The organism is Rhodanobacter sp. Root627 (assembly GCF_001427835.1).
GTDB lineage: Bacteria > Pseudomonadota > Gammaproteobacteria > Xanthomonadales > Rhodanobacteraceae > Rhodanobacter > Rhodanobacter ginsenosidimutans.
The window spans coordinates 1,205,917-1,287,259 of record NZ_LMGW01000002.1; the positions used below are offsets into that span (position 1 = coordinate 1,205,917).

Annotated in this window: 89 protein-coding genes, 1 rRNA gene and 2 pseudogenes (1 of these 92 cut by a window edge); 14 read left to right on the forward strand and 78 right to left on the reverse strand. The window is 63.9% G+C overall.

Translation table 11 applies throughout. From position 1 onward, the window contains the following. From pgi to ASD68_RS16930, 61 genes and pseudogenes are all read right to left on the reverse strand, one after another. On the reverse strand, positions 1-320 hold the start of the coding sequence (gene pgi, locus ASD68_RS12440; RefSeq protein ID WP_056607216.1) for a glucose-6-phosphate isomerase. The gene continues 1,315 nt to the left of window position 1, outside the view; 320 of the gene's 1,635 nt are visible here — the first part of the coding sequence; it begins with the start codon at positions 318-320; the stop codon falls past the left edge of the window. After that, a complete protein-coding gene (gene tal / locus ASD68_RS12445; protein WP_056607218.1) occupies positions 317-1,405 on the reverse strand; it encodes a transaldolase in 1,089 nt (362 codons plus the stop codon). Before tal ends, pgi begins: the two co-directional genes overlap by 4 nt. Before the next feature lie 66 nt (positions 1,406-1,471). After that, entirely contained in the window at positions 1,472-2,203 is a 732-nt protein-coding gene (locus ASD68_RS12450) for an HAD family hydrolase (RefSeq protein WP_056607220.1), read from the reverse strand. Next, complete coding sequence (gene zwf / locus ASD68_RS12455) at positions 2,197-3,603, reverse strand: glucose-6-phosphate dehydrogenase (RefSeq protein ID WP_056607224.1); 1,407 nt, start codon at positions 3,601-3,603, stop codon at positions 2,197-2,199. The genes ASD68_RS12450 and zwf overlap by 7 nt, the downstream gene beginning before the upstream one ends. 293 nt (positions 3,604-3,896) lie before the next feature. Beyond that, positions 3,897-4,271 carry a hypothetical protein gene (locus ASD68_RS12460; protein WP_056607226.1) on the reverse strand — a complete coding sequence of 125 codons (375 nt, stop codon included), beginning with the start codon at positions 4,269-4,271 and terminating at the stop codon, positions 3,897-3,899. 28 nt (positions 4,272-4,299) lie between these two features. Further along, on the reverse strand, positions 4,300-4,629 hold the full coding sequence (locus tag ASD68_RS12465) for a hypothetical protein (protein WP_156458392.1): 330 nt from the start codon (positions 4,627-4,629) through the stop codon (positions 4,300-4,302). A 73-nt stretch (positions 4,630-4,702) separates the two neighbouring features. After that, a complete protein-coding gene (locus tag ASD68_RS12470; protein WP_056607228.1) occupies positions 4,703-5,116 on the reverse strand; it encodes a hypothetical protein in 414 nt (137 codons plus the stop codon). A 1-nt stretch (position 5,117) separates the two neighbouring features. Continuing rightward, positions 5,118-5,675 carry a YdeI/OmpD-associated family protein gene (locus tag ASD68_RS12475; protein ID WP_056607230.1) on the reverse strand — a complete coding sequence of 186 codons (558 nt, stop codon included), beginning with the start codon at positions 5,673-5,675 and terminating at the stop codon, positions 5,118-5,120. Next, a complete protein-coding gene (locus ASD68_RS12480) occupies positions 5,668-6,333 on the reverse strand; it encodes a cation transporter (RefSeq protein ID WP_056607232.1) in 666 nt (221 codons plus the stop codon). The genes ASD68_RS12475 and ASD68_RS12480 overlap by 8 nt, the downstream gene beginning before the upstream one ends. After that, the gene (locus ASD68_RS12485; protein WP_056607234.1) at positions 6,330-6,548 is read right to left on the reverse strand and encodes a hypothetical protein; all 219 of its coding nucleotides are present in this window, start codon (positions 6,546-6,548) and stop codon (positions 6,330-6,332) included. The genes ASD68_RS12480 and ASD68_RS12485 overlap by 4 nt, the downstream gene beginning before the upstream one ends. Before the next feature lie 88 nt (positions 6,549-6,636). Further along, a complete protein-coding gene (locus ASD68_RS12490) occupies positions 6,637-7,044 on the reverse strand; it encodes an SRPBCC family protein (RefSeq protein ID WP_056607235.1) in 408 nt (135 codons plus the stop codon). Between the two features lie 43 nt (positions 7,045-7,087). Next, entirely contained in the window at positions 7,088-7,459 is a 372-nt protein-coding gene (locus ASD68_RS12495; protein ID WP_056607239.1) for a nuclear transport factor 2 family protein, read from the reverse strand. Between the two features lie 93 nt (positions 7,460-7,552). Beyond that, complete coding sequence (locus tag ASD68_RS12500) at positions 7,553-8,023, reverse strand: SgcJ/EcaC family oxidoreductase (protein WP_056607241.1); 471 nt, start codon at positions 8,021-8,023, stop codon at positions 7,553-7,555. Between the two features lie 67 nt (positions 8,024-8,090). Next, a complete protein-coding gene (locus tag ASD68_RS12505) occupies positions 8,091-8,369 on the reverse strand; it encodes a hypothetical protein (protein ID WP_056607242.1) in 279 nt (92 codons plus the stop codon). Continuing rightward, positions 8,366-8,587 (reverse strand): hypothetical protein, encoded by a 222-nt coding sequence (locus tag ASD68_RS12510; protein WP_056607244.1) that lies wholly within the window; start codon positions 8,585-8,587, stop codon positions 8,366-8,368. Before ASD68_RS12510 ends, ASD68_RS12505 begins: the two co-directional genes overlap by 4 nt. Next, positions 8,584-9,006, reverse strand: a complete 423-nt coding sequence (locus ASD68_RS12515; RefSeq protein ID WP_056083735.1) for a VOC family protein — start codon at positions 9,004-9,006, stop codon at positions 8,584-8,586. The genes ASD68_RS12510 and ASD68_RS12515 overlap by 4 nt, the downstream gene beginning before the upstream one ends. Next, positions 9,003-9,479 carry an AraC family transcriptional regulator gene (locus ASD68_RS12520; RefSeq protein WP_056083738.1) on the reverse strand — a complete coding sequence of 159 codons (477 nt, stop codon included), beginning with the start codon at positions 9,477-9,479 and terminating at the stop codon, positions 9,003-9,005. The genes ASD68_RS12515 and ASD68_RS12520 overlap by 4 nt, the downstream gene beginning before the upstream one ends. Before the next feature lie 51 nt (positions 9,480-9,530). Continuing rightward, positions 9,531-10,058: a GNAT family N-acetyltransferase gene (locus ASD68_RS12525; RefSeq protein WP_056607246.1), complete on the reverse strand. Its 528-nt coding sequence runs from the start codon at positions 10,056-10,058 to the stop codon at positions 9,531-9,533. A gap of 78 nt (positions 10,059-10,136) precedes the next feature. Further along, the gene (locus ASD68_RS17130) at positions 10,137-10,292 is read right to left on the reverse strand and encodes a hypothetical protein (protein ID WP_200945385.1); all 156 of its coding nucleotides are present in this window, start codon (positions 10,290-10,292) and stop codon (positions 10,137-10,139) included. Between the two features lie 91 nt (positions 10,293-10,383). After that, a complete protein-coding gene (locus ASD68_RS12535) occupies positions 10,384-10,785 on the reverse strand; it encodes a GFA family protein (RefSeq protein ID WP_056607249.1) in 402 nt (133 codons plus the stop codon). 173 nt (positions 10,786-10,958) lie between these two features. After that, positions 10,959-11,210, reverse strand: a complete 252-nt coding sequence (locus ASD68_RS12540) for a hypothetical protein (RefSeq protein ID WP_056607251.1) — start codon at positions 11,208-11,210, stop codon at positions 10,959-10,961. A 111-nt stretch (positions 11,211-11,321) separates the two neighbouring features. Then, positions 11,322-11,807, reverse strand: a complete 486-nt coding sequence (locus ASD68_RS12545) for a hypothetical protein (RefSeq protein WP_056607253.1) — start codon at positions 11,805-11,807, stop codon at positions 11,322-11,324. A 72-nt stretch (positions 11,808-11,879) separates the two neighbouring features. Then, a complete protein-coding gene (locus ASD68_RS12550) occupies positions 11,880-12,287 on the reverse strand; it encodes a hypothetical protein (RefSeq protein WP_056607257.1) in 408 nt (135 codons plus the stop codon). A 143-nt stretch (positions 12,288-12,430) separates the two neighbouring features. Beyond that, positions 12,431-12,662 (reverse strand): annotated as a pseudogene (locus ASD68_RS17300) (hypothetical protein); the annotation flags it as partial. 11 nt (positions 12,663-12,673) lie between these two features. After that, entirely contained in the window at positions 12,674-13,285 is a 612-nt protein-coding gene (locus ASD68_RS12555; RefSeq protein WP_056607259.1) for a hypothetical protein, read from the reverse strand. A gap of 48 nt (positions 13,286-13,333) precedes the next feature. After that, positions 13,334-13,963, reverse strand: coding sequence for a dihydrofolate reductase family protein (locus tag ASD68_RS12560; protein ID WP_056607261.1), 630 nt, complete (start codon positions 13,961-13,963; stop codon positions 13,334-13,336). Positions 13,964-13,990: 27 nt separating this feature from the next. Further along, positions 13,991-14,617: a glutathione S-transferase gene (locus ASD68_RS12565; RefSeq protein ID WP_056607263.1), complete on the reverse strand. Its 627-nt coding sequence runs from the start codon at positions 14,615-14,617 to the stop codon at positions 13,991-13,993. Then, positions 14,617-15,003: a cupin domain-containing protein gene (locus tag ASD68_RS12570; protein ID WP_056607266.1), complete on the reverse strand. Its 387-nt coding sequence runs from the start codon at positions 15,001-15,003 to the stop codon at positions 14,617-14,619. The genes ASD68_RS12565 and ASD68_RS12570 overlap by 1 nt, the downstream gene beginning before the upstream one ends. 43 nt (positions 15,004-15,046) lie before the next feature. Further along, entirely contained in the window at positions 15,047-15,475 is a 429-nt protein-coding gene (locus ASD68_RS12575) for a GNAT family N-acetyltransferase (protein ID WP_056607269.1), read from the reverse strand. 70 nt (positions 15,476-15,545) lie between these two features. Then, entirely contained in the window at positions 15,546-15,830 is a 285-nt protein-coding gene (locus ASD68_RS17305) for a GNAT family N-acetyltransferase (RefSeq protein ID WP_235578730.1), read from the reverse strand. Positions 15,831-16,049: 219 nt separating this feature from the next. Continuing rightward, entirely contained in the window at positions 16,050-16,424 is a 375-nt protein-coding gene (locus ASD68_RS12585; RefSeq protein WP_056607272.1) for a YkvA family protein, read from the reverse strand. Positions 16,425-16,491: 67 nt separating this feature from the next. After that, on the reverse strand, positions 16,492-16,779 hold the full coding sequence (locus tag ASD68_RS12590; RefSeq protein WP_156458393.1) for a hypothetical protein: 288 nt from the start codon (positions 16,777-16,779) through the stop codon (positions 16,492-16,494). Positions 16,780-16,845: 66 nt separating this feature from the next. Then, positions 16,846-17,175, reverse strand: coding sequence for a hypothetical protein (locus ASD68_RS12595; protein WP_056607278.1), 330 nt, complete (start codon positions 17,173-17,175; stop codon positions 16,846-16,848). A gap of 252 nt (positions 17,176-17,427) precedes the next feature. Further along, positions 17,428-17,829 carry a DUF302 domain-containing protein gene (locus ASD68_RS12600; protein ID WP_056607280.1) on the reverse strand — a complete coding sequence of 134 codons (402 nt, stop codon included), beginning with the start codon at positions 17,827-17,829 and terminating at the stop codon, positions 17,428-17,430. Between the two features lie 65 nt (positions 17,830-17,894). Further along, positions 17,895-18,452, reverse strand: a complete 558-nt coding sequence (locus ASD68_RS16655) for an alpha/beta hydrolase (RefSeq protein WP_082546054.1) — start codon at positions 18,450-18,452, stop codon at positions 17,895-17,897. Positions 18,453-18,521: 69 nt separating this feature from the next. Beyond that, entirely contained in the window at positions 18,522-18,899 is a 378-nt protein-coding gene (locus ASD68_RS12610) for a hypothetical protein (RefSeq protein WP_056607284.1), read from the reverse strand. Between the two features lie 119 nt (positions 18,900-19,018). Further along, positions 19,019-19,405, reverse strand: a complete 387-nt coding sequence (locus ASD68_RS12615) for a VOC family protein (RefSeq protein ID WP_056607286.1) — start codon at positions 19,403-19,405, stop codon at positions 19,019-19,021. Positions 19,406-19,505: 100 nt separating this feature from the next. Then, the gene (locus ASD68_RS12620) at positions 19,506-19,844 is read right to left on the reverse strand and encodes a YnfA family protein (protein ID WP_056607288.1); all 339 of its coding nucleotides are present in this window, start codon (positions 19,842-19,844) and stop codon (positions 19,506-19,508) included. Between the two features lie 180 nt (positions 19,845-20,024). Beyond that, a complete protein-coding gene (locus ASD68_RS12625) occupies positions 20,025-20,264 on the reverse strand; it encodes a DUF1737 domain-containing protein (RefSeq protein WP_056607290.1) in 240 nt (79 codons plus the stop codon). Between the two features lie 111 nt (positions 20,265-20,375). Next, positions 20,376-20,885 (reverse strand): GNAT family N-acetyltransferase, encoded by a 510-nt coding sequence (locus ASD68_RS12630; RefSeq protein ID WP_056607292.1) that lies wholly within the window; start codon positions 20,883-20,885, stop codon positions 20,376-20,378. A 239-nt stretch (positions 20,886-21,124) separates the two neighbouring features. Beyond that, positions 21,125-21,319, reverse strand: a complete 195-nt coding sequence (locus tag ASD68_RS12635) for a hypothetical protein (protein WP_056607294.1) — start codon at positions 21,317-21,319, stop codon at positions 21,125-21,127. A 33-nt stretch (positions 21,320-21,352) separates the two neighbouring features. Further along, positions 21,353-22,210 (reverse strand): trypsin-like serine protease, encoded by an 858-nt coding sequence (locus ASD68_RS12640; RefSeq protein ID WP_082546055.1) that lies wholly within the window; start codon positions 22,208-22,210, stop codon positions 21,353-21,355. A gap of 489 nt (positions 22,211-22,699) precedes the next feature. Continuing rightward, positions 22,700-23,113, reverse strand: coding sequence for a nuclear transport factor 2 family protein (locus tag ASD68_RS12650; protein ID WP_056607298.1), 414 nt, complete (start codon positions 23,111-23,113; stop codon positions 22,700-22,702). Between the two features lie 122 nt (positions 23,114-23,235). After that, the gene (locus ASD68_RS12655; protein WP_056607300.1) at positions 23,236-23,817 is read right to left on the reverse strand and encodes a dihydrofolate reductase family protein; all 582 of its coding nucleotides are present in this window, start codon (positions 23,815-23,817) and stop codon (positions 23,236-23,238) included. A gap of 997 nt (positions 23,818-24,814) precedes the next feature. Further along, positions 24,815-25,447: a DJ-1/PfpI family protein gene (locus ASD68_RS12660; protein ID WP_200945387.1), complete on the reverse strand. Its 633-nt coding sequence runs from the start codon at positions 25,445-25,447 to the stop codon at positions 24,815-24,817. A 61-nt stretch (positions 25,448-25,508) separates the two neighbouring features. Then, a complete protein-coding gene (locus ASD68_RS12665) occupies positions 25,509-26,030 on the reverse strand; it encodes a hypothetical protein (protein WP_156458394.1) in 522 nt (173 codons plus the stop codon). Between the two features lie 58 nt (positions 26,031-26,088). Continuing rightward, positions 26,089-26,658, reverse strand: a complete 570-nt coding sequence (locus tag ASD68_RS12670; RefSeq protein ID WP_156458395.1) for a DUF6438 domain-containing protein — start codon at positions 26,656-26,658, stop codon at positions 26,089-26,091. A 402-nt stretch (positions 26,659-27,060) separates the two neighbouring features. Then, positions 27,061-27,552 (reverse strand): hypothetical protein, encoded by a 492-nt coding sequence (locus tag ASD68_RS16895; RefSeq protein ID WP_156458397.1) that lies wholly within the window; start codon positions 27,550-27,552, stop codon positions 27,061-27,063. 63 nt (positions 27,553-27,615) lie between these two features. Continuing rightward, positions 27,616-28,167, reverse strand: coding sequence for a hypothetical protein (locus tag ASD68_RS12680; RefSeq protein WP_156458398.1), 552 nt, complete (start codon positions 28,165-28,167; stop codon positions 27,616-27,618). Between the two features lie 1,350 nt (positions 28,168-29,517). Beyond that, positions 29,518-29,970 carry a hypothetical protein gene (locus tag ASD68_RS16905; RefSeq protein WP_156458400.1) on the reverse strand — a complete coding sequence of 151 codons (453 nt, stop codon included), beginning with the start codon at positions 29,968-29,970 and terminating at the stop codon, positions 29,518-29,520. An 89-nt stretch (positions 29,971-30,059) separates the two neighbouring features. Continuing rightward, positions 30,060-30,266, reverse strand: a complete 207-nt coding sequence (locus ASD68_RS12690; RefSeq protein WP_156458401.1) for a hypothetical protein — start codon at positions 30,264-30,266, stop codon at positions 30,060-30,062. A gap of 558 nt (positions 30,267-30,824) precedes the next feature. Then, the gene (locus ASD68_RS16910) at positions 30,825-31,454 is read right to left on the reverse strand and encodes a hypothetical protein (protein WP_156458402.1); all 630 of its coding nucleotides are present in this window, start codon (positions 31,452-31,454) and stop codon (positions 30,825-30,827) included. A 70-nt stretch (positions 31,455-31,524) separates the two neighbouring features. After that, positions 31,525-31,824 carry a hypothetical protein gene (locus ASD68_RS16915; RefSeq protein WP_156458403.1) on the reverse strand — a complete coding sequence of 100 codons (300 nt, stop codon included), beginning with the start codon at positions 31,822-31,824 and terminating at the stop codon, positions 31,525-31,527. A 66-nt stretch (positions 31,825-31,890) separates the two neighbouring features. Beyond that, positions 31,891-32,307 (reverse strand): hypothetical protein, encoded by a 417-nt coding sequence (locus ASD68_RS12695; protein WP_056607313.1) that lies wholly within the window; start codon positions 32,305-32,307, stop codon positions 31,891-31,893. Between the two features lie 871 nt (positions 32,308-33,178). After that, on the reverse strand, positions 33,179-33,916 hold the full coding sequence (locus tag ASD68_RS16920; protein WP_156458404.1) for a hypothetical protein: 738 nt from the start codon (positions 33,914-33,916) through the stop codon (positions 33,179-33,181). Positions 33,917-33,983: 67 nt separating this feature from the next. After that, positions 33,984-34,415, reverse strand: coding sequence for a hypothetical protein (locus ASD68_RS12710; protein WP_056607318.1), 432 nt, complete (start codon positions 34,413-34,415; stop codon positions 33,984-33,986). Between the two features lie 58 nt (positions 34,416-34,473). Further along, on the reverse strand, positions 34,474-34,734 hold the full coding sequence (locus ASD68_RS12715; RefSeq protein ID WP_056607320.1) for a hypothetical protein: 261 nt from the start codon (positions 34,732-34,734) through the stop codon (positions 34,474-34,476). Positions 34,735-34,827: 93 nt separating this feature from the next. Continuing rightward, positions 34,828-35,076: a hypothetical protein gene (locus ASD68_RS16925; protein WP_156458405.1), complete on the reverse strand. Its 249-nt coding sequence runs from the start codon at positions 35,074-35,076 to the stop codon at positions 34,828-34,830. 84 nt (positions 35,077-35,160) lie between these two features. After that, the gene (locus tag ASD68_RS16665; RefSeq protein WP_082546056.1) at positions 35,161-35,622 is read right to left on the reverse strand and encodes a DUF4265 domain-containing protein; all 462 of its coding nucleotides are present in this window, start codon (positions 35,620-35,622) and stop codon (positions 35,161-35,163) included. Positions 35,623-36,344: 722 nt separating this feature from the next. Then, complete coding sequence (locus ASD68_RS16670) at positions 36,345-36,932, reverse strand: hypothetical protein (RefSeq protein WP_082546057.1); 588 nt, start codon at positions 36,930-36,932, stop codon at positions 36,345-36,347. Between the two features lie 703 nt (positions 36,933-37,635). Further along, a complete protein-coding gene (locus ASD68_RS16930) occupies positions 37,636-37,968 on the reverse strand; it encodes a hypothetical protein (protein WP_156458406.1) in 333 nt (110 codons plus the stop codon). Positions 37,969-38,226: 258 nt separating this feature from the next. On the opposite strand from ASD68_RS16930, the pseudogene ASD68_RS12720 reads away from it, so the two are divergent. Beyond that, a pseudogene (locus ASD68_RS12720) lies at positions 38,227-39,199 on the forward strand (integron integrase). A gap of 169 nt (positions 39,200-39,368) precedes the next feature. Here the strand turns inward: ASD68_RS12720 and ASD68_RS12725 are convergent. Then, complete coding sequence (locus ASD68_RS12725; RefSeq protein ID WP_056607322.1) at positions 39,369-48,002, reverse strand: glucoamylase family protein; 8,634 nt, start codon at positions 48,000-48,002, stop codon at positions 39,369-39,371. A 177-nt stretch (positions 48,003-48,179) separates the two neighbouring features. Between ASD68_RS12725 and ASD68_RS12730 the strand changes: the two genes are divergently transcribed. Next, positions 48,180-48,650 (forward strand): GNAT family N-acetyltransferase, encoded by a 471-nt coding sequence (locus ASD68_RS12730; RefSeq protein ID WP_056607324.1) that lies wholly within the window; start codon positions 48,180-48,182, stop codon positions 48,648-48,650. A gap of 101 nt (positions 48,651-48,751) precedes the next feature. On the opposite strand, the gene ASD68_RS12735 is transcribed toward ASD68_RS12730, so the two are convergent. After that, positions 48,752-49,876: a hypothetical protein gene (locus ASD68_RS12735; protein ID WP_056607326.1), complete on the reverse strand. Its 1,125-nt coding sequence runs from the start codon at positions 49,874-49,876 to the stop codon at positions 48,752-48,754. Positions 49,877-50,303: 427 nt separating this feature from the next. Here ASD68_RS12735 and ASD68_RS12740 point away from each other — a divergent pair, with 427 nt between their 5' ends. Both ASD68_RS12740 and ASD68_RS12745 read left to right on the forward strand, forming a co-directional pair. Further along, on the forward strand, positions 50,304-51,590 hold the full coding sequence (locus ASD68_RS12740; RefSeq protein ID WP_056607329.1) for an acetyl-CoA C-acetyltransferase: 1,287 nt from the start codon (positions 50,304-50,306) through the stop codon (positions 51,588-51,590). 18 nt (positions 51,591-51,608) lie between these two features. Then, positions 51,609-52,148, forward strand: a complete 540-nt coding sequence (locus ASD68_RS12745) for an energy transducer TonB (protein ID WP_056083843.1) — start codon at positions 51,609-51,611, stop codon at positions 52,146-52,148. A 51-nt stretch (positions 52,149-52,199) separates the two neighbouring features. On the opposite strand, the gene ASD68_RS12750 is transcribed toward ASD68_RS12745, so the two are convergent. The 4 genes from ASD68_RS12750 to ASD68_RS12765 all read right to left on the reverse strand — a co-directional run bounded on the left by ASD68_RS12750 (position 52,200) and on the right by ASD68_RS12765 (position 56,975). After that, complete coding sequence (locus ASD68_RS12750; RefSeq protein WP_056607331.1) at positions 52,200-54,071, reverse strand: phospholipase D family protein; 1,872 nt, start codon at positions 54,069-54,071, stop codon at positions 52,200-52,202. 82 nt (positions 54,072-54,153) lie between these two features. Beyond that, complete coding sequence (locus ASD68_RS12755) at positions 54,154-54,627, reverse strand: histidine phosphatase family protein (protein ID WP_056083849.1); 474 nt, start codon at positions 54,625-54,627, stop codon at positions 54,154-54,156. A gap of 49 nt (positions 54,628-54,676) precedes the next feature. Then, a complete protein-coding gene (locus tag ASD68_RS12760; RefSeq protein ID WP_056607336.1) occupies positions 54,677-55,309 on the reverse strand; it encodes a ParA family protein in 633 nt (210 codons plus the stop codon). Positions 55,310-55,961: 652 nt separating this feature from the next. Further along, positions 55,962-56,975: a hypothetical protein gene (locus tag ASD68_RS12765; RefSeq protein ID WP_200945388.1), complete on the reverse strand. Its 1,014-nt coding sequence runs from the start codon at positions 56,973-56,975 to the stop codon at positions 55,962-55,964. A 160-nt stretch (positions 56,976-57,135) separates the two neighbouring features. Here ASD68_RS12765 and ASD68_RS12770 point away from each other — a divergent pair, with 160 nt between their 5' ends. Then, positions 57,136-57,330, forward strand: coding sequence for a hypothetical protein (locus ASD68_RS12770; protein WP_056083858.1), 195 nt, complete (start codon positions 57,136-57,138; stop codon positions 57,328-57,330). A gap of 279 nt (positions 57,331-57,609) precedes the next feature. Here ASD68_RS12770 and speE read toward each other — a convergent pair whose 3' ends face one another. Then, entirely contained in the window at positions 57,610-58,464 is an 855-nt protein-coding gene (speE, locus tag ASD68_RS12775; RefSeq protein WP_056083861.1) for a polyamine aminopropyltransferase, read from the reverse strand. 299 nt (positions 58,465-58,763) lie between these two features. Between speE and speA the strand changes: the two genes are divergently transcribed. Genes speA through ASD68_RS12790 form a run of 3 tightly spaced genes read left to right on the forward strand, consistent with a single transcriptional unit; the run spans position 58,764 to position 62,657 of the window. Then, complete coding sequence (gene speA, locus ASD68_RS12780; RefSeq protein ID WP_056607586.1) at positions 58,764-60,653, forward strand: biosynthetic arginine decarboxylase; 1,890 nt, start codon at positions 58,764-58,766, stop codon at positions 60,651-60,653. Positions 60,654-60,690: 37 nt separating this feature from the next. Further along, positions 60,691-61,491: a 3-hydroxybutyrate dehydrogenase gene (locus ASD68_RS12785; protein WP_056083864.1), complete on the forward strand. Its 801-nt coding sequence runs from the start codon at positions 60,691-60,693 to the stop codon at positions 61,489-61,491. Further along, positions 61,488-62,657, forward strand: a complete 1,170-nt coding sequence (locus tag ASD68_RS12790; RefSeq protein ID WP_056607340.1) for a patatin-like phospholipase family protein — start codon at positions 61,488-61,490, stop codon at positions 62,655-62,657. Before ASD68_RS12785 ends, ASD68_RS12790 begins: the two co-directional genes overlap by 4 nt. A gap of 6 nt (positions 62,658-62,663) precedes the next feature. Here the strand turns inward: ASD68_RS12790 and ASD68_RS12795 are convergent, their stop codons facing one another. The 4 genes from ASD68_RS12795 to radC form a co-directional block, all read right to left on the reverse strand. Then, entirely contained in the window at positions 62,664-63,419 is a 756-nt protein-coding gene (locus ASD68_RS12795; RefSeq protein ID WP_056083868.1) for an SDR family NAD(P)-dependent oxidoreductase, read from the reverse strand. A gap of 28 nt (positions 63,420-63,447) precedes the next feature. Next, on the reverse strand, positions 63,448-64,176 hold the full coding sequence (locus tag ASD68_RS12800) for an SPOR domain-containing protein (RefSeq protein ID WP_056607342.1): 729 nt from the start codon (positions 64,174-64,176) through the stop codon (positions 63,448-63,450). Next, positions 64,176-65,861 carry an arginine--tRNA ligase gene (gene argS / locus ASD68_RS12805; RefSeq protein WP_056607344.1) on the reverse strand — a complete coding sequence of 562 codons (1,686 nt, stop codon included), beginning with the start codon at positions 65,859-65,861 and terminating at the stop codon, positions 64,176-64,178. Before argS ends, ASD68_RS12800 begins: the two co-directional genes overlap by 1 nt. Before the next feature lie 395 nt (positions 65,862-66,256). Further along, the gene (gene radC / locus ASD68_RS12810; protein ID WP_056607346.1) at positions 66,257-66,928 is read right to left on the reverse strand and encodes a DNA repair protein RadC; all 672 of its coding nucleotides are present in this window, start codon (positions 66,926-66,928) and stop codon (positions 66,257-66,259) included. Positions 66,929-67,024: 96 nt separating this feature from the next. Between radC and coaBC the strand changes: the two genes are divergently transcribed. Genes coaBC through ASD68_RS17310 form a run of 3 tightly spaced genes read left to right on the forward strand, consistent with a single transcriptional unit; the run spans position 67,025 to position 71,063 of the window. Then, positions 67,025-68,230 (forward strand): bifunctional phosphopantothenoylcysteine decarboxylase/phosphopantothenate--cysteine ligase CoaBC, encoded by a 1,206-nt coding sequence (coaBC, locus tag ASD68_RS12815; RefSeq protein WP_056607348.1) that lies wholly within the window; start codon positions 67,025-67,027, stop codon positions 68,228-68,230. Then, entirely contained in the window at positions 68,227-68,697 is a 471-nt protein-coding gene (gene dut / locus ASD68_RS12820; RefSeq protein ID WP_056083883.1) for a dUTP diphosphatase, read from the forward strand. The genes coaBC and dut overlap by 4 nt, the downstream gene beginning before the upstream one ends. A 56-nt stretch (positions 68,698-68,753) precedes the next feature. Then, complete coding sequence (locus tag ASD68_RS17310; protein ID WP_056607350.1) at positions 68,754-71,063, forward strand: phosphomannomutase/phosphoglucomutase; 2,310 nt, start codon at positions 68,754-68,756, stop codon at positions 71,061-71,063. Positions 71,064-71,084: 21 nt separating this feature from the next. Here the strand turns inward: ASD68_RS17310 and ASD68_RS12830 are convergent, their stop codons facing one another. From ASD68_RS12830 to ASD68_RS12840, 3 genes are all read right to left on the reverse strand, one after another. Then, a complete protein-coding gene (locus ASD68_RS12830) occupies positions 71,085-71,729 on the reverse strand; it encodes a DUF4124 domain-containing protein (protein ID WP_056083889.1) in 645 nt (214 codons plus the stop codon). A gap of 134 nt (positions 71,730-71,863) precedes the next feature. Further along, positions 71,864-72,526, reverse strand: coding sequence for an orotate phosphoribosyltransferase (pyrE, locus tag ASD68_RS12835; RefSeq protein WP_056607352.1), 663 nt, complete (start codon positions 72,524-72,526; stop codon positions 71,864-71,866). A gap of 22 nt (positions 72,527-72,548) precedes the next feature. Next, positions 72,549-73,076 (reverse strand): GNAT family N-acetyltransferase, encoded by a 528-nt coding sequence (locus ASD68_RS12840; protein ID WP_056607354.1) that lies wholly within the window; start codon positions 73,074-73,076, stop codon positions 72,549-72,551. Between the two features lie 14 nt (positions 73,077-73,090). On the opposite strand from ASD68_RS12840, the gene ASD68_RS12845 reads away from it, so the two are divergent. After that, complete coding sequence (locus ASD68_RS12845; protein WP_056083898.1) at positions 73,091-73,861, forward strand: exodeoxyribonuclease III; 771 nt, start codon at positions 73,091-73,093, stop codon at positions 73,859-73,861. Here ASD68_RS12845 and ASD68_RS12850 read toward each other — a convergent pair whose 3' ends face one another. Genes ASD68_RS12850 through ASD68_RS12860 form a run of 3 tightly spaced genes read right to left on the reverse strand, consistent with a single transcriptional unit; the run spans position 73,862 to position 77,783 of the window. Beyond that, positions 73,862-75,178, reverse strand: coding sequence for an MFS transporter (locus tag ASD68_RS12850; protein WP_056083901.1), 1,317 nt, complete (start codon positions 75,176-75,178; stop codon positions 73,862-73,864). A gap of 9 nt (positions 75,179-75,187) precedes the next feature. After that, positions 75,188-76,324, reverse strand: a complete 1,137-nt coding sequence (locus tag ASD68_RS12855; protein WP_056607356.1) for an anhydro-N-acetylmuramic acid kinase — start codon at positions 76,322-76,324, stop codon at positions 75,188-75,190. A 13-nt stretch (positions 76,325-76,337) separates the two neighbouring features. After that, the gene (locus tag ASD68_RS12860) at positions 76,338-77,783 is read right to left on the reverse strand and encodes a peptidoglycan DD-metalloendopeptidase family protein (RefSeq protein WP_056083907.1); all 1,446 of its coding nucleotides are present in this window, start codon (positions 77,781-77,783) and stop codon (positions 76,338-76,340) included. Between the two features lie 181 nt (positions 77,784-77,964). Here ASD68_RS12860 and tyrS point away from each other — a divergent pair, with 181 nt between their 5' ends. Both tyrS and ASD68_RS12870 read left to right on the forward strand, forming a co-directional pair. Beyond that, entirely contained in the window at positions 77,965-79,176 is a 1,212-nt protein-coding gene (gene tyrS / locus ASD68_RS12865; protein ID WP_056607360.1) for a tyrosine--tRNA ligase, read from the forward strand. A 569-nt stretch (positions 79,177-79,745) separates the two neighbouring features. Further along, positions 79,746-81,290, forward strand: a 16S ribosomal RNA gene (locus tag ASD68_RS12870). Positions 81,291-81,343: the final 53 nt, after the last annotated feature.

Here is an 81,343-nt window from a genome sequence, read left to right on the forward strand (position 1 = left end):
ATCTGCTCGCCGGCCGGGGCGCGCAGGGCCACGTGCAGCACGGCGCGGTCTTCGGTGGTGTTGATGCGCTCGCCGGCGAACATCGCGGCGGTGCGCTGGCGCACGCCGCGGTCTTCGGCCAGCTGGCGCAGCAGGTCCATGGTGTCGGCGTTGACGCGCTGCTTGGCGTAATCGAAATACAGGCCCACGTCCTCGATCACCAGCCGCTCGCCGCGCTGCGGATCGGCGGCGAACAGCTCGCGCAGGTGGCGTGAGCCGACCTGCGCCGCGTGCTGTTTCAGCGCCAGCCATGCAGGGCTGCGGGTGAGGTCGGCGCTCATGCCTTGGCGGCGCCGAGGCTGTCCACCTTGTCCGACAGACGTCCCAGCAACTGGTGCCACGACTTCACGAACGCTTGCGCGCCATCCTGCTGCAGCTTCAGCGCCAGGGCGTCGATGTCCACGCCGGCGGCGGCGATCTTCGCCACGGTCGCGTCCGCGTCGCCGCCGTCCTCGGGCATCACGCCGTTCAGTTGGCCGTGGTCAGCCAGCGCCAGCAGGGTTTTCTCCGGCATGGTGTCGATGGTGTCGGGTGCCGCCAGGGCGCTGATGTACAGCGTGTCGGACGCGTTCGGGTCCTTGGTGCCGGTGCTGGCCACCAGCAGGCGCTGCGGCTGGGCGCCGGCGGCGGCGAGTTTCTGCCAGCGCGGCGAGGCCAGTAGCTCGCGGTAGGCGCGGTAGGTCTGCTGGATCACGGCGATGCCCAGCTTGTTGTGCAGTTCCGGCGGCAGCTGCTTGTTGCTGGCCACGTCCCAGCGGCTGACGAAGACCGACGCCACCGAGCCCACCTTCGGGTCCAGCCCGGCGGCGATGCGGCGCTCGATGCCGCGCATGTACGCCTCGGCCACGGCCAGGTACTGCTCGCGGGAGAACAGCAGGGTCACGTTGATCGGGATGCCGGCGAAAATCGCCTCCTCGATCGCCGGCACGCCCTCGGGGGTACCCGGGATCTTCACGAACAGGTTGGGGCAGTTGCCCTGGTCGTGGATCTGGCGGGCGGCCTCCAGCGAGCCGGCGGTGTCGGCGGCCAGCAGCGGGGAAACCTCCATCGACACCCAGCCGTCGACCTGGTTGGTGGCGTCGAAAACGGGCTTGAACAGCTTGGCGGCGCGGCGCAGGTCTTCCAGCGCCAGTTCGGTGAACAGCGCCTCGCCGGACAGCCCGGCCTTGGATTTGGCCTTGATACCGTCGTCGTAGGCGTCGCCTTCGGCCATCGCCGCTTCGAAGATGCTGGGGTTGGAGGTGAGGCCGGTCACCGAGAAATCGGCGATGTAGCGGGCCAGCGTGCCGTCGTCCAGCATCGTGCGGGTGATGTTGTCCAGCCACAGACTCTGGCCGAGTTCATGCAATTGTTGTGTCGCTTTCATGCGGACTCCATGGTGCCTTGTTGCGGATTGATCGGATGGGGTATTCATTATGGACGTATGGACGGCTCAACCGGATGGCAAGCTCGTCGACGGCAAACTGATGACCGCCCCGGTGGGCAGGAAACTTCCAAGCTTACGCCCGCGCAGGTCACCGATGCACGCAATGGTGATGTCGGGGGCCGGATCGATGGTGTCGCCGGCGGCATTCTCGGCGTAATGGCCCTGGCGCACGAACACGGTGGTCAGCCGGCTGCCCATGTGCTGTTTCATGCGCGCCAGCAGGTGCGGCTTGTCGTCCACCATCACGTAATGCGCGGCCGGGTAGCGCTGCTGCATGGCCACCAGCATGCGCTCCTTGTGCAGGTAGACCATGACGTGGCCGCCCAGCGCCTGCCACAGCCCGGAGCGGTGGATCTTGCGCGGCTGGAACACGATGTCGCCGTCGGACAGCAGCGCCGTGGGGCCCAGCGATTGCAGGTGTGCCACCGTTTCCAGCGCCTGCGGGTACAGCCGGTCGGCGAACGGGTAATCCAGCAGCCAGCCGGACATGCTCAGCAACTGCGGGTCGTTGTCCAGCCCGGTGCGGAAGCATTCCAGCGTGCCCAGGTAGTCGGCGTAACCCAGCTCCTCGCGGCGCTGGTCGTAGATCGTCCAGTAGCGGTCGCGCGCCGCGGCGCCGAACAGGCGCTCCAGCTCGTCGCCGAGGTCGTCGCGAAAGCGGTCGTTGTCCAGCAGGGTATTGTCCACGTCGCACAGGAAAACGACGGCCGGGGTAGCGTCTTGGGTATCGGTCAACATGGTTCGCTGGTCTCCGCTTGCGGGTCGTGCCAGCCCTCGGCGCTGGCGACGACGCCAGCGGCGGCGGCGGGCCCCCAGGTGCCCGGTTCGTAGGGCGCGACCGGGCTTTCGTGATTCAGCACGCGGTCGACCACGGCCCAGGCCGCCTCCACACATTCATCGCTGGTGAACAGCGAGTTGTCGCCGCGGATCGCGTCGCCCAGCAGCCGCTCGTACGGCGATTTCTCCGGCGTCGTGTCGTGCCGCGCCACCAGTTCCACCGGGTTGCCGCGCATCGCCTCGCCCGGCCGCTTCACCCGCGCACCCTCGGCGATCACCACCTCGGGGCTGAGCCGGAAGCGGAAGTAGTTGGATTCCGGCGCGCGGATATCGTCGAAGATCGACATCGGCGGCGTCTTCATGTCGACCATCACCTCGGTGGTGGTGATCGGCAGGTTCTTGCCCGCGCGGATGTAGAACGGCACCCCGGCCCAGCGCCAGGTGTCGATGTACAAGCGCAGCGCCACGAAGGTTTCCACGTCCGAATCCGGCGCCACGCCGTCCACGTCGCGGTAGCCGGTGAACTGGCCGCGCACCACGTCGGCCGGTTCCAGCGGGCGCATCGCGCGGAACAGGCGCAGCTTCTCGGCGTTGAGCGAGGCCGGGTCGTTGCCCACCGGCGCATCCATCGCCAGCAAGGACGTCACCTGCAGCAGGTGGTTCTGCAGCACGTCGCGGATCGCCCCCACGCTTTCATAGAACCCGCCGCGACCGTCCACGCCGAACTGCTCGGCCATGGTGATCTGCACGCTGTCCACGTAATGGTGGTTCCACACCGGCTCGAACACGGTGTTGGCGAAACGGAAATACAGCAGGTTCTGCACCGGCTCCTTGCCCAGGTAGTGGTCGATGCGGAAGATCGACGGCTCCGGAAACACCTCGTGCAGCGTGGCGTTGAGCTTGCGCGCCGAGGCCAGGTCGCGGCCGAACGGCTTCTCCACCACGATGCGCGCCTCGTCGGCGCAACCGGCCTGCTTCAGGCCCCGCGCCACCACCCCGAACAGCGCGGGCGGTATCGCCAGGTAATGCAGCGGCCGCTGCGCCTCGCCCAGCGCCTGCTTCAACAGCGTGAAGGTGGCCGGGTCGTTGTAGTCGCCATCGACGTATTGCAGTTTCGCCGCCAGTTTCGCGAACGTGGCCTCGTCCACCGTGGTGCCCTGCGCCTTGGCCGCGTGCGCAAGGCTGTCGTGCGCGCGCTGGCGCAATTGCTCCAGCGTCCAACCCGAATGCGCGATGCAGATGATCGGCAGGTCCAGCCCGTCGCGCTGGATCATCGACTGCAGCGCGGGGAAGATCTTCTTGTAGGCCAGGTCGCCAGTGGCGCCAAAGAACACGAGGGCATCCGAGCGGGAAATCGGCATAACGGGGAATCACTCCATGCGGGTGGGAAGGCAGCCGGTCAGCTGCCCGGCGCGGAAAAACGCCATCCGCCGATGGTTGCACTGTCGCGGCGGCAACTCCACTACGCAGCCTGCGCGAGGCACGGTTAAGGCGGTGCATAGGGAATGGGGAATGGGACTTGCGAAACCGCCGCTTCTGCCCCTCCCCCTGCTTGCGGGGGGGAGGCTCGAGGGGGTGACGCTTTTCGCTCCGCGTGACGAAGAGCGACCCCTCCCCAGCCCTCCCCTGCGAGCAGGGGAGGGAGCCAGTTCGGCTATGGCGTGGCGCGAAGGCGGGCGAGCCGGTGGGTTGTCCAGGCCAGCACGCTGGCAACGGCGCCGAGGATGAACGCCCACAGCGGCATGAAGATGAAAGCCAGCGCCGAGGTGGATGAGCTGGTTCTGGCGCCGCCCCAGTCGAACAGCCACGAGAGATGGAACCAGACCATGAACAGCGTGGCGACCACGGCGAACGCCACGCGTCCCCATGGCATCGCGCGGCGGCTGCGATGCCCGACCAGGAGCATGCCCAGGCCCGCCAGCATCGGCAGCGCATTCCACAGCGCGAACCCGATGGAGTCGCCGCCCTGCACATAAACGGCCAGCGCCATCGCCAGCAGGAAGGGAGCCACCAGCAGTGTTGTTTTCATGCGTGTCTTCCGATGGTATTGGCGTGAATCAACACGTCCAGTAAGTGCGGTTCACCAGGTCGACCACTTCCGGCCCCTCGCTGCAGCCACCGGCCTCGGGGGTGGTGCTGTCCGACGCCGCCGTGCCGATGACCCACTGCCTGATCGCCACGTTCCACATCAAGGTGCCTTCGGCCACCACGCCGTGCGGAAAGATGCGGGCCTTGCCCGGGTTGATCAGCACGATGTGGTGGCCGCGGATTTTCGCCGTGAGGGAGATGCTGGGCAGGTCGGGCTGCTCCGCGAACCGGTGCCGGAACGTGTACTGGCCGGACGCTATCGGCAGCGGTGGCGCCGAACCCGCGACAGCGGCAGACATCGCGAAAAATACGAGGACGAAAAGCGGTTTGCGCTTCGTGCCGATCCTGTCGTGCCGTGTCATGAGCAAATCCTCAGCGGTGTTCGGCCCACAACTCGGGATGGTGCGTCGGAGAAAAACAATGCCTGCTGTCGATCGGTGGTTCCAGCAGCGCGCCCGCCAACGGCGTCAGCAGCGACTCCAGCTCGATCGAGGCCTGCAGCGAACGCGGCGTGACGCTGTATGTTTCCGCGTCGGTGACGCCGATGAGAACGCGGTCGTCGAACGTGTCGATATGGGGCGCTTGCCCCTGTGCCCGGGCCGTGGCGAGCAGTTGTTCGCCGAGCTCGCGCGTAAACGCATCCGGTGCCAGTGCCACCACAAACTCGTCCTCGATGATGGAGTGGCCGCCGTAGTGACGGTAGTAACGAAAAAACTTCAGCAGGCGTGCCCACTCGACCAGCGTCGAGCGCGCAGGCGGTGGCGGGCGCGTCCATGATTCGCTCATGTCACGCGTCCTGATCCGCCGCTTGCGGTGCGCTGAGGCCCTTGCTGTAGAACCCGGAGGGATCGAAGCAGCAGACGCGTCGCTGTCCGCCGCCGAGCTTGTCGCAGGCCTCATCCACCCGCTTCTGCCGCGTTTTTGCCTGCTTGGCCGATTCGATCCAGTGAATCCAGTCCACCCGCGCCAGCGTCGTGGTGCCGTCCCAAACCGTTCGCGCCTCCGGGCACGCGGCCAGTGCGTCGCGCAGGTCGGATGGCAACTCGGGCTCCGGCTCCTGCGTCACCGGATCGATCCGCACCGTGACTGTCTCGCCCACCTGCACGCCAGCGACCTTGCGCAACGCCTCGTCCACCTTCAGCCAGTGGCTCAGCTGCCCGTCCGGCTCCAGCGTGGCCTGAAAGGCGTGGCCGTTGAGGTGGCCATCCACCGTGGTCCTGCCGCGTCGCGGAAGCCGATCGCTGGCGGCTTTGGGCAATACCAGGAACGCCCATGACGCCTTGCCGACCTTGGCGGGGCCAAGCAGCCTGGCCTTGAACGTGGGTTTTCCGGCGGCGTCAGTCATGGGATCGCCCTGCGGGTATCGATGGGGTTGGCTGATGATCGGCGTCGGCACGACGAAGCTCACGCCCCGATTCCGACAGGACCGTGATCGCGGACCGGGTGAACAGGACCGCGATGGCGATACCCACCACCATGTCGGGCCACCCCGAGTGCGTCAGCAACACGCCACCGGCCGCGGCGATGACCGACAGGTTGGCAATCAGGTCATTGCGCGAGCACAACCACACCGAGCTCATGTTGATGTCGTCGGTGCGATGGCGCCACAGCAGGGCGAAACACACACCATTGGCCAGCAACGCCAACAAGCCCATGGCGCCCATCGCCTCGAAAGCGGGAACCTGCGGTACCAGCAGCCGGTAGACCACCTGGCCAAACGCCGCCAGCGCAAACGCGGCCATGATGAGACCCTTGATCCGGGCCGCGAGCGCCTTCGTCCGCAGACTTTCCGTTACCGCGTAAAGGCTGAAACCGTAGACCAGCGCATCGCCGAGCATGTCCAGCGAGTCCGAGACCAGGGCCACCGACCCCGCTGCCCATCCCGCGGCGAATTCGGCGAAAAACATCGCCGCGTTGATCAGCAACACGATCTTCAGCGTCGATGTCTGCCGGCGACGCAGTGCGTCGAGCTGGCATGCCTTGCTGGAGCAGCAATCACTCATGGGGTCTCCGTTTCGGACCGGTGATGGAGCCTGCCGGCGACAAACAAGACGATAGCCAGCAGCGCGAACAAGCCTGCCGGTACCGCGAGCACCGCGTCCTGTGCGTGATGCACGACCAGCTCCTGCGGGTCGAGGTAGCGGCCTTCCTCATTGAACAAGCCGCGGTAGCGCCAGTAAAGCGCGTAGTAGAAAAAGCCGAACAGCACCGCCGCCATGGCGCATGCGCAGGACGCGCCAAGCAGCAGCCGCGACGGAAGGCGTGGTCGGTGCATCAATGTCGAAACCGCGTCGGCCGGCAACGCATCAACGATGGCCTTCGACGTACCTGACGAAATTGTCCAGGATGGCCTGCCAGCCCTGGCGCTGCATCTCGGCCGGATTGTCCGTTTCCGCGTCGAAAGTGACGCGCACCATGATCCCTTCCGGAACCGCCACGAACTCGACCAGGGCCACCCGGTCGCCAAACGTGTATTCGATCAAGGCGTGCGGCTCGACCCGGGTATAGGTGCCGGCGAAGTCGAAGCCCACGCTGCCGTCCTTCGCCTCCATGCGCGACGAGAATTCGCCGCCCACGCGCAGGTCGACGTTGGCGCGGGTGGTGTGCCAGTCGTCGGACGCGGCGTTCCACTGCCTGATGTCCTGCGGCGTGGTGTAGGCCGCCCACACCCTGGCGATGGGCGCGTGGGCGAGGGCGTCAACGGTGATCTTCATGTTGTGGTTCCTGCTCGCTGCGGTCGGGCGCGGGCTACCGAGGCTAGAACATGCCGAGCTGGTTTGGGGAATCCCGCGGGATTTCCTGGGCCACGTCCCACATCTCGACAATCCTGCCTTGCTCGAAGCGAAGGATGTGGACCACGGCGTACTCCAGATCGACCTGCGCGCGGCGCAGGTGCGACATCACCGCGACGCGATCGGCCGACTCAATCGTCTGCCGCACGGTGAACGACTTGTTCGGCTCGGACTGCGCGCTTTGCTCCATCGCGGTCAGCAGGGCATCGCGATCGCCGGGGAAATACGCATTGTGGTGCCGGAAGTTTTCGGCGACGTGGCGGTCGTAGGCTTCCCGCACCTTTCCGGATGCGCACAGGGACAGAAACTCGGTGGCGATATCGGCTTTGCTGGCCACAGCCTGCTCCTCGTTGTCAGGTAGGGAACGCTACGCGCTTCCGGGTATTCAGCCTGAACGCCGCGCCGGATGCGTGAACCTGCAGCTAATGCCTCATTGCCCCGGCGGCGCGGCCACCACGGTATTTTGATCCTGCATGATCAACCACCGCGTACCGCGTTTGGCCAGGATAAACGTGCGTATGTGCTGCTCGTTCACGTGCCTTATGCCGTCCGGGCTGGTGAACGTGCTCATGCGGCTGGTCACGGTCGCGACCGCGGCGTCCTTGCCCGCAAACCGTACGTCCAGCTGCTCTATGTTGTCCGACACGCCCTTGAGAAAGCTGCCGTGCACCTGATGCAGCTCCTTCAGAACCTGTGCGCGGCCGCGGGTCCTGCCGCCATACGGGTTGATGTGGTTCCAGTCGTCGGTGGTGAAATCGGCCGCATGGTCGAACCCGTGGGCGTTGAAGGCCGCATAGAAGGCCTGCACCGTCTGCCGCACGGCGGCTTCGGCATTCGGGGGTTGTGCCGAGGTCGCCATGGACACGGCCAGCAAGACGATTCCGGCGATCAGCGCTTTCATGGTGCCTCCGTGGCTCAGTGGCCAGACGTTGCAGCGAAGCGGCGGCGAGCCGCCCATCGCACGGAGACTACGCCAGCGCGCGCTCGACTTCCTGCTGAATCCGGTTGATGAGCTCCGCCAGCTCGGGCCGGTCGCCGTACATGTCCAGCTCCCGCGTGGCGATCAGCCCCATGGAGAACGGGCCGGGGCGATCCGGGCCGGGTTGGCCGGACGCCAATGCCACGCACCAGCGCAACTGCCGGGCGATGCTCTGCGCCGGCGCCCAGCCCTGCGCCGCGAGCGGTTCGATCTGCTCCAGGGCCGACCGGGCCATCGTCAACAGCGGCTCGTGCGTGGCCGGCGTCATGCTTGCGGTACGTCGCGTCCGTTGCGGGTATACGGCAGCGCAAACAGGTACAGGCCGGTAAACAGCTGCAGGAAAAGCGGCGGCAGCGGTGCGTAGGTCAGCCATGGCGATGGCTCGCCCGGCGCCAGCGCACGGGCGATGAAGTTGGCGGCCACGGCTGCCGTGAAAACGATGGACAGCCAGCGATGGCTCTGCCGCATCCAGCCGCCCCGTTTCATTGCGCCTCCCGCGACGGCGAGCTTTCGATCATCTTCCACCCATTGCCGGAAGGGTCGCGGAAGCCGGCGTCCACGGTGCCGTAGCGATCCACCGGCTCCTGCATGAACTCAACCCCGCTGGCGCTCATGCGCTCGTAGGCCGCACGGCAGTCATCCACCACCAGCACCAGCGGCGGCATCGCGCCCTTGGCCACGGCCTCGCACAGTGCCTGCGCGGTGGCTGCGTCGTGCATCGGCGGCCCCGGCTTGAACAGGCCGAGCTGGAACGAGGGTTGCTCCGGGTGCTGCACCGTGAGCCACCGGTAGTCGCCGTTGCGGGCATCCGTGTGCACGCGAAAACCCAGTTTGTCGACGTAGAACGCCAGTGCCTCGTCCTGATCGCGCACGTACACGCCCGCTACATTTATGCCTTGATTCATGGAGCCTCCGTTGGTTGGATCCCTGTTTTACCGTCTGCCTCCCGCCGCCGCTTCTCCGAAACTGCGGTCTTGAGATCCGGCCGATGCGCGGCACGCACCAGGCATTCGGGCGCCTCATCCCGCCCGTGCGGGGCTGGCCGCTCGCGGGCGCGAAGTTCGCCGGGGCTCTCGCCGGTGATGTCGCGAAAAATGCGCCCGAACGTGCCGAGGCTGTTCCAGCCGGTCCGGTACGCGACCTCGGTAACGGGCAGGTCGGTATCGCGCAGCAAGGCGATGGCGCGCTCGATGCGGCGCGTAAGCAGGTAGCGATGCGGCGGCACGCCGAAGGCCTGGCCAAACTGGCGCGCAAAGTGCGCTTCGGACACCGCGCTCACCTGCGCCAGCCGGCTGATCGGCCACGGCTCATGGGGCGCGGCGTCCATCCGGTCCTTCGCGCGCAGCAACCGCCGCAATAGTTCGGGACTCTGACTCATCGTGTCTCCGTGCCCGGTGCCGGAGTCGCGCGGCGCAGGCCTTTCCGCGCGTTACACCGACATGCCCATGATGTTGTCGTCGTAGCTCTGCCCGCCGACGTCGAACTGGCGGCTGCCCAGTTTGCCGAAACCCACCCGCTCATAAAACCCGATCGCGGCCGCATTGCCCGCATAGACGCCAAGCAACAGGCGCGCGGCGTGGCTGGCGCGTGCATGCGCCAGGGCTTCGGCCACCAGCTTCTTTCCCGTGCCGCCACCCTGGAATTTGCCCAGCATGTAGATGCGCTTGATCTCCCGATCCCGCGGGGAGAGATCGGGCAGGGGCAACCGCGCCGGCGCCACCACCATGAAGCCGACCGGCGCACGGCCCTGCTGCGTCTCGACCAGCCACAGCTGGTAATCGGGATCGGCCAGCCAGTCCCGATACAACGCCACCGCATGGGCGTTGGCGCAGTGGGCGACGATGTCCGGGCCGGCCAGCAGGCCCGCAAAGGTTTCGAGGAACGTGGCCTGTCCCACAAGCGCAAGCGCGTGCTCGTCGCCGGGCAGGCAGGGTCTGATCAGTGTCTCGGGCGGCATAGGTTTCCAGCGGTGTCGGACGATACGGTGAGCAGCCGTGAACCGGCCTGCCCGGGATCAGGGTCGGGCCCCGTTGCGCTAATGACGCCTGGCCCGAGCCATGCGGGAAGCACCGATGGCGATGAAAGCGGCCGCGATTCCGTAGAAGGCGACCTGCGCGCCGAGATACGCCGCCAGAAAGAACGCGCAACCGGCTGCCATGAAGAGGTAGCCACTCCGTTTTGCACCGCTCATGTCGTTCTCCTGTTGAATGCCCGCAACCTGGGTTGGGACGGGCAAAGCCACCGGTGCCTCACGTTCGGCCCGACGCAATGATGGCCGGCACCTACGACGGGAACGTATCGAAACCCGGCGCCAATGCCAGGTCACGGTCCCAGGTGGCCCTGCTCGCCATGAAAACATGGGCATCGGGGACGACGGGAGACAGCGTATCCAGACTGCCCGCGGGAACCACCAGCATCCCCGGTGAGGCGAAGGGTAGCGCCGAGCCACAGACCGAACAAAAGCACCGCAGGTGCCGCGTCTGTGGCAGGTTGAAGGTGTTCACCTGTTCCCGCCCGGAGAGCCACTCAAGCGTAGCTGTCGACGAGAAAAGATTGGCGGCGTGCGCCGAACCGGTGTCCTTGCGGCAATACGCGCAATGGCAGAGATAAAAGCGCTCGAACGTACCGGTCACCTTGAAGTGCACGGCACCGCAAAGGCACGACCCACGATGTTCTGCTTGCATGGAAACCTCCAGTGCATGAAATGCCGCACATCACCACCTCCACGCCGGCCGAGCGGCCAAGGCCGCTTGATGTTCTCGATCACGAACGTGGCGCCGCTTTGGCTTTCAATGACGGCCCGGCCCGGCCCGGTTGTGGCTTGGGGCGAATAGTGAAGCGATCACCTGAGGCCTCGCTATGCCGCCGGCTTCAACCTCAGGGACAGCAGCAACAGCAAGACAGAAGCCAGTGCGGTTGCGCCACCGCCCAGCCAACGATGCAGCACCAGGGAGAGGGCGATCACGGGGATGAACCACAGCGCTACCGACGCGAACCTCACCCCGAGCGTGACGCCCTCACCGCAGTGGGGACAGATCTTGCGTTTTCCGAAGCGGTTCATCTCTTTCGAGAACACGCTGATCGAGGTGTTGCAGTGAGGACATTTCATCAGGGACCTGCTCCGTGTGGTCTGGGATGTGGATGGGCACGCCGAGTCCTGCCGCCACGGCGAGCAGCCATACAGAGCGCGTTGATCTCTCCGCTTTGCCCAGTGCTGCGATCAATGTGTGGCGAGTCGCCGATTGAATGAGCTGTTGGCGCGCAGCAGCAGCACGAGCGCGACAACCGCAAACAGGTTCAGGCCGATGAAGAGCTCGGCGGCTTCATCGCCGAAGAAGAACTGGCCATTGGCACCCAGGTTGACGCTCAAGCCCAGTGGAACGCTGCCCGTGCCAAGTTGCACGGTCGGTGAAAGTTCGGCGCCCGTGAACCATTGATACCGGATGCCTTGCAGCGAGAACATCGGGATCTGCGACGCAAACAGAATCGGCGCCCAACGCCGACCGTAAGGTGTGCCCTGCCACAAGCGGATGCCGGTGAAGGCTGCCCACGCGAAAAGTGCGGCAAGCCCAGCCAGTGGAACGAGCAGCAACCAACCCTGTGGAAGAAGCTTGAGACCCAGGATCATGACCATGGCGACACCGACGCTGCCGCCGGCCACGAGCATGACGCTGAAAAACCGTGTGGTCTTGTTGAATTGGCTCACGAAAGATTCCCCTGTGCACTACAACCCTGAGATCAGCCATGCCCGTCCGGTGATGGCCGCCCGAATGAACGGTCAGGCGGCAACAGTCACCCATGCAATAGCCGCAAGCGCCGCCATCACGGCCGCCACCAACCACTTCGCCGGCACCGTGATTTCGCCGGCGGACAACGGCTCCCATACCAGCGACTCCTTCCATGCCGAATCACCTTGGGCATATTTTTCAAATACGTCCTGGATCACGTCGAGCGGCAACGATTTGTTGCTGGCTTGAAAATGAGACGCCTCATCGCCGTCCCGATACTCCAGCACAAACCCGCTCGAGCCGGAGCCGGAGGTCTGGACATAAACCTGATCAGCGCGCGCCAGGATCGCGAACGAATTCGATTTTCCATCGAGAGAGGAGAGAGCCTGCGCGATTTGCCCGGAAGACGGGTTGGTCAGCGTCGTTCCGTGCTCTGTTTCCAGACGTAATGTCGTCATGCTCTACCGCCTGATAACCGAATTGAACCGATCCGCGAAGCGGCTTCGTCTGGACGAACATCATGCGTGAAGGTAGCTGGCGAATTGACGCCGTGCAACGGCTGCCGCAACGAACTGGAATCCCCCCCGGGAGTGGTTGGCTTTCACCGCTGCATGCCAATGATTTGTCGCCATGCGCCACGCAGCCGGAAAGCAGTACGCCACGTGCGCTGCAACGGGCGACAAACGGCTTCGATGTTGCTGCCATCCTGATCCGGAACGAAAGCGGCGTAATAACCGGGCGGGCCCTGGCGGATGTCCCGACATCCAGGAGCACCTTTTGTCGCCGCCGCCAGCAAACGCTGTCATGTGGAATGCATCGACCACGTCGCGGCTTTGCGTGCGATTCAGGGCAACAGTTCCTTGACCGTTTTGCCCGTGGCATCCAGAACGGAAATGCTGGACTCGCCGTTCTCCGCGACCTTCATGACGATACGCTTGTTGCCGGTGCCATCGAGCAGCGCCAATGAGGCTTCGCCATCATCGCCGCGCCCGAGCCAGATCCTGCGGCGAACGTCGTTGCCCGACGGGCTGTCGGAGATCGCCAGCCCGGCGAAGCGGTCTTCCGAATCATCGACGCCAAGCAGTTGCACCACCTGGTTTGCTTCATAGCGATCGAATGAAAGACTGCCGCCGGAATCACGCACCTTTCCGTCCTTGTCTTTTCTGCCGCCGAAGATCAGCCCGCCAATCTCGGAGCCCTCGTCATTGAGAAAGATGAGACCGGCCTGGGGTCGATCCAGCGGTTTCTCCTTGCCATGTACCAACACGCCGGGCAGCTTCGCGTGGTTGGAAATAATCAGCCGTGGCGTGCCATCCGGTTCGACAATGTTGATGCGTTGAACCGTTATCTCATCGGCCGTGATGGCACGCTTTCCAGCGCCATAAGCCAGGCCACCCAGCAGCAAAACAGTCAGCAGGCCGGCGTATACGGAAAGAAATCCATTTGCTTTCGACATGGGCGTTTCCTGGTGTGGGTGCAGGGTGCAGCGAACCGTTGGGTGACATCACTGGCGTACATAGCGCAAATGGGTGGCGGCCGAACCGTCAAGAATGCGGTCGATGCGAAACGCCGGACCGGGCTCGTGCAGGTTCTCGAACAGGCGTCGGCCGCTGCCGAACAACACGGGCGCCAATGCGATCTCCAGTTCGTCGATCACACCCAGGTTGAGGTATTGCTGGATCACATCCGCGCCGCCCGAAACCCGGATGTCGCGGTTGCCCGCGGATTCCCTGGCCAATTCCAGTGCACGCTGCGGCCCGTCGTTGACGAAGTGGAACGTCGTGCCGCCGGGGCGCACCCACGGCTCGCGCTTCTCGTGGGTAAGCACGTAGACCGGCGTGTGGAACGGTGCCTCCTCCGGCCAGGCGATCTCGCCCTGGTCGAACATCCGCTTGCCCATGATGTTGGCCCCGCTGCGCTCGGCAGTCTGGCGAACCAGATCATTGACCGGGCCGGTTTCTCCCCCATCGAGCTTCAGCAGCTTCTCGCGAAAGTACTGCTGGTTGAGTATCCAGGCCATCATCGCGCCCCATTTGGCGCCCCAGCCCTTGTACTCGGGCCTGCCCATGGTCATCCCTTCCGGCGCCATGTAGCCATCGAGACTGAGTCCGATATTGACGAAAACCTTGCTCATGATTTCCTCGCGCTATCGACGCGTTGCTCAGGCACCCGGGCCCACCGGCGGGTACTTCCGGAACTCGGGCGTGCGCTCCATGCGGGCGGACAGCGCCACCAGGCCCGGATACTTCTCCGCCACCACGATCGACGCCAGCATGGACTGCGTGAACTGCCAGACGACCGCGGTGGTGATGCCGGCCTGACGGCGTGGCTCCACGAAAACAGGCTGACGTGTCTGCACCTCGCGCTCCAGGGCGGCACAGGCTTCCAGCAGTTGCCCCTGCACCCGCTCCACCCACGGCTCGTACTGCGCGGACGGCGGCCGCAGCTTGCGCTCGTAGACGATCTGCACACTCTTCTCGCAAGCCGCCAGCGCCAAGCTGACGGCGCGCATCTCGTGCTGCATGCGCGTGGCGTCGCCGAGACTCCACAGCGAATCGCCGCCGCTCCGGGTCGCTTCGACGAACTGCAGGATCAGCGAGGAATCCATCAACACCTCGCCGTCATCGCACACCAGCGTCGGCGCCTTCACGACGGGATTGATGCGCTGAAACTCCTCGTACGTGCTGAATACCGAGATCGCGTCGTGCGCGAATGAAATGCCCAGGCATTCCAGCGAAATGGCGACGCGCCGCACATAAGGCGAATCCAGCATGCCGATCAGTCGCATCACTTTTCCTCCAGAGGGGATGACGCCGGCGTCGCGTCCGGCAGGTTGGTGCGGTCGCCGGCCGTCGTGGGTGACGATATGACGAGGAACACCACGTCGGCGTCCGAACGGTTGGCGAAACGGTGCCGCGTGCCCGGCGGCACATGCAGCCCCTGGCCGGCGGCGAACGTCACCGCCTCATGCTCGAACTCCATCGTCGCCGTGCCCGAAAGCACGTAGAAGAACTGGCGTGCCTGCGAATGAAAATGCGACGTCTCGCTCGCCCCCGGCGGTACGCGCTCCTGGATCACGCTGAGCGTGGGGTCCTTGAGCAGGTGCCAGCCATCGCAGACGCCGCCCCATGTGTAGTGCTCCGCGGTATCGATGTCTGAAATTCGATGATCCATGATGCGATCCAGCGTGGGAGTTGATCGGCGGCGAAGCCATCCGCTACGGCGCGGCATAGATATCCGGTACATAGCGCTCCATGAGCGTCTGCGGATGTGCAGGTGCCGTAAACCCGAACCGGGCGTACAGCCCATGCGCATCTCCGGTGGCGAGAGTGAACCGGCGCAGGCCCTGAAGTTGCGGGTGGGCAAAGACCGCGCCCATGAGCGCCTTGCTGTAGCCCTTGCCGCGATGTTCCGGCAGAACGAAAACGTCCACCAGATTGGCGAACGTGGCGTAGTCGGATATGACGCGGGCAAACGCGACCTGCCGCTTGCCGAGAAAGCCGCCAAAACAAAGTGAGTTGGCAACGGCCCGCTCGACCACGGCGAAAGGAATGGCTTTGGCCCAGTAAGTCTGCTCGGAGAGAAAGCGATGGATGAGCTGGAGATCCAGCTCGGCCGCTTCTGTGGTGATCCGGAGTTCTTCCATAGGGCGAAAATACTTGAGGGGTTGATGCCTGGATCAAGTCGCGCGAAGGAACGCGAGCTTGAGTGACTCGTCAGCGCTGGCCCAGATCAAGCGCCAGATGGTGGCAATTCAACTGCAGTCCCTTGCGCAGATACAACCGGTGCGCCGCATGCCGGGTATAGCCCGTGTCCAGGTGCACGCCCTGGCAGTCGTTGGCCCTGGCGTGCGCCACCATCCAGTCCATGAGCGCGCCGGCAAAGCCCTGTGACGTGGCCCCGGGCAGGGTCGTCAGGTCGTCTACGTAGAGGACTTTTTTTTCCCCACGCCAGGAACTCCGCGAACCGAAAGCCGGCGGCGCTCTGAACCTTGCCGCCATGCTTCAACGCCACGATCTGGTAGGACTGCGCCTGCTGCCGACGTACCTGGGACAGGAACGCCTGCTCCTGAAGGTGCGGCCGCAGAGCACTGAAGGCGGCAAAGCACGACAGGATGTCCTCATCCGAATGGGCCACGAAGATGTCGCCGGTCATGTGAAATCCTTCATGCGGTGCCCGATGCCGGAGTGAAAGACGGCGCAGTCCGTCGGAACGAATCGTCAGGTGTGCATCTTGCGGAACGCCCACCAGCCGAACCCGCCCAGCGCCAGAACCCACAGCGTAACAATGAAAACCGCCATGACGCGACTCGTTGGCCGGGTGGCCGCGGCCAGCGCCCGCTCGCTTGCGGCGGCCATTACGTCGGCGGGAATGAGGCGAAGCACCAGCGCCAATCCGAGCGGCACGATGATCAGGTCATCCAGGTAACCCAGCACCGGAATGAAGTCCGGGATGAGGTCGATGGGGCTGAGTGCATAGGCCGCCACCACCAGCGCCAGCAGCCGGACAAACCACGGCGTGCGCGGATCGCGGGCGGCGTAATACACCACCGTGGTCTGATGCTTGAGGCGCTTCGCCCATTGCCTGATCGGCATCACGACCGCGCATGCCGAGTCGTTCGCGACACTCTGGCCAACCCGGACAGACGCGGACCCCGATGCGTCACCACAGCCATCGCGCCAACCGCATCAGGGTGTCGCAGATCCAGCCAAAGACGTCCGGGGCAAGGCGAGGGAAGGCGAACGACAGGGCGGCGAACCCGACGATGGCTGCGACCAGCGCCGACAGCGGCAACACGGTGTCCGAGATGGGCGCGATCTGGTTGTTGATGATCAGCCAGATCAGGCCCATGAGCGGCACCGAGAACAGACACGACGCGACGGCGGCTATAGCGCGTCCGCCAAGCGTGAGATCCGAATCGGTGCCTCGACGTACCCGGGTGTTCGACATGCGAGTGGATGCTGAAGTTGAGCGGAGGCGGAGCCGGCGCCGGCGCAAGCCCGCGCAAGCGCGTTGTCAGCCGTCGTTGAGCAACCGGCAGCTGCCACCGCCGATGGTACCTGCTGACCAGGAGCCGGTACCGGAAGCATCGAGCGAGGCAAGGAAAGACAGCTCGGGTGTCACCGCGAAGGAAATCCGGCCGCCTGAATCGCCGATGGTGAAGTCCGCCTTGAACTCCACATGCTTGAAACTCTGCAGAAAGGTTGCGATCGATGACGTGTTGGGGGATGGCAGCGCCATGAGCACGACGTCACGCGTATCCATGGCAAACACGGCCTCGCTGCCGGCCACGAGCAGGAAGCCCCGATCCCGGTTTTCGTGGTCGCGTAACACGATGGTTGGCATGGACGGCTGACACCCGGGTAAAGCTGCCTGAGTTACGCCGCGTCAAGAAGTGGCGGCAGCGTGAACGCCGCTGTCGATGATAGTGCGTATACCGCGGCTACCCGGGCTTGAGAATGGCCACGAGAACGACGTGGAGGCAGAAGAACGCCAGGGTAGTGAAAAGGCATGCGTCACTCACGAGACTATTCATGTGTCTTGAGGCTCAAGTGAAGCTTCGGGCGGAGCGTATCCGCTAGTCCCCCTGGATGATTGTCAGACGCCAGCGCTCTTGCCCAGCGCCGCCTCGATCACGCGCTCGACGGGTGCCAGGTTGGCGACAAACTCGGGCGGGAGTCCATGGCGTTGGACGATGGCTGCCGCCGAGGTGAAGCACACGACAACCCGCCCCGGCACGGCCTCGCTGACAAGCACCTTGAGCGGCAGATCAACGCCCACTTGCGGATTGATGAGCATGAGCGGTGTACCCGCCTGAGGGTTGCCGAAGATCACCAGAGTCGTCGGCGGCATTGCCAACCCGGCCGCACTGGCCTCGGCCTGCTGATCAATGACCGCGAAAACCTTGATGCTCTTCGCGGCAAACGCAGCAAGCAAACGCCGAACCGTGTCGGAGAAGGTGTACGGACTTTCGAGAGTGACAACGCTGGATGATGACATGGGTCTGTGGGTACCTAGTGTTTGAATCAGGCCTGCCGCGAAATGGCATCGCCTTGAACGAATGGTCAGGCATCAGCGTGCTCTTCCGCTCGCAACGCGCAAAGCAGGGCGTAGCCCTCCGGCCATGGGCCAAACCCGCTGGACGCATTGATGTGCCCCGCACCCTGCAAAAGCACGAAGCGGCTGCGCCAGGCGTCGGCGTACTGGCGGGCTCGCGTCGGCTCTATATACCGATCATCGGCGCTTGCGACGACGATCGAGGGAAAAGGAAGCGGCAGCAGCGGGACGGGGCCGAAACCGACAGGGCCCGGCGGGTAATTGGCACCGTCAGGATCACTCGGGGCTACAAGAAGAGCGCCACAGACTCGCTCCAACTGCGGCGATGACGCCGAGGCGGCCCAATGGGCCACCAATGCACAGGCTGAACTATGCGCAGCGAGAACGACCGGGCCATTGCGTTGCCCCACCACATGGTCGAGGCGGTCAACCCAATCCCGGCAACGAGGCGTCTCCCAGTCATTTTGTATCACCCGCTCGCATGAAGAATCCTGACGCTCCCAATGGCTCTGCCAGTGGTCAGGGCCGGAGTTGCCAAGGCCTGGCAGGATCAGTACAGGATGCATGCTTCTCGCCTTTGATGATGTCGGGTTTGATGTTCGGCGCCGGAGTTGAGCACCGCCTTGCGCGAAATGTCAGGTCGCGCCTGCAGGCCAGTTCAGGAACTTGCCCGTGCCGGCGCCATCCCGGCGGCGTATGTGCAAGTCCTCAAGAGCATGCGCTGGAAAGAGCCGCGCATTGATGCCGCGCCGATCGCGTTTTGCGTCGCGAGGCACCCAGTGCGTGACGCAGCCGCAGGTACGGCACCGATGAAAATCGACATTGTGCCCAGCCCATGCATAGGTGTCGGTCAGCGAGCTGTCCGGCACGGAGATGACGTCGCCGGCCGCGTAGTAGGACCAGAGCACGCCGTAACTGTGGCAGAGCGAGCAGTTGCATTCGGTCACTTCCGTCGGAAAGTGCGCAACGGCTATCTGGACGGCGCTGCAATGACAGGAGGCGATCATTTTCATGGGCATGATGACTGGTGGTTCGGGTGGTCAGATCGAGACGTGTAGTGGAGCAGGGCGCAGGGCAAGCCGCATCCACCGGGTGCTTTGCAGAACGAGGAGGCTCCGGCTCGAGCGTATTGTCAGCCCACGCTCGCGCGCACCTGAAAGACGTTGCCCTCCGGATCGCAGGCATTGCGAACCACGAAGCCGGGCCCTTGCCATTGCTCCGGAAACACGTTCCCGCCCAGGGCTCGCGCTGATTCCTCAGCACCCGAAAGACTGGGGACGGTACAGAAAAACTTGATGGCGACATTGTCGCGCAGCCGCGGCGGGCGGGTGATCGCCACTTGCGACGCAATGTCCCCAGGCATCGCGTGAACGACGATCTGCAGATCCGGCGAGCAAAGCACGATCATCTGATCAGTGCGATGAGCGACTGTCATGCCCAGGACGGATTGGTAAAAGTCCGAAAGGCTTTCCGGATGCTTGGCGTAGATGAAAATGCCGGCGCGAGCGGGTGAGGGCACGATGACTCCACGGTGCGAGTTTCATTGGTGGCGAAGGTCTTGCAAGACCCAATCCCTGAATCAAGCCGCACCGCATAGCGGCGCCGGCCTGAATGAATGGTCAGCCCGGTCGCGGCGCGAACATGATGATCGACATGCCCAGCAGGCAGAACCCGACACCGATGAAGTCCGCAACGGAAGGTTTGACGGAATCCACGGCCCAGAGCCAGAGCAGCGCCATGCTGATGTACACGCCACCGTATGCCGCATACACGCGGCCGGCAGCTTGGGGATGGAGAGTGAGAAGCCACGCAAATGCGGCCAGACTCAGCGCGGCGGGCACAAGCAGCCACGCCGAGTGGCCCTGCTTCAGCCACAGATAGGGCAGATAGCAGCCGATGATCTCAGCCAACGCGGTGAGCGCGAACAGGCCCAGGGTTTTGGAGAGCTGGAAGAGCATCAGTATCTCGCTGGCATTCCCGGCAGCAGCCCCAGGGAAGCGAGCTGCGGCTCAACCTTCTTCATGGCAACACCGGCAGCACCGATCATTGGGTGGTTCCCGTTGAATGACGAGAAAGTGTAAGCACCATCCAGCGTCCGAAATCAGCAGTGTGCACAGCGCATCCGCTGCATTGACTTGCTAGCTTGCCCGCTGGCCATTCTCGCCGCCATTCAGGGTGAGCGCAGACGGCCAGATGATGGCTTGCGCAACGATAACTCTCTCGCCATCGAAAGTTGCAGCAGGCGAACCGTAAAGCCGATAACCCAGCGCCAAAGCCTCGCTGACCCTGTGACAGAACCTGGCGTCATCCGGGCCGGTGAGGATGCGATAGGTTGGCAACCCCTCGGGCGGTTGCTCCGTAACTTTCCGGGGCGGCATGTAGTTGACCTTGGCAGGTTGGAAGGAATTCCTGACAGGCTAACGTAGAGCCGAGTTGCGTACCAAGGCAGTCAAACCAAGCCGCCGTGGCGCATCAGCTTGAGCGCCGGGTCACGCCGCACTCGCCGGCCCTTGCAGCAGCGCCATTTGTACGCCCTCGTAAAACGTGTCGTCAAAGCGCAACGCGCACGGTGTTCGAGCTTCGATGCGAAACCCCACCTTCTCGTAGAGGCGGATCGCGGCCCGGTTGTCCGCGCGGGCCTCCAGCGTGACGCGAAAGATCCCCTTCTGTTCGGCATGCGCCAGCGTTGCCCGGAGCAGGCGTTCGCCGATGCCGCGGCCGCGATACTCCGCGCGAACCCCCATGCCAAGGCTGCCGACATGGGCGATGGCGTAAGCCCAGTGGGAGAACACATCGCACCATCCGATGACCATGCCGTTCTCGACGGCGACATACTGCGCGGCATCGGTGGCTACCGACTCGGCGACAAACTGTTCGATCCGCTCGATGGGCAAAGCCTCGACCTGGGCAAGAAATCGGCGCTCCCGAGCGACCGAATCCAGGCATTCTCGATAGCTACGTGCGTCGGCGAACTGAATTTTGCGGACTTCCAACGTCATGGCAAAAGTGGTGACTACGGTTCCCGGATGGTAGCGAGGTGAGGGCTGCGGCAACCGACAAGGCCGGGCAAAAGCTCCGCATCCCAAGCGCGACGAAGTGTTTTCCTCAGACGCCTGACGCCTGAATCAAGCCGACCCGCCAAGCGGATTCGGCTTGAATGACTTGCTAGACCGCAAATGAGCGCATGCGGCGCGCAGGCAAAGCGAGCCAACAAGAAACAAAGCCAGTACAAGGAGCCTTACTTTTCATCAGACGATTCTTTGGCGGGCACGGCAATCGATTTTCGCTTATGAGCGTCAATCATGGCGCCTAGGAAAAAGCCGAAGATCATTCCAAGCGCCAGCTTGCCGAGAAGTATTCCGATAAACGTTCCGAGGATCGTTCCCACAACAATCCAGTGGCCGGGTCTATAGGGCTTTTTAGTTGGTTGCATGGGGGTTTCCTTATCTGCGGTCCAACGCCTGAATTAAGCCGCGCCGCGAAGCGGCGTCGGCTTGAATGACTTGCTAGGCCCCGCTTGTGACCGCCCGGAGATGATTTTTTGAATCCAGTCATTGTAATGGCTCAAGCGAACATTACAGCTGATCTGACCATACCGCCCGGGTGTCCTAATAGTACTTTGAGGGTCTGACCATGACGTCAGTCCGGCCAACAGCCAACCTTCTTTGGTCTGGATAAGGACTGGCCCGCCGCTATCACCGCTTCCAGACCCGCCCTCAAGTGGCAGGGCATCAGACGGCTTGTCGAAGATGTAGCAGAGCCAGCGGTCATCGGCGCTGGTGACCTTGTTGTACGCGCGGCGAAGCTCGGTGCGGTGGGAATCACCGAATTCGTACCCGGTGGCACCGTTGCCGGTGGCACCTTTCCCCAAGATCTTGACGATCTGGCCGAACTCGTCATCCCCCTTGTTGATTGCGGCGGGAGCGACATCAGCAACGGGCTTCGTCAATTCGAGAAGTGCAACGTCGTCCGAAGAAGCAAGCAGCACTCGGAACAACGTCCAGTCCCACGTTGCTAGTGCCTGATCGAGCAGCTTCTGCGACGGCATTTTGTGCCCCGGATGCATTACCAGACGTTCGACATCTCTAGGTATCCCGTTAATGGTGACCTGCTTGATTTGAGCCTGCCAGGCGACGGCATGTGCGGCGGTGACGACCCAGCGTGGCGCAATCAGTACGCCATGCCCCTCGCCGGGGAGGTCGACGAGTGCGGGGAACTCGGATGCCGGAACCCGATACTTCGAGTCATCGACATCATCGCGAATGACGATCGCGCTTGCACTGAAGGACACAGCGAGCAGTGCCAACAACAAGAGCCGGGACATTGCGATTCCTTCGGAAACGTTTCAAGGGGGCTAACGCTTGAGTTGAGCGGCGGCGAAGCCGTCCGCCTCGAACGGGTGGTTAGGCAGCCTGTGGCTCACCTGAGCTGCCCTGTGACTGCCGCAACAAGCAACGTACCGCCGACGCACGCGATGAAGATACACAGCGCCTTCAAGCATTTGCGACGATACCGCAAGCCATCGTCTGTGAGCATGGTATCGCCGAGTAGCACGTTGGCAGGGTTCCACAACGTGTCGCGACCCCGGAGATTGACGCTCGGACGCGCGTGACGTATGGCCTTGATGGCGTAGAGGACACATGCAAACAAGGCGATGAGGGGCCGTTGACCTACTGCGGCAAAAGCCACGAGTGCCACACCTGCAAGAACTGGGACATTCCTGTCTCCGTGCCTACGTTCAAACTCAGCCGCCGGCCTGCCGCCGCACAGCGGAGGCGTGCCGGTCGGCTGGATCGCCCTGTCGGGCGTCGCCTCATGTCCCTTTTACGTAACCCATTGCTTCAACAATGCGTCCGCCACAAACCCGCATCAAATTGATGCCGCGGATCGAACTGGCGTCGTCTGTGCCCCAGCAGTAACGCCACCTGATAACCGCCCGTTCACCGACGACAAACACCTCTTCGCGCACGAACCGGGCACTCGTCGAACTGGCGAGGCCTTGCCAGTTCGCCAGGCACGCAGCCTTGCCAAGGAGGCGGGCACCGTTTGGGGCGGGGTTGGTATTCTCAATGACGCAATCATCAGCCACGAGATCTTCCATGGCTTGTGGATCGTGACGGTCGAACGCCTCGTGAAACTTGCGGATGACGTCCCTTGTCTCGCTCGCCGCATTATTTGCAGACCCCAGAATCGCGATCTGATCCGGGGCGAGGGATGGATAGTTCATAAACTTTCTCCTTGAACGGGAATTGCGATGCCCGACACCTGAATTCAGCGGCCGCGCGGAGCGGGTTAGGCTTCAGTTGTCAGGCGTCACTCCGCACCGCTGGCTCAGTCAATCCTGTCCGGTTATCCGGCCTTCAAAGGCCCGGCGACCTTGTAAGTACTGAGGATGACGCCGGAAGGCATGGCTTCCGAGCCGAGGAGCTCGAATGAGCATGCCGGGGTTCTCTCCGCAAGGAGGCGCTTCCCCCTGCCCAACAGGACCGGATAGACGATCAGCAGGACCTCATCCGCAAGCCCATGCTCGAGCACCGGCGACGCAAGCGTGGAGCTACCCCAGAGAATCAGGTCCGGGCCGTCCTGCGACTTGATGCGGCGAACACTTTCGACAATGTCCGGTCCCAAGCCCTCGAACGGGCCCCATTCAAGGCTCTCCGGACGGTGGGTAGCGACATGTTTTGTTGCCGCATTGAGGCCGTCCGCCATCGGACTGCTCGGTGCCTTTGGCCAAAAGCCCGACCAGATATCGTAGGTGCGACGACCAAGCAGCAAATCGAAGCGCGCGCCCAGCGCGGCCGTGAGTGCGTCCAGGCCGGCGGGGGTTCGATAGGGCGTGGTCCAGTTGCTGTAAGGGAAATCGCCGTCATCGGCGGAATGCTGGATCACGCCGTCCAGCGAGATGTGTTCGATGATTCTGAGCTTTCTCATTTGGCTCTCCGGGTTCTGGAATTCTGCGACACCGATGTACGGGCGACTCGGCTTGCGACCATACGACGAACCACAGTCGAGACTTTCGACAGTTCGAGGTGCTGGCTAACCCGGACAACTTCGAGCAGAGGCTGGACGGCCCGTGCGGCCTACCGCCCGAGTTCAGCTGCAAAGAATTCAAACAGGAGGGCGCGCGCGGCGCGCACAATCAATAGCGATCCTTTGTCAGCTGCAACGATCGTCAGACGCCGGGCGATTGGACATGTGCGGGTGAGCCCAGAATATGGACTCACTGCGCGAGCGGAATATCGCGTTCAGGCTGGGACACACGTCAGCTGAATCGCGTCCCTGCCAACGCGATCGCAGGCCACAATGCGGGTGTTGGGTCGGACGCCGGCAAAGTACGGCTTTCCCCCGCCCAGCACGAACGGCCGGAAGTAGAGACGATATTCGTCGATCGAGCCGAGATCGGTGAGGCTCCGCCGCCAGGGTGGGCCCGGCGACGTCGATCCCACCGTCGACGTCCTCCTTCAGTCTGCGCACAAACGCGTCGCCGTTCTCGGCGACGAGTGTCGCGTTCGGGCCGACCGATTTCGGCTTACGTGAGACGACCCATTTCGGCTACGCCTGCCATGCCGCGGACGTGATCGTTGAAATGAAGGCCACGTGCGGCGCCAGGGAGGAGGCAATGTCAGTCGCCCCGCGGCGTCATCGACGTATCCGTCGAGGGATTGCATCATGCCGAAAACGAGCTTGCCCATGCCTTCAGCCTCCGCATGGATGTCCGACGGGGTTTCTCGCGGTAATCGGACCTCAACGGCGAGAGATCGCACCCGCGAACAACACCCGCAGGCTGGCCGGAAGCGAAACGAAGAAACGATGCTTATTGCGAAGCCTGGTTGCGACGCTGGCGCTGACTTGGCAACAACTCCGAAAAGCTCTTGAAGCCTAACGCTTGAATCAGTGGCGCGCGCAGCGCGTACGCTGGATCGAGCAGTCAGGTGGTCCGCAGGTACGCAGGTGCATCTGCATGTTCTTCGAAGCCACCATACTTGACCCCGGACGGATAATACTCAGCAGCGAACTGCACTTTTCCCGCAGCTTCTTCAGACGCGACGCTAGCAATGAACGCCAGCATGAGGTCAATACCAGCCGACACCCCCGCGGATGACCATATGTTGCCGTCACGAACAAAGCGTTCCTCCACGACCTTTACATCACCCAGTGCACGCATGCGCTGCAGCGAACCCCAGTGTGTGGTGGCCATCCTGCCTGTGAGAAGTCCAGCTGCATGCAGCAAGAATGAACCGGTACAGACAGACAAGATGGCTTGGCAGGATGCCGCTTGCTGTGCGATGAAATCAACGAGCTGTCTGTTGTTGACCTCTGTCCGCGTGCCCTGCCCACCGGGAATCAAAAGGTAGTTGAGCGCGGGGCATGTTTCGAACGACGCGTGTGGGGTGATTTCCATGCCTTTAGCACAGATCACAGGCTCCAGCGACTGGGCAACCATGAGGCAATGTTCTGGTCCTTGTGCGTGTTTGGCCCACATGGTGAGCATCTCCCATGGCCCCACAATATCAAGCTCTTCCGCCTGTGGAAAAATGAGAACACCAAAGTTCATGGACATAATATTGGGCACCTAACGCTGGAGTTAAGCGGCGGCGTAGCCGTCCGCCTTGGACGAACTGTTAGGGCGATGGTTTGTCGTAGTTGATCCAAACGCGATAAATCGTGACGCCTTTGACCGTGTAGCTGTCGAAGGAGCTGAATATGAAGCGGTCCTTGCTCTGCGATAAAGGAGCCATCTGAACCTTCGTACCATTGCTGACAAGTGCTTCTGCTTGATTGGCCAGTGCTCGGGCGTTCTCGCCTCTAAGCCCGGGAGTCTCCAACGCGCCGTGAAGCTTGGCGAGGCAATTATATGTGGAAAGCCAATTGTTTGTGGCTTCGTTAAGGCCCGTGCCCTCATACGTGACCACGACGATTCGCAAGAGATGGCCACCCCGGAGGTAGAACTGAACATTCTGCTTTTGGTCGCAAAGTGTTGCGTTGTATGTCTCGAGGTCGCCGTTCTTGAAGGTGCGATAAGGCCCATGGCTTGACACCGCACGAATCTCGGCAGCCGTCATCCCAAAATGCCACGGTCCAAAGCCGCTCGCGGATGCAGTAGATGCAATACTGGTCAGCGCGAAAAATATCAGAAGCCGCATTCTTGAGTCCTAACGCTGGAATTGAGCGGCGGCGTAGCCGTCCGCCTTGAACGAGTAGTTAGAGCGCGCTTCCGTGGACCCCAATCCATTTTTCTGTCTGAGCTACCCGGTCGATGCTCTTTACAAGAGACTTAATATCGTCTTCTGCATCAAAGCCCTTGCACCCGTAATAGTAAACGACGCGCTTAGTCTCAAACCCTCGGGCTACGGCAATGGTGACAGAAGGATTATCCGTAGCCCAGCTAGTGCAGCCATCCGGCTCAAACTCGTAGCTGTCTCTAAGTTTGAAAAAGTTGATGCGCTTGATTTCGAGAATGAGCGCATCTACTTCGAGCTGTGTGGCTGAGCCACGATGACGCCCAGGTATAGCGACGTGTTTGGTGCCATTGAAACTAACGGTTCCGTTGCTATCGATGTTGACCTCGTAGACCGGACAAGACCCAAAGCAGCCGCTGCGCCGCATCAGAATATGGCTGATCTTTGGCTCTTCCAAGGTGCGCGTGGGGGCGGATTCAACTCTGCCCCCGCTCGTTGTCTGCGACTGCTCGCTTGCTTCGTGACCCCTTTTGCTGCACCCCAAAAGAAGGGCGAATGTACAAACGAGTAGTAGCCCGCGTTGAAGGTTCATAGGGCGCTCTAATGCTGGAATCGAGCGGCGGCGTAGCCGTCCCTTGAATGATTTGTTAGACGGCAGCACGCTACGCCGTCGATGACCTGCACGATAACGCTGCTTTGAATGCCCGGCAACGCCGAGAAGGTTGTGGCCTGCGCGCGAAGAACGAGCCGCTGACGACAAACGCCAAGCTGCGACGAACCGCGCGCACGGCGAAGAACGAAGATGCGAAATACACCAACGCGCGCCAAACGCAGGAGGTGACCAGGCGCGCGAAAGACGACAACGCAGGCCGGCCCGTAGCAATGCAGGCCGCCTGACACGGAGCCAAGACACGCACGAAATACGAAGGGAAGCTGCTCTGCCGCCTAACGCTGGAGTTAACCGGCGGCGTAGCCGTCCGCCTTGAACGAGATGTTAGGCCTCTACCAACTTAGGTGGCAGTGTGCCCGTTCTGACATGGTACTCGTACGCAGCAAGGTAGCCGTACATGTAGCCCATGGAAAGTTTGAGATTAAGTGCGACAGGGGCACCTTGGTCGACTTGCCCGACTGCACCATAGGTAGCTGCAATGAATTTGGAGACGCCTTTTTCTAGCTTCGGACTGTCCAGCCTATGAGCGAGCTCGTTTCGTAGCACACGTAGCGCATCTAGCATGGGCCATAACTGCTGAGGAAGCGAGTCATCTCCAACCAAAGCGTGAGCCAACTGCGCCTTTAGTTGGAAGCCCATGCGACTGCCGGCTAGGGCCGCTGGATTTTTGCAGTGATGAGCAATTATGTCGTCGAGAATTTCTTCTACCAGCAGGTGACCCTTCAACGTGATCAGTGCAAGATCGTCGCTGTCAGGAAGGTGAACACGGAAGCGCTCCCTTCTTGCATTCACTATTTGATCATCGGTTGCTGTCATAAGGCCTAACGCTGGAGTTAAGTGGCGCGCGGGCTCTTTCCGCGCGTCCGCTTGAACGAAATGTTAGATGAACCTCTGCGCGATGCGCCATACGAAAAAACCGAGGACGCAAAAGCCTGCGCTCAGGCCACACACAACCGTTGGCACCAAAAACCAGACCCAGACTTGGTTTGACGCTTTTTCGAACTGTTGCAGTGAGCTCTGGAACTGGGCTAGCACCTCCGGCCCCGGCTTACCTTCAAGATTTCGCTGCACTTTGTTGAGATGCAACGCACTCCAGATCATTTTCGTGATCTCCCAGCCGATGAACAGGAGCAGGGACACGATAATTAAAAGCCCCGTAACGGCGTACAGCCAAGGCGGAAGCTTGTCAGATAGAGTTGCCCAGAACGTAAAGAAGCCTGCGTAGCCAGCGACCATTACTAGATTCGTGTACGCACTCGCGTTGGATTGAAGGCGGGTGGTGAGTTCCTGCGCCGTCTTAATTTGCTTGTCATATTCAACTGCCGCTTGGAATGCCTGAAGGTTGGCAACCCGGCGGCCTAGATCGGACGTGCGTTTGTCCATCTGCTGTGACCAAGCTTGCAATCGATGTGGGTCGATATCCATTTTCATCTAACGCTGGAGTTAAGCGGCGCGCGGCTTTTTTCGCGCGTCCGCTTGGACGAATTGTTAGGCCTTGCGCCAATAGCGAGAGCCCCGGAGAACCACCCAAGAACAAAGCCAAGCCAAGCCAGTAAGAACAAACAATGTCACGAATAGAGCAGCAAGGAACCACTCTACCAAACCATCTGCTGGCGTGTCGTGGTCAGTGTGGGATGCGACCAGCCCTAATAGCGCTAGCATGCCAACACTGAAGTTGAGCCAGAACCCCCTCCACGATCGGTGCGCCGTGAACACTGCGATGCAGAAGTAGACGACGAACACTGATATGACGATGGCAATGACGACGGTAATCACTGATGCCTAACGCTGGAGTTAAGCGGCGGCGAAGCCGTCCGCCTTGAACGAAATGTTAGACGGCTGCACGAAAGCCACCTACTTGAGCCAACTAACGACAAGCACAACAACGATGACTAAAGGTATGAGGTAAACAAAGACTGCACGAGCTGTCCAGCGCTTGTCCCTCGGCTCTTGACCACTCGGGACCGGGACAATGTTGCCGTACTTATTTGTCTCGAAGAGTTTCATTTGCCGCCTAACGCTGGAGTTAAGCGGCGGCGAAGCCGTCCGCCTTGAACGAACTGTTAGGCCGATGCCACAAGGCCCGCTGCCGACAGCTTAGCAAAGAGCTCTTGCCCAGGAGCCACACATTGAGCAGGAGAAAAAAGCTCTGGCTCGAAGGATGCCGAGAAAACCGATGACAAAGCTGCCGCTGCTGTCGCGGCGTTTGAAATGCGAGGAATGCAGGAAGCCACCTTGGCGATCTCCGCGCCGAACTCGTCGGGTGGTGCGCCTGAACCTCCGAGGCGGTATGGGTGCCACGACCGCACAACCGACGCGACGATAAGAAGAGCCGCATCAAAGTCTTCGCGTGTTCGCATGAAAGGCCTAACGCTTGAGTTAAGCGGCGGCGAAGCCGTCCGCCTTGAACGAGATGTTAGACGGCAGCACGAAGCAGCGCCGCCAGCCAGCACGATAGCGCTGCTTTGAATGCCCGGCAATGCGGCGAAGCTGGTGGCCTGCGTGCGAAGAACGAACCGCTGGCGACAGACGCCAATTCGCGGCGAACCGCGCGCACCGCGAAGAACGAAGAAGCGAGATGCGCCAACGCGTGCAATGTGCGAATGACGACCAGGCGCACGAAACACTGCAACGCGGCCGGCCCGAGACAACACAAAACGCGCGGCCGATGCGGAGCAAGAAAGCGGCACACACGACGCAACTGCAAAAAGATGCTGCTCTGCCGCCTAACGCTGGAGTTAAGCGGCGGCGAAGCCGTCCGCCTTGAACGAGATGTTAGAGCTACCCGCGATAGCCCCTGCCGCGAACCGGATCGACAGAAAAGTCTTTGCTGCAGACCGCACAGAAAAAAGCGCCATTAGGCTGACGCTTGTCTTGCAGAGGTGAAATTGCTTGACGTTCGAAGCACGTTGGACAAGCGAAATGATGTGGTTGACCGGAAAACTCGTAGACCACAGCCTTGCCTTGAGTTTGTACGAGCTGATATTGATTCGCGCGCTCAGCCCATGATGACACTGCTGCAAGCTCTTTACGCAGATTTTCGTTTGTCTGTTGGAGTGCTAATAGCTCCTGTTGAGTATGAAACAAGCCGTCTTGTAAGCGGGTTATTTGATCCATCGCGGCGTGAATCTTAGCGCGAGCCTCCTCGTCGATTTTGGCGTTCAGAGCCAGCGACATTGAGTCGCGCATGAACTGCAAAGCGGTGTATGCGCTTGTAAGTGCCGAAAGGTCCAACGGACTCTCCGAGTAGCTCTAACGCCCGAGATAAGCCGACTGGCGAAGCCAGTTCGGCTTGATTGACTTGTTAGGCCCATCACTGACGATCATGGCGAAACCAGACCAAGTTGCTCCGGGAGCTCGGACGCTCCCAGCACAGCGGCGGCATCAATGAAAGATTGACGCTCATCCTCCGATGCACCAGCAATCATGGAGGCGATCTCCTCAAGTACCCGCACATCATTGTCTTCTGTACACGAAGAATTGCGTTGTTCAATGTATATGACCGCGAGCACCAAGGCTTTAGCTAACATGTCCATTGCTTCTAATGGGCCTAACGCCGGAGTTAAGCCGACCTGCGAAGCAGGTTCGGCTTGAACGAGTGGTTAGGCCGGCGACCTCTCAGGCAAGAAGCCTGGATGGTCGGAACGCCAGCCAACGAATTGTGCGAGACGCGCTCAAACCGAACGCCTGCCCCGCGCCCGACCCGCAGCGATGCCGCACGCCAATTGCCCATTGCGATTCCCCTACCGAAGTCCGACGCCCCACCCCAATACGAACGCCACAACCCGCCTAACGCCGGAGTTAAGCCGACCTGCGAAGCAGGTTCGGCTTGAACGAGTGGTTAGGCCGGCGACCCGTCAGATCGTGAGCCTGGATGACTGGAACGCTAGCCAACAAATTGTGCGAGACGCGCTCCGACCGAACGCCTGCCCCGCGCCCGACCCGCTGCGTTGCCGCACGCCAACTGCCCATTGCGATCCCCCTGCCGAAGTCCGACGCCCCAACCCCAAACACGAACGCCACAACTCGCCTAACGCTGGAATTGAGCGGCGGCGTAGCCGTCCGCCTCGAATGAAATGTTAGGCAAGTTAGCCACGATCCTTACCGCCCCAATGCTCTTCTATATCTTCAATAATGACCGCAGTTGAATAAATTGCGAGAGTGGCAAGGTCACTGAGCATGCCCCAATGCCCTTCAATCATTTCGCCTTTAACAAGGTCAAAGCTGATGTCATTGAAGGCCATTGTGGCACTTATACGACTGACCCCATTTCGGTGGATCAGATCATTTCTAACCCTTGAAGAGAACTCAAGAAGGGATTTCTCGTTTGGATCAATCACTCCTTCGGACTCAGCTCTGACTAGAAACGAGGAGAATGGTCCATTACATGCATCGGCTTTTAGTTTTTGGGAGCCTCGGCTACCAATAAGCAAGGGCATTGAATATTCAATAACTGACAAGGTGCCGATGAAGAACCACTTTTCGGTCTCAACGACACGCTCCGTCTGATCACTGGCGAGGTCACGATCAGGGGGTAGATGCATACCATAAAAGTCAATGATCTCGGCGGCATAGCGAGCTTTATTGCTTAATCTGATCAAACAAATTCGATATGGATGATTCGAGGAGAAGCGCTTTGCAACGTCAACGGCACAACTGTCGGCTATCGACTGAGCGTGGCGAAGCTTTTTTGAGATAGCTGCAAGTCTGACGTGCATATTTGCCTAGTCGCCTAACGCTGGAGTTAAGCGGCGGCGCAGCCGTCCGCCTTGAACGATGTGTTAGACCTCACCGCCCGGATGTGTCGGGTGAACTGTGCGCATGTGCGGCATCTCGCAGCGCCATATCTTTGCCGAGCGATTGACCCGTGGTGAAAAGTACGGCGCCACCGAACGCAAACACCCCAGCAAGGAATATCAGGCCACCCGAAAGGCGAGTGCGTGACAGTGTACACATGACCAGACCAAGAAATGCCACTGCGGCAAAGCAAATACCGATCAAGACGTGCCCAGTAGTGGTACCGACGACGATCATGGAGCAAGCCACCAAAGTGGGCAGCGCCTTTTCTGTAGCTTCAACTTGCGACATATCTCTATCCTTGAGGCCTAACGCTGGAGTTAAGCGGCGGCGAAGCCGTCCGCCTTGAACGAGATGTTAGACCTGCCCCCACGGCAAATACACGTTAGAAGGTTTTATTGACCGAAACGAGTCTCTTATTTCTTTGAGCTGGTTCTCGACGGCGCGTACGTCGATGCTGCCGCGCGCTGCGTCGTTGAGTGCTGCGGCAAGACGCTGGTTGCCAGACAGAACGGCCTCTGCGGCCTGACGATGCCCGAAATGTGCGAGGTCACTGGCGACGTACAAAATTTGAGCGCTCGTGCCGCATTTGATGGCGACGCGGCCTTGCTCTTGCATGTACTCGACGCTGTTGGCATGGCGAAGTAGGTCGGACCGCAAAGAATCAAATCGGTTGCGCCTGGCAATTATGCGGCCTGAATAAATGCCGGTTACAACGCCCGAAACGACGCCCGTCCCGAGCCCGATAAGTATGTTTACGCACAGATCATCCATGGCAGGTCTAACGCTTGAGTTAAGCGGCGGCGAAGCCGTCCGCCTTGAACGAGATGTTAGGCAGCTTAGCCCCAAACGGAAACATTGCCGCCACCTTGACCGATTGCCACCGTGCCAGCTGGGCCTTCCACTTGCCACGCTTCGTAGCCGCTAGAGTCTGTAATGACCTGAAGGGTTTGCGTACCAAAATGCAAAGTGAGATCCGCGGTGCCTGGCAAGACCTGGACGGCATCAAGGACGCGACCGCACAACTTACTGGAAAGCTCTGACATGCAGCGTACCGGCTCATTGCGGCCGAAGAGTTGACCCCTGTCTTTGCTTGTAAGCGCCACTGCGCCAGATGTGACTAAACGCCACAATGATTCGATTTGCACGTGGTAGCCGCCGGCCAACATAATGACGCAGGACCCATCCTCGCGTGACTGGACGGCGTCGACGGCTCTACCGACAAGTTGCGAAGTCCAAGAATCTTCCATGAGCGGCCTAACGCTTGAGTTAAGCGGCGGCGAAACCGCCCGCCTTGAACGAACTGTTAGGCCTGCGAAGGCCCGTCTATTGAACCGTTACCTGCGCACCGAGCGACTCAAGGGTGTGCAACAAAGCCCCTGCCAACTCGACATTGACCAGCTCTAGAGTCATGGGCTCCCGCTTCATGACCCGGCGAGCGACTCGCTTTAGTTCCGTGCCGCGCAACGACGTGCATTGTTGGATGCGATCGCAGAAGGCAGCGAGCGGCCAGCTGTTGGAACCTGCCCAGCTGTGCTCAGGAACCCATCGATGGATGACCAAGGACGCCATTTAGCTCTTGCGGCCTAACGCCTGAATTAAGCCGACCCGCGAAGCGGGTTCGGCTTGAATGAATTGTTAGCCATCACACCACCGAGTGTTTCAAGCCGATCCGATCTCGGCTCTGAATAAGCTTCTTCGCATAGATCTTTTGATTTAAACGAGGGTCTACGAACTTTAGCCAAGGGTAAGATTGTTCCATGGCGGAAATTCGGTCTGCTGGGCATAGACCAATGAAGACATCGTCTTGCCCGAACGCGAGCGGGCCTTTTGATGCTGGGTATCGCCACTCCCTCTCCCAAGAGAACTCCTGCTTTCCTTGGCGATTCTGATCAGGCGGGGCGAGGAAGGGCCCCGTTACGCTGAAGAGAGGAAGAATATCTTTGGCCGCTGCCTCGTGAGTCGTGGTAAGCGAGAATAGTGCCTGCGCAATCGCGTACTTATCTCCGGGATAGTTGTTCAAATAGTAGACTGGTGATGCTCCTTTGTCTCTAATTCTGTCTTTAACAAATAGCAGCCCGTATGGCTCAAGATTTATGCGTCTTGAGGCTAGGTCGAGCAGACAGTAAACCTCGGACAAAGGTGTTTCTGTGAGACAAACAGCGCCGAAGAATGATTTCTTCTGCTCATCAGTCATCTGTAGGTTATTGCCACCATACTTGATGTCGCTAATCTCACCACTTCCCGCTAAGAGCTGTCCAGAATCCAGAATTACTCGAAGCACGCTCTCGGCCGAAGAGTTGCCTGCTGTTTTCGTAAGGTGAGCAAGAAACGGGGAAATATCGGTGCGGAACAACAGCACATCGTCAATTTGTCTAACCACGAGACCTCCATGTGATGGCTAACGCTGGAGTTAAGCGGCGGCGCAGCCGTCCGCCTTGAACGAGATGTTAGACACTTGCCCTGAGGGCCTCAACTGATTTCCTGCATATAACAATGAACTGCTCTCGAAGTTCAGGATAACTGGCCTTATCTTTCTTGTCTTTCTGGTAGTGATCCATGACGCAGGACACGATTGCGCGCGAACACTTACCAAGCTCTGGTGACAATAACCAGATACGACAGTCTAGGTTGACGAGAATATCCAATTCATGGGGTTGAATGGATTTTCCAGCCACGCCAGCGAGCATGCCATGATTCGCAGCAGCAAAGAACTCTGCATACAGCGACTCTCGCTTCTCGATTTCGCGATCTGCTTGCGCAAGCCTCCACTCCAACTTGCGCATTGAGCGCGTAGAAAAATACGACGCTATCGCGCCAATCGCAGAGCCGAGGAGCGCTGCGACAACCCCGATAACGGCAACCGTTACGTTTGAGCTCATTACGAATACCTGGCACTGGAGTTAATCAGCGGCGTAGCCGTGCACCTTAAGCGAACGGTTAAGCGTCACGCTCGAGCGCATCGGCGATGCGGGACAAAATTTGCCCTAGCCCACCCACATGTTCGTCATGATAGTCGCCAGCGAGTGACTCCATGGAGTTGCGCCGCTCTAGCTCAAGAACCCGTTTTGCCGCAATGACCGTATCTACAGAGATGCCGTGCTTCTTCGCCAAGTCAGCGAAATCGCTCAGGTGAGCATCAAGCAGTTGGTGGTTAACACGGTAATCGTCCCGGGATGGCTGGTTGCCCAAAACTCCCATGATATTTCCTTGTGCTCGCGATGATGTTTGATTGAGGTCTAACGCTGGAATTAAGCGGCGGCGAAGCCGTCCGCCTTGAATGACCTGTTAGACCTAACCCTGCTGTGGTGCAAAAATTAGACGGTTCCATGCCCGAAACCTTCCAAACACCAAATAATTTACTGTGAAAACAAAGGCTAGAGGAAGAATGAACACCATTAGGCCAATGATAACGCCGTCGTTAGAGTAGCCCTCCCTCACCATTACTACGACGTTAGTGAGCGAGAGAGCCAGATCTGCCACCACAATGAGGTTGAGGGTGGCGGCAAACACATTGAGAAGACGTTTTGCGATCGGTGTCATGATGAATTTTGGTTTCCGTTGCTTAAAGTCTAACGCTTGAGTTAAGCGGCGTGCGGCTTTTCGCACGTCCGCTTGGACGAGTTGTTATGCCCCACCGGGGAACAACGACTCATAAGTTGGATCTGCATGCTCCCACTGCGCTCCGCGTTCGACGAGGTAGGAACGAACCTGCTGCAGCTCAACACTTGGTGGAATATTGACAGAGATGTACTTGCGATTCGCGCCCTCGTAGCTGCAACCGAGGGCAACTAGACCTTGAAGCACCTGGCCTGAAGAGTTGCCAGCCTCGACAGGCAGCTCGAAGAAAATGCGGACGGTGCGATTGCCGGACGCTTCAACTACGGATTGAAATGTAGGGAAGCCTTCTTGTTTATCGTACGGGGCAAAGATGATGTCTTGCCACGAAACGCCGTAAGCATAGAAAGGTGAGTTGTCCAATTTGTATCGATCGTTGCCGAGTGGAATAGCCCAAAGTGTCTCGACAGTCACGTCTCCATCGGCACCGGGAACGCGAAAGAGGACTTTGGCTGTGGGGTCATTACTCATAGGGCATAACGCTGGAATTAAGCGGCGGCGCAGCCGTCCGCTTGAATGAGATGTTAGACGGTTGCGACGCAGCTTGCTCGGGCGACAACGACTTGCCCGGCGAGCGCACAGCGTGAACAACCGACTCCCCAAAACTACCAGCTCTGAAAGCTCAGGCTTACGACGATGCCGCGCGAAATGCTGCTGCGGCGACGGACGATAAGCCAGCGCGAAGCTGGGCGAAACACACCACACGAGGAACCAACACGAGCTGCCGACTAACGCCTGAGTTAAGCGGCGGCGAAGCCGTCCGCCTTGAACGAAATGTTAGATTTGCTCGCTAGGCCATCATAAGGCGATAGGTGCCCACGCCGAGGATACCCAAGCCAACAAGCAGAAACGAATTGCCCAGCAATGTGTTTTTTGCGAGGATGGCCCGAAAGCTTTCCCCAGCCGGGATAGCCCTCACTGGGCGACACAATGATTGTTTGGAATGGATGGTTGACCCACTCGCCGAGACCGGTCAACGATGCGCCGAGTGAGAGAAGAGCCACTTGAGAATTTTCAATGCCTTGAAACTTCACGGGTGAGCGAAAGTACTAAAAAACCGACGCCAGCCACCAGGATGGCCTTGTACCAATAGTCGATTTTCAGCCCGCCGAGCAGAGTTGTCATAAGAATCTAACGCTGGAGTTAAGCGGCGGCGAAGCCGTCCGCCTTGAACGAACTGTTAGGCCGCGACACTAGGCCGGCGAGGATCTCGAGGCATCAAGTTCTTCTTTGCTTATGGTTCGCACTGTAATGCGAGGATTGAATTTTTTCGCAACTGTGGTTAGCAACGCCTTTAGTTCCAGATTTGTGCCGATGCCGAAGATTAGTTCTCGTATCTCAACTTTCACGAACGATGCCCGACTCACAAAGACACGATGTTCTTGTTCATGACGCCACATCCTGAATTTTTTCGTCAAAATTCGCTTTGCTTCGTCGAAATGGCCTCTCTCAAGGCCAAGATCTTTGACATAACGTACCGGTTCAATATCAGCTCGGGGATCGACAACGTCAACTCCGACGACAAAGCCTGCATGGCTGTCCGCGTAGTAAGCCCACATGAGCATATTTGTGGGCGTCTTACTTAGGGATACAAGCCGGTAGTCGTTCTTACGTCCAAATAATTGATCAATCTGCCAATCTTCCAAGGTCCCAGCATCGTAGGTGTACTGGCCCTCCATAGGATCATTGAGGCTTTTGTAAGGCGAAGCGTGAAGACGTTTGTTGACAAGAATGTCAAGGGCATATTGAAGATTGCTTACTCCTCGGTATTTGTAAAGCAAACGAATCTCTCCTTGCGAGGCCTAACGCTGGAGTTAAGCGGCGGCGAAGCCGTCCGCCTTGAACGAGATGTTAGACGGCAGCACGAAGCGCCGACGCCAGCCAGCACGATAGCGCTGCTTTGAATGCCCGGCAATGCCGCGCAACTCGTGGCCTGCGCGCGAAGAACGAACCGCTGATGACAAACGCCACGCTGCGATGAACCGCGCGCACCGCGAAGAACGAAGAGGCGAGATGAGCCAACGCGCGCGAGGAACAGCGGACGACCAAGCGCGCGGAAGACGACAACGCAGGCCAGCCTGAAACGACACGACGCGCTTTGCAAACACGGGGCCGAAATGCGACGGCGGCGAAAAATGGCGAAGAAAATGCTCTGCCGCCTAACGCTTGAGTTAAGCGGCGCGCGGCGTTTCGCGCGCCGCTTGGACGAGGAGTTAGACGGTTGCGACGCCGCTTGCTCGGGCGACAGCGACTGCCACGACGAGCCCACCGCTTGAACAACCGACTACCCCACAACTACCAGTTCTGAAAGCGGAGGGCTTGCGACGACGCTGCACGATAAGCTGCTGCGGCGACGGACGACAAGCCAGCGCGAAGCTGGGCGAAACACATGCAACGAAGAACTACCACGAGCCACCGACTAACGCTTGAATTTAGCGGCGCGCGTAGCGCGTCCGCTGGAATGAGTAGTTAGAGCGCATACCCTCATTTTTTTAGTATTTTTACATCAACGACTTTATACACCGTAAGAACGCGCTTAAATGCGTACACACACTTATAGTGACCTGGCGGACTAAGTTGGCCGCGGATGACAACGCGGGTAAGGCCCCAAGGCATCGGCTTGCCATTCTCGGACGCTTTGGCCTTGTCCATGTTGCCACTAAGACACCAGTTTTCACTTATTCCGTCCGGCTTGAATGATGAAAACTTAAACATGTAGTAGTAGGTGCCGCTATAGATTTGGCCTTGCGGCGGCCTAACGCACCCTGCTGCGAGAAGAATCGCTGTGACGATCGCAAGTCGTAGCCAGAATTTCATATGCGCTCTAACGCTAAGTAGATTTCAAAGTGCAGTCTAATCCTGCAGCCTAATCCCTGCATCCCGCGGCTTGCCAGGGCCGGCAGCCTACACGAATCAATGGGTTGCGCTTCTTGGGCCCGCCTAATCTGGCAACCTAATCTCGCCGTCTATTGCAGACAGGGGACACGGATGACTTCCTTTGGCGACGCGGGGAAACGGACGGATGGGGCAGCGGCGGCATCGTCGCCGAAGCTGCTCGACCAGGTGCGCGACCGGATGCGGCGGCTGGGCATGTCCAGGCGCAGTGAGGACGCTTATGTCGGCTGGATTCGCCGTTTTATCCTGGCCAACGACAAGCGCCACCCGGCCGGACTCGGTGCGCCGGAGATCGAGCGTTTCCTCACCGCGCTGGCGGTGCATGCCCATGTCGCTGCGGCTACGCAGAACCAGGCCTTGTCGGCGCTGCTGTTCCTTTACAAACAGGTGTTGGGCATCGAGCTGCCGTGGCTGGACGGGATCGAGCGGGCGAGGCGGCCGCAGCGTCTGCCGGTGGTGCTGACCCGACCGGAGGTGACGGCGCTGCTGGGCGAATTGACGGGCCTGCCGTGGTTGATGGGGAGCCTGTTGTACGGCACCGGGATGCGGTTGATGGAGTGCATGCGCGTGCGCGTGAAGGACGTGGATTTCGAACGTCACGAAATTCTGGTGCGCCAGGGCAAGGGGGCGAAAGATCGTCGCACCATGCTGCCACGTACGCTGGCCGAGCCATTGCGGGCGCAGCTGGCGGAGGCGGAGCGAATCCACCAGCGGGATCTGGCGGCCGGCTTCGGCCGGGCCTGGATGCCTGACGCGCTGGCGCGCAAGTTTCCTGGCGCTGCGGCGGAGTGGGGCTGGCAGTACGTGTTTCCCGCGGCGGCGCGCAGCGTGGACCCGCGCGACGGCGCGGAGCGTCGCCATCACGTGGACGAGTCGCGGCTGCAGCGCGCGGTCAAGTCGGCGCGGGAGCGCGCGGGCATCGTCAAACCCGCCACATGCCACACGTTGCGCCATTCGTTTGCCACGCATCTGCTGGAGGCTGGCCAAGACATCCGCACGATCCAGGAACTGCTGGGCCACAAGGACGTGGCGACCACGGCCGCTCTTGCGCATCCATGCGCCCGCGGCATTGGCACATCCGTGTGCAGCACAGATCTATACGCACGTGCTCAATCGGGGCGGGCAGGGAGTGGTGAGTCCGCTGGATCGTTGAGCGGATTGGCTGGGGTGAGGGTGGGATGGGACTGTTCGCGCTGTCGGGCCCTCACCCCAACCCCTCTCCCCGAGGGGAGAGGGGCTATTCGGGCATGGGGTGTGCGTGCTGTCGGCCCTCTCCCCCAACCGCTCTCCCCCGGGGAGGAGAGGGCTATTCGGGTGGCGAGTCAGTGGGGGCGGGGGTGGTTGATCAAGACGTAATGGTCCGCGCCATCGTCTTTCAGCGGGATATGGGCGTCGGGTCGCGCGATGCCGTCGAGGTGGACGGTGGCGGGGCTGTCGGGCGGAACCACGCGCAGTTCGATCCGGTACGTGGTGTCGCCGTGGCGATAGGTCATCGAGAAGCCTTCCCACTCCGGCGGCAGTACGGGCGCGAAGCGGAGGTGGCCGGCTTCCAGTTTCAGGCCCAGTAGTGACTCGACCATCAGGCGGTACATCCAGCCGGCGGAGCCGGTGTACCAGCTCCAGCCGCCGCGGCCGGTGTGGGGTTGGACGGCGTAGACGTCGGCGCAGATGACGTAGGGCTCGACCTTGTAGACGTCCATCTCGGTGGCGTCGTTGGTATGGCTGAGCGGGTTGATCATGCGCAGCAGTTCCCACGCGCGGGCGTGGTCGCCGCGTTCGGCGAAGGCCATGGTGGTCCAGATGGCGGCGTGGGTGTATTGGCCGCCGTTTTCGCGCACGCCGGGCACGTAGCCCTTGATGTAGCCGGGGTCGTGCGGGGATTTGTCGAAGGGCGGGTCGAGCAGCTGGATCAGGCCGGCGTCGCGGCGCACCAGATGGCGGTTCAGTGATGCCATCGCCTGTGCCTGACGTTCCGGCGTGGCCACGCCGGACAGCACCGACCAGCTCTGCGCGATGGCGTCGATGCGGCACTCCATGTTGTCGCTGGAACCCAGCGGGGTGCCGTCGTCGAAGTAGGCGCGGCGGAACCACTCACCGTCCCAGCCGTGCTGTTCCAGTGCGGCGGTGAGTTTTTGCACTTCGTCATGGCAGCGTTTGGCGAAGGCTTCGTCGCCGCGCAGCCGTGCCACTTCGGCGAAGCGGTTCATCACTTCGCAGCTGAAGAAGCCCAGCCACACGCTTTCGCCGCGGCCCTTTTCACCGACGCGGTTCATGCCGTCGTTCCAGTCGCCGCCGCCAATCAGCGGCAGGCCGTGCACGCCGCGGCGCAGGCTGTGTTCGATCGCGCGCACGCCGTGCTGGTACAGCGTTTCGATGAGGCCCGAGGGTTGCGGCAGGTCGTAATAGGATTCCTCGTCGGGATGCAGCGCGCGTCCTTCGATATAGCCCACGCGCTCGTCCAGCACCGCGGTGTCGGCGGTGGCCAGCACGTAGCGGCTGATGGCCAGCGGCAGCCACAGGTAGTCGTCGGAGCAGGTGGTGCGCACGCCGCGGTCGAGCGGGGGATGCCACCAGTGCTGCACGTCGCCCTCGGGGAACTGATGCGCGGCGCACAGCAGCAGCTGGGCGCGGGAGAGCTCGGGCGCCGCGTGCAGCATCGCCATCGAATCCTGCAGCTGGTCGCGGAAGCCGAACGCGCCGCCGGATTGGTAATAGCCGCTGCGTGCCCAGAAACGGCAGGCGATGGTCTGGTACATCAGCCAGCCGTTGGCCAGCATGTCCAGCGCGGGTTCGGGCGTGCTGATCTGCACCGCGCCCAGCGTGCGTTGCCAGTGCGCGCGCACCTGGGCCAGCGCGTCGGCGGCGGCGCTGGTGCCGCGAAAGCGTTGCACCAGGGCGCGGGCATCGGCGCTGTCGCGGCCCAGGCCCAGCCGGAACACGATCTCGCGCTGCTCCCCCTGTTCCAGCGGCACGGTCATCTGCAGGGCGCCGCAGGGGTCCATGCCGGCGCCGAGGCGGCCGGAGAGATGCGCGCGCTCCAGCGCCGCCGGCGCCTGCATACTGCCGTTGCGGCCCAGGAACTCGGTGCGGTCGCCGCCCACGCGACGGTCGGGGTCGTCGACGTCGAAGAACGCCACGCGGTCGGGGAATTCGCCGTTGTAGGCGTTGCGCGCGAACAACGCGCCGGTGGCGGGGTCCGCTTCGGTGACCACGTGCATCGAGGTTTTCTCGCGCAGGTCGCCGAGCAGCCATTCGACATAGCCGACGATGCTGAGCCGGCGCGGGCGGTCGGAGTCGTTGCGCAGTTTCAATACCGAGAATTTCACCGAGGCATCCAGCGCCACGTACATCCACAGCTCGCCGTGGATGCCGTCCTCGGTGTGCTCGAACACGCTGTAGCCGAAGCCGTGGCGGGTGACGTACTCGCCCTCGCCGCGATGCGGCAGCGGGGTGGGCGACCAGTGCTGGCCGGTGTCCTCGTCGCGCAGGTAGATGGCTTCGCCGCTGCTGTCGCTGACCGGGTCGTTGTGCCACGGCGTGAGCCGGAATTCGTGCGCGTTCTCGCCCCAAGTGTAGGCGCCGCCGCTTTCGGATACGACAGTGCCGAAATGCGGGTTGGCCAGCACGTTGGACCACGGTGCCGGGGTAGCGTCGCCGGGGCGCAGCACGATCACGTATTCGCTGCCGTCCGCGCTGAAACCGCCGTGCGGGCTGGGCAATTGCAGCGTGCGCGGCTCGGGCGTGGCCGTGATGGTTTCGGTGGGGGCGGCGGCGCGGCGGGTGCGGTCGGGTTCGAAGCGCGGGGCGTGGGTTTCCACGCGGCGGCGGCTGATCTGCTCGGCCAGGCTGCCGCGGGTGTCGCCCAGGATGATGCGGGCGCTGGCCTGCACCACCATGCGATCCTCGCTGGACAATTGCTGCGACGGCCGCACGAAGATGCCACCGGGGCGATCGAGCAGGCTCGCTTCACTGCCCGACGCGATCAGGCCCATGATCTGGTCCTGCAGCTCCTGCCGATAGCCGGCGCGGTCCTCGTTCCAGATCACCAGGTCCACGGCCAGGCCTTTCAGCCGCCAGTACGCGTGCGCCTGCACGAGCTGGCGCACCAGCTCGATCCGCGCCGGGTCGGAAATCTGCAGCAGCACGATCGGCAGGTCGCCGGAAATCGATTGCCCCCACAGGCCCGACTGGCCGCGGCGGTTGCCGCGCAGCACGGCCGGGTCGGCGCGCAGCTGCGTGTTCGGGTAGATGATGGCGGTGGCCATGTGCTCGTACAGCTGCGCGTCGGCGAGGCTGGCATTGAGCTGGCGCAGCAGCACCTGGCTGTGCGTCCAGGCCAGGTCGAACACGCGGTCGGCCAGGTGGCGGTCACGGTATTTGCCGATCAGGTGCAGGCAGCCGTCGCGGCTGTCGGCCATGCCGGTGACCAGGTCGATGGTGGCCGACTGTTCGGGCTCCAGCGTGATGCGGCAGCGGATCGCCACGATCGGATCGAGCACCGAGCCCTCGCTGTTGGACAGCCGGGCCTGCTCCAGGTCCAGCACCTGCGGTTGCGCGGTGCTGCGGCCGCGGCCGATGAAGCGGGCCCGATCGGTCTCGTAGGAAATCTGGTCGATGTGCGCGTTGTGCACGGCCAGCAGGTGGCACATCCACGGCACCGCCTCACCTTGCGAACGCGGCCGGCGGCTGCACACGATGGCCTGCAGCTCGGGCAGCAGCTCGGTCTGCACGAACAGGTTGCTGAAGGCCGGGTGCGCGGCGTCGCTGATCGGCGGCGCCAGCACCACTTCGGCGTAGCTGGTCAGCTCGATCGTGCGGCGGCCGCGGCCGCGGTTGGTGATGCGGGTGCGGCGCAGTTCGATGTCGTCTTCGGGCGAAACCACGATCTCGGTGTGGGCGTGGAAATCCTTCTCGCGCACGCGGAACTCGGCCCGCGCGTCGGAGAAGATCGCCTCGAACAGCTCGGTCTTCTTCAGCGTGGGCTGGTAGGTGGTGGCCCAGTACTCGCCGCTGGCCACGTCGCGCAGGTAGCAGAACATGCCGTAGTGGTCGCGCGTGATGTCCTCGCGCCAGCGCGTCAGCGCCAGCTCGCCACGGCGGCTGTAACCGCCGCCGGCGCTGCTCACCATCACGTGGTAGCGGCCGTTGGACAGCAGTTGCACGGCGGGGCGCGGGCGGTCGGGGTCGGTGAAGATGCGCAGCCGCGATTCGGCCATGCGTGGCGTGCCGTCGAATTCGGGGAAGCCCGATGCATGCAGGTATTCGGCTGCGGTGCGCGGGATGCGCTCCTGCAACAGCAGGCTGGTGGCCTGGAACGGCGGGTACGACTCGAACCGCCGCTGCATCGGCTGGCCCAGCAGCGCGTGCGCCAGCGCCAGCAGGCTCATGCCCTGGTGATGCGCCATGAACGACTGCACCAGCGCCGAACCTTGCCCCACCGGCAGCCGCGCCGGGGTGTAGTCGATCGCCTCGTACAGGCCGAAGCGCCCCAGCGCGCCGGCTTCCGTCGCCAGCCGTTGCAGGTTGGCGGTGGCGGCGGCGGGGCGCACCATCATCGCCAGCGCGGTGGCGTAGGGCGCGATCACCACGTCCTCGCCCAGCCCGCGCTTCAGGCCCAGGCCGGGCACGCCGAACGCGCGGTACTGATAATTGAACTGCGCGTCGCGGGTGTTGTAACCGGATTCGGAAACGCCCCACGGGATATTCAGCTGGTTACCGTATTCGATCTGCCGGCCCACGGCCGCGCGGCAGGTCTGGTCCAGCAGGGTGTTCTCGTAGCTGGGCATCACCAGCATCGGCATCAGGTACTCGAACATCGAGCCGGTCCACGACAACAGCACCGGTTCGCCCGCGCTGGTGGTCAGCAACCGGCCCAGTGCGAACCAGTTTTCCTGCGGCAGCTGGCCCTGGGCGATGGCCACGAAACTGGCCAGCCGCGCCTCGGAGGCCAGCAGGTCGTAATAGCCTTCGTCGCGGCGGCGTTCGTCCACGTTGTAGCCGATCGCCAGCAGGTCGCGGCCGGCGTCGTACAGGAAGTGGTAATCGACCACGCCCATCTCGCCGGCCTGGTCGGCCAGTTGCTCCAGCAGGGCGATGCGTTCGCGCGCGCGTTCGCGGATCGCCTCGGCGCCGGCCCCGCAGGGCCAGCACAGCGGCTCGATGCGACCCAGCTGGGCCAGGGTGGGGATGCCGCTGAAATTGATCTTTTCGTCGGCCGGGGGATCGAGCTGGAAGGCCTGCACGTCGTCGTACAGCTCGTGGCATTGCTGCACCAGCGCGGCGCTCCAGAATGCCACCTCGTTGTCCGGTTCCTGCGGCAGTTCCAGCGCCAGTGCGTTGGCGTGGTCGCACAGGCGTTGCAGCAGCGCGACGGCCTCGCCGAGCGTGGCCGGTGGCGTTTCCAGCGCGGCATCCAGCGCGCGCCGCATCGGTTGCAGCACGGTCGGGCGCACGCTGCCCAGCGCGTCGCGCAGCACCGCCACGGTATCGCGCAGGCCGTGCAGCAGGCGCGGGTGGAACAGCGGCTCGTCGACCAGCGCCAGCAGGCCTGGCTGCAGCGTCAACAGGTGGCCGGCGAGGTTGCCGCTGTCCACCGTGGAGACGTACAGCGGCTGCAGCGGCTGCAGGGTCTGCGTGTCGTACCAGTTGTAGAAGTGCCCGCGGTGACGCGTCAGCGCGCGCATCGTGGCCAGCGTGTGGCGGGTGCGGTCGAGCAGCCGGCCCATGCTGAGGAAACCGAAATCGTAGGCCGCCAGGTTCGCCAGCAGCGCCATGCCGATATTGGTGGGCGAGGTGCGGTGGGCAACCACCGGCTCCGGGTCTTCCTGCATGTTGTCCGGCGGCAGCCAGTGCTCGGCCGGGCCCACATGGGTATCGAAATAGGCCCAGGTGCGCCGCGCCAGCGAGCGCAGGAAGCGCTGCTGGCTGCCGCTGGGCGCAAACGCGCTGGCGCGTCGTGGCTGGCTGATCCACCAGGCGAAACCTGGCGAGCACAGCCACAGCAGCAGCAATGGCTCGGCGAGCAACAACACCATCGGCCGGTGCAGCGCCAGCACCACGGTGAGCGCCAGCGCCAACGCCGGCCCGATCCACATCAGCCGCCACAGCGCGCCCGGCGCGTTGCTGCTGGTGCGCTCGGCATCGCTGGAGGTCTGCCATTGCAGCAAATGGCGACCGCTGAAACCCATGCGCCACAGCGTGCGCACGATGGCGTCGAGGCTGTACAAGGTTTCGTGCGGCAGCCACGCCAGCCCGAGCAGCATGCGCGCCAGGTGTTGCGCGGCCGAGCGAAAGGCCGCGCGCAGGTGCTGGTCCAGCTGCACCTCGGCCGGCTTCTGCACCAGATCCAGCAGCGCCGCCAGCATCGGCGGCAGCACCACCATCGCCAGCACCGCCAGCATCCACGACAGCGGCGGCGACAACATCAGCCAGCCCACCGCCAGCAACACCACCAGCGACGGCGGCACCAGGCTGCGGCGCAGGTTGTCCAGGATTTTCCAGCGCGACAACGCGGTCAGCGCATTGCGGCGCCAGCCGTCGTGCGCGGTCGGTGCCCACGGCAGCAGCCAGGGCAGCAGTTGCCAGTCGCCGCGGATCCAGCGGTGGCGGCGCTTGACGTCGGCGCTGTAGCGGGCGGGGTATTCCTCGTACACCTGCACGTCGCTGAGCAGGCCCGAGCGCGCGTGGCAGCCTTCCACCAGGTCGTGGCTGAGGATGCGGTTTTCCGGGAAGCGGCCGTCCAGCGTCAGCTCGAACGCATCGATGTTGTAGATGCCCTTGCCGATGAACGAGCCTTCCTGGAACACATCCTGATAGACGTCCGAAACCATCCGCGTATACGGGTCGATGCCGGCGTCGCTGCCGTACAACTGCGCGTAGCGCGAGCGTGCGGTGCTGGGCAGGCTGACGCCCACGCGCGGTTGCAGGATCGAGTAGCCGGCCACCACGCGTCGCTGCTCCGGGTCGTACACGGCGCGGTTCAGCGGGTGATCCAGCGTGGCCACCATCTCCTGCGCGGAGTCGCGCGGCAGCTGAGTGTCGGTGTCCAGCGTGATCACGTAGTGCACCGGCCCCAGCGTGTCGATGTCGCCCACGATCAACTGGAAGCGGTTTTGGCCGTTGCCGCGCAGCAGGGCATTCATGTCCGCCAGCTTGCCGCGCTTGCGTTCGTGGCCCATCCAGCATTGCTCGGCGTCGTTCCAGCGGCGCGGGCGATGGAACAGGAAGAAGCGGTCGCTGTCGGTGGTGGCGTAGCGCTCGTTGAGCGCCTCGATGCGCCGCTGCGCCAGCGCCAGCAGCGCAGCGTCGCCGGGCAGGGTTTCGCTGGCCGCGTCGGTGAAATCGGTGAGCAGCGCGAAGTGAAGATTCGGGTCGCGATTGCCCAGGAAACGCACCTCCAGCGTCTCCACCAGATCCTCGATGTCCTGCGCGTTGGCGAACAGGCTGGGCACCGCCACCAGCGTGCGCGCGCTGGCCGGGATGCCGGCCGAATAATCCATCCGCGGCAGCCGCTGCGGCTCCACCATCAAGGTGGCCAGCCAGTTGAGCAGGCTCATGCCCAGCTGGCTGGCCACGATGGCGGCGGGGATGGCGATGGCGATGATGCCCCACAGCGGCAGGCCGTCATGGAACGCGGTGAGCACCAGCGGTCGCGCGAACAGGAACGTCAGCAGCGCCAGCAGGCCCAGGTGCACCGGTAGTGGCGTGCGGTCGAACTGGCGACGCAGCGCCTCGCCCAGCAGCGGGCGCACGCCCAGGCGTTGCTCCAGCGTGCGGCGACCCTCGTCGATCAGGTAGAAACCCACATGCTGTTGCAGCGCGGGCGGTTCCGCACGGCCACACAATTCCAGCGCCGCGTCGGCCACCTGTTGCTCGGTCAGGTGGTGGTTGCGCGCCATCGACTCGACCACGTGGCGATAGTGGTCGCGGGTGGCGAAATCCATGGTCGGGTAGATGCCGGCTGGCTCCTTGCGCAGGCGTTGTTCGACCAGGCTGGTGTGCTCCACGAAATCGCGCCAGTCGATCGCCGACAGCGCGCGCAGGCTGCCGATGCTGTTGCTGATCGACACCTGGTGCGCGGCCTGCTGCTGCGCCTCCAGTTGCACCAGGTGCTCGATGCTCTGGCCCGATTCGGACAACCGCTGTTCGATCCAGCTCAGCGGCAGCGCCAGCGCGGGGCTCTGGCCTTGCAGCCGGCGCGTCATCTCGGCCACGAACGAGCTGGCCATGGCCGGGTCCGAGCGCGCCATGTCGGCCACCACCAGCACCACGTTCTTGGGGTCGCTTTCGGCGCTGGCGGTGAGCGCGTCGGCCCAGCCCACGGCTTCGCTGCGGTGGCGCCAGTCGGCCATCACGCGGGCCGCCACGCGGCGCAGGTTCTCGATCAGCGCCAGCCGCAGCATGATCGGGATCGCCCACAACTCGCCCAGCTTCAGCGGCGTGATCGTCTGGTAGGCCATCACGAAGCGGCTGAGGCTGGCGATGTCTACCCGGCCATCACCGTGCGAGATGATCTCCAGCGCGATGTCGTACACGCGCGGCAGCGTGATCGACGGCCCCTGGCTCAGCCGCGGCAGTTCGCGGCTGTAGCCCTTGGGCAGGTGGCGCCGGGCGAGGCGGATCTGCTCCTCGATCAGGTACAGGTTGTCCAGCAGCCATTCGCCCGCCGGCGTGACCCGGCTGCGCTTGCGCGTGGCCGCGGTGAGGCGTTCGCAAGTGTGCAGCAGCACCGCTTCGTTGTCGGCCAGGCGCGCCAGCAGCAGGTCGGCGTTGGAGCGCTCGCTGATCTTGTGCTGCGCGGCCAGCACCGCGCCGTGGCGCTCCATCTGTTCGGCGCTGAACAGCTCCGAGCGCAGTGCCGGCTCCTGCTCCGGCCGCGCATGCGCCGCGACGCGGCGGCGGCGGAACGCGCGCAGGCGACGCAACTTCAACAGATCGAGCAGGCTTGCGATTTTCAATTCCGGTTTCCTTGGGCGCTGGCCACGCGCAGGCACCGGCGTCCGCTGCGTGCGATCGCCCGACCCTGTCGTGTGAGGAGCAGACCGCCTCGGCGGCTGACTCTGCTGCCAGCGTACGCGCCGGCGTGTGAAGACGATGCGCTAGCATGGCCCGCTCCCCCTCCACCGGAGCCACCCATGCCGCCCCTGTCGATCCGCCTGGCCACGGTTGCCGACATCCCCGACCTGCTGGCCTGGAACAGCGCGATGGCGTGGGAAACCGAGCACAAACGGCTGGACCCCGCCGTGCTGGAACGCGGCATCGCCGGCGTGCTGGAGCAACCGCGGCGCGGCTTCTACCTGATCGCCGAACGCGACGGCGTGGCGGTGGGCGGCTTGTTGCTGACCTACGAATGGAGCGACTGGCGCAACGGCGATTTCTGGTGGATCCAGAGCGTGTACGTGATCCCCGCCGCTCGCCGCAGCGGCGTCTTCCGCGCGCTGCATGCGGACGTGGCGCAGCGCGCCCGCGCAGCCGGTGCGGTGGGTTTGCGGCTGTATGTGGAAACCGGGAACGAGCGGGCGCAGGCCACCTACGCGCAGCTGGGCATGCGGCGCTGCCCGTACTGGATGTATGAGACGGATTTCACGACGGGCAACGGCGTGTGATATTTCTGTGGGAGCGGCTTCAGCCGCGATGCTCTTGCCTTGGGGTTTCAAAGCAGGAGCATCGCGACTGAAGTCGCTCCCACAAGTGGGGCTGAGGACCGCTATTGGGCCGGTGCCGACAACCGCCCGCTCTCATCCAGCACGACCTCACCACGTGCCTGCAGCTCGATGGCCATGCCGTAGCGTTCGGAAAGTCGGCTCAGCAGCGCGTCGCGCGCCTGCGGATGCAGCGGGTAACCGTGCGCCAGCACGCGCACCGAACCGTCGGCATCGCGCTGGCTCAGCGTGATCGCCACCACGCCCAGGCCCGGCGCCTCGTGCGCATACAGCGTGGGCGCGCTGCCGTTGGCGGTGGCGGGCGCCAGTGTTTCCAGCAGATAGCCGCGGCCGGCTTCGCTGTCGTCGCCGGCCATGGCCAGCGGCAGTTGGTGGGCGTCGAGCAGGGCGGCGTACTGGCGCAGTTCGAACACGATGCCGGCGAAATCGTGGGCGCGTTGCTGCGGCTCGCCGTGCTGCGTGGCCAACCATTGCGCGGGCGATTGCGCGGTGATGGTGCCCTGCGCGTAATGCCAACCCAGGCCGCGGGCGCTCATCGCCGACTCGTCGCGCTCGGGCGTCAGCAGGGCCGCTTCCAGCAGCGCCCACAGCGGCGCCAGGTTGACGTGCTCGTACTGCACGCAGGTCAGCGCCATCAGGTCGTGGCGGGTGAGGTAGCGCACGTGCTCCAGCGGAATGCCCAGCGTGCGCATCAGCCAGTCGGCGGTGTGCGCGCCGGCTTCACCGCGGCCGATCAGTTGCAGCTCCCACTGCTCGGACAGCGTCTCGGCCAGCTCGGCGGGTGCCAGCAGGCTCAGCGGCAGCAGGCGCATCGGGCCGTCGGCGTAATGCGGTGAGGGCTCCAGGGCTGGCGCCGGCATCTGGCCGTCATTGCTGCCGAAGGCCACCACGTTCTCCAGCTGGCCGCGCGGCACGCGGCGCGCCAGGTCGCCCAGCGTGGACCACACCGGGAAATTCGGCCGCAGCAATTCCACCGGATCGAACAGCGCGCCGGCCAGCGCCAGCCGCGCCGCGTCCACCTGCGGTACCAGCCCGCGCAGGTCGGTGGCCACGTGCTCGGCCAACTCATCCGCCTCGTCGCGCGTCAGCGTGAGCCGGGGCGGCGTCTGGCCGGCAGCGATTTCGAGGGCGAGTACAGCGGGCAGGTCGAGCAGCGTTTGCGCTTCCACGTGGGGAATTCCGGGCGGGAAGACCAATTCTAGCGGGTATGGGGGATGGGGGCCTGGGAGTCGAAGGACGATGAACACAGAAGCCCGAGGGCACCGTGATCTCCTCTCCCCAATGGGGAGAGGACACAGGAGAGGGGCCGGTGCTTGCGGGGGAGGTTGATGGATGGAGTTTTCGGCGGCGTGGTTTCGTTGGGGTTTCCCTGCTGCGTGTTCCGCTTCGTCGCGGTTTCCCCGCGGCGTGTGCCCCCTCTCCCTGCCCTCTCCCCGCAGGGGAGAGGGGGATTACGGCTTTTTTGTGGTGCCGAGGGGTGGCGGTTGCGGTTCGCCGCGGCTGAATGAACCTGCCACCCCGCGCCGTGGTGGGGTTTCCCCCGGATGCACTGCGGGTTAGCCTTGTGAGACTTGATATTTTCGGATCGTCCTGAGCATGGAGAACACGCAGAAGCGCGTCGGTGTGGTTGGCGGGGTACGTATTCCGTTCTGCCGCAACAACACGGCCTACGCCGAAGTCGGCAATTTCGGCTTGTCGGTAAAGGTGCTCGGCGCGCTGGTGGAACGCTACGGACTGCATGGGGTGGAGCTGGGCGAAGTGGCGCTGGGTGCGGTGATCAAGCACGCGGCGGACTGGAACCTGGCGCGCGAGGCACTGCTGTCGTCCGGGTTGGCACCGACCACGCCGGGCATCACCACGGCGCGCGCCTGCGGCACCTCGCTGGACAACGCGATCATCGTGGCCAACAAGATCGCCGCCGGGCAGATCGAGGCGGGCATCGCGGCCGGCTCGGACACCACCAGCGACGTGCCGATCGTCTACGGCCGACGTCTGCGCAAGCGCCTGCTGGCGATGAACCGGGCCAAGACGCCGCTGGACAAGTTGAAGGTGGCGCTGCACGGCTTCTCATTCCGCGAATTGAAACCCGCGTTTCCCGGCGTGGCCGAGCCGCGCACCAACAAGTCGATGGGCGACCACTGCGAGCTGATGGCGAAGGAGTGGCACATCAGCCGCGAAGCGCAGGATCAGCTGGCGCTGGACAGCCACCGCAAGCTGGCGGCGGCGTACGAGAGCGGCTTCTTCGATGATCTGGTGGTGCCGTTTCGCGGGCTGAAGCGCGACGGTTTCCTGCGCCCGGATTCCACGCTGGAAAAACTGGCTTCGCTGAAGCCGGCGTTCGACAAGCGTTCCGGCCAGGGCACGCTGACAGCGGGCAACTCCACCGGCTTGTCAGACGGCTCGGCCGCAGTGTTGCTGGCCAGCGATGACTGGGCCGCGCGCCACGGGCTGAAAATCCAGGCCTATCTGCGCGATGCGGAAGTGGCCGCGGTGGATTTCGTGCACGGCGAGGGCCTGCTGATGGCGCCCACCGTCGCCGTGCCGCGCCTGCTGGCGCGCAACGGCCTCACCCTGCAGGATTTCGATTACTACGAAATCCACGAGGCGTTCGCGGCACAGGTGTTGTGCACCTTGCGTGCGTGGGAATCGGCCGAGTACTGCAAGAACCGGCTGGGGCTGGAGGCGCCGCTGGGTTCGATCGATCCGGCCAAACTCAACGTGCACGGTTCCAGCCTGGCCGTGGGCCATCCGTTCGCCGCCACCGGCGCGCGCATCATCGCCACCTTGGCCAAGCTGCTGGAGCAGAAGGGCAGCGGCCGCGGGCTGATCTCGATCTGCACCGCCGGCGGCATGGGCGTCACCGCGATTCTCGAGCGGCCGTGAGTCGCGGCCCGTATCGACATGCCACGCCTTCGCACCACCACCGGTCTTAGCTTGCTGCTGCTGGCTGGCGGCATCGCCGGCACCGGCTGGCTCAGCACGCTGACGGCCGGCTGGAGCGGCCCGGTGGCGAAGACGCCGAGCCGCCATTCGGCCACCATCGCCAAGGCACCCGTGCAGCGGCATGCGCGTGCGCCGGTGCACGTGGCGAAGGCGAAGGTCGTTCGCACCGCGCCGCAGGAAGTGGCGCCTGCCGCCACGCCATCACCGCCCGCTCCGCTGGAGCCGGTGGCGATGCCGTATGACACCACGCAACCGTGGTACAAGCTGCGCGGCCATCTGGACGGCCGCGTGGTGGTGCACGTCGATACCGATGGCCGCGGCCAGGTCGACCGCGCCAGCCTGGTCGAATCCAGCGGTGACCCGGTGCTGGACGAACACGCCTTGCGCAGCGTGCGCGGCTGGCGCTTCGCCGTACCGGCCGATCACCCCGCCGGTGTCAGCGGCGAACTGCCGATGCGCTTCTCCTCGCACCAGGACAGCCTCGCCCGCGCACCGTAAACCGCGCCGCGACCGGAGCGCGCTGCCCTCCGATTCCCATTCCCTGCTTCCTCAAAGAATCCCTTTCGCCCCCACGCCGAACGCGGTAATCAGCCGCGTGATGATCAGCTTCGGTGACAGCGCCACGTCCGGGAAATCGCCCACAGGCCGGTAGCAGTTGAAGAAGTTGGGGTCGCTGGCCAGCAGGGGCTGGCAGCCGGGCTTCAAGTCGTAGCTGGTGGCGTAGCGGAACGGCCACAGGTCGAACAGCGGAAGGTGTTCGGAGACGGTGCCGATAGCCTGGTTGATGTCCGTCAGCACCGGCACCACGGGGCGGCGTGGCGCGATCACCCAGGCGTTTTCCGGTTGCGTGTCGCGCAGGATGGAGCTGCGCAGTTCGTCGGCAAAATGCCGGTCGTAGACGATGACGCCCGATTCGGTGTTGTAGTGATCCGAGCGCGGGTCGAAATTGTGCGAGCCGACCATGGCAAAGTTGTCGTCCACCACGATCGACTTGGCGTGCAGTCCGAAGCGGCGGCCTTCGCTGAGCAACGGCGCTGGCCGGCTGCTGCTGCCGCGGCTGCCCAGCAGGTGGAAGCGCGCCTGGCGGGCGCTGGCCGGTGTGGCGGTTTCCGGTGCCGGCGTCGGCGAATCCATGCCCAGGTTGGCCAGTTCGTTGTCGACCGCCGCGGCCACCGCGTGCGGCTTCATCTCGTGGATCTCGAAACCGAATTTGGTGAGGTAGCGTTTGCGGTGCTTGTACGACATGGCGTACACGGCGAACGCGTCGGTGGACGCCAGCGAGTTGGTGGACACCACGATGCGCGGCGGTTCGGCGCGCTTGTGCAGCCGGCGGAAAATCTTCTGCGCCTGGTCGCTCATCACCAGGTACGGCGTCTGCAGCAGTACCTCGCGTTTCGCGCTGGCGATCATGTGCATGATGTGGCGGGTGAATACCTGCGCGCGTGCCCGCTTGGGCGCGCGGGTCTTGGTCGGCATGTCGCTGAAGTAATCCACGTTGCCGACTTCGATGCCCGGCGCGACCAGCCACGCATGCAGCCACGACGGATCCTCCGCGGCCTGTTGCACCTGCGCCACGCGCAAGGGTCGTCGGTACTGCGGTGGGCGCCAGGTCGGCGCCTCGTCATCGGACAGGATGCGCTTGTTGAGATCGCGCAGGTGGGTCAGCGGCACGGAGCGGCGGTGGTTCCAGAACAGGTCGAAACTGTCGGCCATCTCGCGCGCGGCCGGCCCGGCGACCATCACGTCGCGGTCGACGTAATTGAAGTCGTCATCCCAGTTGAAGTAGCGATCCTCGTAGTTGCGCCCGCCGGTGATGCCGATGCTGTCGTCCACCACCAGCAGCTTGTTGTGCATGCGCTGGTTGAACTTCATGAAACAGCAGATCACGCCGGCGGCGAACTCCAGTGGCGGCGTGCGTGCGTTGTGGAAGGTGGGGTTGTACAGCCGCACGTGCAGGTTGACGCTGGCGCGCACCAGCCGGTCGAGCAGGTCCAGGTCGTTGAAGGAGAACAGCTGGTCGGCCAGGATGCGCACGGTCACGCCGCGTCGCGCCGCCTGCACCAGCTCGTTCAACATCAGCTGGCCGGCGTCGTCCTGGGCCCAGATGAAGGTCTGCACGTCGATCGACTTGCGCGCGGCGCGCACCAGGTTCACCCGCGCGGCCAGCGCCGGCTCGCTGTCGTCGAGCAGGGTGACCACATGCATCGGTTGCTCCGGCGTGGATTGGGCCAGCGCGCTGTCCGCCGCCTGCAGCAGCGGCGAGGGCTGGGCGCAATGGTCGGCTTGCTGGCAGGTGAGCTGGCGGTCGATGGTGTCGGCCACCGCCAGGTCGGCCTGGTGGATTTTCGCGCGCGACACGGCGCAGCCTTGCAACAGCAAGGCTGCGAGTAGAAGGGACAGGGAAAAGAGGCGTGACGACATGCGCGCATGATACGGGCAGTGTCGTGAGGGCGTTGATGACGGAGGCGCGGTGCCGCGCCCGGTGCTCAGCCCGACGCGGCGATCACGGCGACCAGAACGCGTCCAGCCGGGCATTCCCCGGCTCCAGCATGCCATCCAGATGCAATACCGCCAGCGCGCCCGGCGGCATGCCGCGGAAATCGTCCGAGCGGCCTTCCACCAACAGGGCCACCAGCCGCTCGATGCCGGGGTTGTGGCCCACCAGCATCACCGAACCAATATCGCCATGCTGGTCGAGCAGGGCCAGCAGTTCGCCCGGCGAGGCGTCGTAGATTTCCTCAGCCAGTTGCGGCACCGGCAGTGAATCCAGCGCGGTCAGCGCCAGCCTCGCGGTCTCGGTGGTGCGCCGCGCCGGCGAGCACAGCACGCGCTGCGGACGGATATTGTGGCTGGCCAGCCACAGCCCCGCCGCCTGCGCTTCCTGTTCGCCGTGGGCGCTGAGCGGGCGCTGGCGATCGTCGCCGCTGGTTTCTATGGGGACGGCTTCGGCGTGCCGCAGCAGGATCAATTCGTGCATGAGTGACTCCGTGATGGTGGGGGCGGGTCGATCGATCCTGCTCCGAGGGTCATGGGTGGCGCTTGATCCAACGCAGCAATGCTTTCCAGTCCTGTTGGTGGTTGCGCACCTGCTCGGATTGGTAATCGAAAATGCCCTTGCCCAGCGCGCTCAGCAGCACGTAGGCCTGGCTGTCGCGCAGTTGCGCGGCGATCGGGAAAGGCGACTCCTCGGCCAGTCGCGTCAGCGCGTCCTGGCTGGCGTGGGTCCACGGCTTGAGCCGGTTGGCGACCAGCGCCACCGGCAACTTGCCGCGCTTGATGCGGTTGATGGCCTTGAGTTCGTCCAGGAAACGCAGCGTGGCGTCGAGGTCGAACGACGACGGCAACACCGGCACCAGCAGCACGTTGGCCAGTTCGAGATAGGGTTCGAGTTCACGCTCGCCTACGCCGGCGGGGGTGTCGATCAGCAATTGCTGCGTATCGTCCGGCACTCGCTGCAGCCCGCGGCGGCCGCCCTCCAGCGCCAGCACGCCGGGTACGTTGTCGGGTCGCAACTCGGCCCAGTGGAAACTGGAATGCTGCTTGTCGGCATCGACGATGGCGGTACGCTGCCCCGCCTGTGCCCAGTATGACGCCAGTTGCGTCACCAGCGTGCTCTTGCCGCAACCACCCTTGCTGCATGCCACCAGCGTCGTAAGCATCGGTTGACCCTTGCCCCGGAAGGTGGATCAAGCCTAACCCGCGGAAGGGGTAAAGGGGAACGGGCGAGCGGAAAGCGATATCGAAGATGGCGAACCGGGAGCCGGGAATGACAACGGCGTCGCACAACTCCACCATTCGCCCTGAGCGTAGCCGTGCCAAGCCGTCAAACATCGAGGCTCGAAGGCACTGTGACCGTCCTCTCCCCTTGGGGGAGGACACAGGTTTGGTGTTTGCCGCGTTGTTGGTGGCTGGGTCGATGAACACAGAAGCCCGAGGGCACCGTGACCTCCTCTCCCCATTGGGGAGAGGACACAGGAGAGGGGCCGGTGCTTGCGGGGAGGTCCGGCGGAAGAGGCTTTGGGACGGCGGGAGCAGCTTTGTTGGGTCGCCCGCGGCGTGGCCTCTCTTCGTTGGGCTTTCGGCGTCGTGAGTCGCGTCGTTGGGGCTTTCCCGCGGCGTGTCCCCTCTCCCTGCCCTCTCCCCAAGGGGAGAGGGGATTACGGTGCTTTTGGGCGCTGAGGTTGGGGTGGTGCGGCTTCTTGCTGTTGCGCGGGTCGTCGTCGAATAGTGCGGCTGTGCCGTACTGCGACCTCCTCTCCCCTTTGGGGAGAGGATTGAGGAGAGGGGCGGGTGCTCGCGGGAAGCGGCCCCTCAGCTCCCGGGTTTCCAGTCCGCTGGCGCTTCGGCGGCGATGCCGGCGTTGCGCAGGGCGGCCAGCATCAGGCTCATTTCGCTGCCGCCGTTGCGGGCCAGGGTCAGCAGGTGCTGGGCCACGGCGGGGTCGGTTTGCGCGTGGGCGGAGAGGGCGGCGAAGTTCTGCACCTGCCACACGAGGTTGCGGCGGGCCTGGCGGGCGTCTTCCTGTTGCGCCGCATCGTCGGCCAGGGTTTCGCGCAGGTGCAGGCCCAGCGAGCGGGCCAGCGGGCTGGAGCCCCACTCCAGTACCTTGCCCAGTTTCAGGCAATCGGCCTTCAGCGCGGCATCGTCGGCCGCGCCTTCGCACAGCTTGGCGGCGGCCGGCAGGTTCGGTTGCGGTTGGGCGCGGGCGCTGCCGAACACCATCATCACCTGCAGGCCGGCGGCGCCGGCGGTGTCGTTGGGATCCAGCGTGGCGGCCGGTGGCGGCAGCACGGCGACGGTGCTGGCGAGGGCCTTCAGGCTGATGCCGGCGTAATCGTCATACAGCTTCGCACCGGCGGCGCGGGCCAGATCCTGGCGTGCCGCGTCGTCGTGCAGCTGGCGCTGGTCGTCGCCGAGTTTGAGCAGCCAGACGGCGGCATTGTCGGGCGCCTTGGCCTGCAAGGCGCTCAGCGCCTCGCGGTTGGGGCAGGCATCCGCCTTGGCGTCGCAATCGGCCAGGCGCATCCAGTCGATGGCCGGGCCCGCGTCCTGCGCCTGCGCCGCACGCTCGATCAATGCGTGGAAGCTGTTGTACTTGGGTTGGTTGGGCAGCGGTCGGGCCAGCAGGGCGGCACCGAGCAGCGGCAAGGCATCGGCGCGCGGCGCCAGCACGCTGACCAGATCGCGCTGGAAACCGGCCAGCGCCTTGTCGCGGGCCACATCGGCCTTGTGGTTTGTCGCGGGTTTTGGATGGCGAGCGGCCCACGCCGGCGCCGCCATCGTGGTCAATGCGCAAGCCAGCCATACATAGCGCAATCCGCGCATGATGCTCTCCAGACAAACAAAGTCCCCAGCTTAACGGCTGAATCTTAAGCGCGGCTGATCGCACGGTTTGCACGGCGAGCGCGCTTGCGCGAGGCTTGGCGGTACGAATATGGCCGTCTGTTCAGCGCGAAGGCGCAGCGGCAACCCAAAGGAGACCGCCGTGAGTCAATTTCCCACATGGGCCGACGGTGCGCCGTGGTTCGCCGGCTGGGGCACGCTGGCGTTGATCAACGCCGCCCTGGCACAAGGCAAGAACCGCAGCGGCCTGCTGTGGTTCCTGCTGTCACTGATACTCGGACCGCTGGCGACACTGGTGCTGGTGCTGCTGCCCAAAGTGCGATCAAAGATGTTCTGAAGGCACCCGCGGCCGGCTCATGCGTAGCCGTAATTGCCAAACCTCAGCGCCAGATCAAGCCGTAATACCCTCTCCCCTTGGGGAGAGGGCAGGGGAGAGGGGACACGCCGCGCGAAACCCCAACGAAGCTGTCCACGACGCCGAAAAGCTGCGCCAACAGCTCCCCCCGCAAGCACCGCCCCCTCTCCTGTCTCCTCTCCCCAAAGGGGAGAGGAGATTACGGTGCCCGCGGGCTTTTCCGTTTATCGACAAGGCAGGAACAGGCCGCGGGAAGCTCGCCTACTCCCCCAACTCCTCGCGCATGAACTCCGGCTGCGCCAGCGCGCCCTTGTGCACTTCGGCGTTGTAGTAACGGGTGGGGAAGTTCTTGGCGGCGGCGCCGCGCTCGCGGAAACCGGACAGGTCGCCGCCCTTGCGCGCCATGGTGCAGCTCCACCAGCCGGTGGGGTAGCACGGCTGCGGGAACGGCAGCGTCTTCACTGCGCTGAAGCCCGACGTGCGCATGGCCGAGCGCATCGACTTGATCAGGTCCAGGTGCGCCAGCGGCGATTCGCTCTGCTGCACCAGCAGGCCGCCGTGGCGCAGCGCCTTGTAGCAGCTGGCGTAGAAGGCCACGTTGAACAGGCCTTCGGCCGGGCCCACCGGATCGGTGGAGTCGACGATGATCAGGTCCAGCGAATCGGGCTCGGCGTCGGCCATGTACTTGATGCCGTCGATGAACAGCAGCTCGGCGCGCGGGTCGTTGTTGGCCTCGCACAGCTCGGGGAAATACTCCTCCGCCAGGCGCGTCACGCGCTCGTCGATTTCCACCTGCACGGCATTCTCGACTTCCTCGTGCTTCAGCACCTCGCGCAGCGTGCCGCAGTCGCCGCCGCCGATGATCACCACGCGCTTGGCGCGCGCATGGGTGAACAGCGCCGGGTGGGTCATCATCTCGTGGTAAAAGAAGTTGTCGCGCGTGGTGAGCATCACGCAGCCATCGATCACCATCAGGTTGCCCCAGTCGGTGGTCTGGTAGATCTCGATGTTCTGGAACGGGGTCTTCTCCGCGTGCAGCAATTGCTCGGTGCGGAAACCGATGGAGGAACCGGAGGCCTGGTGGGCTTCGGTGAACCAGCTGAGCTGCTGCGACATGGCGGGTGTCCTGGAAAACCGTGGGATGACGAGGCCGCCCATTGTAGCGGCAACGCCTGCGGGCCGCCGTGTCCCTATCGTCACGAGCCGCCATTACAATGGCCGCTGGCATCCGGGCGCAGAACGCGCTGGTGCCGACAAGCCCGATCGGCCCCGCGGCGTGCGAGGCTTCCGGTCGTACGGGCCTGGTGGCTACACCGAAGTACTCCGTCAAGGTCCGCCGCTGCGACGATCATCCGTGGAAACGTGGCCCGCGACGGTGGATGCCGTCAGCGCCGGCTGCACAGGAGATGACATCGATGGCGAAACAGTGGACTACCGACGACGCCCGCCACACCTACGCAGTGCCGCACTGGGGCGATGGCTACGTGGACGTGAGCGCCGCCGGCGAGATGGTGATGCAGCCGCGTGGCCCCGGCGGCCCGGCGCTGTCGCTGCCGGCGATCGTGGAACGCGCCCGCGCCGACGGCCTGCGGCTGCCGCTGCTGGTGCGTTTTCCCGACATCCTCGCCGACCGGCTGGCGCACATGCAGGCCGCGTTCGCCCAGGCGATTGCCGAGTACGACTACGCCGGTGGCTATACCGCCATCTACCCGATCAAGGTTAACCAGCAGCGCGGCGTGGCCGGTGAGCTGGTGGCCGCCGGCACCCACGGTTTCGGCCTGGAAGCGGGCTCCAAACCCGAGCTGATGGCGGTGCTGGCGATGGCGCGGCCCGGTTCCATCGTGATCTGCAACGGCTACAAGGATCGCGAATACATCCGCCTGGCGCTGATCGGCAAGAAACTCGGCCTGCGCGTGCACATCGTGATCGAGAAACTGTCCGAGCTGGACCATGTGTTCAGCGAGGCCAAGGCGCTGGACGTGGAGCCGCTGCTGGGCGTGCGCGTGCGCCTGGCATCCATCGGCGCGGGCAAGTGGCAGAACACCGGTGGCGACAAGGGCAAGTTCGGGCTGTCGCCGAACCAGGTGCTGACGCTGATCCAGCGGCTGGATGCGGCCGGGCTCAAACACACATTGAAGCTGCAGCATTTCCACATGGGCTCGCAGATTTCCAACGTGCGCGACATCGCCAACGGCATGCGCGAGGCCACGCGGTATTTCGTGGAGCTGAGCCGCATGGGCGTGCCGCTGGAGATCGTGGACGTGGGTGGCGGTCTGGGCGTGGATTACGACGGCTCGCGCTCGCGCAGCTACAACTCGATCAACTACTCGATCGAGCAGTACGCCTCCACCATCGTGCAGTCGCTGTCCGAAGCCGCCGCGGCCGAGGGCCTGCCGGCGCCGCACATCCTCACCGAATCGGGCCGCGCCATGACCGCGCACCATGCGGTGATGGTGGTCAACGTGACCGAGGTCGAACAGGTGCCCGCCGGCACGATTCCACCGCCGGCGGCGGACGAGCCGATGGTGCTGCGCCACCTGCGCGAGATCTGGGCCGAACTCGATCACCGCCCGCCGCTGGAGCTGTTCCACGAAGCCCAGCACCACCTGGCCGAAGGCCAGACGCTGTACGCGCTGGGCCAGCTGGCGCTGGCCGACCGCGCGCGGCTGGACGAGATGTACTACGCGGTGGCCAATGCCGTGCGCACGCGCCTGCTGCCGGCCGAGCGCTCGCATCGCGGCGCGCTGGATGAGCTGGACGAGAAGCTGGTCGACAAGTATTTCGCCAATTTCTCGGTGTTCGAATCGATCCCCGACGTGTGGGCGATCGGCCAGATCTTCCCCATCGCGCCGATCGCGCGGCTGGACGAGGAGCCGACGCGTCGCGGCGTCATCGTCGACCTCACCTGCGACTCCGACGGCCGCATCGACCACTATGTCGATGCCGAGGGCGTCGACGTGAGCCTGGCGCTGCATGCGCTGAAAGACGACGAAAGCTACCGGCTGGGCATCTTCATGGTCGGCGCCTACCAGGAGACCCTGGGCGACATCCACAACCTGTTCGGCGACACCGACGCGGTGAACGTGCGCGTGGAAGGCGACGGCTTCGTGTTCGCCCACCAGCGCCGCGGCGACACCACCGACCTGATGCTCGATTACGTGGGCTACGATCTCGAAGCCCTGCGCCGCAGCTACCGCGAGCGCATCGCCGGTGCCGACGTGACCGGCGCCGAGGCCGATCAGCTCTACCACATGCTCAATGGCGGCCTCACCGCATACACCTATCTGGCCGAAGACACGCATTGATCGCAAGCCCACGATTCACGCAACGCAGGAGCAACGCATGACAAGTCTCAATGGCAAGGTTGCATTGGTCACCGGCGCGGCCAGCGGTATCGGCAAGGCAATCGCGGAGGTTTACGCCGAACGTGGCGCGAAGGTGGCGATCGCGGACATCCGCCAGGAGGCGGCCGATGCCGTGGCCGCGCAGATCAACGCGGCCGGCGGCACCGCAATGGGTGTCGCGATGGACGTGACCGACGAGGCCTCCGTCGATGCCGGCACCGACCAGGTGGTGGCGACGTTTGGCCGTCTGGACGTCCTGGTTTCCAACGCAGGCGTGCAGATCATCAATCCGATCGACCAGTTCAGCTACGCCGACTGGAAGAAGGTCATGGCCATCCATCTCGATGGCGGTTTCCTCACCACCCGGGCTGCGCTGCGCCACATGTACCGCAAGGACGAACAGGGCCGGAGCCATGGCGGCATCGTGATCTACATGGGCTCGGTACATTCGCACGAAGCGTCGCGGCTGAAGGCGCCGTACGTGGCGGCCAAGCACGGCCTGCTGGGCCTGGCGCGCACGCTGGCCAAAGAGGGCGCGCCGCACAACGTGCGTTCGCACGTGATCTGCCCCGGTTTCGTGCGCACGCCGCTGGTGGAAAAGCAGATTCCCGAGCAGGCGAAGGAGCTGGGCATCAGCGAGGACCAGGTGGTCAGCGACGTGATGCTGAAGGACACCGTCGATGGCGTGTTCACCACGGTGGAGGACATCGCGCAGACGGCGCTGTTCCTGGCGACTTTCCCCAGTGCGGCGCTGACCGGCCAGTCGGTCGTGGTCAGCCACGGGTGGTTCATGCAGTGAGCAACCCGTCGCTGGCCGAGACGGTAGCCCGCGATTACCGCACCGTCGCGCTGGTGTTGCAGGGCGGCGGAGCGCTCGGTGCCTACCAGGCCGGCGTGTTCGAGGCGTTGGACGAGGCCGGCCTGCAACCGAACCGGCTGGCCGGCATCTCGATCGGCGCGCTGAACGCGGCGGTCATCGCCGGCAATGCGCCCGGACAGCGGGTGGAACGGCTGCGCGAATTCTGGGAGGCGATCTGCCGCCCGCCGCTGTGGCCGGATGTGCCGACGCTGCCGTGGTTCGATGCGGTGGCCTGGCCCACGGCATGGCTCAACGGCGTGAGCGGCCTGGCCGCGTGGCGCGCGATGACCGAGGGCCAGGCCGGCTTCTTCCATCCGCGCCAGCCACCGCCGTTCCTGGGCGCGCATGCCACGCCCGGCAGCGTCAGCTGGTACGACACCACGCCGCTGCGCGCCACGCTGGAGCGGCTGGTCGATTTCGACCGCCTCAACGATGCGCGCACGATGCATGTGGCGGTCGGCGCGGTGAACGTGCGCACGGGCAACTTCGCCTACTTCGACAACCGCCGCGAGCGCCTGCGGCCCGAGCATTTCATGGCCTCCGGCGCGCTGCCGCCGGGCTTTCCCGCGGTGGAGATCGATGGCGAGTTCTACTGGGACGGCGGCATGGTCTCCAACACGCCGCTGTACGAGGTGCTGAGCGAGCGCCCCGGTTGCGACACGCTGGTGTTCCAGGTCGATCTTTGGAGCGCCCGCGGCACGCCGCCACGCGACCTCGCCGACGTGGCCGAGCGCAGCAAGGAAATCCAGTATTCCAGCCGCACCCGCCTGGTCACGGAATTCATGCGGCGGACGCAGGAGCAGCGTCGCCTGCTGCATGACGTGATGGCGCTGGTGCCGGAAGATCGGCGCAACGACCCGGCGTACCGCCATGCCGAGGCGCGCGCCGCCGAGGCACTCACCAACGTGATCCACCTGATCTACCAGGACCGGCCGCACGAAGGCCACTTCAAGGATTACGAGTTCAGCGCCACCAGCATGCGCAGCCACTGGCAGAGCGGCCTGGACGACATGCGCCACACCCTGGCCCACCCGCACTGGCTGGCCGTGCCCGATCCGGAGCGCCCGTTCGTGACGCACGACGTGCATCGCAAAGGGGCTGGCTGAGCGGGTTCAGCTGTCGCGGTGCACCTGCAAGCCGGCCGCTGACTGGTTGACCGGCATCACTTCGACCCGGTTGATGTTGAGGTGCGGGGGCAGGTTGGCGATCCACCAGATGGTGTCGGCGATATCGCCTGCGGTGATCGGGTGGACGCCGGCATAGAGCTGGTCGGAGGCGGTCTGGTCACCGCCGGTGCGTACCAGGGTGAATTCGGTTTCGGCCATGCCCGGCTCGATCGACGACACCCGCACGCCGGTGCCAAGCAGGTCCACGCGCAGGTTCTGCGAGAACTGGGTGACGAAGGCCTTGCTGCCGCCGTACACGTTGCCGCCACGGTAGGCGTAACTGCCGGAAATCGAGCTGATGTTGACGATGGCGCCGCGGCGCTCGATCAGTTGCGGCAACAGCAGGTGGGTGATCGTGACCAGCGCGGTGACGTTGGTGTCGATCATCTGCTTCCACTGCGCCAGGTCCGCCAGCTGCGCCGGCGCGGTGCCCAGCGCCAGGCCGGCGTTGTTGACCAGCAGGTCGATGTCGGCAAAGGCCGGCGGCAGCGCCGCATGCGCCGCGCGCATCGCGGCTTCGTCGCGCATGTCGAACGCGGCGATATGCACGTTTTCGGCACCGTGGCGTTCCACCAGTGGCTGCAATCGCTCGGCGCGACGGCCGCTGGCGATCACCCGCCAGCCACCGGCCACGAAGCGTTCAACAGCCGCGGCGCCGAAGCCGGAGGTGGCGCCGGTGATCCATGCAGTCTTGGTTGTCATGAGCGAAAGCCTGGCAGAAACGTGAGACTCAGCGACCTTCCTTCAAGGCGATCGCATTGATACCCGCGCCGGCCAGCCGTTGCTTGGTTGATTCCAGGTCGGTGGCGGACGGGAACGGGCCCAGCCGGACCCGGTGGTAGGTCTGGCCGTTGACATTGACGGTCTGCACGTTGGCGATGAAACCCTGCATCGCCAGCTTGGCTTTCAGGGTCTCCGCGTCAGCGGCGTTGGGGAACGCGCCGACCTGCAACAGGTAACCGCTGCCCGCCGCCGCTGCGGCCGGAGGCGTGCTGCGCGGCGCGGCGACCACGTCTTCGCTGACCGCAGCCGGCGCATTCGGGTTGCTGACCGGCGCCGTGGCTATCGGCGTGGTGCCGGCCGCCGCCTGCTGCTGGGCCTGCGTGGCCGCCTGCTGTTTCTGCAACTGCTCGGCGCGCGCCTGGGCGCTGATTTCGGCATCGGGGATGCGCACTTCGCGCTCCGACAGCACCGAGTAGAAATCGTATTGCGGCTTTTTCGGCGCGTCGTCGTTGTTGCCCGTTTCGAGCAGGCCCGGTTCGCTGGCGTGCTTGGCGGTGGCCTGCGGATTGGCCTGCGGGCCCTCGGGTTTGTGCAGGCTGGTGAGCAGGCTGCCGCGCAGCATCATCACCATCAGCACGGCACCGACCAGCAAGCCGACGATCGCGTAGCCCCAGGCGGGGAAACCGCCCTTCTTGTTGCGCACGGCCTGCCGGCCCTTGCCCTTGCGTGTTGCCATTACATCTTCTCCGGGGCGCCGAGGCCCAACAGGCCCAGGCCATTTTTCAAGACTTGTTGCGTGGCCACCACCAGCGCCAGGCGCGCGTTGCGCAGCGCGGCGTCCTCGACCAGGAACTGGTGCGAGTTGTAATAGGTGTGGAACGCGTTGGCCAGTTCGCGCAGCCAGCCGGCGACCAGGTGCGGCTCCAGGTTGAGCGCGGCGGTCTCCACGATTTCCGGGAACTTCGACAGCTCGGTCAGCAGGATCTGCTCGTGCTCGTTGTCCAGCCGCGCCAGCTGGGTGAGGCCGTCGGCGAGGTCGAAACTGAAACCTTTCTCCGGCGCCTGCCGCAGCACGCTGCAGACGCGGGCGTGGGCGTACTGGATGTAATAGACCGGATTGTCGTTGCTCTGCGAGCGGGCCAGGTCGATGTCGAACACCAGCTGCGAATCGCTCTTGCGCGAGATCAGGAAGTAGCGCGTGGCATCGCGGCCCACTTCGTCGATCAGGTCGCGCAAGGTGACGTAGCTGCCGGCGCGCTTGGAGATCTTCACCTCCTCGCCGCCGCGCATCACGGTCACCATCTGGTGCAGCACGTATTCGGGCCAGTTCTTCGGGATGCCCACGTTCAGCGCCTGCAGGCCGGCCTTCACCCGCGCCAGCGAGCCGTGATGGTCGGAGCCCAGCTCGGTGATGGCGCGCTCGTAGCCGCGCTGCCATTTGCTGAGGTGGTAGGCCACGTCGGGCAGGAAGTAGGTGTAGGTGCCGTCGGACTTGCGCATCACGCGGTCCTTGTCGTCACCGAACTCGGTGGTGCGCAGCCACAGCGCGCCGCCTTCCTCGTAGGTGTGGCCGTGCGCCACCAGTTCGCGCACGGTTTCCTCGACCTTGCCGTCGCTATACAGCGAGGACTCCAGGAAGTACGTGTCGAAGCCCACGCCGAACGCCTGCAGATCCAGGTCCTGCTCGCGGCGCAAGCTGGCCACGGCGAAGCGGCGGATGGCGTCCAGGTCGTCCACGTCGCCGTTGGCGGTGACGGTTTCGCCATCGGCGACCACCGCGTCGCGATCGAGGAACGCCCGCGCCACGTCGGCGATGTAATCGCCGCGGTAGCCGTTTTCCGGCCAGTTGCTGTCATCCGGCGTGACGCCGCGGGCGCGCGCCTGCACCGAGACGGCGAGGTTGGCGATCTGCACGCCGGCGTCGTTGTAGTAGAACTCGCGCTTCACGTTCCAGCCGGTGGCTTCGAGCAAGCGGCTGAGGCAATCGCCGATCGCCGCGGCGCGGCCGTGGCCCACGTGCAGCGGGCCGGTCGGGTTGGCCGAGACAAACTCCACGCCCACGGTCTTGCCGCCGCCGGCGCTGCGACCATAGGCGTCGGCTTCAGCCAGGATGCGCCGCAGTTCGGCGTGGTACGCGCTGGCGGCCAGGAAGAAGTTGATGAAACCCGGGCCGGCGATCTCCACCTTCGCCACCAGGTCGTTCGCCGGCAGCGCCGCCACCAGCTTTTCGGCCAGCTCGCGCGGTTTGGCGCGTGCGGGCTTGGCCAGCAACATCGCCACGTTGCAGGCGAAATCGCCGTGTTCGCGGCTGCGCGCCCGCTCGATCACGAAGCCCGGCAAGGCCAGGTCGGCGGGAAGAGTGGCATCGTCCTGCAAGGCCTGAATTGCCTGCAAAATCAGTTCACGCAGCTGTTCTTTCACGGGCTTTCAATATCGTGATGGAACCGACAATCCTAGCAGACCGCCACCACCGGGGCGGAGCCGATGCCGCAGCCGCGGTGCGGCGAGGCAATCACCTCGGGTTTTTGCTGCACTGCAGTGGACGGACCTGTGGATAAGTCTGTGGGGAAAGCTTCGCCCGCTGGCGGGCCGCCGGAGCGGTGAGCCGATCAACCCACGATATTTTGGGAAAAGCCTTTGATAATCATCATGGTATATCGACAACCTGTGGTGAAGAAGGCGACATGACCGCCAAGTGACCGTTCCGCGGATTTGTGCATAAGTTTCGACGACTTGCCGCGTCTTGATGCACCCGGAATGCAGTAGTTGGCTGACGCCGGCAGCCGCGGCAGGGGCCGCGGCACGGGATTGGCCGGTCAGATCAGCCCGCGCGCGGCCATCGACACCGGCTCGCCGCTGCCGATCACCAGATGGTCCAGCACGCGTACGCCGACCAGGCGCAAGGCGTCGCGCAGTTCGTGGGTGATCGCACGGTCGGCGGCGCTGGGCTCGGCCACTCCCGAGGGGTGGTTGTGGGCAAAGATCACCGCGCATGCATTGTGCTGCAGGCAGGCGCGAACCACCTCGCGCGGATGCACGCTGGCGCCGTCCACAGTGCCGCGGAACAGCTCCTCGAACGCCAGCACGCGGTGGCGGTTGTCCAGGTAGAGGCAGCCGAAAACTTCGTACGGCAGGTGGCGCAGGCGGGCGCGCAGGAAATCGCCGCTGTCGCGCGGGTTGCCCAGGCTGGGTCGCTCGTGCAGTTGCTCGGCCAGGCTGCGGCGGGCCAGCTCCAGCGCGGCGGCGATGCGCGCCCGTTTGGCCGGCCCCAGTCCACCGACCCGGATCGGATGATCGGGCCGCCCGAGCAGGGCGCCCAGGCTGCCGGCGCCGGCGATCAGTTCGCGGCCCAGCGCCAGCGCATCCTTGCCGCGGCTGCCGCTGCCCAGCAGCACCGCCAGCAACTCCGCGTCGGACAGCGCGCCGCTGCCGCGCGCCAGCAGTTTTTCACGGGGACGTTCGCCTTCGGGCCAGTCGCGGATACTCATCGTCATAGCGTGTCCGGCCGGCGATCGGGGCGATAGCAGACAGCCGGAATGATTCCGGTAAGCTAGGCGTCTGCCCGTCTGTCAGGCCCGCCTTACATGTCTCTTGCCCAACGCCGCATTCTGCTGGGAGTGTCCGGCGGCATCGCCGCCTACAAGTCCTGCGAGCTGGTACGCCGGCTGCGCGATCTCGATGCCGAAGTGCGCGTCGTGATGACCGAAGCGGCCACCCATTTCGTCACCCCCACCACGTTCCAGGCGCTGTCGGGCCAGAGCGTGCGGGTCAGCGGCTGGGATGCGCAGGCGGAAGCGGCGATGGGCCATATCGAGCTGGCGCGCTGGGCCGAACGCATCCTCATCGCACCGGCCAGTGCCGACCTGCTGGCGCGGCTGGCGCACGGGCTGGCCGACGACCTGCTGTCCACCCTGTGCCTGGCCAGCGCCGCGCCGCTGTACCTGGCGCCGGCGATGAACCAGCAGATGTGGGCGCACGCGGCGGTGCAGGCCAACCTCGCCACGCTGCGTCAGCGCGGCGCGCATGTGCTGGGGCCGGCCAGCGGGGAGCAGGCCTGCGGCGACGTGGGATCCGGCCGGATGCTGGAGGCGCTGGAATTGCGCGATGCCCTGGTCGGTTCGTTCGGCAGCGGTGCGCTGGCGGGGCTGAAGATCATGGTGAGCGCCGGCCCCACGTTCGAAGACATCGACCCGGTGCGTTTCATCGGCAACCGCAGCTCCGGTCGCATGGGCTTCGCGGTGGCGCAGGCCGCCGCGCAACAAGGTGCTGAGGTCACCCTGGTCGCCGGGCCGGTCAGCTTGTGCACGCCACCGGGCGTGGCACGGCGGATCGACGTACGCAGCGCCGCGCAGATGCACGACGCCGTGTTGGCGGGCGCGAAGCAGGCCGATATCTATATCGCGGCGGCGGCAGTGGGCGACTATCGCCCCAGCGAAGTCTCGCCGCGCAAGCTGAAGAAGCAGGCCGGCGCGGACCTGTCGCTGCAGCTCAGGGAAAACCCGGACATCCTGGCCGCGCTGTCGGCGCAGGCCGCGCATCCCTTTCTGGTGGGTTTTGCCGCCGAAACCCACGACGTGGCGCACTACGCGCAGGGCAAGTTGAAGCGCAAGGGCCTGGACATGATCGCCGCCAATCAGGTCGGCGAGGGCCTCGGCTTCGAAACCGCCGACAACGCCATCAACCTGTATTGGGAGGGCGGCATGCTGGAACTGCCGCGCGCGGGCAAGGCCGAGCTGGCGCACCAGTTGCTGGCCTGCGTGGCCGAGCGCTACCGGGTCGCACGCGGATGAGCGCGCGCCCCGTCGTCGATATCGAACTGAAAATCCTGGACCCGCGCCTCGGCGACAGCATCGCCCTGCCCGAGGCGGCCACCGCCGGCAGCGCGGGCATGGATCTGCGCGCCGCGCTGGAGCAGCCGCTGACCCTGCAGCCGGGCGACAGCGCGCTGGTGCCCAGCGGCATCGCCATCCATATCGGCGACCCGGGCTGGTGCGCGGTGATCGTGCCGCGTTCGGGGCTGGGCCATAAACACGGCTTGGTGATGGGCAATCTGGTAGGAGTGATCGACGCCGACTACCAGGGGCCGTTGATGATTTCATGCTGGAACCGCGGCCATGCGCCGTACACCATCGAAGTCGGCGATCGCATCGCCCAGTTGCTGCTGCTGCCGGTGGCGCAGGCGCGGATGAACATCGTGTCCGCGTTTGCCCCGAGCCAGCGCGGTGACGGCGGTTTCGGTTCCACCGGCATCAATTGAGTGGCGGCCCGCGCCGCGGGCCACGCTGCGACAACCTGCGGGGGCGGGCAACAACGATGAAGATGGCGAAGGGGATGTCGTTCGACTGGCGTGGGCTGCTGCCGTTGGCGGCGGGCACGCTGCTGCTGCTGCTGGGATTGTTCTGCGGCTGGCAGGCGTGGTTGATCGCGGACGAGGGACAGGCGGCGGCACGCGTGCATGTCGCCCAGGATCAGGCGGTGAAAGCACTGGCGCAGGAGCTTGCCACGCAACGTGCCACGGTGACCGCTGCGGTGGCCACGCTGGATCCGGCCGTGGCCATGCAGGACCCGGCGCAGGCCACCGCCACGTTGCGCCAGCGTCTGCCCCAGGCGCAGGCGCTGGAGCTTTACAGCGGCACGCTCAATGAAGTGCTGCACGCCAATTACCGCGAATTCGGTTACGCCAAGGCGGCGCAGTTGATGTCGGCGCAAACGGCCGATGGCACGCCGCCGGCACAAAGCGTGTCGCACGGCGGCAGTGATCGACGGCTCAGCCTCGTTGTGCCCCTGGGTGCCCCGGATCGGGCGCAGGGCTGGGCCTGGGTCGAGTTGCCTTTTGCGCCGTTGCGCCAGCGGCTGGATGCGATCGACCCGGCCGGCGGCCGCCTGGATCTGCGCCAGGGCGATGAGCGCGGCGACATGCGCCTGCTTTCCCACGGCGCCGCCTCGGCCGAAAGTGAAACGGGCGGCAAACCGGTGCCCGGAAGCGCGTTCAGCGTCGGCGCCGCCCTGCCGCGCGCATTCATCGTGCTGCCGCATTCGGTGCTGCTGGCCGCCTTGCTGGCCCTGTTCGGCCTGGGCGCGGGAGCGTTCCTGCTGTGGCGGCGCACGCGCTCGGTGGTCGAAATATCATCCGAACCCGAGGAGCCAGTAGTGCCCACAGAAATTCCCCAGATTGTCCGCGAGCCGGCGAAGGTGGCGGCCCCGCCGACAGCGCCGGCGCGGTCCGGCGGTGACGCCAGGGCTGCCGTGGATCCTTCCATTTTCCGCGCGTACGACATCCGCGGCATCGTCGGCAAAACCCTCAGCCGCGACGTGGCTTACCTGCTGGGCCAGGCGATTGGCAGCCTGATGCGGGAGCGGGATCTGCACGAGATCGTGGTCGGGCGCGACGGGCGGCTGTCCGGGCCCGAACTGGCTGGCGCGCTGTCGGATGGTTTTCGCGCGGCCGGCATCGACGTGATCGACATCGGCGCGGTGCCCACGCCGGTGGTCTATTTCGCCACCTTCCATTTCGAAACCGGCTGCGGCGTGGCGGTGACCGGCAGCCACAATCCGCCCGACTACAACGGCTTCAAGATCATGGTCGGCGGCGAGACGCTGGCCGAAGATGCGATCCAGGACCTGTACCAGCGCATCGCCAGTGGCGCGCTGGTGGCCGATGGCCAGGGCGCTTATCGGCATGTGGACGTGGCCCCCGACTACATCGATCGGATCACCTCCGACGTGCAGGCCGAGCGCAGCCTGAAGGTCGTGGTCGACTGCGGCAACGGTATCCCCGGCGCGCTGGCGCCGCAGGTGCTGGAGGAGATCGGCTGCGAGGTGATTCCGTTGTATTGCGAGGTGGACGGGACCTTCCCCAACCATCATCCCGACCCGTCCGAGCCGTCCAACCTGCAGGACCTCATCGTCTCCGTGCAGAAGTCCGGCGCGGATCTGGGCGTGGCGTTCGACGGCGATGGCGACCGGCTTGGCGTCGTCACCCGCACCGGCGAAATCATCTATCCCGACCGCCTGCTGATGCTGTTTGCCCGCGATGTGCTGTCGCGCCAGCCCGGCGCCACGATCATCTACGACGTCAAGTGCACCGGCCACCTGAAAGGCCAGATCCTGGATGCCGGCGGCAGCCCGCTGATGTGGCGCACCGGCCATTCGCTGATCAAGGCCAAGATCCGCGAGACCGACGCGGAACTGGCCGGCGAAATGAGCGGCCATTTCTTTTTCAAGGAGCGCTGGTTCGGCTTCGACGACGGCATCTACGCCGCCGCGCGGCTGCTGGAAATCATTGCCGGTGACGCGCTGGGGCGTTCGCCGGACGAGATCTTCGCCACCTTGCCCAAGGGCGTGTCGACCCCCGAGCTGAAGGTGGAAATGGTCGAGGGCCGCAACTACCGCTTCATGATGAATTTCCGCGCCAAGGCGGCTTTCGAAGGGGCCACGCTGATCACCATCGACGGCGTGCGCGCCGACTGGCCCGATGGCTGGGGCCTGGTGCGGGCGTCCAACACCACGCCGGTGCTCGTGCTGCGTTTCGACGCCGACAATGCCGCGGCGCTGCAACGGATACAGGACGTGTTCCGTGAGCAGATGCTGGCGGTCGATCCGTCGTTGCAGCTGCCGTTCTGATCCGCCTGCCGCCCGCCGTGGCTACGGTTCCGGCGGCGCGTCCTCGGCGGCCTTGAGCTCGCGATAGCGGGCCAGTTGCTTCGCCTGCGCGGCCACGGTGCTGTCACGCTCGGCCTGCTGCCGGGCCAGTGCGTTGCGCTGCATCGCCACCACGTTGCGCTGCTTGGAAATGTTGTCCGCCATGAACTTGGGCACCGGCTGCTTGGCCTGCTCGAGTTCCGCGGCGCGGTCGAGCAGGCCGGTGAGCGCCTTCTCCTGGCTTTGCAGGTTGATCCGCGTGGTGCGGATCTGCTGGTCGAGGGCGTCGACCGTTTGCTGCAGGGACATCTTGTAGGAGGCCTCGTCCGGGTAGGCGCTCATCATCTGCGCCTCGGCGCGGGCGACGTCCTGGCGTGCGCGCTCCTTCGCCGCGGCTTCCTTCGCCAGCTTGTTGGCCACCACGCGCTCGGCGGCGGTCAACTGGCGCGGCACCCGCTGCACCACCATGCCGCGATCGTTGACCACGTCGTAGCCGGCCTTCATCGCCTCGGCGGTGAGGCTGTCGCTGTAATGCGGCAGACCCTGGGGGTCGACCCACTTGTAGCGGTTGCCATTGGCTTTCTGGGCGTGTGCGGCCACGCCAGCCAGCAACGTGCCCGCGATGATGACTGACAGAAACTTGCGCATGAATCCCCCCTTTGCGGGCCAGTATAGCGGTGGCGATTGCGCGGGCGGCGGTGGACAGGGGCCTCGCCGTCACGTTTTCGAGTACGAAGCGGCGGTTTCGCCACCGGCGGGTGGGTGCTTCGTTGGGGATGCTTTCACAAACCTTGTGATGACGATTGCACGCCGTAGCGTTCGCGATAGCTCAGCAGACGGCCATGCTCGGCGGCCAGCTGCGGTTGTTCGCCCGCGTACGCCAGTACGTCGTCCAGGCTGGTGATCGCGATCACCGGGATGCCGTGGTCGGCGGCGACTTCCTGCGCGGCGGAGCGCTCGCCCTGGCCGCGCTCCTGCCGATCCAGCGCGATCAGCACGCCGGCGGGTGTGGCACCCTGGGCACGGATCAGGGCCAGCGATTCGCGCACGGCGGTGCCGGCGGTCATCACGTCGTCCACGATCAACACGCGGCCTTTCAGTGGCGCGCCCACCAGAGTGCCGCCTTCGCCGTGATCTTTCGCCTCCTTGCGGTTGTAGGCCCAGGGCAGATCGCGCTGATGCTGGTCCGCCAGCGCAATGGCGGTGGCCGCGGCCAGCGCGATGCCCTTGTAGGCGGGGCCGAACAGCATGTCGACCTGAAGTCCCGAATTCACCAGGGCATTGGCGTAGGCGCGGCCGAGCTGGGCCAGCGCGGCACCGGAATCGATCCGGCCCATGTTGAAGAAGTACGGGCTGAGGCGGCCTGATTTCAGGGTGAATTCGCCAAAGCGCAGCACGTCGCGCGCCAGGGTGAGTTCGATGAAGTCGCGCTGGTAATCGTGCACGGGCGGTCTCGCGGCAGGAAGGTCAGGGGAGGGCGCGCAGCAACAGTTGCTGTGGCCCGCAACGGCCGCCATGGTAGCGCGCGCCGCCGTCGACGAAGCCGGCGCGTTGGTAGATCCGGGTGGCGGCGCGGTTGTCGCAGTCGACGGTGAGCACCAGCAGCCGCGTGGCCGGATGGCGCACGGCCAGATCCTCCAGCAGCAGGGCGACGGCGCGCGCGCCAAGCCCGCGGCCCTGCCAGTCGGCATCCACGAACAGCGAGCGCAACCCGCGCGCCGGCTGCGCGAAATCGCGGCCGGCCACGCTGCGGGCGCTCGCGTCGATGCGGTAGTAACCGATGGGCGCGTCGCCGCGCATGATCGCCATCGGCTCACTGCCCGGGCATTGCGTCACGTCGGCAAGCAGGTCGGCCATGCTGCCGACGCGATCGCGTTGTGCCGGCCGCACACGCAGGCGCAGCAGTGCGCGATGCAGCGACGGTTCCACCGGCATTACGTGCAGGGCGTCCGGTGGCGTTGCCGCGGTGTCACGGTTGTTATGATCGGGGATCACTTTCGGGAGATTCCATGCGCATCATCAGCCTCAACGCCAACGGTATCCGTTCGGCCGCCAGCAAGGGCGTGTTCGAATGGTTGCGCGACCAGAACGCCGATGTGGTGTGCCTGCAGGAAACCAAGGCGCAGGAGCATCAACTGACCGATCCCATGTTTCGCCCCGACGGCCATCACTGCTTCTACCGCGACGCCAGCAGCAAAAAAGGCTACAGCGGCGTGGCGATCTACGCCAGGCGCGAACCGGACGAGGTGCTGACCTCGCTGGGCTGGGATGAATTCGACAACGAGGGTCGCTACATCGAGGCGCGGTTCGGCAACCTGTCGGTCGTGTCGCTGTACTTTCCGTCAGGCTCCTCCGGCGATGAACGGCAGCAGTTCAAGTTCAAGGCGATGGAGTGGATCACGCCGATTTTCGACGCGTGGCTGAAGAGCGGCCGCGACTACGTGATCTGCGGCGACTGGAACATCGTGCATACCAAGAACGACATCAAGAACTGGAGCTCCAACCAGAAGAATTCCGGCTGCCTGCCGCAGGAACGCGCGTGGCTGGATCTGTTGTTCCTGCAGCGCGGCTGGGTGGACAGCTTCCGCTCGATCCGGCCCGAGGCGGTGGAATACACCTGGTGGTCCAACCGCGGCCAGGCGCGCGCCAACAACGTGGGTTGGCGCATCGATTACCAGGTGTGCACGCCGTCGCTGCGCGAGCGGCTGCTGGATTGCTCGATCTACCGCGACCAGCGCTTCTCCGATCACGCGCCGTATATCGTGGATTACGCGGACTGATCAAGCCGAGGCGCGAACGTCGACCTCGGCGATGGCGCGGTCGACCAGGCCGCGGTGCATCATCCAGGCGAACAATGCCACGCCCGGCAGCGCGACGATGGTCGTCATGAGATAAAAATCCACGTAGCCCATGCTCTGGATCAGGCCGCCGGCCGTGGTGCCGGTCACCAGCCGGCCCACCACGGACGCGGCAGCGGACAGCAGCGCGTATTGCGACGCCGTGTAGGAGAGGTTGCACAGCGCCGACAGGTACGCCACCACGACCACGCCACCGATGCCGCTGGCGATGTTTTCAAAGCCGATCGTGAACGCCAGCATGTCGTTGTTGTGGCCCATGTGCGCCAGTACGGCAAACGACAGGTTCGACACCGCCATCAACACCAGGCTCAACAGCACCGCGCGCTTCATCCCCAGCCGCACGTACAGCATGCCGCCGATGAAGATACCGATAAGGTAGGCGACAAAACCGAAGCCCACGTCGTAAGTGGCGATTTCCTCGTTGCTGAAGTGCAGGTCCTGCAGCAGCAGGCGCACCGTGAGGTTGGCCAGCGTGTCGCCAATCTTGTGGATCAGCACGAACAACAGCACCAGCCACGCGCCGCTGCGGCGGAAAAATTCCGCCAGCGGCCCCACTGCCGACGATAGCGCCACACCCAGGCCCTTCACCGGAATGGGGTCGCGGTGGCGGGCCGGCTCGCCCAGCCAGAAACCCACGAACACGGCCGGCAGCACCAGGAAAGCGCACAACGTATACGCCAGCGCCCAGCCCGATGACGCGGCCACCAGCAGCGCGATGGCGCCGGCGCTCACCGAACCGATGCGCCAGCCGTACTGCGACATGCCGGAGCCGACGCCCAGTTGCCGTGGTTGCAGTATCTCGATCCGGTAGGCGTCGATCACGATGTCGAACGTGGCGCCGGCCACCCCGACCAGCACGGCCGCCAGCGCCACCGTCTCAAGACTGGCCTGCGGGCTGACCACACCCAGAAAAACCACCGACGCCGCCACCGCCAGCGCCGTCAGCCACAACCACGAGCGGCGCTGTCCGTACCTGCCCAGCAACGGCAGGCGCGCCCGATCCACCACCGGCGCCCACAGGAATTTCAGGTTGTAGACCAGAAACGCCAATGAAAACGCAGTCACGCTGCGCTTGTCGATGCCGTCCTGGGCCAGCCTCGTGGTCAAGGTGGCACCGATCATGGCGTACGGAAAACCGGACGACATTCCCAGCAGCAACGCGCCGATCGGCGCGGGCTCCAGATAGGGTTTGAGCGAGGCGAGAATGCCCGGGGAGCCACGCGAGGCTGAGTTGGTCATGGACCTATGCTAACCAGCTGGCGCGTCGTTGGCGGGCGCCGCGTGCAACGCACCCAATACCCGCAGCCCGCGTGCGCCGGTAACCGCCGGCAGGTTGCCCGGCAGCCCCAGTACGCGCTGCCGCGCCAGCCAGGCAAAGGCGGTGGCTTCCAGGTAATCCGGATCGACACCTTCGCGCGCGGTGCTGAACAACGCGCGCGGCGCCAGCAACTCGGTCAAGCGACGCATCAGTGCGCCGTTATGCACGCCTCCGCCGCAGGCCAGCACTTCGCCGGCGCTCGAGGCGTGCCGGTCGATCGCCGCCACCACGCTGCGCGCAGACAGCTCCAGCAGCGTTGCCTGCACGTCGGCGGGGTCGATCGCTGCCTGTTGCAGATGGCCGTCCAGCCACGCCAGGTGGAAATACTCGCGTCCCGTACTTTTGGGCGGCGCCAGCGCGAAATAGGGATCGTCGAGCAATGCCTGCAACAGTGCCGCGTGGACGCGACCATTGGCGGCGAATGCGCCGTCACGGTCATAGGCTTCGCCGCGGTGACGCTGGCACCAGGCGTCCAGCAGGCCGTTGGCGGGGCCGGTATCGAAGCCAAGAACGCTACCGTCGGCGCCGAGCACGGTGATGTTGGCGATGCCGCCCAGGTTCAACACGACGCGTGCGCGGCCGGGGCGTCCCAGCAACATCGCGTGCACGGCCGGCAGCAAGGGCGCGCCCTGGCCACCGGCAGCCACGTCGGCGCGACGAAAGTCGGCCACCACATCGATGCCGCAACGCTCGGCAATGACGGTGGGGTCTCCCAGTTGCAGCGTGAAAGGGTGGGGGCCGGCGGGCCGATGCCGCATGGTCTGGCCGTGCGATCCGATCGCCCGGACATCACTAGCCGCGGTGCCGCTGTGCTGCAGAAGCGCCAGCGCGGCGTCGGCGAAACAGTACCCGATCCGGACGTCGAGACGTCCAAACGTATCCAGGTCCAGGGGTTCGTTGCCTTGCGCCAGCGCCAGAATCTGCGCACGCAAGTCCGCGGGCCACGGTAGATTGTGTGCCGCCTGCAGATGGGGCTTGCCTTCTGAAAAACGGACCAGCGCCGCGTCGATGCCATCGGCGCTGGTACCCGACATCAGGCCCAGGTAAAGGGCCTTCTCGCTATCCATGGGGCGTCGCAGGTCAGCTGTCGGAGTTGCGGGTGGGTTTGTCGCTGCGCGCCAGCCGCATGCGCGAATCCAGCGCTTCCAGGCGAGCCAGCTGAGGCTTGACGACCTGTGCCTTGAATTTGGCCAGCTGCGCGGCAGGCAATGGCTCGGGTTGCGGCAGAGTCACGGTTTGCGGATTGCGCTGCACGCCGTTGACGCGGAATTCGTAGTGAAGATGCGGGCCGGTGGCCAGCCCGGTCATGCCGACGTAGCCGATCACTTCGCCCTGGCGCACGTGTTCGCCCACGTGCTGACCCTTCACGAAACGCGACATGTGGCCATACGCGGTACTGATGGTCTTGCTGTGCTGGACCACCACGAAGTTGCCGTAACCGCGCTCCCAGCCGTGGTACTTGATCACGCCATCGCCCGCAGCGTGGATGGGCGTCCCGCTGGGTGCGGCGTAGTCGACGCCTTTATGCGCGCGCATGCGGCCAAGGACCGGGTGCATGCGTGCGGTGGTGAACTTGGACGAGATGCGGGTGAAATCCACCGGAATGCGCAGGAAGGATTTCTCGATCGGCCGCCCGTCTTCGCTGAACCAGCCGAACTCGCCATTGGCCTTCTTGAACCGGTAGGCGGTGTAGCGCTTGCCCTGGTTGACGAATTCCGCGGCAATGATGTCGCCGTGGCCGTAGCGCTGGCCATCGCGGTAGACGTCATCGTAAATCACGGTGAAGCGGTCGCCCGCGCGCAGGTCCTGCACGAAATCGATGTCGTACTTGAACAGGTTGGCGAGCTTGCCGACCATCGCGGCGTCCATGCCGGCCTGGCCAGCCGAGGCATAGAGACTGCTGCTGATGACGCCATGGGCGATCTGCTCGCGCACGTCCATGTCGCGCTTCTGGATGGCCAGCGTGGGCTGCACGCCATCGAATCGAATGGTTGCGCGGCTGGATGCGTCTTTTTCGAAACGGAAGCCGTCGAGGCTGCCGTCGTTATCCAGCAGAAAATCGAATTCCTGCCCCGGCCGGATGCTGTGCAGCGCGCTGCTGGCGCCGCCGGCGGCATCCATCACCGTTTGCAGGTCACTCATGCTGAGGCCGCGGTCGGCGAAGATGTCCGACAGCGTCTGCCCGGGTTGTACGCGCACGGATTGCCAGTTGTCCTGTTCCGGCGCGGCGATGCGGGGCGTGATTTCGGGTACGGCGAGCGGCAGCAGCGCGTGAACTTCAGGCAGTGGCGACGGGCGCATCGCACTGGCCCAGGCGGGCATGATGAAGCCGGAAAGCAAGGTGATCAGCATGGCCGTTCCGGCCAGCACCCAGCGTTCCCGGTGCCACGAAATCGGTTCCACTTCACCGCTGCGGTTGAACGACCAATGCGCACAGCGCTCGTAGAAGTGGGAATGCCGCTGCTGTGCCTTTCGGCAAATGGCTTGCCTGCGCGCGAGACGCGCCCCCCGATTGTCTTCTGCCATGCCGTGCGCCCCGCGGTACAAAGTAACAAACTGCGCGTACCATAGCGGCCATGTGTAAATGGCGTCAACGCCTTTCCCATCAAGGGTTTGCGCGACATTTCTGGTTAACGCACAATTAACGCGAGCAGCACGGTCGGCGACGACTGCGGCTTGCCCCCAACGATCCATCAGAGAGGAATACATGAGCGAGCTGGAGCAGGCGCTGGCCACGATTGCGCGTGGCGCGGATGAAATCATCAAACGGGAGGATCTGGCCGAACGGCTGAAAAGCGGGCGTCCGCTGCGGATCAAGGCCGGCTTCGATCCCACGGCGCCGGACCTGCATCTGGGTCATACCGTGTTGTTGAACAAGATGCGGCAGTTTCAGGACCTGGGCCACCAGGTGATTTTCCTGATCGGCGACTTCACCGGAATGATCGGCGACCCCACCGGCAAGAACGTCACCCGCAAGCCGCTGACCCGCGAAGACGTGCTGGCCAACGCCGAGACCTACGCCGAACAGGTCTACAAGGTGCTCGATCGGGAGAAGACCGAGCTGCGCTTCAATTCCGAATGGTTCGGCCAGATGTCGGCCGCCGACATGATCAAGCTCGCCGCGCAGCACACGGTGGCGCGCATGCTGGAGCGTGACGACTTCACCAAGCGCTACGCCGCGCAGCAACCGATCGCCATCCACGAATTCCTCTATCCCCTGGTACAGGGCTATGACTCGGTGGCGCTGAAAGCCGATGTCGAGCTCGGCGGCACCGACCAGAAATTCAACCTGTTGATGGGGCGCGCGCTGCAGGAACACCACGGCCAGCCGCCGCAGATCGTGTTGACGATGCCGCTGCTCGAAGGCCTCGATGGCGTCAACAAGATGTCCAAGTCACTGGGCAACTACATAGGCATCGACGAGCCGGCCATCGACATGGTTACCAAGACCATGAAGATCGGCGACGAGCTGATGTGGCGGTGGTTCGAACTGCTGAGCTTCGATGTGTCGCTGGATGAGCTGGCACGGATGAAGAGCGATATCGCCAGCGGCGCGCTCAACCCGCGTGATGCGAAGTTGCGCCTGGCTCGCGAACTGGCCACGCGTTTCCATGGCGCAGCAGCGGCGGAACAGGCCATTGCCGGCTGGCACGCGGTTGTGCGCGGCGAAGGCGATACATCGTTGCTGCCCCAGACCGAGTTGTCCGTGCCCGCCGAGGGTCTGCGCCTGGCAGCGCTGCTCACGGCGGCAGGCCTGACCGCCAGCAACTCCGAGGCCAGCCGCAAGCTTAAGGAGCGCGCCGTGCGCATCGACGCCGAGGTGGTTGAGGATGCGCAGCGCTCCTTCGAGCCAGGTTTCGAAGGCGTACTGCAGGTGGGCAAGCGAAATTTCGCCCGGGTGAAGCTCGTTCAGGCCTGACAACCACGCCACCCGGGCTCGCCGGGCGCGTGAAGCTTGCGTGATTGGAAAGAAATATTTTCAGCCACGCCAGTGACTTACCGAACATTCCCGCTATTTCTCTCAACAATCGCTTGCCAAATTTCATCCAGCTCGTATTATTCGCGTCCCGCAGTCGCCCAACGTCGCAAGACGGACCGCCGGGACCTCGAAAAAAGCTTCAACGAGGGTGTTGACGGTAAGGAAAAGCGATGTAGAATGGGCGGCTCACCTAGGACGAAACGTCTTGGGGCGGTACCGGGAAAACCGGTGCCAAGCGAACGATCTTTGACAGTGTGCGCAGGTGAATTGTGTGGACGTCTTGTGTTGAATGGGTCACGACCTGTCCAAGCAATGCAAGCGTCCCACCANCCAAGCGAACGATCTTTGACAGTGTGCGCAGGTGAATTGTGTGGACGTCTTGTGTTGAATGGGTCACGACCTGTCCAAGCAATGCAAGCGTCCCACCAAGAAAAAAGTCAGTAATGAGTTTTGATTGGTTGGGAACATACGCTTCAGAAAGATAGATCATCTTCGGATGGTCGAAAACTTAAGTGAAGAGTTTGATCCTGGCTCAGATTGAACGCTGGCGGCATGCCTAACACATGCAAGTCGAACGGCAGCACAGAGGAGCTTGCTCCTTGGGTGGCGAGTGGYGGACGGGTGAGTAATGCATCGGGATCTACCCTGACGTGGGGGATAACCTCGGGAAACCGGGACTAATACCGCATACGTCCTACGGGAGAAAGCGGGGGACCTTCGGGCCTCGCGCGGCAGGACGAACCGATGTGCGATTAGCTAGTTGGCGGGGTAATGGCCCACCAAGGCGACGATCGCTAGCTGGTCTGAGAGGATGATCAGCCACACTGGGACTGAGACACGGCCCAGACTCCTACGGGAGGCAGCAGTGGGGAATATTGGACAATGGGCGAAAGCCTGATCCAGCAATGCCGCGTGTGTGAAGAAGGCCCTCGGGTTGTAAAGCACTTTTATCAGGAACGAAATACCACGGGTTAATAACCTATGGGGCTGACGGTACCTGAGGAATAAGCACCGGCTAACTTCGTGCCAGCAGCCGCGGTAATACGAAGGGTGCAAGCGTTAATCGGAATTACTGGGCGTAAAGGGTGCGTAGGCGGTTGTTTAAGTCTGTCGTGAAATCCCCGGGCTCAACCTGGGAATGGCGATGGATACTGGGCAGCTAGAGTGTGTCAGAGGATGGTGGAATTCCCGGTGTAGCGGTGAAATGCGTAGAGATCGGGAGGAACATCAGTGGCGAAGGCGGCCATCTGGGACAACACTGACGCTGAAGCACGAAAGCGTGGGGAGCAAACAGGATTAGATACCCTGGTAGTCCACGCCCTAAACGATGCGAACTGGATGTTGGTCTCAACTCGGAGATCAGTGTCGAAGCTAACGCGTTAAGTTCGCCGCCTGGGGAGTACGGTCGCAAGACTGAAACTCAAAGGAATTGACGGGGGCCCGCACAAGCGGTGGAGTATGTGGTTTAATTCGATGCAACGCGAAGAACCTTACCTGGCCTTGACATGTCCGGAATCCAGCAGAGATGCAGGAGTGCCTTCGGGAATCGGAACACAGGTGCTGCATGGCTGTCGTCAGCTCGTGTCGTGAGATGTTGGGTTAAGTCCCGCAACGAGCGCAACCCTTGTCCTTAGTTGCCAGCACGTAATGGTGGGAACTCTAAGGAGACTGCCGGTGACAAACCGGAGGAAGGTGGGGATGACGTCAAGTCATCATGGCCCTTACGGCCAGGGCTACACACGTACTACAATGGTCGGTACAGAGGGTTGCAATACCGCGAGGTGGAGCCAATCCCAGAAAGCCGATCCCAGTCCGGATCGGAGTCTGCAACTCGACTCCGTGAAGTCGGAATCGCTAGTAATCGCGGATCAGCTATGCCGCGGTGAATACGTTCCCGGGCCTTGTACACACCGCCCGTCACACCATGGGAGTGGGTTGCTCCAGAAGGCGTTAGTCTAACCGCAAGGAGGACGACGCCCACGGAGTGGTCCATGACTGGGGTGAAGTCGTAACAAGGTAGCCGTATCGGAAGGTGCGGCTGGATCACCTCCTTTCAAGAAATGACGGCGTGAGTCACTCACGCAAGACGTCCACACAAGACACCTGT

Bases quoted from the DNA above. Each gene is read 5' to 3' on its own strand.
- tal (WP_056607218.1), bottom strand. From the start codon at position 1,405: ATGAAAGCGACACAACAATTGCATGAACTCGGCCAGAGTCTGTGGCTG.
- ASD68_RS12450 (WP_056607220.1), bottom strand. From the start codon at position 2,203: ATGTTGACCGATACCCAAGACGCTACCCCGGCCGTCGTTTTCCTGTGC.
- zwf (WP_056607224.1), bottom strand. From the start codon at position 3,603: ATGCCGATTTCCCGCTCGGATGCCCTCGTGTTCTTTGGCGCCACTGGC.
- ASD68_RS12460 (WP_056607226.1), bottom strand. From the start codon at position 4,271: ATGAAAACAACACTGCTGGTGGCTCCCTTCCTGCTGGCGATGGCGCTG.
- ASD68_RS12465 (WP_156458392.1), bottom strand. From the start codon at position 4,629: ATGTCTGCCGCTGTCGCGGGTTCGGCGCCACCGCTGCCGATAGCGTCC.
- ASD68_RS12470 (WP_056607228.1), bottom strand. From the start codon at position 5,116: ATGAGCGAATCATGGACGCGCCCGCCACCGCCTGCGCGCTCGACGCTG.
- ASD68_RS12475 (WP_056607230.1), bottom strand. From the start codon at position 5,675: ATGACTGACGCCGCCGGAAAACCCACGTTCAAGGCCAGGCTGCTTGGC.
- ASD68_RS12480 (WP_056607232.1), bottom strand. From the start codon at position 6,333: ATGAGTGATTGCTGCTCCAGCAAGGCATGCCAGCTCGACGCACTGCGT.
- ASD68_RS12485 (WP_056607234.1), bottom strand. From the start codon at position 6,548: ATGGCGGCGGTGCTGTTCGGCTTTTTCTACTACGCGCTTTACTGGCGC.
- ASD68_RS12490 (WP_056607235.1), bottom strand. From the start codon at position 7,044: ATGAAGATCACCGTTGACGCCCTCGCCCACGCGCCCATCGCCAGGGTG.
- ASD68_RS12500 (WP_056607241.1), bottom strand. From the start codon at position 8,023: ATGAAAGCGCTGATCGCCGGAATCGTCTTGCTGGCCGTGTCCATGGCG.
- ASD68_RS12505 (WP_056607242.1), bottom strand. From the start codon at position 8,369: ATGACGCCGGCCACGCACGAGCCGCTGTTGACGATGGCCCGGTCGGCC.
- ASD68_RS12510 (WP_056607244.1), bottom strand. From the start codon at position 8,587: ATGAAACGGGGCGGCTGGATGCGGCAGAGCCATCGCTGGCTGTCCATC.
- ASD68_RS12515 (WP_056083735.1), bottom strand. From the start codon at position 9,006: ATGAATCAAGGCATAAATGTAGCGGGCGTGTACGTGCGCGATCAGGAC.
- ASD68_RS12520 (WP_056083738.1), bottom strand. From the start codon at position 9,479: ATGAGTCAGAGTCCCGAACTATTGCGGCGGTTGCTGCGCGCGAAGGAC.
- ASD68_RS12525 (WP_056607246.1), bottom strand. From the start codon at position 10,058: ATGCCGCCCGAGACACTGATCAGACCCTGCCTGCCCGGCGACGAGCAC.
- ASD68_RS17130 (WP_200945385.1), bottom strand. From the start codon at position 10,292: ATGAGCGGTGCAAAACGGAGTGGCTACCTCTTCATGGCAGCCGGTTGC.
- ASD68_RS12535 (WP_056607249.1), bottom strand. From the start codon at position 10,785: ATGCAAGCAGAACATCGTGGGTCGTGCCTTTGCGGTGCCGTGCACTTC.
- ASD68_RS12540 (WP_056607251.1), bottom strand. From the start codon at position 11,210: ATGAAATGTCCTCACTGCAACACCTCGATCAGCGTGTTCTCGAAAGAG.
- ASD68_RS12550 (WP_056607257.1), bottom strand. From the start codon at position 12,287: ATGACGACATTACGTCTGGAAACAGAGCACGGAACGACGCTGACCAAC.
- ASD68_RS12555 (WP_056607259.1), bottom strand. From the start codon at position 13,285: ATGTCGAAAGCAAATGGATTTCTTTCCGTATACGCCGGCCTGCTGACT.
- ASD68_RS12560 (WP_056607261.1), bottom strand. From the start codon at position 13,963: ATGAGCAAGGTTTTCGTCAATATCGGACTCAGTCTCGATGGCTACATG.
- ASD68_RS12565 (WP_056607263.1), bottom strand. From the start codon at position 14,617: ATGCGACTGATCGGCATGCTGGATTCGCCTTATGTGCGGCGCGTCGCC.
- ASD68_RS12570 (WP_056607266.1), bottom strand. From the start codon at position 15,003: ATGGATCATCGAATTTCAGACATCGATACCGCGGAGCACTACACATGG.
- ASD68_RS12575 (WP_056607269.1), bottom strand. From the start codon at position 15,475: ATGGAAGAACTCCGGATCACCACAGAAGCGGCCGAGCTGGATCTCCAG.
- ASD68_RS17305 (WP_235578730.1), bottom strand. From the start codon at position 15,830: ATGGCGGCAAGGTTCAGAGCGCCGCCGGCTTTCGGTTCGCGGAGTTCC.
- ASD68_RS12585 (WP_056607272.1), bottom strand. From the start codon at position 16,424: ATGCCGATCAGGCAATGGGCGAAGCGCCTCAAGCATCAGACCACGGTG.
- ASD68_RS12590 (WP_156458393.1), bottom strand. From the start codon at position 16,779: ATGTCGAACACCCGGGTACGTCGAGGCACCGATTCGGATCTCACGCTT.
- ASD68_RS12595 (WP_056607278.1), bottom strand. From the start codon at position 17,175: ATGCCAACCATCGTGTTACGCGACCACGAAAACCGGGATCGGGGCTTC.
- ASD68_RS12600 (WP_056607280.1), bottom strand. From the start codon at position 17,829: ATGTCATCATCCAGCGTTGTCACTCTCGAAAGTCCGTACACCTTCTCC.
- ASD68_RS16655 (WP_082546054.1), bottom strand. From the start codon at position 18,452: ATGCATCCTGTACTGATCCTGCCAGGCCTTGGCAACTCCGGCCCTGAC.
- ASD68_RS12610 (WP_056607284.1), bottom strand. From the start codon at position 18,899: ATGAAAATGATCGCCTCCTGTCATTGCAGCGCCGTCCAGATAGCCGTT.
- ASD68_RS12620 (WP_056607288.1), bottom strand. From the start codon at position 19,844: ATGCTCTTCCAGCTCTCCAAAACCCTGGGCCTGTTCGCGCTCACCGCG.
- ASD68_RS12625 (WP_056607290.1), bottom strand. From the start codon at position 20,264: ATGCCGCCCCGGAAAGTTACGGAGCAACCGCCCGAGGGGTTGCCAACC.
- ASD68_RS12630 (WP_056607292.1), bottom strand. From the start codon at position 20,885: ATGACGTTGGAAGTCCGCAAAATTCAGTTCGCCGACGCACGTAGCTAT.
- ASD68_RS12635 (WP_056607294.1), bottom strand. From the start codon at position 21,319: ATGCAACCAACTAAAAAGCCCTATAGACCCGGCCACTGGATTGTTGTG.
- ASD68_RS12640 (WP_082546055.1), bottom strand. From the start codon at position 22,210: ATGTCCCGGCTCTTGTTGTTGGCACTGCTCGCTGTGTCCTTCAGTGCA.
- ASD68_RS12650 (WP_056607298.1), bottom strand. From the start codon at position 23,113: ATGAACTATCCATCCCTCGCCCCGGATCAGATCGCGATTCTGGGGTCT.
- ASD68_RS12655 (WP_056607300.1), bottom strand. From the start codon at position 23,817: ATGAGAAAGCTCAGAATCATCGAACACATCTCGCTGGACGGCGTGATC.
- ASD68_RS12660 (WP_200945387.1), bottom strand. From the start codon at position 25,447: ATGTCCATGAACTTTGGTGTTCTCATTTTTCCACAGGCGGAAGAGCTT.
- ASD68_RS12665 (WP_156458394.1), bottom strand. From the start codon at position 26,030: ATGCGGCTTCTGATATTTTTCGCGCTGACCAGTATTGCATCTACTGCA.
- ASD68_RS12670 (WP_156458395.1), bottom strand. From the start codon at position 26,658: ATGAACCTTCAACGCGGGCTACTACTCGTTTGTACATTCGCCCTTCTT.
- ASD68_RS16895 (WP_156458397.1), bottom strand. From the start codon at position 27,552: ATGACAGCAACCGATGATCAAATAGTGAATGCAAGAAGGGAGCGCTTC.
- ASD68_RS12680 (WP_156458398.1), bottom strand. From the start codon at position 28,167: ATGAAAATGGATATCGACCCACATCGATTGCAAGCTTGGTCACAGCAG.
- ASD68_RS12690 (WP_156458401.1), bottom strand. From the start codon at position 30,266: ATGTTAGCTAAAGCCTTGGTGCTCGCGGTCATATACATTGAACAACGC.
- ASD68_RS16910 (WP_156458402.1), bottom strand. From the start codon at position 31,454: ATGCACGTCAGACTTGCAGCTATCTCAAAAAAGCTTCGCCACGCTCAG.
- ASD68_RS16915 (WP_156458403.1), bottom strand. From the start codon at position 31,824: ATGTCGCAAGTTGAAGCTACAGAAAAGGCGCTGCCCACTTTGGTGGCT.
- ASD68_RS12695 (WP_056607313.1), bottom strand. From the start codon at position 32,307: ATGGATGATCTGTGCGTAAACATACTTATCGGGCTCGGGACGGGCGTC.
- ASD68_RS12710 (WP_056607318.1), bottom strand. From the start codon at position 34,415: ATGAGCTCAAACGTAACGGTTGCCGTTATCGGGGTTGTCGCAGCGCTC.
- ASD68_RS12715 (WP_056607320.1), bottom strand. From the start codon at position 34,734: ATGGGAGTTTTGGGCAACCAGCCATCCCGGGACGATTACCGTGTTAAC.
- ASD68_RS16925 (WP_156458405.1), bottom strand. From the start codon at position 35,076: ATGACACCGATCGCAAAACGTCTTCTCAATGTGTTTGCCGCCACCCTC.
- ASD68_RS16665 (WP_082546056.1), bottom strand. From the start codon at position 35,622: ATGAGTAATGACCCCACAGCCAAAGTCCTCTTTCGCGTTCCCGGTGCC.
- ASD68_RS16930 (WP_156458406.1), bottom strand. From the start codon at position 37,968: ATGAAATTCTGGCTACGACTTGCGATCGTCACAGCGATTCTTCTCGCA.
- ASD68_RS12730 (WP_056607324.1), top strand. From the start codon at position 48,180: ATGCCGCCCCTGTCGATCCGCCTGGCCACGGTTGCCGACATCCCCGAC.
- ASD68_RS12740 (WP_056607329.1), top strand. From the start codon at position 50,304: ATGGAGAACACGCAGAAGCGCGTCGGTGTGGTTGGCGGGGTACGTATT.
- ASD68_RS12745 (WP_056083843.1), top strand. From the start codon at position 51,609: ATGCCACGCCTTCGCACCACCACCGGTCTTAGCTTGCTGCTGCTGGCT.
- ASD68_RS12750 (WP_056607331.1), bottom strand. From the start codon at position 54,071: ATGTCGTCACGCCTCTTTTCCCTGTCCCTTCTACTCGCAGCCTTGCTG.
- ASD68_RS12755 (WP_056083849.1), bottom strand. From the start codon at position 54,627: ATGCACGAATTGATCCTGCTGCGGCACGCCGAAGCCGTCCCCATAGAA.
- ASD68_RS12760 (WP_056607336.1), bottom strand. From the start codon at position 55,309: ATGCTTACGACGCTGGTGGCATGCAGCAAGGGTGGTTGCGGCAAGAGC.
- ASD68_RS12765 (WP_200945388.1), bottom strand. From the start codon at position 56,975: ATGCGCGGATTGCGCTATGTATGGCTGGCTTGCGCATTGACCACGATG.
- speE (WP_056083861.1), bottom strand. From the start codon at position 58,464: ATGTCGCAGCAGCTCAGCTGGTTCACCGAAGCCCACCAGGCCTCCGGT.
- speA (WP_056607586.1), top strand. From the start codon at position 58,764: ATGGCGAAACAGTGGACTACCGACGACGCCCGCCACACCTACGCAGTG.
- ASD68_RS12785 (WP_056083864.1), top strand. From the start codon at position 60,691: ATGACAAGTCTCAATGGCAAGGTTGCATTGGTCACCGGCGCGGCCAGC.
- ASD68_RS12795 (WP_056083868.1), bottom strand. From the start codon at position 63,419: ATGACAACCAAGACTGCATGGATCACCGGCGCCACCTCCGGCTTCGGC.
- ASD68_RS12800 (WP_056607342.1), bottom strand. From the start codon at position 64,176: ATGGCAACACGCAAGGGCAAGGGCCGGCAGGCCGTGCGCAACAAGAAG.
- radC (WP_056607346.1), bottom strand. From the start codon at position 66,928: ATGAGTATCCGCGACTGGCCCGAAGGCGAACGTCCCCGTGAAAAACTG.
- coaBC (WP_056607348.1), top strand. From the start codon at position 67,025: ATGTCTCTTGCCCAACGCCGCATTCTGCTGGGAGTGTCCGGCGGCATC.
- dut (WP_056083883.1), top strand. From the start codon at position 68,227: ATGAGCGCGCGCCCCGTCGTCGATATCGAACTGAAAATCCTGGACCCG.
- ASD68_RS17310 (WP_056607350.1), top strand. From the start codon at position 68,754: ATGAAGATGGCGAAGGGGATGTCGTTCGACTGGCGTGGGCTGCTGCCG.
- ASD68_RS12830 (WP_056083889.1), bottom strand. From the start codon at position 71,729: ATGCGCAAGTTTCTGTCAGTCATCATCGCGGGCACGTTGCTGGCTGGC.
- ASD68_RS12845 (WP_056083898.1), top strand. From the start codon at position 73,091: ATGCGCATCATCAGCCTCAACGCCAACGGTATCCGTTCGGCCGCCAGC.
- ASD68_RS12850 (WP_056083901.1), bottom strand. From the start codon at position 75,178: ATGACCAACTCAGCCTCGCGTGGCTCCCCGGGCATTCTCGCCTCGCTC.
- ASD68_RS12855 (WP_056607356.1), bottom strand. From the start codon at position 76,324: ATGGATAGCGAGAAGGCCCTTTACCTGGGCCTGATGTCGGGTACCAGC.
- ASD68_RS12860 (WP_056083907.1), bottom strand. From the start codon at position 77,783: ATGGCAGAAGACAATCGGGGGGCGCGTCTCGCGCGCAGGCAAGCCATT.
- tyrS (WP_056607360.1), top strand. From the start codon at position 77,965: ATGAGCGAGCTGGAGCAGGCGCTGGCCACGATTGCGCGTGGCGCGGAT.